The organism is Mastigocoleus testarum BC008 (assembly GCF_001456025.1).
GTDB classification, from domain to species: Bacteria; Cyanobacteriota; Cyanobacteriia; order Cyanobacteriales; family Nostocaceae; genus Mastigocoleus; species Mastigocoleus testarum.
In genome coordinates, this window is record NZ_LMTZ01000162.1 from 1 (window position 1) to 115,343 (window position 115,343).

At 37.4% G+C, this 115,343-nt stretch carries 83 protein-coding genes (1 of these 83 running past the window's edge); 55 read left to right on the plus strand and 28 right to left on the minus strand.

Features of this window, described 5'->3' with window-relative positions:
* Nucleotides 1-554: 554 nt before the first annotated feature.
* The 4 genes from BC008_RS43170 to BC008_RS43185 all read left to right on the plus strand — a co-directional run bounded on the left by BC008_RS43170 (nucleotide 555) and on the right by BC008_RS43185 (nucleotide 4,520).
* Nucleotides 555-932 (plus strand): DUF1830 domain-containing protein, encoded by a 378-nt coding sequence (locus tag BC008_RS43170; RefSeq protein WP_027846977.1) that lies wholly within the window; start codon nucleotides 555-557, stop codon nucleotides 930-932.
* Nucleotides 933-1,094: 162 nt separating this feature from the next.
* On the plus strand, nucleotides 1,095-1,547 hold the full coding sequence (locus tag BC008_RS43175; protein ID WP_072207823.1) for a DUF4079 domain-containing protein: 453 nt from the start codon (nucleotides 1,095-1,097) through the stop codon (nucleotides 1,545-1,547).
* Between the two features lie 657 nt (nucleotides 1,548-2,204).
* Entirely contained in the window at nucleotides 2,205-2,753 is a 549-nt protein-coding gene (locus BC008_RS43180) for a hypothetical protein (protein WP_058184794.1), read from the plus strand.
* A 990-nt stretch (nucleotides 2,754-3,743) separates the two neighbouring features.
* Complete coding sequence (locus BC008_RS43185) at nucleotides 3,744-4,520, plus strand: ABC transporter ATP-binding protein (protein WP_407657108.1); 777 nt, start codon at nucleotides 3,744-3,746, stop codon at nucleotides 4,518-4,520.
* Nucleotides 4,521-4,562: 42 nt separating this feature from the next.
* Here the strand turns inward: BC008_RS43185 and BC008_RS43190 are convergent, their stop codons facing one another.
* The gene (locus BC008_RS43190; protein WP_027846375.1) at nucleotides 4,563-5,342 is read right to left on the minus strand and encodes a response regulator transcription factor; all 780 of its coding nucleotides are present in this window, start codon (nucleotides 5,340-5,342) and stop codon (nucleotides 4,563-4,565) included.
* Between the two features lie 571 nt (nucleotides 5,343-5,913).
* Here BC008_RS43190 and BC008_RS43195 point away from each other — a divergent pair.
* Nucleotides 5,914-6,156 carry a DUF6761 family protein gene (locus tag BC008_RS43195; protein ID WP_027846374.1) on the plus strand — a complete coding sequence of 81 codons (243 nt, stop codon included), beginning with the start codon at nucleotides 5,914-5,916 and terminating at the stop codon, nucleotides 6,154-6,156.
* 257 nt (nucleotides 6,157-6,413) lie between these two features.
* On the opposite strand, the gene grxD is transcribed toward BC008_RS43195, so the two are convergent.
* The 3 genes from grxD to BC008_RS43210 form a co-directional block, all read right to left on the minus strand.
* Nucleotides 6,414-6,737 (minus strand): Grx4 family monothiol glutaredoxin, encoded by a 324-nt coding sequence (gene grxD / locus BC008_RS43200; RefSeq protein ID WP_027846373.1) that lies wholly within the window; start codon nucleotides 6,735-6,737, stop codon nucleotides 6,414-6,416.
* Nucleotides 6,738-6,970: 233 nt separating this feature from the next.
* Entirely contained in the window at nucleotides 6,971-7,204 is a 234-nt protein-coding gene (locus BC008_RS43205) for a BolA family protein (RefSeq protein WP_027846372.1), read from the minus strand.
* A 485-nt stretch (nucleotides 7,205-7,689) separates the two neighbouring features.
* On the minus strand, nucleotides 7,690-8,292 hold the full coding sequence (locus BC008_RS43210) for a hypothetical protein (RefSeq protein ID WP_027841339.1): 603 nt from the start codon (nucleotides 8,290-8,292) through the stop codon (nucleotides 7,690-7,692).
* A gap of 172 nt (nucleotides 8,293-8,464) precedes the next feature.
* Here BC008_RS43210 and BC008_RS43215 point away from each other — a divergent pair, with 172 nt between their 5' ends.
* Nucleotides 8,465-10,567, plus strand: a complete 2,103-nt coding sequence (locus tag BC008_RS43215; protein WP_027841338.1) for a S8 family serine peptidase — start codon at nucleotides 8,465-8,467, stop codon at nucleotides 10,565-10,567.
* A gap of 134 nt (nucleotides 10,568-10,701) precedes the next feature.
* On the opposite strand, the gene BC008_RS43220 is transcribed toward BC008_RS43215, so the two are convergent.
* From BC008_RS43220 to grxC, 3 genes are all read right to left on the minus strand, one after another.
* Nucleotides 10,702-11,460 (minus strand): lysophospholipid acyltransferase family protein, encoded by a 759-nt coding sequence (locus tag BC008_RS43220; protein WP_027841337.1) that lies wholly within the window; start codon nucleotides 11,458-11,460, stop codon nucleotides 10,702-10,704.
* Between the two features lie 110 nt (nucleotides 11,461-11,570).
* Nucleotides 11,571-12,059: a tRNA adenosine(34) deaminase TadA gene (tadA, locus tag BC008_RS43225; RefSeq protein ID WP_072207824.1), complete on the minus strand. Its 489-nt coding sequence runs from the start codon at nucleotides 12,057-12,059 to the stop codon at nucleotides 11,571-11,573.
* A 162-nt stretch (nucleotides 12,060-12,221) separates the two neighbouring features.
* Complete coding sequence (grxC, locus tag BC008_RS43230) at nucleotides 12,222-12,536, minus strand: glutaredoxin 3 (RefSeq protein ID WP_027841335.1); 315 nt, start codon at nucleotides 12,534-12,536, stop codon at nucleotides 12,222-12,224.
* Between the two features lie 374 nt (nucleotides 12,537-12,910).
* Between grxC and glpX the strand changes: the two genes are divergently transcribed.
* Entirely contained in the window at nucleotides 12,911-13,948 is a 1,038-nt protein-coding gene (gene glpX / locus BC008_RS43235) for a class II fructose-bisphosphatase (protein ID WP_027841334.1), read from the plus strand.
* A 137-nt stretch (nucleotides 13,949-14,085) separates the two neighbouring features.
* Complete coding sequence (locus BC008_RS43240) at nucleotides 14,086-15,372, plus strand: glutamyl-tRNA reductase (protein ID WP_027841333.1); 1,287 nt, start codon at nucleotides 14,086-14,088, stop codon at nucleotides 15,370-15,372.
* 285 nt (nucleotides 15,373-15,657) lie between these two features.
* Here the strand turns inward: BC008_RS43240 and BC008_RS43245 are convergent, their stop codons facing one another.
* The 3 genes from BC008_RS43245 to BC008_RS43255 form a co-directional block, all read right to left on the minus strand.
* A complete protein-coding gene (locus BC008_RS43245) occupies nucleotides 15,658-16,329 on the minus strand; it encodes a Fe2+-dependent dioxygenase (protein ID WP_027841332.1) in 672 nt (223 codons plus the stop codon).
* 331 nt (nucleotides 16,330-16,660) lie between these two features.
* Nucleotides 16,661-16,867, minus strand: coding sequence for a hypothetical protein (locus tag BC008_RS43250; RefSeq protein WP_058184766.1), 207 nt, complete (start codon nucleotides 16,865-16,867; stop codon nucleotides 16,661-16,663).
* A gap of 842 nt (nucleotides 16,868-17,709) precedes the next feature.
* On the minus strand, nucleotides 17,710-17,979 hold the full coding sequence (locus BC008_RS43255) for a hypothetical protein (RefSeq protein WP_036264755.1): 270 nt from the start codon (nucleotides 17,977-17,979) through the stop codon (nucleotides 17,710-17,712).
* Between the two features lie 810 nt (nucleotides 17,980-18,789).
* Between BC008_RS43255 and BC008_RS43260 the strand changes: the two genes are divergently transcribed.
* Together BC008_RS43260 and BC008_RS43265 are read left to right on the plus strand one after the other, a co-directional pair.
* Nucleotides 18,790-21,786, plus strand: a complete 2,997-nt coding sequence (locus BC008_RS43260) for a UPF0182 family protein (RefSeq protein ID WP_058184768.1) — start codon at nucleotides 18,790-18,792, stop codon at nucleotides 21,784-21,786.
* Nucleotides 21,787-22,628: 842 nt separating this feature from the next.
* Nucleotides 22,629-23,225, plus strand: a complete 597-nt coding sequence (locus BC008_RS43265; RefSeq protein WP_027841331.1) for a DUF2087 domain-containing protein — start codon at nucleotides 22,629-22,631, stop codon at nucleotides 23,223-23,225.
* 433 nt (nucleotides 23,226-23,658) lie between these two features.
* Here the strand turns inward: BC008_RS43265 and BC008_RS43270 are convergent, their stop codons facing one another.
* Nucleotides 23,659-25,173: an alanine/glycine:cation symporter family protein gene (locus BC008_RS43270; protein WP_027841330.1), complete on the minus strand. Its 1,515-nt coding sequence runs from the start codon at nucleotides 25,171-25,173 to the stop codon at nucleotides 23,659-23,661.
* 453 nt (nucleotides 25,174-25,626) lie between these two features.
* On the opposite strand from BC008_RS43270, the gene BC008_RS43280 reads away from it, so the two are divergent.
* The 4 genes from BC008_RS43280 to BC008_RS43295 all read left to right on the plus strand — a co-directional run bounded on the left by BC008_RS43280 (nucleotide 25,627) and on the right by BC008_RS43295 (nucleotide 28,665).
* Nucleotides 25,627-25,839 carry a hypothetical protein gene (locus tag BC008_RS43280; protein ID WP_027841328.1) on the plus strand — a complete coding sequence of 71 codons (213 nt, stop codon included), beginning with the start codon at nucleotides 25,627-25,629 and terminating at the stop codon, nucleotides 25,837-25,839.
* A 272-nt stretch (nucleotides 25,840-26,111) separates the two neighbouring features.
* Complete coding sequence (locus BC008_RS43285) at nucleotides 26,112-26,363, plus strand: hypothetical protein (protein WP_027841327.1); 252 nt, start codon at nucleotides 26,112-26,114, stop codon at nucleotides 26,361-26,363.
* 104 nt (nucleotides 26,364-26,467) lie between these two features.
* On the plus strand, nucleotides 26,468-28,054 hold the full coding sequence (locus BC008_RS43290; RefSeq protein WP_027841326.1) for a glucose-6-phosphate isomerase: 1,587 nt from the start codon (nucleotides 26,468-26,470) through the stop codon (nucleotides 28,052-28,054).
* A gap of 134 nt (nucleotides 28,055-28,188) precedes the next feature.
* A complete protein-coding gene (locus BC008_RS43295) occupies nucleotides 28,189-28,665 on the plus strand; it encodes a dTDP-4-dehydrorhamnose 3,5-epimerase-like enzyme (protein ID WP_036264754.1) in 477 nt (158 codons plus the stop codon).
* Nucleotides 28,666-29,221: 556 nt separating this feature from the next.
* Here the strand turns inward: BC008_RS43295 and BC008_RS43300 are convergent.
* Entirely contained in the window at nucleotides 29,222-29,536 is a 315-nt protein-coding gene (locus BC008_RS43300; RefSeq protein ID WP_027841324.1) for an RNA recognition motif domain-containing protein, read from the minus strand.
* Nucleotides 29,537-30,638: 1,102 nt separating this feature from the next.
* Here BC008_RS43300 and topA point away from each other — a divergent pair.
* The 8 genes from topA to BC008_RS43340 all read left to right on the plus strand — a co-directional run bounded on the left by topA (nucleotide 30,639) and on the right by BC008_RS43340 (nucleotide 43,756).
* Entirely contained in the window at nucleotides 30,639-33,326 is a 2,688-nt protein-coding gene (gene topA, locus BC008_RS43305; protein ID WP_027841323.1) for a type I DNA topoisomerase, read from the plus strand.
* 469 nt (nucleotides 33,327-33,795) lie between these two features.
* A complete protein-coding gene (locus BC008_RS50990; protein WP_027841322.1) occupies nucleotides 33,796-33,933 on the plus strand; it encodes a hypothetical protein in 138 nt (45 codons plus the stop codon).
* Nucleotides 33,934-33,943: 10 nt separating this feature from the next.
* Nucleotides 33,944-34,420 carry a type II 3-dehydroquinate dehydratase gene (gene aroQ / locus BC008_RS43315; RefSeq protein WP_058184770.1) on the plus strand — a complete coding sequence of 159 codons (477 nt, stop codon included), beginning with the start codon at nucleotides 33,944-33,946 and terminating at the stop codon, nucleotides 34,418-34,420.
* A 107-nt stretch (nucleotides 34,421-34,527) separates the two neighbouring features.
* On the plus strand, nucleotides 34,528-35,421 hold the full coding sequence (locus tag BC008_RS43320) for a hypothetical protein (RefSeq protein WP_027841321.1): 894 nt from the start codon (nucleotides 34,528-34,530) through the stop codon (nucleotides 35,419-35,421).
* A gap of 252 nt (nucleotides 35,422-35,673) precedes the next feature.
* Nucleotides 35,674-38,238, plus strand: coding sequence for an HD family phosphohydrolase (locus tag BC008_RS43325; protein ID WP_027841320.1), 2,565 nt, complete (start codon nucleotides 35,674-35,676; stop codon nucleotides 38,236-38,238).
* Between the two features lie 589 nt (nucleotides 38,239-38,827).
* The gene (locus tag BC008_RS43330; protein ID WP_027841319.1) at nucleotides 38,828-40,387 is read left to right on the plus strand and encodes an NAD(P)H-quinone oxidoreductase subunit N; all 1,560 of its coding nucleotides are present in this window, start codon (nucleotides 38,828-38,830) and stop codon (nucleotides 40,385-40,387) included.
* An 881-nt stretch (nucleotides 40,388-41,268) separates the two neighbouring features.
* Complete coding sequence (locus BC008_RS43335; RefSeq protein ID WP_058184771.1) at nucleotides 41,269-42,030, plus strand: hypothetical protein; 762 nt, start codon at nucleotides 41,269-41,271, stop codon at nucleotides 42,028-42,030.
* Nucleotides 42,031-42,091: 61 nt separating this feature from the next.
* Entirely contained in the window at nucleotides 42,092-43,756 is a 1,665-nt protein-coding gene (locus BC008_RS43340; protein WP_058184774.1) for an NAD(P)-binding domain-containing protein, read from the plus strand.
* Nucleotides 43,757-43,818: 62 nt separating this feature from the next.
* On the opposite strand, the gene BC008_RS43345 is transcribed toward BC008_RS43340, so the two are convergent.
* Entirely contained in the window at nucleotides 43,819-49,473 is a 5,655-nt protein-coding gene (locus tag BC008_RS43345) for an ATP-binding sensor histidine kinase (protein ID WP_036264752.1), read from the minus strand.
* A 241-nt stretch (nucleotides 49,474-49,714) separates the two neighbouring features.
* A complete protein-coding gene (locus tag BC008_RS43350) occupies nucleotides 49,715-50,287 on the minus strand; it encodes a response regulator (protein WP_027841317.1) in 573 nt (190 codons plus the stop codon).
* 379 nt (nucleotides 50,288-50,666) lie between these two features.
* On the opposite strand from BC008_RS43350, the gene lipA reads away from it, so the two are divergent.
* From lipA to larE, 4 genes are all read left to right on the plus strand, one after another.
* Complete coding sequence (gene lipA / locus BC008_RS43355; RefSeq protein WP_027841316.1) at nucleotides 50,667-51,569, plus strand: lipoyl synthase; 903 nt, start codon at nucleotides 50,667-50,669, stop codon at nucleotides 51,567-51,569.
* Between the two features lie 122 nt (nucleotides 51,570-51,691).
* Nucleotides 51,692-51,841, plus strand: a complete 150-nt coding sequence (psaX, locus tag BC008_RS45965) for a photosystem I protein PsaX (protein ID WP_063800870.1) — start codon at nucleotides 51,692-51,694, stop codon at nucleotides 51,839-51,841.
* Between the two features lie 561 nt (nucleotides 51,842-52,402).
* Nucleotides 52,403-54,256: a hybrid histidine kinase/response regulator HrmK gene (hrmK, locus tag BC008_RS43360; protein WP_027841315.1), complete on the plus strand. Its 1,854-nt coding sequence runs from the start codon at nucleotides 52,403-52,405 to the stop codon at nucleotides 54,254-54,256.
* A 135-nt stretch (nucleotides 54,257-54,391) separates the two neighbouring features.
* Complete coding sequence (gene larE / locus BC008_RS43365; protein ID WP_036264751.1) at nucleotides 54,392-55,222, plus strand: ATP-dependent sacrificial sulfur transferase LarE; 831 nt, start codon at nucleotides 54,392-54,394, stop codon at nucleotides 55,220-55,222.
* A gap of 127 nt (nucleotides 55,223-55,349) precedes the next feature.
* Here larE and BC008_RS43370 read toward each other — a convergent pair whose 3' ends face one another.
* On the minus strand, nucleotides 55,350-56,558 hold the full coding sequence (locus tag BC008_RS43370; protein WP_027844843.1) for a CapA family protein: 1,209 nt from the start codon (nucleotides 56,556-56,558) through the stop codon (nucleotides 55,350-55,352).
* 552 nt (nucleotides 56,559-57,110) lie between these two features.
* Here BC008_RS43370 and BC008_RS43375 point away from each other — a divergent pair.
* The gene (locus BC008_RS43375) at nucleotides 57,111-58,388 is read left to right on the plus strand and encodes an ATP synthase subunit B family protein (RefSeq protein ID WP_058184776.1); all 1,278 of its coding nucleotides are present in this window, start codon (nucleotides 57,111-57,113) and stop codon (nucleotides 58,386-58,388) included.
* A 99-nt stretch (nucleotides 58,389-58,487) separates the two neighbouring features.
* Here the strand turns inward: BC008_RS43375 and BC008_RS43380 are convergent, their stop codons facing one another.
* From BC008_RS43380 to BC008_RS43390, 3 genes are all read right to left on the minus strand, one after another.
* Entirely contained in the window at nucleotides 58,488-59,024 is a 537-nt protein-coding gene (locus tag BC008_RS43380) for a hypothetical protein (RefSeq protein WP_027844842.1), read from the minus strand.
* 99 nt (nucleotides 59,025-59,123) lie between these two features.
* Entirely contained in the window at nucleotides 59,124-59,633 is a 510-nt protein-coding gene (locus tag BC008_RS43385) for a MarR family winged helix-turn-helix transcriptional regulator (protein WP_027844841.1), read from the minus strand.
* Nucleotides 59,634-59,918: 285 nt separating this feature from the next.
* A complete protein-coding gene (locus BC008_RS43390; RefSeq protein WP_027844840.1) occupies nucleotides 59,919-61,340 on the minus strand; it encodes an NADP-dependent isocitrate dehydrogenase in 1,422 nt (473 codons plus the stop codon).
* Nucleotides 61,341-62,681: 1,341 nt separating this feature from the next.
* Between BC008_RS43390 and ltrA the strand changes: the two genes are divergently transcribed.
* The 10 genes from ltrA (at nucleotide 62,682) to BC008_RS43440 (ending at nucleotide 74,701) form a co-directional block, all read left to right on the plus strand.
* Complete coding sequence (gene ltrA / locus BC008_RS43395; RefSeq protein ID WP_036266671.1) at nucleotides 62,682-64,418, plus strand: group II intron reverse transcriptase/maturase; 1,737 nt, start codon at nucleotides 62,682-62,684, stop codon at nucleotides 64,416-64,418.
* Nucleotides 64,419-64,740: 322 nt separating this feature from the next.
* Nucleotides 64,741-65,469, plus strand: a complete 729-nt coding sequence (locus tag BC008_RS43400; RefSeq protein ID WP_027844839.1) for a GUN4 domain-containing protein — start codon at nucleotides 64,741-64,743, stop codon at nucleotides 65,467-65,469.
* A 30-nt stretch (nucleotides 65,470-65,499) separates the two neighbouring features.
* Nucleotides 65,500-66,633: an ABC transporter ATP-binding protein gene (locus BC008_RS43405; protein WP_027844838.1), complete on the plus strand. Its 1,134-nt coding sequence runs from the start codon at nucleotides 65,500-65,502 to the stop codon at nucleotides 66,631-66,633.
* A gap of 106 nt (nucleotides 66,634-66,739) precedes the next feature.
* Complete coding sequence (locus BC008_RS43410; protein WP_027844837.1) at nucleotides 66,740-67,069, plus strand: thioredoxin family protein; 330 nt, start codon at nucleotides 66,740-66,742, stop codon at nucleotides 67,067-67,069.
* Between the two features lie 105 nt (nucleotides 67,070-67,174).
* Entirely contained in the window at nucleotides 67,175-68,392 is a 1,218-nt protein-coding gene (locus BC008_RS43415) for an LL-diaminopimelate aminotransferase (RefSeq protein WP_027844836.1), read from the plus strand.
* Nucleotides 68,393-69,008: 616 nt separating this feature from the next.
* Nucleotides 69,009-70,352 (plus strand): adenylosuccinate synthase, encoded by a 1,344-nt coding sequence (locus BC008_RS43420; protein WP_027844658.1) that lies wholly within the window; start codon nucleotides 69,009-69,011, stop codon nucleotides 70,350-70,352.
* A gap of 410 nt (nucleotides 70,353-70,762) precedes the next feature.
* Nucleotides 70,763-71,368 (plus strand): 50S ribosomal protein L25/general stress protein Ctc, encoded by a 606-nt coding sequence (locus BC008_RS43425; RefSeq protein WP_027844657.1) that lies wholly within the window; start codon nucleotides 70,763-70,765, stop codon nucleotides 71,366-71,368.
* Between the two features lie 110 nt (nucleotides 71,369-71,478).
* Nucleotides 71,479-73,023 carry a bifunctional aminoglycoside phosphotransferase/ATP-binding protein gene (locus tag BC008_RS43430; RefSeq protein WP_027844656.1) on the plus strand — a complete coding sequence of 515 codons (1,545 nt, stop codon included), beginning with the start codon at nucleotides 71,479-71,481 and terminating at the stop codon, nucleotides 73,021-73,023.
* Between the two features lie 10 nt (nucleotides 73,024-73,033).
* Entirely contained in the window at nucleotides 73,034-73,534 is a 501-nt protein-coding gene (locus BC008_RS43435; RefSeq protein ID WP_027844655.1) for a hypothetical protein, read from the plus strand.
* Between the two features lie 375 nt (nucleotides 73,535-73,909).
* Entirely contained in the window at nucleotides 73,910-74,701 is a 792-nt protein-coding gene (locus BC008_RS43440) for a YdcF family protein (RefSeq protein WP_027844654.1), read from the plus strand.
* 90 nt (nucleotides 74,702-74,791) lie between these two features.
* Here the strand turns inward: BC008_RS43440 and BC008_RS43445 are convergent, their stop codons facing one another.
* On the minus strand, nucleotides 74,792-75,715 hold the full coding sequence (locus tag BC008_RS43445; RefSeq protein WP_027844653.1) for a metallophosphoesterase: 924 nt from the start codon (nucleotides 75,713-75,715) through the stop codon (nucleotides 74,792-74,794).
* A 631-nt stretch (nucleotides 75,716-76,346) separates the two neighbouring features.
* Here BC008_RS43445 and BC008_RS43450 point away from each other — a divergent pair.
* Entirely contained in the window at nucleotides 76,347-76,568 is a 222-nt protein-coding gene (locus BC008_RS43450) for a hypothetical protein (RefSeq protein ID WP_027844652.1), read from the plus strand.
* 21 nt (nucleotides 76,569-76,589) lie between these two features.
* Here the strand turns inward: BC008_RS43450 and BC008_RS43455 are convergent, their stop codons facing one another.
* Nucleotides 76,590-76,865, minus strand: coding sequence for a ferredoxin-thioredoxin reductase variable chain (locus BC008_RS43455; protein ID WP_027844651.1), 276 nt, complete (start codon nucleotides 76,863-76,865; stop codon nucleotides 76,590-76,592).
* Nucleotides 76,866-77,571: 706 nt separating this feature from the next.
* Between BC008_RS43455 and BC008_RS43460 the strand changes: the two genes are divergently transcribed.
* Nucleotides 77,572-78,141: a GNAT family N-acetyltransferase gene (locus BC008_RS43460; RefSeq protein ID WP_027844650.1), complete on the plus strand. Its 570-nt coding sequence runs from the start codon at nucleotides 77,572-77,574 to the stop codon at nucleotides 78,139-78,141.
* A gap of 131 nt (nucleotides 78,142-78,272) precedes the next feature.
* Complete coding sequence (locus BC008_RS43465) at nucleotides 78,273-79,730, plus strand: protein adenylyltransferase SelO (protein WP_027844649.1); 1,458 nt, start codon at nucleotides 78,273-78,275, stop codon at nucleotides 79,728-79,730.
* A gap of 52 nt (nucleotides 79,731-79,782) precedes the next feature.
* Here the strand turns inward: BC008_RS43465 and BC008_RS43470 are convergent, their stop codons facing one another.
* Nucleotides 79,783-80,844, minus strand: coding sequence for a hypothetical protein (locus BC008_RS43470; protein WP_027844648.1), 1,062 nt, complete (start codon nucleotides 80,842-80,844; stop codon nucleotides 79,783-79,785).
* A gap of 86 nt (nucleotides 80,845-80,930) precedes the next feature.
* A complete protein-coding gene (locus BC008_RS43475) occupies nucleotides 80,931-81,263 on the minus strand; it encodes a DUF565 domain-containing protein (RefSeq protein ID WP_027844647.1) in 333 nt (110 codons plus the stop codon).
* A 1,166-nt stretch (nucleotides 81,264-82,429) separates the two neighbouring features.
* Here BC008_RS43475 and BC008_RS43480 point away from each other — a divergent pair.
* Together BC008_RS43480 and BC008_RS43485 are read left to right on the plus strand one after the other, a co-directional pair.
* Entirely contained in the window at nucleotides 82,430-85,210 is a 2,781-nt protein-coding gene (locus tag BC008_RS43480; RefSeq protein ID WP_058184778.1) for an Ig-like domain-containing protein, read from the plus strand.
* A 214-nt stretch (nucleotides 85,211-85,424) separates the two neighbouring features.
* On the plus strand, nucleotides 85,425-87,323 hold the full coding sequence (locus tag BC008_RS43485) for an ArnT family glycosyltransferase (protein ID WP_027844013.1): 1,899 nt from the start codon (nucleotides 85,425-85,427) through the stop codon (nucleotides 87,321-87,323).
* A gap of 121 nt (nucleotides 87,324-87,444) precedes the next feature.
* On the opposite strand, the gene BC008_RS43490 is transcribed toward BC008_RS43485, so the two are convergent.
* Complete coding sequence (locus BC008_RS43490; RefSeq protein WP_321170112.1) at nucleotides 87,445-90,879, minus strand: ATP-binding protein; 3,435 nt, start codon at nucleotides 90,877-90,879, stop codon at nucleotides 87,445-87,447.
* Nucleotides 90,880-92,360: 1,481 nt separating this feature from the next.
* On the opposite strand from BC008_RS43490, the gene BC008_RS43495 reads away from it, so the two are divergent.
* The 11 genes from BC008_RS43495 to BC008_RS43545 all read left to right on the plus strand — a co-directional run bounded on the left by BC008_RS43495 (nucleotide 92,361) and on the right by BC008_RS43545 (nucleotide 107,515).
* Nucleotides 92,361-92,759 (plus strand): circadian clock protein KaiA, encoded by a 399-nt coding sequence (locus BC008_RS43495; RefSeq protein WP_268768294.1) that lies wholly within the window; start codon nucleotides 92,361-92,363, stop codon nucleotides 92,757-92,759.
* 258 nt (nucleotides 92,760-93,017) lie between these two features.
* Nucleotides 93,018-93,335 (plus strand): circadian clock protein KaiB, encoded by a 318-nt coding sequence (gene kaiB, locus BC008_RS43500; RefSeq protein ID WP_027844016.1) that lies wholly within the window; start codon nucleotides 93,018-93,020, stop codon nucleotides 93,333-93,335.
* Between the two features lie 96 nt (nucleotides 93,336-93,431).
* The gene (gene kaiC, locus BC008_RS43505; RefSeq protein ID WP_027844017.1) at nucleotides 93,432-94,997 is read left to right on the plus strand and encodes a circadian clock protein KaiC; all 1,566 of its coding nucleotides are present in this window, start codon (nucleotides 93,432-93,434) and stop codon (nucleotides 94,995-94,997) included.
* Nucleotides 94,998-95,072: 75 nt separating this feature from the next.
* On the plus strand, nucleotides 95,073-97,451 hold the full coding sequence (locus tag BC008_RS43510) for a TolC family protein (protein ID WP_058184780.1): 2,379 nt from the start codon (nucleotides 95,073-95,075) through the stop codon (nucleotides 97,449-97,451).
* A gap of 511 nt (nucleotides 97,452-97,962) precedes the next feature.
* The gene (locus BC008_RS43515) at nucleotides 97,963-98,310 is read left to right on the plus strand and encodes a hypothetical protein (RefSeq protein WP_027844018.1); all 348 of its coding nucleotides are present in this window, start codon (nucleotides 97,963-97,965) and stop codon (nucleotides 98,308-98,310) included.
* A gap of 94 nt (nucleotides 98,311-98,404) precedes the next feature.
* Nucleotides 98,405-99,916, plus strand: coding sequence for a stress-responsive protein Ycf46 (gene ycf46, locus BC008_RS43520; protein ID WP_027844019.1), 1,512 nt, complete (start codon nucleotides 98,405-98,407; stop codon nucleotides 99,914-99,916).
* Between the two features lie 144 nt (nucleotides 99,917-100,060).
* Nucleotides 100,061-100,411 carry a DUF1257 domain-containing protein gene (locus BC008_RS43525; protein ID WP_027844020.1) on the plus strand — a complete coding sequence of 117 codons (351 nt, stop codon included), beginning with the start codon at nucleotides 100,061-100,063 and terminating at the stop codon, nucleotides 100,409-100,411.
* Nucleotides 100,412-100,873: 462 nt separating this feature from the next.
* Nucleotides 100,874-101,833 carry a homoserine kinase gene (gene thrB, locus BC008_RS43530; protein ID WP_058184782.1) on the plus strand — a complete coding sequence of 320 codons (960 nt, stop codon included), beginning with the start codon at nucleotides 100,874-100,876 and terminating at the stop codon, nucleotides 101,831-101,833.
* Nucleotides 101,834-101,883: 50 nt separating this feature from the next.
* Nucleotides 101,884-102,402, plus strand: coding sequence for a hypothetical protein (locus BC008_RS43535; RefSeq protein ID WP_201026236.1), 519 nt, complete (start codon nucleotides 101,884-101,886; stop codon nucleotides 102,400-102,402).
* A 595-nt stretch (nucleotides 102,403-102,997) separates the two neighbouring features.
* On the plus strand, nucleotides 102,998-104,611 hold the full coding sequence (locus tag BC008_RS43540) for an NAD(P)H-quinone oxidoreductase subunit 4 (protein WP_058184784.1): 1,614 nt from the start codon (nucleotides 102,998-103,000) through the stop codon (nucleotides 104,609-104,611).
* Between the two features lie 666 nt (nucleotides 104,612-105,277).
* A complete protein-coding gene (locus BC008_RS43545) occupies nucleotides 105,278-107,515 on the plus strand; it encodes an FdhF/YdeP family oxidoreductase (RefSeq protein WP_027846884.1) in 2,238 nt (745 codons plus the stop codon).
* A 286-nt stretch (nucleotides 107,516-107,801) separates the two neighbouring features.
* On the opposite strand, the gene BC008_RS43550 is transcribed toward BC008_RS43545, so the two are convergent.
* Nucleotides 107,802-108,092, minus strand: a complete 291-nt coding sequence (locus BC008_RS43550) for a GIY-YIG nuclease family protein (RefSeq protein WP_027846121.1) — start codon at nucleotides 108,090-108,092, stop codon at nucleotides 107,802-107,804.
* A 613-nt stretch (nucleotides 108,093-108,705) separates the two neighbouring features.
* Between BC008_RS43550 and BC008_RS52395 the strand changes: the two genes are divergently transcribed.
* Complete coding sequence (locus tag BC008_RS52395) at nucleotides 108,706-108,831, plus strand: hypothetical protein (RefSeq protein WP_268768295.1); 126 nt, start codon at nucleotides 108,706-108,708, stop codon at nucleotides 108,829-108,831.
* Nucleotides 108,832-108,897: 66 nt separating this feature from the next.
* Here the strand turns inward: BC008_RS52395 and BC008_RS43560 are convergent, their stop codons facing one another.
* From BC008_RS43560 to BC008_RS50135, 3 genes are all read right to left on the minus strand, one after another.
* Nucleotides 108,898-111,801 (minus strand): CHAT domain-containing protein, encoded by a 2,904-nt coding sequence (locus BC008_RS43560; protein ID WP_063800871.1) that lies wholly within the window; start codon nucleotides 111,799-111,801, stop codon nucleotides 108,898-108,900.
* A gap of 85 nt (nucleotides 111,802-111,886) precedes the next feature.
* Complete coding sequence (locus BC008_RS43565; RefSeq protein ID WP_027846122.1) at nucleotides 111,887-112,288, minus strand: hypothetical protein; 402 nt, start codon at nucleotides 112,286-112,288, stop codon at nucleotides 111,887-111,889.
* A 401-nt stretch (nucleotides 112,289-112,689) separates the two neighbouring features.
* Nucleotides 112,690-112,851, minus strand: coding sequence for a hypothetical protein (locus BC008_RS50135; RefSeq protein WP_161938227.1), 162 nt, complete (start codon nucleotides 112,849-112,851; stop codon nucleotides 112,690-112,692).
* 581 nt (nucleotides 112,852-113,432) lie between these two features.
* Here BC008_RS50135 and fdhD point away from each other — a divergent pair.
* Nucleotides 113,433-114,272 (plus strand): formate dehydrogenase accessory sulfurtransferase FdhD, encoded by an 840-nt coding sequence (fdhD, locus tag BC008_RS43570; RefSeq protein WP_027846123.1) that lies wholly within the window; start codon nucleotides 113,433-113,435, stop codon nucleotides 114,270-114,272.
* A gap of 683 nt (nucleotides 114,273-114,955) precedes the next feature.
* On the opposite strand, the gene thrS is transcribed toward fdhD, so the two are convergent.
* Nucleotides 114,956-115,343: the 3' portion of a threonine--tRNA ligase gene (gene thrS, locus BC008_RS43575; protein ID WP_027845348.1), read on the minus strand. 1,469 nt of this gene lie beyond the right edge of the window; only the last 388 of its 1,857 coding nucleotides appear in the window; the start codon falls outside the window, past its right edge; it ends in the stop codon at nucleotides 114,956-114,958.

The following is a 115,343-nucleotide window of genomic DNA, read 5'->3' on the forward strand; positions in this document are numbered from 1 at the left end:
AACAACTCGAGAATTTTGGAACACTGCGAGAAGCCATGGAGCATGTCTTGACTTTAGCGTCCTAGCTAACCTGGCGGTTGCTATATTTTACGGAACAATATAAAAGGACAGGGAAGGAATGCAAGGGAAATACTTTTCTGTTTTTGAGTAGATTTCTAAATCAACTTATAAGTGAGTTCATGAGTAAACTTCTAATTGCGCAACTAGCGCTGATAAATATGAGTGGGGTGAACTTGGATCCCATGTTGTGAGCAACTTTGGGAATACAGTAAATATTTCACAAAGCATGACATCATTTCTAATATTTTTTTCTCCTACTTTGAGAAGCCCTCTTGTTTTACTCAACATTAAAAAGACAAAAATTGTTTGTACATAGTATAGCTTCCTAAAAAAAGCATCTTTTTTCATGAAAATTTAATAAACACAGACCTATCTTAAGACATAAATAAGATACAAAATTTCATACGGTATTAGGAGTTACAGTAACTGGGGATCGGGCAGTGCTAGCTTGACTGGTGTACGTTAAAATTGTGGCGTAAAACTCCTCAGCACTTATGGCTCAAATATTAGATCCCATCCCACCTGAGCAATCAGAGAAAATTCTCTGTTGCTATGTTAATGCTACGAGTAAAATACAAATTGCTCGCATCTCTAACATTGCTAATTGGTATTTTGAAAGGGTTGTTTTTCCCGGACAAAGGCTAGTGTTTGAAGCTCCGTTAGAGGGAAAACTAGAAATTCATACAGGTATGATGGCAAGTGCAATCTTGTCAGATACAATCAACTGCGAACGCTTAGCAATCGGTGAAGAAAATAATGAGTTAAAAACAGACCCTAAAATAAATACAAGTTCTATAAATAAAACAGAAAAATTGCAAACGATTAATACAAAATCCAGAGAATCAAAAAGACCTTTAAATTCCTTGGCTTAGCATCAATTGATTAAGAAAACATTAAATATCTGGGTTGCTAACTTAAGCAACCCCTTTTCATTAGGTAAATTTATGAGAAATATTTGCCTTATGCCAGATAAAAGGTAGTGATTTAGCAGTAAAGTAGACAGTGAAATTTGCCTTTTGTATTGGTTCACTAATTTGGATTTACCATCATTTATTTGGTTATGGAGAATCGCTGCTTGGTCAATGGGTTTGTCCGTATTGGCTTACCTCATTTTAGCTGTAACTGGTTTTTGGATATTTCGTGCTAGAACTTTTCAGCAACAACAACCAATAAATCCATTTCCTCTCTCCTTACCTGCTCTACACTTTATATTTGGGATTTGTATCGTAAGTTTGGTGTTATTATTACTGGCAATTGGAATTGTTGGTACTTACGGTCACTATGGTTCTTTAGGACACTCTCCACACTTAGTTGCAGGATTAATTACAGTCCTTTTGGTTATTTCATCTGCCGTGAGTGCATTGCAAATCAGACCTGAAAAACCCTGGTTTAGACGAGTACACGTCACCATCAATGTGATGTTATTTTTTATGTTGGTTTGGGTCTCACTTACGGGATGGGATGTAGTGCAAAAATATTTACCTTGATTCTCTAGAATTGGTTACTGGCGATTCGAAACTTATCATTGATATTAGTAATTCTCATTCACCTAAATATCAACTTGTCTTTTACTCAGATTTAGTCACATTTCGCCAATTGACGCACGAAATTACATAAAATTTGATTTCTATTGGTTAGTTGATTGAGTTTCTTAAAATCACAGAAATATTACAAGCTTAGGTATGAAACCTAATTATAGAAGATATAAATCTTGGTAATCGAGTATTATCTCAAAATAATAGTTGTGACGAGCATATTTGCTATTTTTTATATGTTTGTCAATAATTACAAATTTTAGAATTACAGATTTTAGAATTACAGATTTTAGAATTACAGATTTTAGAATTACAGATTTTGGAGTTACAAGTTTTAGAACTCATATTTCCTGTGAAGAAATAATCTAATATAGTGGCGCATATTTTTTAACGAGCAATATTTAGCACAAGTATACTTCTTGAAATTTTCATAACCTAAAGGCTCATAGCACAAAGATTAGATTTTGCTCTCAATTATCTGCCGCTAAAAAGCATAAATCCTAACTTTTTTCATGTTAAATTCTGATGACATGAAAATTTATCTGCATGCAGGAGTAACATGTAGTTGAAGCAGGATTTTTGTTTTGTGCTCAAACCCATTTACCCGGTATGGAATCACCCGTTATTTTTCGTCTTTCTCCTTTAATTCGAATCGTACTTTTATCTTTGTATGTAGCCCTAACCTTACCTTTACCTTTTCTTGCTGAGGTTACAAATGCACCAGTATCACCTCTCATACTTTGGTTGGGTATTAGTGTAGGTTTAATGATCCTTTATGCTGTTTTAACCGAGCGTGTAATTTTAGATGCCCAAGGAATTAAAGTAGCTTATGCTGCGTGGGTACCACGTTTGTTACGTAAGGGCTGGTCTTTGCCTTGGTCGCAAATAAAACAATTAAAGCCCCGCACTACAGGTCAGGGAGGACTCGTTTACTACTTCCTTAGTAAGGAAGAAAAAGCTTATTTATTACCAATGCGAGTTGCTGGATTTGCTCGTATGGTCAAACTAGTAGAAGAAAAAACAGGAATTGATACTACAGATGTTTATCCTTTAGCACAGCCTTGGATGTACTTTATTTTGTTAGGCTTTACATTGCTGTTGCTTTTGGTTGATGCTTGGACGATTCTGACAGCAATATCTTTTGGACAATTAGCTTAATTTCTTGATCGCTTCAATTCTCAAACGCTAGATTTAGGGGTGAGGCTAGTTTGTACTAGCTGACTCTCGTGACATACTCCCACACTGAAACAAGTTTATAGTGTGGGCTTCTTGCACGCAGCAAGCTGAACAGCGACTCCCGGTATCCCGTAGACATTAACTGTTAGCGCAGCGTCTCCGCAGGAGAAGCTATATTTAGACTGCACGAGATGCCCCTCCGCACAGCAGAACAATACAAAAAATGCTCTATCCTTTGTACTGTCAGAGTTTTACCTATCCACAGATATACTGAATAGAACCCTCTACTCTGAGTTGTCAAGGTACAACCTGTTGGCCAGCATTTGCGGCTTTGCCAATAAGTACATAATAACTCATCATTCCAATAAGAGATAAATAAAAATGGCGCTATCTTCCATACTGTGTTAACAAACATGTCAACACCCCTATAGAAGATGCACCATTTTTATTCGGCTCCCTCCCCTTGGGGAGGCTAGGAGGGGGTTTATCCCACACTTCCCTTACGGATAAGATGTGGGGCTTACGCCGTTTTAGCTACACTTTCAATACGCTTAAGTATTTGCGAGTATGAAATTAATGTTGGAAATTCTAATGCCGAAAATTCAAAATACCGAACTGCTAAAGTTTCGATTTCCGATCATCTTTGACTTTTGATTCTCGGTTGAGAGCGATACTCTTAGTCTAACCTGTTATTTGAATATCAAGTTATTAATACCCTAATAAATTAGTTAAGCAAAATATCCTCAAAATCTAGCAATGATTGGATAATTTAAGAATGTACGTATGAATTCAGTTATGTTTTACCGAACATTCACAATTTGATTTATCTATTCTTAACGATTACCCATTAATTGTCTTCACAATTATCGTATTAAAAATTATAGACACAAGAAATATTTAACTAATTTCAAATCCTCAAAAATCTAGAGTTGAAAAACTCAGTTGAAAAACTTAAATTAATCAAGGTTAAATTTGCTGAATAATTCTCAAATAATACTCAAACTCGAAAAAGTAAATTTGTATAGCAGTTTACTTGCTAAAGGAAAAAGTAATCAGTTAGGATATCCAATCTTACAGGATATTTCATTCCAAGCAATTTTAGGGGAAAGACTTGCTATTGTGGGATCCACAGGTGCAGGTAAAACTTCTTTATTGCGTTTACTCAATAGACTTGATGAACCAACAAATGGCAAAATTTATTTCGATAATTTAGAGTATCACCAAATACCAATTATCGAGCTTCGCAAATCTGTTACTTTTCTACCCCAAGAAGCAAAATTATTGGGGATGAAAGTTAAACAAACCTTGGCTTATCCCTTAGTATTACGTGGGTTCAACAAACAAAAAATTCGCCCAATTTTGGATGAATGGACAGAGAAACTGCAAATTCCCAACGATTGGTTGGAAAAAACAGAATTACAGTTGTCTGCAGGACAACGACAGATTGTTGCGATCGCACGTGCTTTACTTATCCAACCTAAATTATTACTTTTGGATGAACCAACTTCAGCCTTGGATGCAGGTAATGCCAATAAGCTCATGGAAATCTTAGTGACCATGAGTCAGGACAGCCAGACAACTATTCTGATGGTAAATCATCAACTAACCTTGGCTAAGAAGTTTTGTACTAAACTAATACACCTGCAGCAAGGAAAAATATTCGCCGATTTAGCTGCCTCTGAAGTTAATTGGGAAAACTTGCATGAAAGTTTATTAAAAGCGGCAGAGGAAGATGATTTTGGATTTTAAGTGAGCTAGATTGATTGATTTATCGATCTCAGGATTAATATCTTAACCGTCAACTGTTAGTTGTTTGGCATTTAATGCAGGACGCTGGTTATTAAACTTCTCTTTTGATAATTTTGTTGTATCAGGTGAATTGGAGTTAAGAAGCTCCATATTAAACCTGTATCCCACATTTCTAATTGTTTGAATTAAATTAGGTTGGCGGGGATCTAATTCAACTTTCTTACGCAAAGATAAAACATGAGTATCAATAGTGCGTGGATTATCAATAGCATCAGGCCAAGCCCGACGCAATAACTCCGACCTACTCAAAGGTATTCCCCCTGCTTGCGCAAGAACATAAAGTAAACTAAACTCTTGAGGCGTTAAATCAATAAATTCTCCTTGAAAACGGACGCGACGCTGTACTAGATCGATTTGCAAAGAGCCATAATCTAAATAAGCCGGAGCAGCAGGAGTACGTTTGCGACGAACTAATGCTTCTATCCTTGCTAGAAACTCTTGCATTCCAAATGGTTTAGTTAAATAATCATCTGCCCCAGCTTTCAATCCAGCAACTATATCTGCTTCATGAGAGCGAGCAGATAGCATTAATATTAAAGGTTGTTGCTGGCGATGTAACCAACGGCAAAACTCAACGCCATCCCCATCCGGTAAGTCAGCATCAAGAATAACCAATGTTGGTTGATAGTTCATGAAAACTTCCCTCGCTTGATATATGCTGGCAGCTTGATGAACTCTATATTCTAATTGTTGCAAGTGCCAACCAAGTAACGATCTCAAGTGGGGATTCCCCTCTATGATTTCAATACAAACCGAACCCACGGTGGCAAGACCCCTCATTCGTGTGTGATTTTCAAAGTATCAAAGTCTTTACATTCGGTTTTGTAACCGTTGTTACTCATATTGTGTTCAAATGCGTTTTCAATTCATATATAGCAACGTAATCTGTTTGCTTGATAGTCTATTTGCTCCTTAGTACTTTCCATCCTTAAGTTTTTGTTATAATTATCATATAATGTCTGTTCCCTAATTTTCATTTATCAAAAGAGTTTTATTTCCCTGAACTAATTTTATTTCAACAGATTAAAATGTAATACTGTTTGATAGGGATGTAAAATTTATTTAACTTTTGCGCGGGGACATGTAAAGTATCTGAATTCAGTGCTGCGATGAGTTAATTTTCAGTATGTTAGCAAATGTAAATGTATATATTTGTTAGGAGGTAATTGCATTCTTAGTTTTCTGGAATAATGAGACGTGATTTTGTAGATAATAGTAGCGACACCTAAAGTAAAAAACAATACTTACTATTGGGATTCGTTTCTAGCACCTACTTCACTTTTGAACTGGAATAATTTACAATTTTCATTCCAAAGAGATTTCTATAGCAGTTATGCTCCAAGATGCACAAACCATCCGTTATTACCAAAGATTGACTGACGCCTTCGTCGAACTTTGGAATCGCGGTTATCGTACAGATGATATTCGGATGTATTTGGATGGATATTTAGCCGCACTGCGACACGGGAACACTATTGAACCCTTTTTAATCCACCGTTTAGAAGAAGAAGCCACACGATACCTACACGATGCGTCTAATTTTGCTATGACGCAGCCCCAGCCAGATTACTATTAATCCGATTGCTATTAATATTTTTTCGTCCAAATGTTATCAGTAATCCTCTAGTGACGGGATAGATTATATCACATAATCTCCCTGATTCAAGATGATTCAGTGGTGTGAAATTTTGGGGATACATTAAGCTCATAAATTCCCTCATTTATTTGGTGGTAGCAGATAAATGAGGGAATTTGTGTTAAGTAATTTTTTGTGCCAGGAATTAAGCAATAGTAAATCTAGTGCTTATATAAATTCCTCTCAAAAAACAAGTTTTATGAAGCTAATGCAACTTCTACGACTTCCTGTAACTCGCCTTTTTGGTACAATTCGTACATAATGTCAGCACCACCGATGAATTCGCCATTAATATATGTCTGGGGAATTGTGGGCCAGTTAGAATATTCTTTAATGCCTTGGCGGATATCGTAGTCTTCTAAAACATCAAAAGTTTCAAAGGGAACTCCCAAAGAGTTGAGAATTTGTACGACATTGTTAGAAAAACCGCACATGGGCATTAGTTTAGAACCCTTCATAAAAACCATGATCTTGTTTTGTTTGATCAGGTTCTCAATACGTTCTTTTATCTCTGGCGTCATGGTTATGTCCCTATAATTTCTGAGTTAATGAGCGTTTGTTTGAACTGTTAAGATTACAAGCAACGTAGATGTATTCCAAACCAATCGCCACCGGAAATGTAAGGATAGCAGAATTGGTGAGTATAAACAATTAGTAAGTAACCTTTATAAGGTCTTTGTGTGAGTTATCATCCACTGATACACTCGCTCAATATCTGTAAGTTTAACCTTGGCGAACAGCATATGCTGTCCCTCTATTGGGGGGTTAATGTTTTCAGTGCCAAAGCATGAATAGCTTCACTTGACATTGCTTCATTTAGCGCACCGTAAACCAATTGGTGTTGTTGCACCAGTCTTTTACCTTCAAACTGCGATGATACTACAGTAACTTGGTAATGGTCTCCACCACCAGTTAAGTCTTGTACTTCTACTTGAGCATCAGGAAGCTCCGCCTTAATCATTGCTTCAACTTGCTGCGGACTAATCATCGCCATCTCTAAAAAACTTCTTTTCTATTATGGAACAGATGGAGGATTCGGGAGGTGAGAGTAAGGAGTCAGGAGTCAGGAGTCAGGATTCAGAAGTCAGCAGGAGTAAGGAGTAGGGAGTCAGGAGTCAGGAGTCAGGATTCAGAAGTCAGCAGGAGTAAGGAGTAGGGAGTAAGGAGTCAGGAGTCAGGAGTCAGGATTCAGAAGTCAGCAGGAGTCAGGAGTCAGGAGTAGGGAGTAGGGAGTAAGGAGTCAGGAGTCAGCAGGAGTAATTAATGTAATTTGACCAATTACCAATTACCAATTACCAATTACCAATCACTAATAAGCAGAAACCACCGCCTAAAATTCAAGCAGTGGTTTGGATCGTTGGGATGCAAGGATTTTAACTGAAATCAAAATATCCAAGCCCTATCGGGTTATGAGTATTCTGTGAGACAGCTTTGCCGTCATGCTTTGTATGTCGCGGTTGAAAAAGGTCACTATTATTTTTGAGATGAAGAAGTGTTACTAGCACCACCACCAAAAGGAGAATCAACAAAACCCAATTCTAGTAATTGCTGATAAGCTTTTTTACCTAAATCCCGCGTTGGCATTTGACTTTTAATAATTTGTACCAACAAAGGTACAGCAAGAGATGGTTTGTTTTGTGCCCGATGTACTAAAGCTAGCTGATAAGTTGCCTCATCGCGCATTTGGGCTGTGTCTCGTGCTTTTTTCCTTAAGGTATCAGCAACTCTATTATCTATTCCAGAAAAACTAGAATTCAGTTGTTGGTAGAAATTTGATAATTGATTAAAAACGGATCTAGCATCTTGAAGTTTTTTTGCTGCTTCTGGATAATTTTGGGATGAAACAGCATTACTCGCATCGCTCATTAAACGCTTGCCATTTTCAATACTGAGTAAAGCGCCACTTTGACCTGTTGGACGGAGAGTATTCGGGTCGTTAGGGTCAATAGGCTGTACATTATTGCCCGTATCTGGTAGGTTCTGTACCTGAGCTTGGGCTGGTGATAGCGAGCTTAAAGTGGCTATCATTGCCAATGAAACGAAGCGAATCAAAGAAGCAGTTGCAGCAATTTTCATGTGGTTAATACGCGCGACAACTAAATACAACAGGGGTAGAAACTTGAGGTATCTTAACTCTGTTTTGTTGTTTGACAAAGCAAACCCACATACTAAGTTTCTCAGATTTAGACCGGTATTTACTTGAATTAAGTTCCCAGTCCTTTTCTAGACAACAATTGACACCACTGCTATGAAAAATTCAACTGACCCTTATGCTTTTTCTTCCTCTGGTATTTCACCCAATAATTTAGGAGTTGTTTTACAACGAGGTGGAGAAGAATTAATTTTAGAAAAAGCTTTAGATAGATTTACTATTCGTCCACGAAATAATATCCCATCACAAGAACTTTCTCCAAATTTTTTGGGTACTCGGATTTGCTCCATCCCTAAAATGGATTTGGAATTATTTAGTGTTACACCTACAAGGCTCGAAGCTGCGATGGTGCAAGCACGTTCTAGCCAAAATATTATTTTTGCTTCCCACGTTTATAAGTTGAGGGACAATCCGGGAACTTTTGTTTATCTAAGCGACCAAATTACTATTGAATTTGCTGCGGAGGTAAATAACAAAAAAATTCTTGCGATCGCTGCTGAATTTGGCTTAGTCAAGGAGCGAGCAGTTATTGGTTTAGTAAATACTTGGGTTTTTTTAGTTAGCAAACAAGCTACAGAAAATCCAATTAAAATAGCTAATCGTCTAACAGGATTTCCTGAAGTATTGGCAGCCGAGGCAAATATCATAATTCAAGCTGAGCCCCACTACAAACCACGAGAACCACTTTATCCACAACAATGGTATCTCAATCACAATGGTGGTAATTTGTTAGCTCCTGGGGCTCATATTGACGTAGAAAAAGCTTGGGATGTAACTCGCGGGGTTCGTTCTGTAGTTGTAGCTGTAGTAGATGATTCTTTCGACCTGGATCATCCAGATTTTCAAGGAGTTGGTAAAATTGTCGCTCCTAGAGATTTAAAAGAAAACGACTTTTTGCCTTTACCTAATGAAAAAGAAACAAGTCATGGTACCGCTTGTGCGGGGATAGTTCTAGCGGAAGAAAATAGTATTGGAATTACGGGAGTCGCACCTGGTTGTACGTTAATGCCGATTCGTACCACCGGATACCTTGACGACCGATCCGTCGAAGAAATTTTTGAATGGGCTATTAACAAGGGCGCATCTATCATTTCTTGTAGCTGGGGTGCATCTGCTGTTTATTTTCCCTTGTCCTTACGACAAAGGGCTGTAATTACTCGCGCCGCAACTGAAGGACGTAATGGGAAGGGTTGTGTCATCTTATTTGCTGCCGGTAATGCTAATCGTCCAATTAACGGTACTGTTTACGAGCAAGGATGGATTAAAAATATCTTACGGGGCAATACAAAATGGCTAAATGGTTTTGGAGTGCATCCTGATGTGATTACAGTATCTGCCGCTACAAGCATGAATAAGAAAGCAGCCTATAGTAATTGGGGACGGAATATTTCTGTATGCGCTCCTAGTAATAATGCATTACCGGGAATGTGGTTTCAGGAAACTGGTTTTGTTTATACACAGCCATCAATTAGACAACCAGTTTATGGAAGGGGAATGTTAACTACCGATCAATTGGGTGCTGCTGGTTATGGCAAAGGTAACTTCACCAGCAATTTTGGCGGTACTTCCAGCGCAACTCCAGTTGTAGCCGGCGTTACAGCATTAATTTTGTCGGTAAACCCAAACCTAACTGCAAAACAGGTAAAACAGATTTTGCAAGAAACCACCGACAAAATTGTAGACTCCGAACCTGACCCCCAATTAGGCTTACGTTTGGGAAGTTACGACGAAAATGGACATTCACAATGGTTTGGTTACGGTAAAGTTAATGCAGCAAAAGCAGTACAAGTAGCGCGGGCTTCTGCCATTGCTTCACCTCTTAAAACCAAACAAGTAAGTGGAATCAATCGCATAAATTTAGTTATTCCAGATCATGACAGCCATGGAGTCAAAAGTGGAATTTCAATTGCTGATTCTAGCCCGATCAAAGATATTCAGGTCACCGTAGACCTGAAGCACGAGTTTTTAGGTGATTTGGAAATTTATTTAGTTGCCCCAAACAATCAAAAAGTACTACTGCAAAATCGAACTTTGGGACGTCAAACTTGTTTAAATAAAACTTATACGACGCGATCGCATCCTGTGCTTAAGCAATTTCTATCACTTTCAGCCAAAGGAAATTGGCAAATATTGATCATTGACTTAGCACCTCAGGATATAGGAAGTCTGAATAGTTGGGAATTAGCTCTAGGGATTTAATGAATTAACCGAACATGGCTAAAAGCCACAGTTAAAGTAACAAAATTCAGAATAATATGTCGCCGATCTGTAACAGTCTAACCGATCTGTAACAGTCTATATAAAGCAAGAAATACTTAACAAGTAACAATTACTTAAGAGTTGGGCATTTCTGCAAAAGGTGAAGAATTGATTTCAGATTGGGGTTCATCCAATTGCTGAAGCCTACTTAGTAATTTAGAAGTAAGACGTTTGGCATCTTTCTTGATGCAATCACCAATGAAATCTCTTACTTGTATGGGTTTTCCAATGTTAATACTCGCATCATCACCCCAACTAGGATAAGGTTGGCTATAATTAATCGCAATTGGCACGATCTTGATGCCCAAGCCGGGATTACTTGATTCAGCTGTTAAAGCTAAACGCGAAATACCTGGCTTCAAAGGATGAATTAATCCATCGCGAAATATATCGCCCTCTGGATAAATCACTAGTATTTCCCCCTCTACCAATAGTTCGATGCTATAACGCAGAGAAGCAATAGAAGGACGACGAGTATCTACGGGAAATCCTCCCATTTTGCGTACAAACCAACCTTGCAGTCCTTGACACTCATTCATAGTTACCATAAAACGCAAGTCTCTTCCTGTTACATAGCGACCTGCTGCAAAGGGTAAAAGTAATGAATCCCAACGCGCTCTGTGGGTTGGGGCAAGAATAATGGGGCCTGTGCTAGGTAGATTTTCTTTTCCAGCAATTCGAACCTGCCGAAAAAACAAAGGCAAGAGAAAATTACGCCCTAGGATATAGGCTATGGTGCTCAGCCAAGGAGAAACATCGTAAGTTATTCGGGATAGATTATTCGTTACTGGCTTTTGCTGGGGGACATGGGATAAAGAGTAAAAATCTATCATTTTGGTAGCTGCTGATTGGAAATTCGTATGTGATTAAATCTTTATTAGTAACACCGTAGATTTTCTTTACTCACTTGTGTGATACTAGCGGGACAGTTTTGTCTCTGTCCTTACGGTTTTTTTTTCTTTCTTCGAGCAGCAAACCAAGTTTGTAATTGTTGTCGACAATCAGCCTCTAAAATTCCTCCAATAACCTGCAAATGGTGATTAGAAGCCGCACTATCGGGAATATTCATTGCGGTTCGAATCGCCCCAGTTTTTGGATCGTCGACTCCGTATACCAAGAGTTTTAAACGCGACTGTACTATAGCACCAGCACACATCGGACAAGGTTCCAAGGTCACATAAAGAGTGCAGTCCTGCAAGCGCCAATTTTGCAAACTTTGGGTTGCTGTTTTGATCGCGATAATTTCCGCATGACCCGTAGGGTCTTGGTCTCTTTGTTTTCTATTACCTGCTTCTGCTATTACATTTTCAAATGAATCAATAATCACAGCGCCAATAGGAACTTCACCGCAATTACCTGCAGCCTCAGCTACTTCTAATGCACGGCTCATCCATTTCCGATGTATAAGATATTCTGAATAATCGAATAACATATTTAAAGTAGAAAAACAGTGATTCGAATGTCGAAGTAATGTAGCAAGAAAATTTAAAGTTTATGCTTGGAGATTTACGCTTAAAGAAAAAATATATGGGATGGCCTAGTTTGCCATCCCACAGAAAGAAGATTTTATCTAGAATATATTTTTTAAAGCGATCTACATTGGTGATTTTGCTAAAATTGTATCGAGTTGGCTTTGACTATCCAGCTGATACAGATCGTCGCAACCACCTATATGCTGATTATTAATAAAAATCTGCGGTACTGTGCGACGCCCGTTAGCACGCTCTGACATTTTATTCCTCGCCTCAGTATTACCGTCAATTTTATATTCAGTAAACTTTACGCCTTTCCACCACAACAGCATTTTTGCACGGATGCAGTAAGGACAAGTTTGCCAAGTGTAGATCTCAACATTTGCCTTAATACGTTTGGGATCCCTTCCTAGCAAGGAATTAAGAAATTCGAACATCTTGAAAAAGATAATATTCTATCCATGTTTTCTTTAGCCTAGCAGTAGAAAGCTTGATGTATCTTAAATTTCTGTCATCCCGGAGAAGAGAAACAAATCTGGAGAAAGCATAATTCTTGAAATATGGAGGTTTAGATGTGAGTCTGGTGACTAGAGTTACTAAAATGAATATCTCAATTACTTCTTCCTACATTTCTGCAAAATATACATAGTTACCGCCGAAAAATTTAGCTAATTGCCAGTATTTAGCAGCAAAACTTAACACGACCTGAGTGTTAACTATTTTCCATAGGTATACTTGCTTTGGTAGACTTGAAAACTGAAAAGGTTATTCGCAAACAACGCGAAATCAAGCTATCGAGAGGGCAGACTTCGTGGAAAATACTCTGGGATTAGAGATCATTGAGGTAGTAGAACAAGCAGCGATTGCATCTTCCCGCTGGATGGGTAAAGGTGAAAAAAATACCGCCGATCAAGTTGCTGTAGAAGCAATGCGGGAGCGAATGAATAAAATTCATATGCGCGGACGCATTGTAATTGGTGAAGGAGAACGGGACGATGCACCCATGCTCTATATCGGTGAAGAAGTTGGTATTTGTACCAGCCCTGATGCCAAAGATTTCTGTAACCCAGAAGAATTAGTTGAAATTGATATTGCTGTCGACCCATGTGAAGGTACTAACCTAGTTGCATATGGTCAAAATGGTTCAATGGCAGTTTTGGCAATTTCAGAAAAAGGTGGTTTGTTTGCAGCACCTGATTTTTACATGAAAAAATTGGCTGCCCCAGCACCAGCAAGAAATCATGTAGATATTAATAAGTCTGCCACCGAAAATTTAAAAATTCTTTCCGAGTGCTTAAATCGTTCGGTTGAGGAATTGGTAGTGGTGGTGATGGATCGTCCCCGTCACAAAGAACTGATTAAAGAAATTCGTAGCTGTGGGGCAAGAGTACGCTTGATCAGTGATGGAGACGTTTCCGCTGCAATTTCTTGTGCTTTTGAAGGTACTAATGTTCATGCACTTATGGGAATTGGTGCAGCACCCGAAGGTGTGATTTCCGCTGCTGCAATGCGTTGTTTGGGGGGACATTTCCAAGGACAATTAATATATGATCCTGAGATAGTAAAAACAGGTTTAATTGGGGAAAGTAAAGAAAGTAATCTTGCTCGCCTTAAAGAAATGGGTATCAATGACCCCGATAAGACTTATAATGCCGAAGAACTAGCTTGTGGAGAAACCGTATTGTTTGCAGCTTGCGGTATTACTCCCGGTACCTTAATGGAAGGAGTTCGCTTTTTCCACGGTGGTGCAAGAACTCAAAGCTTAGTAATTTCCAGTCAATCCAAAACCGCTCGTTTTGTTGATACTGTTCATATGTTCGGTGAGCCTCAACGCTTACAACTTAAATAATATTAGGGCATAGGGATGGGGCACAGATCCATAGATCGTGGGGATTGGAAAATTAAGATAAATTAATGCTCTTACTTCCCAATCCCCATCCCCAATCCCAATACCCAATCCCCAATTAGTTATTAAAAATTTAAAAGATGAATATAGTAGTTATTGGGTTGAGTCATAAAACAGCACCTGTGGAAGTTAGGGAAAAATTGAGCATCCCAGAACCACAAATAGAAAGTGCTATTGCAAATTTACTAGGTCATGCGAATGTCGATGAAGTTGCAATTCTTAGTACTTGTAACCGTTTAGAAATTTACCTTGTTTCTTCAGAAGCAGAGCAGGGACTGCGAGAAGTTACTCAGTTTCTTTCCGAACACAGTAAATTACCCATAAGTTCTCTCAGACCCCATTTATTTGTCTTGTTGCATCAAGATGCAGTTATGCATCTAATGCGAGTATCCGCAGGTTTGGATAGCTTGGTACTAGGGGAGGGACAAATCTTAGCCCAAGTGAAGAATACTCACAAACTAGGACAACAGTACCAAGGCATTAAAACTATTTTGAATCGATTGTTCAAACAAGCTATCACTGCTGGTAAGCGGGTACGTACGGAAACCAGTATTGGTACAGGTGCAGTTTCCATTAGTTCTGCTGCGGTGGAATTAGCACAAATGAAGCTGGATAGTTTGAATGGTTGTAGAGTGGCAATTCTTGGTGCTGGCAAAATGTCCAGGCTACTAGTGCAACACTTAGTATCAAAAGGTGCTACAGAAATTTCTATTATAAATCGTTCTTTAGGAAGAGCGGAAAAGCTGGCAAAACAATTTGCTGAATATGAAATAAGAATTCATCTTCTAGCGGATATGATGTCAGTTATTAGTGAAAGTAATTTAGTATTTACAAGTACTTCGGCGACTGAACCAATTCTGGATCGTGTCAAATTAGAACCAGTAATAAAATCTGATAGATCGTTAATGTTGATTGATATTTCCGTACCGCGAAATATTCATGTAAATGTTAATGAAATAGAGAAGGTACAGGCTTTTAACGTTGATGACTTAAAAGCGGTGGTAGCCCAAAATCAAGAAAGTCGTCGCCAAATAGCTCAAGAAGCTGAGGGACTTTTGGAAGATGAATCAATGACCTTTGATATTTGGTTGCGTAGTTTGGAAACTGTTTCTACCATTAGCAGTTTGCGAAATAAAATAGAAACAATCCGCAAACAAGAATTAGAAAAAGCTTTATCAAGGTTGGGTTCAGAGTTTGCTGACAAGCATCAAGAAGTTATAGAAGCTTTAACTCGAGGTATTGTTAATAAAATTTTGCATGACCCAATGGTACAGTTGAGGGCACAGCAAGATGTAGAAGCAAGAGAAAATTGTATGCAGACTCTACAAACGCTCTTTAATCTTGATTCGGAGAAAATATTTAATTAGAAAATATCTTCACTGAAGAAAATAGTTAATAGTTATCATTTGACCCTGTTCTAAAGTGAATATTACAAAATATTTAACTACCATACAGCGATCAATAATGCGGTATTGACAAATACTTGATAGCTGTAGCCCATAAGGGCGTGGCGTTAGTCATAAACTGTTAAATATACTGCTAGTGGAATCACAGGTAGCCCAGGGTATCCATAACGTGCGCGTAGCGTTCGTCTTAGATGCATTTAAAAGCAGGATGTTTAACTGTACATCACATAGCACGTTAACTGACAATTAAACTTCAATCCACTTACGTAGCAAGTTAGCATGAGTTTTGGCTGCAATGTCAAACTCTGCTGTCTTGCCATATTTGTGATACATTGCCTGCTTAAGGGTATCCAAATCGAATAAAATTTCTCTTTCATGAACATCGCGAACGTAGCTTTGCACCCAACTCACTGCAGCTAATCTTTTCCCTTCTGTAACCGTTGCTACTCTATGTAAGGTTGTGGAAGGGTAAACAATCATTGCTCCTGCTTCTAGTTTAAAATTTTGCTCTCCCAAACTAGTATCGATTACTAGTTCTCCACCACAATAATCATTGGGAGAATTCAGAAATAAAGTAAAAGATACATCAGAACGCATGGGATTTTCACCTCCCATTAATGCATTGTCAGTATGAGCACCATAATACATTCCCGTTTCATAGCAACTAATAATCATCGGACGAATAATTTTCGGTCTGACTGCTGCTTGAAATAGTCTATTGTTTTGTAGCGCTTGGGCTATGATACTTCTTACTTCTTTTGTTGTTGTAGCCTTTGATGATAACTGAGTATTATTTTTGACTTTTTTGGCGAACCATCCAGCTGTTATTTTGCCATCTATGAATTCAGCATCTTTAAGATGAGAATTAATAAAATTTAACTCATCAGAACTTAGAATATTGTCAATACAAAGAATCATTAGATTTCAATTAAGCAATTCAAATATTTTATGATTTACATTTCCGTCAAATATTTGCAGCACCATCAAATGTCGAAGAGCGTCCCATGGAGAGTTAATATGCAAAATGAAGATGATTTTGTAATCCTTCCAATGAGATATATTTCTATCAATTAATTTTTTGTAAGTAGGGCAATAATATCAGTTTGGGGAGAAATAGTAATCAAGAAGAGGGTAATAAAAATAAGCTTGCAAAAGCCCTCCAATATTTAGGAGGGTTTAGGAGGAGAGAAAATTTTGAATAGTTTTTGATTATCTCATATAAAAAGAAAAAAGTGTCAGACCGAAAAGATTAACCTTCGCCACCTTCTCCGCCTTCTCCACCTTCTCCGCCTTCGCCACCTTCAGCAGGTGCTGCTGGTTCAGTTTGTTCCGTTGTAGGGGGTTTTTCCCCTTCTTTAGCTCCTTCTTCACCACCACCTTGACTTGCTGGATCGCATGCAGCTACAGATGCAGCTAGACCCATAGCTAAAAATAACGCAATAGTTTTTGAACCCATATTTAATACTCTTCTCTAAATAAACTCACAGTTAATATCAGTTAATAGATTTTGCAATCCAAATGAATACGCGTGACCTATTATCTGTTATTTATTGCAAATGATTCTACATTGCTTCAGAGACTTTTTGCAAGTAAAAGTTATTACTACAACAATGATAATGAAAAATACTTTTATGTTACAACCCTAGAAGTATTACCAACCAAATAAACAAGTATATTTTTTACAAAAAACAACCGGTTTATAGAAACAGCAAAAATACATCTAGCGTAAATTAAATTCAGCCTTGTAATATAAAGGTTCCCAATAACATTTGTAAATAATTTTAGTGTTTTTCTCTACCAAATTAGCTCATGTCAACTTCTAAGTCATACAAGTCATAAAATATAAAAAAATGTAAAAATATTTTTTTTGCTTCATCTACCATCAAAGCAAGAGATACATTTGTAATACATACGCTTTCTAAGACAGTGTCTGCTGTGTATAAAAGTATTCTTTTTATAAGGTACTGAAAATGCTAGAATTGGTAACTGGCCAAATAATCTTGTTCATGTTATGACTTTTCAGATTTATTAGATTGCTTTAGTAAGAATTGTAACGTACCCACACTTTTAGTTGTAGTGTGTTATTTAATACTATGGCTAGCCATGGAGAAAATTTCCTACAAGCTTGGTGAAGTTTATATAGATGGGTTATTAGCAGACATTTATAATATTTTCAAGTACAAGTAAGGAGAAGATAAAAAATCTTTATCTTCTCCACATCATCAATTGAACTTAAGTAAAGGCATCTTTAATTGGGTTTCAAATCTCGCTCGAGATTATAGATAATCTTAGCTACTTTTAGCCTTCACCACCTTCACCACCTTCTCCGCCTTCTTCACCACCTTCAGCTTCAGCAGCTTCTTCACCACCTTCTCCGTCTTCAGCTTCAGCAGCTTCTTCACCACCTTCAGCAGCTTCTTCGCCACCTTCGGATTCTAGTGTTTCTGTTTGCTCAGTTGTTGCTTCGTTGCTTTCGGTTCCCTGTTCTCCTTCCTCGGTGGTACCACAAGCAGCAGCAGTTACGGTTAAACCTAATGCCAAAAATGTAGCAATAATCTTGGAATTCATTGATATACTCCTCACTAAATGTAATTAAAGTTTGTTGCTTATTTTCGCCTAAATTAAAATTTACTCAATCTAAAATTTGCACAAACTCAGTAATTACATCTTCAAATATGGGGTTTAAATAATATAAATATCGACACTTTAATTGCCCGATTCGAAGAAGATAATATTTCCTATAGTTTGTGGTAATTATTTTAGATTTATGCTCAATTTATGAATTGAACTTTAATAGTCAGGCAAAACTAATATACTTTTACCTTTTTAAATTGATTTCTATCAAGAAATACAGGTTACATTTAGGATTTATTAATCGTGAAGTTCACATATACTAAATATTTTAATATATAAGATAATGAAAAATTTTTGTATTAATTAGTATGCCACTAGTAAGCATCATAATTGGGGAATAAACTACTTAACCGTTAAATGATCACCATTCATTGTTAGAAAAATAAAACTTGTATAGATACTTAGGTATTATTCATAAATATATGTAGTTTACTTTTACTTATAGGAAATATTTGCAGATTTCTCAATATGTAGATCCTGTAAATATGCGAAATATCACGTATCAATAATATTGATTTTTACAAATGATTTAAGATGACTCAATATAGTACTAAGTAATAAGGTTAAGACATTGGTAAATAGTGAAAGCAATGTTGTGTAAGTTTTTTACTTTTTATTTTTTCCTTTTACTTGTACCTAGTGTTATATGCTATGCCATCACTGAAATGGGTTTATAATAACTTCAAAGAGAATTAAATAAAAACTAATTCTCGTTAAATATCTAGTTGTCGCTGCAAAATGTCAATGCCTCGTGCGTTAAGTAGAAAACTGTATCGTGTAGTTTTACAGTTATTGGGATTGTGGCTGGCTTTTGATGTAATTTCCCGCCTAGCTGCAGAATTTTTTTGGTTTGGTGAAATAGGATATTTATCAACATGGGGAACGCGCTTAGCAACTCAAATCGGATTATGGATATTTAGCTTTCTTATCACACTAATTTTTCTACTCTTTAACTTGAGAGTAGCTAAAAATGCTAAAAGTTTATCCCGTAATCCTTCTTTTGTCTCTAAACGTTTTCTCCCTCGGCGCTGGAAAAAAGCGAAACCAGAAATTTTCACGACGTCAAAGTATGGCTTTACTTTACGCTTATTGTTACCTGTTGTAATTGTATTAAGTTTATTAGCAGGAATAATAGTAGTTTATTATGGTCAGGAAGCTCTAAGAGTTTGGTATCCTCAAATCCAATTACCTTCCTTCACACTACAATTAACTACAACCTGGAAATTAGTTTTACAGCTATTTGATTTGCAGGATATTTTTGTCCCAATTTTACAACTTATTTTACTTTTGGGACTAACAATTGCAATATTGATTTATCCACACTATTACTTAAAAATTACATCTTTTCTCATCAGTTCATTCATCGGTTTTATAGTCTCAGCAAACTGGAACAAGATTTTAGAGTACTTTAATGCTACTAATTTTGGTCGTACAGATAATTTATTTAGTAGAGATATTAGCTTTTATGTTTTCTCACTACCAATTTGGGAGTTATTAGATTTTTGTTTTATCGGAGCATTAAGTTATAGTCTAGTCGCCGTAACTTTAACATATCTGCGGTCAGCAGATGCCATATCAGAAGGAAGATTTGCAGGCTTTTCCTTATTGCAGCGCCTCCACATTAACGCTTTAGTTAGTCTATTTATGTTAGGAATTGCTCTGCGCTACTGGCTTTTGCGTTATAAGTTACTTTATTCAAACCGTGGAATTAACTATGGTGCTAGCTACACTGATATTACAGTTGAGTTACCTATATACACTGGTTTAAGTATCTTTGCTATAGTCATGTCAATTTATTTGGTATGGCGAATTATCTTATTGTTTCGAGTATCACAAATTAACCCTGAGTCAGTACCCCATGCTCGCCAGTTGGTATACGCAATCGGATTATTTCTCATAGTAGCGACTATCTCAAGCAAAGTATTACCGGCTGTTGTGCAACAGTTTATTGTCAAACCAAATGAATTGGTACGAGAACGTCCTTTTATTAGACGTACTATTGAACTGACCCGTAAAGCATTTAATTTGGATTCCATAGAAGTCAAAACTTTCGATCCTCAAGGAAAGTTGACCTTGAAAGACTTACAAGAGAATGATTTAACGATTAGTAATATTAGATTGTGGGACACCCGTCCACTACTACAAACTAACCGTCAACTACAACAAATACGACCTTACTATAAGTTCCCCGACGCTGATATAGATCGTTATACCTTAACAAAAGAGAAAGGAACAGGTAGCGAGAAACAACAGACTATCATTGCAGCACGGGAAATGGATTATTCTGGAGTTCCACAGCAGGCGAAAACTTGGGTTAACGAACATTTATTTTATACCCATGGTTATGGATTTACCCTTTCCCCTGTAAATGAAGTCATTCCTGGAGGCTTACCAAAATATTACGTTAAAGATATTGGCGTTGAGAATAAGGGTAAGGGTACTCCAAGTTCTTTACAGATTGCCAAGAGAATTCGTGCCAGCATTCCCATCGGTCAACCACGAATTTATTATGGTGAAATTGCTGATACTTATGTGATGACTGGTACAAAGACTCAAGAGTTTGACTACCCGAAAGGAAATGAAAATGCCTATAACGTTTACGATGGGCGCGGTGGAATTCCCATTGGTTCGATGTGGCGGCGTTTGTTATTTGCCCAATATCTCAAAGATTGGCAAATGTTGTTCACACGTAGCTTTAAACCGGAAACAAAACTCTTATTTCGTCGCAATATCAAAGAGCGGGTCAAAGCAATTGCACCTTTTCTACATTATGACAAGAATCCGTACTTAGTTGTTGCTGATGGGAATGCAACTAATAAGAAAGGAGAAGGAACTTATCTCTACTGGGTGCTTGACGCTTATACAGTTAGCGATCGCTACCCCTATTCTGACCCAGGTCAAAATGATTTCAATTACATTCGCAATTCAGTCAAGGTAATTATTGATGCCTATAACGGTACCGTAGATTTCTACATAGCAGACGATACAGATCCAATTATTAATACATTCAAAGCTATTTTCCCCAATCTTTTAAAACCTTTGAGTAGTATGCCTGTTCCTCTGAAAGCTCACCTACGCTATCCAGTAGACTTGTTTTCTATTCAGTCGGAACGCTTGCTTGAATATCATATGACACAGGAGCAAGTTTTTTATAATCGTGAAGACCTGTGGAAAATACCTAAAGAAGTATATGGCACAGAGGCACGTCCAGTAAAACCATATTACCTAATCATGAAATTGCCCACTGCCAAGAATGAAGAATTTATTTTGATGCAACCTTTCACCCCCACCCAACGGGAAAATTTAATTGCTTGGCTAGCAGCCCGTTCTGATGGTCGACAATACGGTAAATTGTTGCTGTACGAGTTTCCCAAACAGAAGCTTGTTTATGGACAAAAGCAAATTGAAGCTTTAATTAATCAAAATCCAGAAATATCCCGACAAATTACTCTTTGGAATCGCGAAGGTTCCCGAGCAATTCAAGGAAATCTACTAGTTATCCCTATTGAGGAGTCATTACTGTACGTTGAACCGCTTTATTTGGAAGCAGAAAAAAATAGTTTGCCAACATTAATACGAGTAATTATTTTTTATCAAAATAAGATTGTCATGGAAGAAAGTTTAGAAAAGGCAATTGAGAAAATCTTTGACCCAGAATCCAATACAACAGATCTAAAAGAAAACATTATTCCTCCGATAAATATTGCAATACCGACAATTGATGGTGCTGGTCCCGAATAGCAAATTCCTAATTAAAAATAAAGAATACAATTATTACTGTTATCTGGATTTAAATTACAATCTTAGGTCCAGACGTAATGTGTTGGCTTAAAATCAGAGTCTTAGGATTTCTAATAATGTGATTAAGTAGAACTTATCAGTTCAAATTAAATTGATTTTTCATCATTTTTGATATTTGATGAATCACTCTATGTTAGTGTGAGATACTATCTATATCTGCCACTCGGGATATTCGTACAGTATAAGTCGTGAAATTTCCACGTACAACGACGGCTACATAATTAATATTTCTATTGCTAATCAATTCATTCACAACAAATCTCCATAGCCGTTAACTATAGTTTTGATTCAATTCTCGATTCATCTTTCAAATAATTAGAGGTTTTCCGTCCCACGAGAGGAGCGAAATATGAAAAATAACTTAAGAAAAAGTAGTTTTGTTAGCTAAACCTTACAAAATTAATATAAATTAATAATTTGTAATTTGTAATAATTTGTAACTTGAACTCCGATTTGATTAGTTCCCGAAAACTAACTGCAAACACAACACACAATGCTATCGCAGAATTATGCCCTAGGTATACTTCATTTACTCTTACACAAATTTACTCCGCTCAAACCACAAGGGAAAAACTCGTAAAAGCTCGTGCGGGAGTAATCTCTTCTGTTTTCCCAAGAGTCAAGAAGGAAGTCCGTGCCTGAGTTATTAGGCCGTTAAACCGTACATTGTTAACTTACATTTGCTGTACCAATTAAGAAGGGTATGCTGCGCCAAAAACGAGCAGCACACCTATTTGATTCAGCTCTAATTAGATTCAAATCTAATCCGATTATAACAAGTTATGACGAAAGAGCAATTTCAAACCTTGTTACGTTTTTTCAAAGTTATGGGGGACGAAAGTCGATTAAAAATTGTGGGGATTTTGGCAAATCAGGAGTGCAGTGTTGAAGAACTTGCAGCATTATTGCAACTCAAAGAGCCAACAGTGTCTCATCACCTATCAAAACTCAAACAACTCAATTTAGTGACTATGCGTCCAGAGGGAAACACTCATTTGTATCAGCTAGATAATCAAGCTTTGTCAACTATCAGTAGAGATGTTTTTGTTCCAGAAAAAATAGCATCTTTAGTAGTGGATATAGATAAAAAAGCTTGGGAAAGTAAAGTACTCAGAACTTATTTAGTGGAAGAAGAAAAAACTGTAACCAATCACAATCATAAACAACACCTAAAAGATATTCCCGCTAGTCGCAAGAAACGTCTAGTGATTCTCAAGTGGCTGGTAAATAAATTTGAAGTAGGTGTCAAATATCCAGAAAGTACAGTTGATGAGATTCTTAAACATTATTATCCTGACAGCACAATTATTAAGGAAGAGTTAATCGCTAACAATCTAATGCAAAGAGAAAGAGAAAGTATGATTTATTGGCGTACTTGATTAATTGGCGAAACTAATAAATTAAATGAATTGCTAAAATAAATTTTAAAATTTATTTATACTGAATTATTAGTGAGTTTCCTATAGTAGCTTTCTCTGTAATTCGAGATTGGATATTACCAATTTTAATTATTCGAAAGATAACACTTCTAGTTTTGCAGTTGCAAACTACACAGCAAAATTTCAAGTTTACATTGCTAGAGTCATATGGTAATGAAATATTCTTATTAATTACGCCTGATCAAACATTACGATCAATTAGTAATAAAACAAACTGAAAATATTTAGGGATTGGTCGGATACTGGTATCTTTTGTAGATGTACCTACCAATCCCCTGTCTTATACCGACTAAGCTGCGCTATAGTTGAGTAATCAAGGTAACGATGTATATTAAAACTCTAAACCCAGGTGTTTTGCACTTTCATAGTGATGTCAAGCCCTAGCTTCATTTAAACGAGTTGTATATATTGCCAGATCTGTTGCCACTTTATTCGACAGGAAATACCCTCCTAATAAATTAGGAAACGCCATAGCTAGAAAAGTAACATCGCTGAAATCAAGGACTGACTGAGGCTTTGTGACTGAGCCAATGAACACAGCGGCTAAAAATAATATTTTATAAACAATCAAACTACGTTCGCCGAACAGATATTCCCAAGCTCTCTCTCCGTAATAACTCCAAGAAATCATTGTTGAAAAAGCGAATAAAAATACTGACAAAGAAAGTATAACTGGGAACCAACTAATTACTGACCCAAAAGCTACAGATGTAAGGGCTGCTCCTTCAGAACCTTTTACAAGTTCTGCATATTGGGGATTATTATAAACACCAGTGATTATAATGACCAAAGCCGTCATATTACATATTACTACTGTATCGATAAATGGTTCTAATAATGCGACCAAACCTTCTTTAATTGGTTTGTCTGTTTTTGCTGCTGAATGAGCGATCGCGGCGGAACCAATTCCTGCTTCGTTAGAAAATGCTGAACGTCTTAAGCCCTGTACAATTACACCAATAATTCCTCCTTCCACTGCAGTTGGAGTAAAAGCTTCTCGAAAAATTGTTCCAACAGCTGTGGGAACTTGAGCAAAGTTAGTTATAAGGATCCACAGAGCAGCAACCACATAAATAATGGACATTACTGGTACTACCGTACCTGCAACCTGACCAATACGACGGATACCGCCGATAATTACTAAAGCAACTAAAAAAGCCAGAACTAAGCCATAAATCCAAGCATAATTGGCAAATAAAGGAAATACTTCTTTGACAGCACCATAGGACTGATTGGCTTGAAACATGTTTGCACCACCGAAGGCACCAAGTATACAAAATACAGCAAAAAAGATTGCTAATACTCTGCCCAGTGGTCTAAACCCTATTTCAGCAAGTCCCTTGGACAGATAGTACATCGGTCCACCAGCAACTCTGCCATCAGGTTTGATAATACGATACTTTTGACCGAGTGTTGCTTCAACAAATTTACTTGTCATTCCCAGTAAACCAGCAATAGTCATCCATAAAGAAGCACCAGGTCCACCCACACTAACAGCAATTGCAACGCCAGCAATATTTCCCAGACCGATGGTTGCACTTAAAGCTGCTGCCAGAGCCTGAAAATGGGAGACTTCTCCTGGAGCATTGGGGTCATCGTATTTTCCTCGAACAATATCAATTGCGTGTCCGAACATGCGAACATTGACAAACCCCATGCGGATAGTAAAAAATATCGCCCCACAAATTAGCCATAAAACAATTAAAGGGAAGCCATAAACACTGAAGAAGAGAAAACCAGCTATTATTTTCGTTATTTGAGTAAAACTATCATCAATACCTTTTAGTAATGGATGACCCACTACCTCATCAGCAGCAAGTACTGCAGTAGGAATAAAGCATAAAAATATACTTAAAAACCAAATACGTTGAATTGCAGATTTTGACATTTATTAAATTTCTCCGAGAATGAAGCAGATAAATGGCATTTCGTTTATGCACACTACCTTAAGGTGTAGGTCATAAACAAGTTCCTTTATACACAAGGTGAATACAAGGACTTACAGTCATGTGATTTTTTCTGTGGAAAAGTTTGCTTTAAAACCTTCTAAGTACTTTGATGTGATAATTACCTATGACATACAAAATTTATGTAATTGTTTAAAAAATTTAAAGGTTGCTCGGGAGTAGAGATTGGGAATAGGGAGGAATCCGTTACTCCTGTCCTAGTAGGAGGTTATCTAATTGAGCGAGAGAAGGAAGTGTGGGAGGTGTGGGAGGTGTGGGAAGAAGAAGAGATATTTTTTACATTTAACTTTACGGCGAGAAGAGAGTAATAGATTTTCCTACCCTTAGTCTTTATTCCCAATCCCTTAAATTTATTTGGGAACACTAGATAGAGAATGGTTCCCATAAGAGGTAGTAAATTGCTACGACAGAAAATCCATAAACTAATCGATAGCTTAAATGAAGAAGAGCTTGAAGAAGTTTGGCATTTTGTCTATGCCTTATATTGTGACCTGTACATGATCGAGGCAATAGAAGAAGTAAAGAATTTACAACAGCCTTGGAATATTTTAAGCCACGAAGAAGCGGTACGAAGGTTATTGTTTTAACAGTTAAATACTATTTGGTACCTTCTCATACCCAGATCGTTTTTCTAAACAGACCTGTCTTTTATGAGTAATTCTTACTGTTAGTGTTAGGATTTTGCTAAAAGCTATCCTAAATCTGTCAAGCTTAGGAATATAAATACTGCCACCGAAAAGTACCTATCTATACTTTGTGTTTATCCCTCAGTTGGCGTATTGATGGAACTCACTCAATTGAGCGTAGAGAAAGATAAATTTGATGAGGCAATACCTAGTTCATATTAAGTATTGTGATTATGGAAATGCGCTATACCCAGTCTTTTTTAAAAGACCTGCGAAAATTACAACCAGATAATTACCAAAAGATATATGATTTTGTATTTGTAGATTTTACTAAACATTTGCCGTTACACTCCTTACCAGAATTTAGACAGCTAGACTCTGAGGGGATTTTTTATCGCTTTACCTTTGAAGGATATTTAATAGGTATTGAAGTGAAAGGTGAAATTATTAAGTTTTTGCGAGCGATTGCGATGCCAGATATTTAAAAAGAGCAACGTAAGCAAGACTTAAAACTGTATAAGATGACAAAGAATTCCTTGGGCCTTACCTTAGACTTGTTTGTGAAAACTGTTTTATTTGAGATTTCCCTATGGATGCTACCGCACTTTGGCAGCGCTACCAGGAATGGTTGTATTTCCACGAAGAATTGGGATTTTATCTAGATGTCAGCCGAATGCGGTTTGATAATGCTTTTGTGGAGGCGCTGCAACCTAAATTTGATAAAGCTTTTAAGGATATGGCGGAACTTGAAAAAGGAGCTATCGCCAATCCAGATGAAAATCGTATGGTTGGTCACTACTGGTTGCGAAATCCAGATCTTGCTCCTTCTCCAGAAGTGACTCAAGAAATTGTTAGTGTTGTTGAACAAATCGAAGTATTTGCGGAGAAAGTTCATACAGGAGGTATTCATCCCCCCAAAGCTCCACGCTTCACTGACGTTATTTCTATTGGTATTGGTGGTTCTGCTCTTGGACCTCAATTTGTCGCCCAAGCTTTAGCTCCAGATTTTCCTCCTTTAGCGATTCACTTTATCGATAATTCCGACCCAGCAGGAATAGATCGTGTTTTAACTCAACTGCGAAATCGCTTATCAAGTACTTTGGTCCTGGTTATATCCAAGTCTGGTGGTACTCCAGAACCACGTAACGGAATGAAGGAAGTTAAAACAGCTTACTCCGGACAAAATTTGGATTTTGCCAAATATGCTGTTGCAATTACTATGCCCGGTAGTAAGTTAGATAAACTTGCTGAGTCAGAAGAGTGGTTGGCACGTTTTTCCATGTATGACTGGGTTGGTGGGCGTACCTCGGAAATGTCTACTGTTGGTTTAGTACCCGCAGCACTCCAAGGGATTGACATTCGCGCAATGTTAGAAGGCGCAAAAATCATGGATGATGCTACCCGTATCCCAAGCATTAAAAGTAACCCAGCTGCACTGTTAGCCCTATCTTGGTACTTTTCTGGGAATGGAAAGGGTGAAAAAGATATGGTTGTTTTACCTTACAAGGACAGCTTGCTTCTTTTCAGCCGTTACTTACAGCAATTGGTAATGGAATCCTTGGGCAAAGAAAAAGATTTGGATGGTAACATTGCCCATCAAGGTATTGCTGTTTACGGAAACAAAGGTTCTACCGACCAACATGCTTACGTCCAACAATTACGGGAAGGCGTACCAAATTTCTTTGCTACATTTATTGAAGTTTTAGAAGACCGCAAAGGAACATCTGTGGAAGTTGAAGCAGGAATAACCTCAGGAGATTACCTGTCTGGCTTCCTTCAAGGTACTCGACAAGCACTTTATGAAAATCAACGCGACTCGATTGTAGTAACTATTCCCCAAGTGAATCCTCTCACTGTAGGGGCATTAATTGCTTTATACGAACGTGCTGTTGGTTTCTATGCCAGCCTGGTTAATATTAATGCCTATCATCAACCAGGAGTAGAAGCAGGGAAAAAAGCTGCTGCTGCTGTTTTAGAATTACAGAAAAAGGTTGTGGAAATATTACAAGCACAATCTAATCCTTTATCTTTAGAAGAATTAGCCCAAAAGGCCAATGAATCAGATAAAGTCGAATCAATATATGCGATATTACGTCACCTTCATGCAAATGGGCGCGGTGTAGTTTTGGAAGGTAATTTTGCCCAGCCCAACAGTTTAAAAGTTTCTTTGAACTGATAGATGGAGTGAATACATACCATTAATTGGTATCTTTTGTTGCAAATGCAACATTTTTTTATTTTTTCGCAGCTTAGATTGGAGTAATACTGCGGTTGTAGTAAAACTCCAATCTTTATTTTTGGGATATTGTGATGAATAAAACCAAAAAAGATAAAGCGAGAACAGTTGAAATCCGTCAATTAGAATCAATTAAAGGGGGAATGGCAGAGTTTTTTACACCCCAAGCCAGTCACGAAACAGTACTGGTGCAAATTCCTCCCCAAACTGTAGACGATTTATTTGTTCATAAAACTCAAACCGATCAGTTACTCGTAGTTAAAGGACGGTTTGTACTCGTAACATTGATTAACAAGCAATATCAATATGTTCCATTAAGTGAAGATAATCCTGCGGTAATTATTATCCCACCGGGAGTTCTTCATGGTGCAATTAACTTAAGTACCGAACCTTGTGTAGTAGTAAATGCGGTTTTGCGTCACAAACCATCCCACAAGATGGATTACATGACCCGTGGGCGACCATTTCCCTACGATCTAACAGCAGCAGAAACAGCACTGAAAAACTTGGATACAACAATGCCGCCAATTAAAGCAATAACTGATTGCTAGCAGAGGGTTTGAAATTGTTCCTGTGTTGTAAATGTGTAGAAACTTCTGTAATTTTGTGGAACTAAAAAGTTGCTTGCATAACCCCTTCCCAGCAGTGGTGAGGGGAATTTACATGAAGTGCTGAAAAACTGGCTTACAATTTTGATGATCTTCTATTTCTAAGTTGAAAGCTTGAGATATAACCCTACGTACAAGTCAAACTTAATTATAAAAATTTGAATTATAAATTTGACTTAAAGTTTTAGCTTAAATACTCTAAAAACAGATAGAGATAATTTTCCAGAAGCTATAAATTATTTTTTTCTGATGTAATTTTCTGATGTCATGTATAATATATGAATAAGATTTAGAGTTTTAAGAAGCATTGCTATAAATTAATTAATTAAATATATGTATAAGTTAAAATAATTTTTTATTTACATATAACAATAATAAAAGCAGATTCAGTAAATTACTAAATCTGCACTGTATATTTATATAGATCTTGGTAAATGCTTTTTCGTTTGTTGTACGTATAATTCTGGAAATGAGTTATTCCCAGAGAGTTCAACATCTATTAGTACTTTGAGTAGCCACCACTACCACCTTTTCCCCAGTTATCACCACCAGAGCGGTAATTAGATTTTTCTTCTCTGGGTCTGGCTTTATTTACCTTCATTTGACGACCCATCCATTCGGCTCCGTCTAAAGCTTCGATGGCAGCACTCTCATCTGTTTCTGATTCCATTTCTACAAAACCAAAACCGCGCGAACGACCAGTTTCCCGATCTAAGGGGATTTGTGCTCGCTTTACAGTGCCGTATTCAGAAAATACTTTGCTTAGGTCTTCTTCTGTAACGCTGTAGGATAGGTTACCTACGTAAATTGACATGAAAATCTCCGGAATCAAACTAACTCGAGATGTTGATTCGGAGAGACGCTTGTAATTTTTAATCAAAACAAGAAAAGTATCACCGAACTAACTTCTCCTGAATTATCCTAGCACAACTTTTTTACAGTCAGACGAGGTGCAACCGACCTCAATTAGTTTAGGAAAATATATTTATTTTAAGTATGTTTACTGATTTGTCCTAAGCATTGAGTTTATTATTCTATTCTAGTGATTTTTATCTTTTGAGTATATAATTTAATCTTTCTAAAACTGATGCTCGTGTTCTTCCTAATGATTGATATAGTGTCTTACTTAGTAAGTAAAACACTATATTTTTTATTAGATAATTATAACTTCCAATAAAAACATTTAGATATAAATAGTTATAATAATGCAAATGATTATAACCTTCCAAACCCTAATTAATTATTGCTTTGGGTTTACGTGTATTGCTTTGGGTTTACGTGATAGTCCTGGAGGCAAAAAATCTTTACACTATAAAATAAATATCCCATCTTTAATCTTCTTTATCTTTTACTTTACTCTGCAAAAATAAAAATAGATATTTTTAGATATAGGTTTTTTGGATATAAGATTTTGGATATATAAATTTTGGAGATAAAATAATGATTCAAGCATGGTTAAAATTACCGATTTTTCCCAAGAATTATTTTGTAGTGAATAAAATGTGATTATCATTAAGTAAACTGCGATTATTTTTAGTCTAGCGGAAATACTTAAACGGTAATCAGAATGGCCAAGGGATATTTAACTTGCGCCAGCAAAATATCATTGATGTATTACAGTATTCTTTTTCGACGACATTTTATAAACTGTAGTCGCCATTTGTGCCTGATATAAGTTAAAGATTGAAATAGCCGGAATTCATATCTCCTGTTTTTTTCAATTTACTCTTTAGGGAAAGCTATTCTAAGCTAATAGGCGTTACCCGACAACTGAAGTTAGGAGTATTTTACTAACAGGATGTTCGCGCTAGGATAGCATCACATCCAAGTTCGACAATAAAAAATCTTTTGAAATCTGGCTGAAATTATCTCAAATTGACTGTTTAGCTTAGCAGCTGTTCTTGCTTGAAATTTCCATGTCAACTCTTGTCATAGTCGAATCTCCGACCAAAGCTCGTACCATTCGCAACTATCTGCCCTCAGAATATCTGGTAGAGGCGTCTATGGGTCACGTGCGCGACCTACCCCAGTCTGCGAAGGAAATTCCTGAGGCTGTGAAAGCAGAAAAATGGGCGCAGCTTGGGGTAAATATACACGCTGATTTTGAACCGTTATACGTCATCCCAAAAGATAAAAAGAAAGTTGTCAGTCAACTGAAAGAAGCGCTTAAAGGAGCTTCAGAATTAATATTGGCAACTGACGAAGATCGCGAAGGTGAAAGTATTAGCTGGCATTTATATCAGTTGCTCAAACCAAAAGTGCCTACAAAAAGGATGGTGTTTCACGAAATAACTCGAGATGCCATCAAAAAAGCTTTGGATAACTGTCGCAACATAGACGAAAAGTTAGTTCGCGCTCAAGAAACCAGGCGTATTTTAGACCGCCTTGTGGGTTATACTTTATCTCCATTGCTTTGGAAAAAAATTGCAAGGGGATTATCTGCCGGGAGGGTTCAGTCTGTTGCAGTTAGGCTTTTGGTTAATAAAGAGCGGGATCGTCGCGCTTTTCACCAAGGTTCTTATTGGGATTTAAAGGCGATTTTGACTCCTGCTCGGGATAAAGGAAAACCAACTTTTACTGCTCAATTGGTAACTTTAGCTGGGACAAAATTGGCAACCGGCAGCGATTTTGATCCTGCGACTGGTCAAATTACTCCAGGCAAAAAATTACTACTGCTCAATGAAGATGGCGCTAGAGAACTAAAAGAACGCTTACGCGATAAGAACTGGTCTGTAAAAAATGTTGAAGAGCGCCCTGTCACTCGCAAACCAGCAGCGCCATTTACAACTTCTACACTGCAACAAGAAGCTAACCGCAAGCTACGTCTTTCGGCACGGGATACAATGCGCACAGCTCAGAACTTGTACGAGCAGGGATATATCACCTACATGCGTACAGATTCCGTGCACTTATCAGAACAGGCAATTGCTGCAGCTCGCGATTGTGTAGAAAAACTTTATGGAAAAGAATACCTAAGCCCTAAGCCGAGAAAATACACTACAAAATCAAAAGGTGCTCAAGAGGCACATGAAGCTATTCGTCCTGCTGGTAGTAGTTTCCGTACTCCCCAAGAAACGGGTTTGAACGGTCGCGAATTACAGTTATACGATCTGATCTGGAAACGTACTGTTGCCTGCCAAATGGCAGATTCCAAGCAGACACAAATTACTATGCAGTTGCAAGTGGAAGATGCCGGTTTTCGCTCTTCTGGCAAACGTATTGATTTTCCTGGGTTTTTGCGTGCCTATGTCGAGGGCTCGGACGATCCAGAAGCAGCTTTGGAAGACAAAGAAGTGATTTTGCCTAACTTGAAAGTAGGGGATAATCCTGGATGTAAAACATTAGATGCGATCGGTCATGAAACTCAACCTCCAGCAAGATATACCGAAGCAACCCTAGTTAAAACTTTAGAAAGTGAGGGTATTGGACGTCCCAGTACTTACGCCAGCATTATTGGCACGATTATTGATAAAGGCTATGCTCAACTAACAAATAATGCCCTAGTCCCATCTTTTACCGCATTTGCAGTCACTAATCTTCTAGAAAAACATTTTCCTGATGTGGTAGATCCCAGCTTCACTTCAAAAATGGAGCAAACTCTCGATGACATTTCTACCGGTGAAGCCGCTTGGTTGCCATACTTACAGGATTTTTATTTGGGAGAAGAAGGTTTAGAAACTCTGGTTAAGGAACAGGAAGACCAAATTGATGCCAATAATGCCAAAACAATTGAACTGGAAAATCTGGAAGCTAAAGTCCGTATTGGTAAATATGGGGCTTATTTGGAAAAAGAAAATGGTGAAGATGTAGTTACTGTCTCAATTCCCCAAGATCTAACCCCAGCGGATTTGGATCCAGAAAAAGTTGAAGTTCTGTTGCGGCAAAAAACTGAAGGACCAGATAAATTAGGAATTCACCCGGAACTTGGGGAAGTAATTTATGCCAAAATCGGTCCCTATGGTCCTTACGTGCAATTGGGCGATAAAACTGATGAAAATCCCAAACCCAAACAAGCATCTTTGCCTAAGGGTGTAAAGCTTGAAGATGCCACTTTGGAAATGGCAGTAGGATTGTTGTCACTACCTCGAACATTGGGGAATCATCCTGAAAGTGGTGCAACCATTCAAGCTAATATTGGTCGCTTTGGCCCTTATGTCGTTCACAATAGCAAAGAGAAGAAAGACTATCGCTCTCTCAAAGCTGGTGATGACGTATTGACAGTTACTCTGGAACGTGCTTTGGAATTGTTAGCGACTCCGAAAAAAGGCAGGGGTAGTAGCAAATCAAAAACAGCTTTGAAGGAATTGGGAAGTCACCCTGATGATGATGAGGCGGTAAATATTTATGATGGACCCTATGGCCCTTACATAAAGCACAATAAAACAAATGTTAGTATCCCTGAAGGCAAATCAGTCGAAGATATTACGTTGGAAATAGCACTGGAATTATTGGCAAGCAAAACGTCAAACAAAAAATCAAAAAGTAAAAGCAGTAAATCTAGTAGTAAATCTAAAAGTTCCAGTTCAAAATCTTCCACCAAATCATCCAAGTCTTCAGAGAGCACGGCAAAGAAAAAAAGTACCAAAAATGCTAGTTTAAATTAGCTGATCTACAGTCAATAGTCCTTGTGGGAACAAAAAATGTGGGCTACAGGCTATTGACTATGACTAGTTATCTACGAATGGTGACACTTTATGGAAGAAGCTGATGCTGACTAACATTTGGGTAGCTCCCTTACCTACAGCAAGTGTGGTTTTTATTGCCTCTTTGGTTTCATATAAAACCATATAATAACCAAATCCTCTAGCTTGATATTTTAAGCTTAATACCTAGTTGGGAAATTCTAAGCAGTACTGTGTGTTTTACTCCGGAAATTACACATCTGTAACTGTATCCAAATATTGCACGCTAACTATTTTTAATCTGTTTGCTTGTAATATGAACCTTCATTCGGTTATGAATGTGATAACCTATGATAAAGGAGTAAAGTAAGCAATCCTTCAATTGATTGTAAAACTTCTTAACATTGAATAATGTTCACATTGAGGTAGTATCTCAGGAGCGGTCAGTTCAATGGACCATATAGAGAAAGTACTGGAAAAGTTAAAAGAGTTGGCACGTAAGCTTATTGAAGCCTTGCTAGGCCCAGAAGCTGAGCCAGAAGCGGAACTGATTCCGATACCTGTAGACGAACGATCTCGACGTCGATAAAAGTATAAATGTGCGGGGCTTGACATTATCTGAACTAAGTACTTTAGTACTACACGGACCTAACCTAAATCTTTTAGGTCTGCGAGAACCTAATATATATGGTTCCCTCACATTAGATTCAATTAACAGCTTATTAGAAGCTGAGGGTGCAAAACTGAATATAAAAGTCTCCTTTATGCAGTCAAATCACGAAGGAGCTTTAGTTGATGCCATACATGAATCTTTAGGGAAACATCAAGGAATATTAATTAATGCTGGAGCTTACACTCATACAAGCTTGGCACTAAGAGATGCAATTTCTGCTGTTAAATTGCCAACAGTTGAAGTTCATCTGAGTAATATTTATTGTCGTGAAAGTTTTCGTCATCACTCCTACATATCTCCAGTTGTTATCGGTCAAATCAGTGGTTTTGGGGCTCACAGTTATTTATTGGGTTTGCAAGCTCTTGCCCATTATTTAAGGAAGGAAAAAAATCAAATTGAGTGAGAATTGATCGATAAAGTCTTATAGCTAGAGATTAATATATCTTGTAATTTGTATTTGCGAGTATAATCTCTGACTAATTAATTTATCTCAAATTAATTTTAAGACTTATGCGTTATCCGTTAGCAAATCGGTTCCGTGCTGCCTTGTTGGGAGCGTTGATAGGAGAAAATTTAGCTGTAAGTGGTGGGAAAAGAGAATTAGCGTACGATATTTGGTGGTACGAAATTATAGTTTCGAGTATCCAAAGCTTACTTGACCTAGGTAAGTTTGATGTAGAACATTGGAGCGATCGAGTAGGAAAAAAATGGTACAGTTGTGAACCAGGTAATAGCATTTTAAACGCTGCAATTATTGCTACGTTACCGGTTACGCTTTTTTTTCACGAGGATAAACTAAAATTACGCGATAACTTACTCAAAGCTCTAAGCATTTGGGATAATTATCCAGGAGTTCGGGATGCTGCACTAGCAGTAAATTATGTAGTTGGTCAATCGTTTAATGAGAATCTCTCTTGGGAGACACTCATTCCTCAAACTGTTGATTTTATCGGTGACACATCGACAAAATTACCACAGAAATTGCTACAGATTGATAATTCTATCGTTGATATAGTTTTATCTGAAAATCTAGAAGCCGAATCAGAGGAAGGATGTAAATCCATTACAGCAGTCCTGTTAGGATTTTACTACTTTATCAGTAGTCCAGAAGACTTTCGTCTCTGCATTTTACGAGCTAGCCGCAATCCTTACTGCGGTGCAGAAATTATTAGTGGCATTTTGTCTGGTACCTATAACGGTACATTAGGAATTCCAGTAAACTGGCAAATAACTCAATCAAATTTAAATATCGCATCATCGCCACTCACTAGCTCTTTCCAAATGCTAGAATTAGCAGATGCACTTATAGCTGTGTGGTCAGGAGTATACGAATTAGGCTTGCACTCTAGTACATTAGAAAAGAAATTAGCAATTGCTGCCCCCAGTGTCATTCAGTGTAATTGATTATTTTTTATTTTCAGGAGTTGATAAGTAAGTGCTTGCAGAATATACTATGTTCTGCAGAAATCGTAAAAATAATGAAAACAATTTTGCACAAAAAAATCACGATACTTATCATTTATTCATAATATTTTATACTGTGACTTGACGATAAAACCGAATTCCATTCTATAGGTAATTATTGTGGTTAATCAGTATCAAATTTGGAAATCATTTTTTCTTATAAAATCAACGACTTAACTGCGGTTATAGGTAATGAAAACGCAGTCATTTCTTCAGTCTTTGACCCAGCAATTGAATTACTGGGAACGACGGTACAAAGTATTACGCCGTCTTTATCTGTCAAAAGTCAATGAAAAAGGAAAATACAAAATAGTTAAGATATCAACAAATAATGCGAAGTCATTGAAGAGTAAAAATGGTGGTTATGCGCTCAGCATGAGTTGCATACCTGAACACTCATCTACTGTTTTTGTCATTGCTGTCGTCCTGCTGACGGGAGTTATGGGACAAAAATTTTATAATCAGCCACAACTAAAAGTGGGAGCAATTGCACCAAAAACAATTTATGCCCCCCGAACGGCTAATATTGAAGATAAAAAAGAAACGAAAATTCTGCGTAAAATTGCGACTCAACATTCTTTACCAGTTTTGATGGTAGATCGGGAGATCGACGACAAAATTAAGCAGAGTCTAAATAAAAATTTAAATCAGTTCAACGAAATTCGTGAAACTCTAGGTTCATTCCCGTTTCTTGACTCATTGTTATTGAAAATACCAACTCAACGCTACTTGCGTTCTGCTCCTGAGCAAGAATGGAAAGCATTACTCATTGCGATTGATGCTCGGGAGTATTATTTAAAAACAATGCTGCCTTCAAGTCAGAACCAGGCTGAGGCAATTAATACACCGAATTTAGAATCGGGAAATAATGCTGTTAATGGAGATAAGAAAAAACCGCAACCAAGCAATTATTCCCAAAAGCCTGACTTTGTTTCTTCTGTTAAAGAGTTAACTAATTATCGCTTAAAAAATTCTCCAAAAAACTTATATCTATTATTAGATAAAATAATCGAAGCACGGAAACAATTTGCGGGTGCCAAACAAAAAGCTCGCGCTCAGAAAATCATTGATAATGAAAATATTTTCTTAGACATTTCTGATAAACAGTGGGAACAAGCCCAGATAGGGATAGATCAAAGTCTTAATCGAATACTTACTCAAGGTATTTCTCCTGGAATTCCACCCCAAATCGTCCGAGATACTGTAAGGACCCAAGTAGAAGGTGTAGTTCCCAAAAATGCTGAAGAACTAGCGAGCAAGCTTTTATTGGAGATACTTAAGCCAAACCTAAAGAAAGATGAGAAACAAACACGGTTAAGAGCTGAGCAAGCAGCAGCTCGGATAGAACCGGTGATACGGATAGTCAAAAAAGGTGAGATCGTCATCCGTAAAGGAAAGGAAATTTCTGAGTGGGACTTTGAGGTGCTGGAGCACTATAAGCTCAATCGTCGAGAAGTTAACTGGCTGGGTCTGGCTGGTGTCGCAACTACAATCACGATAACTGTTGGGATTTTTGCAGTTATAGAAAGGCGTATTAAATACCGGATGCGACAAAGCGATCGCCTTTTAGTTTTGTTGCTTATTTTATCAACCCCAATTTTTATAATTTTGGGTACGCCATATACAACTTGGAGCGGGGTAGGTTTACTTTTAGGTGGTTTCTACGGTCCCGTTTTAGGGGTTACAACTTTGGGGCTGCTGCTATTTCTAATACCTTTAAGTTTAGAAGTAAGTAAAGTTGCATTATTAGCTGGTGCAGCTGGTGGTATTCTTGCCAGTTGTTTTGCCAAACGACTACGTTGTCGGGAAGAGTTAGCATTATTGGGTATTGCTATTGCTTTAACTGAAGGCGGCGTTTTCTTGATTGTTAGATTGCTTGTAAGTGCTGCTTATGGTTCTGCTGGATATTTCGTTTTGCAAGAAGCTGCATTGTTTGCTCTGTCTGGCTTAGCTTGGAGCATTGTGGCATTGGGTTTAAGCCCATATCTGGAAAAAATCTTTGATTTGGTTACTCCTATTCGCCTTGCAGAACTAGCAAATCCTAATCGTCCTTTATTAAAACGTCTGGCTACTGAAGCTCCTGGGACCTTTCAACATACCCTACTTGTTGCGACCCTTGCTGAAGCTGCAGCAAAACAGCTCAAATGCGACGTAGAGTTAGTTAGAGCAGGTACTTTATACCACGATATTGGTAAAATGCACGATCCCCAAGGTTTTATCGAAAATCAAATGGGAGAACCAAACAAGCATGAGACCGAAATCCAAGACCCTTGGAAAAGCGCACAAATTATTAAAAAGCACGTAACTGAAGGCTTAGTTATGGCACGTAAGCACAGTTTACCAAGTGCTATACAATCTTTTATTCCCGAGCATCAGGGAGATATGCTGATCGCTTATTTTCATCATCAAGCTCAACAAATCGCCCAAGAAAATCCCCAAATAGAAGTCAAAGAGTCAGATTTCCGTTACGACGGTCCTATTCCTCAGTCCCGAGAAACGGGAATAGTTATGCTGGCAGATTCTTGTGAAGCAGCGTTGCGTTCCCTCAAAGATGCCACACCAGAACAAGCACTGATTATGGTAAATAATATTCTTCGTGCTCGCTGGAAGGATAATCAATTAGTAGATTCTGGCTTAAGTCGCCAAGATTTATCTAGAATTGCGGAAATTTTTGTAGAAGTTTGGCAACAATTCCATCACAAAAGAATTGCCTATCCGAAATCTAAAATAGCTACGCAAAAAAGTGGTAAGAGTTAGAAGAAATAGCGGTTTTTTCTTACTTTAATACCTCAATAGTAATAAAATAATTGTTCGATAAATTATTCCCTTCAAACTTCTGACAATTGATTTGCAGTATATTTGTTCGTCATAAAGTTAGGAATAATTAATTCGGTAAAAAGATTACAATCGAAAAACTAAAATCTAAGAAAATAAGTGAATTAACCTACTTAATGCGATACTCTTATTTATGTGTCAGTTCCATAGACAATATATATTGAAATATATATTTTGGGAGCTAATACTAAATCTGGGTTGATTACCCCTTTTTAAAATTACAGGAAGAGTGTGGTAATTGTGGCAAGCTTGGGGAAAATTACAATAGAGGGGTTTAATAATCGGATTTGGTATACGGCTAGTACACCTTTTACTCCTAATAAATTAAAGTTTACCTTATACCAAACAAAATAATTTTTCTTATACGGAAAGGTTTGGATAGGTTTAAATAAGTTTGACTTCAAAGCTAAATTTAGCGCAAAACTTATTTATAAGGATGCAACTTTAGCTTCATACAATAGAATTAACAGAGTTGGACATTCAGTTTAAGTAGCCAAAACCTATACAGTTCATGGATTTTGCTAATCTTGCATCCCAGTTAAATGCTGGAACTATTTTGCCAGAAGGAATTGTAATTATTACTCTTTTAGGAGTTTTAATTGTTGATTTGATTGTTGGGCGGGCATCTTCCCGTTGGATTGGGTATCTAGCAATTACCGGATTGCTTGGTTCTGTCGTAGCCCTATATTTTCAATGGGATAGCAGTAATCCCATCTCCTTCATTGGTGCCTTTAATGGTGACGACCTCAGTATCGTCTTCCGTGGTATCGTCGCTTTGTCTGCTGTAGTGACGATTTTAATGTCGATTCGCTATGTAGAACAAACCGGTACGGCATTAGCAGAATTCATCGCAATTTTGCTTTGTGCCACTTTAGGAGGGATGTTTGTCTGTGGGGCTAGTGACCTAGTGATGATTTTCATCTCCCTAGAAACCCTCAGTATCTCTTCCTACCTCCTCACAGGGTATACCAAACGCGACCCTCGTTCTAATGAAGCTGCTCTAAAGTATCTTTTAATTGGTGCTGCTTCTACTGCCGTTTTCTTGTACGGGGCTTCCTTATTGTATGGTTTATCAGGAGGAGAAACCCAACTCCAGGCAATTGCTCATGGTATGTCTGTTGCCAATGTTGGTCAATCTTTAGGTTTGGTTATTGCTCTAGTATTTGCGATCGCGGGTATAGGATTTAAGATTTCTGCTGCACCCTTCCATCAATGGACGCCAGATGTTTACGAAGGTGCACCTACCCCAGTTATTGCATTTTTATCAGTGGGTTCTAAAGCTGCTGGCTTTGGACTTGCTATTCGTTTATTAACAAGCGTTTTTCCACTAGTCGCTGCTGAGTGGAAGTTTGTTTTTACTGCTCTTGCAATTTTAAGCATGGTGCTAGGGAATGTTGTCGCCCTTGCTCAAACCAGTATGAAGCGGATGTTAGCTTACTCATCCATCGCTCAAGCTGGATTTGTCATGATCGGCTTGATTGCTGGTACTGATGCTGGTTATTCCAGCATGATATTTTATTTATTGGTCTATCTTTTCATGAATTTGTGCGGTTTTACCTGCATAATTCTCTTCTCTTTGAGAACAGGAACGGACCAAATAGTAGAGTACTCAGGCTTATATCAAAAAGATCCACTGTTGACTTTAGCCCTGAGCATTTCATTGCTATCCTTAGGTGGAATTCCACCACTCGCTGGATTTTTTGGAAAAATTTACCTATTTTGGGCAGGTTGGCAAGCTGGTCTGTACGGCTTAGTCTTGCTAGGATTAGTGACCAGTGTTGTTTCAATTTACTACTACATCCGTGTAGTCAAGATGATGGTAGTTAAAGAACCCCAGGAAATGTCTGAAGTTGTTAAGAACTATCCAGAAGTGAGTTGGAATTTACCTGGATTAAGACCTCTACAAGTCGGTTTAGTTACAACATTAATTGCTACTTCCATTGCCGGAATCCTGTCTAATCCTTTGTTTACTTTGGCTAATAATTCTGTAACTCATACAGCAATATTGCAGCCACCTTCTGTGGCGCTTCAAAACGCAAATATAAATGCTGAGTTATACGAACAGCAATAGTATTTATCAGAATTCTATTAAGGCTGATAAATAAGTTGTAAATTCCCCCAAAATAATGGGGGAATTTTATTTTGAAAAAATATATAAAAATTTATTTAAGGAGATAGATTTTTAAATGAAGCAAAAAGAAGTAACATGTTCGAAATTATTATTAATTTGAGAAATTATTGTTAACTCGATTAGATTTACAAAGAGAAGATAGCATAAAAATTTAGGTATTATACATCTAATCGAATGCTTTTAATAATATTTTCAGACAGATGTTTTTGTGGTAGCAAAAAACACATGCGGTTTGAAAGTTCCTAATAGCATTGTTTTGACAGGTTCTTTGCTGGCTTAAGGATTTATTAAAGCCTATTGAAATTGAGTAAACAGTAGTATTTAATGCGTCAATCAAATATCATGATTTTTTGACTTACTCAGTTTTTTTACTGATTTTAGCGTTTTATTTATTACTAGTTGCAGTAGGTTTTAATTCAAAATATTGAGCTTATAAGGCAATTATATTTAAGTCATTATATGAGAATAAGTCCTAAAAATAGCCATTTATATTGAAAAATAAGTTTTATAACCAAGAACATATTGAAAGTAGTTAAAATTTGTTTTTTCGAAAAAATAATATATGCAAGTACTGTTATATACAATGTTTGATTTGTATTATTAGCACAGTAAAAAAATAAATAAAATTCCTGATTGATACAATTCAAAAGTATTAAATAATTTAGTGTAATTTAGTTTAAAAAAAGCAGCATATTAAAAAAGAGAACCTAGCGGGAAGATGAATTCTTCAGGATTATTTTTCCCACTTTTATTAGCACGTAATTATTCTGCATTGAGTAATTTAATCATTTGGATGCGATACAAATTTTTGGGTAAAAGTAATGAAAGAAGTACTTGCACTAATTGAAAAAAGAAAACAAGAATTTGCTCAATTGTCTTTCTTTAAATATTTGCAAGATAAAAGTATTGATCCACGACAAAGATTAGCTTGGGTCCCATGTTTGACGCCTTTAGTAATGAGCTTTAGGGATTTGAATAGGTACAATTTCCGAAAAGAACCAACAAAAAATCCAATTCAAACTTTAATCAATATACATACTTATGAGGATGAGCATCATTGGATATGGTTTCTAGAAGATTTAGAAAAACTAGGACTTGATCGATTAATGAAATTTAGTGATTCTATGAAATTCTTCTGGGGTGATGAAACTTCTAAAACGCGTCAGGTTTTTTATACAATTGCCCAATATACTTTCCAAAAAGAACCAATAGTAGCACTGGCAGCTGTTGAATCAATAGAAGCAACAGGTAATGTTGGTTTTCAATTAACTGTACCGATAGTTCAAGAGTTACAAAAAATTACTAAGCACAACTATCGTTATTTTGGTCAATATCATTTACGTGTAGAGACTGGTCATCTCACTGGAAGTAATGACTGTGAAAAATTTATAGAAAACATAGAATTAACAGCAGAACAAAAAATCCAAGCCTTTGAAATAGTTGAAAAAGTCTTTGACCTTTTTAGTGAATCAGTTCAGGAAATGATGGTATTTGCACAAAAATATCCTATTGAAAAACCTTTTATTTTTACTAATTCTTCTGTTAATTCTTCTGAGATATGTACATCCACAACCACAACTTAGACAATTTCATAATTTTCTTCAGAAAAATTTTTTGCCACACCAGTCAAGGACGAATTAAATCATGTTGACTGAATGTATTTATCACAAATACCTAGTTATAGGTGCTGGTCCTGCTGGTTTACAAATGGGTTATTTTTTACAGCAAAACCAGTGCGACTATCTTATTCTTGAAAAATCAGATCTGATTGCTTCGTTTTTTAGGACTTTACCTCGTAGCCGCAAGCTAATTTCCTTTAATCGAGTCCATAGTGTTTTCGAAGATCCAGAAATATTGCTGCGTTGGGATTGGAATTCTCTACTTACCGATGACTACAGCTTCTTGTTTAGAAATTTTAGTCATCGTCTTTACCCTTTTGCAGATGAACTAGTTAGTTATTTACAAGCATTTGCTAAGGAATTTCATCTCAATATTTGCCATAATAATGCGATCGCAAAAATTCACAAAACATCAAAGAGTTTATTCAAGCTGCAAACCACCCAAGGCAAAGCTTATGTTTGTCAAATACTGATTATTGCAACTGGGTTGGGAAAACCCTATATTCCCAATATCCCTGGGATTGAAGCAGTAGAGCATTACGAAACGGTCTCGATGGATTCTGAAACCTATGCGGGGCAGAGAGTTTTGGTTATTGGTAAAGGGAATTCTGCTTTTGAGATCGCAGATGTTGCTTTAGAATCTGCAGCCATTGTTCATGTAGCTAGTCCTAGCTCAATTACCCTGGCTTACAACTCGCGTCATCCTGGACATCTGAGAGCAAATTACTCGAGGTTACTTGATGCCTATCATCTCAAGACCCTCAATGGTATGCTCGATTGCCACATTCATAATATTGAAAGACAAGCTGATTCTACTTTTCTTGTAACAGTTACATATGTTCATGCCGGTGGGGAAGTGGAAGAATTTGTTTATGATCGTGTCATTCGCTGCACAGGATTCCAGTTAGACTTGAGTTTTTATGATACAAACTGCAAACCCGAAACAATTTTGGGAGGGCGACTTCCAGCTATTACTCCATATTGGGAGTCTAATAATGTGTCAAATCTATTTTTTGCAGGTACCTTGATGCAAGGTCGTGACTTTAAGCGTTCATCATCTGCATTCATTGATGGGTTTCGCTACAACATTCGAACCCTCTCTCGCTACCTGCTAAATCGCTACGAGCAACAACCAATACCGGTGCAAACATTGCAGGTAACACCATACGACGTAAGTTGTGCAATCTTAGAGCGGGTCTGTCGAACCTCTGCACTCTGGGCTCAGTTTGGCTATCTTTGTGATGTTTTTGTTATACGTGATGCTGTAATCAACTGGTATGAGGAACTACCTTTAGAAGCCTTGAAAGAGGGAGAGTTTGCAACAGAACTTCATTACTATTCACTTACCTTTGAATGGGGAAAATGGGAGGGTGATGTTATGGCTATTGAACGATATCCACATTTCGATCTGGCTCATAAAAGTGTCTTTTTGCACCCGATTATTCGCAGATATTCTTATGGAGAGCTAGTTTCAGAGCACCATATTTTAGAAGATTTGTTTGGTGTTTATGCTTCACATCGGGAACGGGGAACAGTGCGAACGCGTTCGGGGCGTAAGATAAGGCAGTATCACAAAGAAATGCATGAACAGCCCCTTAGACAATATTTTGAACGGGAGTTCATACGGGAATATTCATGCATAAACCAAGCTTTTGCTAGGAAAACTGGGTTTACAGCCCCGTCCTTGTAGGACAGCAGAGTCTCAACTTATCTTCCTGATTAAGGGTTGACCTATTTCTGTATATATTCAACTTACTTTATAGGTATCTCAATGACAAACTCTGTTCCTTCCCCTGGAGTTGAATTACAAGTTAATTTACCCTTATGTTTATCCACAATAATTTGATAGCTAATTGATAAACCTAAACCTGTACCACTTCCCACTGGCTTAGTTGTAAAAAATGGATCGAATATATGCGGCTTAACCTCCTTACCGATACCAACACCATTATCGGAAATCCGAATTTTTACTCGTTTGGAATCAACTAATTCAGAAGTAATACAAATTTCAGGACAAATAGAAGAATTTTCTTCAAAGTATTTATCATCAAATGCATCAATTGCATTGCTCAAAATATTCATAAATACCTGGTTCAATTGACTAGGATAACAATTAATTTCTGGGAGATAATCATAGTTTTTGATTACTTGAATATTCTTGTCATTTTTCTTAGCTTTTAGTTTGTGTTGTAAAATTATCAAGGTATTATCAATACCTTCATGAATGTTTACACACTTCATGTCTGATTCATCTAAACGGGAAAAATTCCGCAAGCTAAGTACAATATTTCTGATACGGGAACTACCCACTTGCATAGAGTTGAGAATTTTTAGAAGGTCTTCTGTCAAAAAATTGATATCTATTTCTTCTGCTTTTTGTACAACAGCATTAGTTGGTTCGGGATATTCTTGTTGATATACAGTAATCAGATCTAATAAATCTTGGAAATACTCACAGGAATAAGTAATGTTTCCATGAATGAAGTTGATCGGGTTATTAATCTCATGGGCAATCCCTGCCACCATGTGTCCCAAAGAAGACATTTTTTCACTCTGAATTAATTGAACTTGAGTCGTCCGTAGTTCTTTTAGAGTTTTTCGTAAATATTCGTTTTTTTCTATTAATTCTTTGGTTCTATGTTCTACTTTCTCTTCGAGGTTATGACTGTATTCTTCTAAATTTTCCTTAGCTTCTCTCAAACTACTATAAAGTATTGAATTCTCTAGTGATATTGCAGCTTGAGTAGTAATGACTTTCAGTATCTCAATGCGTTCGTGGCTAAAAACATCGGTCATCAAAATATTTTCGAGATACAAAATACCAACCAGTTTACCTTGGTTTAACATCGGTAAGCACAAGATACTTTTAGGTTGCTGCTTAATAATATATTCATCTCTTGCTGTAGATGGCTCAGAATTTACATTATTTATGACTAGTATTTCTTGAGTTCGCTTAATATAGTTAATCAGACTAACAGGAACTTCTGAACTCGATTCTAGGGGAACTGATAGCAATTCAAGAGTATTAGTTGATAATGTAGAGCTAGAACAAACTACTTCCACTTTTAATTCTGTTTCCTCGCTTGTATTCAAAATTAGAACACATTTGGAAGCACCCGCATTTTCCATTACTATTTTGATTAAAGTGGAAAGTAATTGTTTTCGCTCTATTTTTCCAGAAAGTGCTTGTGATGCTTTGATTACAGATACTAAATCTATATAGTCAGAAGTACTAGTTCCACTACCAACAAGAGTTTGATGGGTCTTTTGTTCTGATAGTGGCACAGAAGTATTACTATGAGTACTAGTCATAGAATACTGGCTAAGTTTATCTTGCTGAAAAATAGGAGTAATGAGTTGCGGATAGCGTTCTTGTAAATGTTCAACTTTAGCTTTTGCTCCCCACCGCATATAGGCATAATAAGCATCTGTCAAATATGTGCGAGCAATATTATATTTGTCCCATTCTAAATAAAATTTAGCTGCTAATTCATTTGCTAAAGCTTCTTCATTTATATACTCATTTTCTTTTGCTTTAGAAATAGCGCGATCATAAGCATCCATTGCATCCCAGTAATTACCTAAAATTCTATTACGTTCAGCCTCTACTAAATCGAATTTATGTAGGAAATTCATTGGAGCATGGTGCGCCCATATTTTCATGTTTTCTTGATTATTAGCGACTTTTTCTAAAATATTACTTTGCTCTGAATCACTAACTTCTTGATAAACTGCTAACATTGCTAGAGAATCATAAAAATAAAAGATACTTTTGATAAAATTGCCTGGGATACCATCCAAATAATTTTTTGCTAAAATACTATTTTGGTTAGCTTGAGAAAATTCTTCAAATAAGTAACAACAAACTAGCTTTTTGATATAAAAATAGGAAAGACCTTGTCTATCATTTCCTTTTTCTAGTATATGTAAAATGCTTGTTTCATCACAAACTTCGCCATTCAGATTGTAAGGAATCTCAGTACCTTTAATTAGGTTAATTACCACTTGCCAAGTAACAGAATTTGATGTCAACACTATTTTTTGTTTGAGTTGAGTAATTCGCTGGTGATAATTACTAATTCTTGTTTCTAGTTCTGACAGTTCTTTCCCTAGCCAAAATGAATGATCTAAATAGAAACATAAGGAATAAGCAGCCTGCTCAAAGTCTCCAACTTCTAGACCAATTGAATATACATTCAATAAATAATTTAGGCTTTCATTAAGATGGACTCGCCAATGTTTTGTAAAGCTATTTACTGCAAAAATTACGATACATTGCAATCCTGAAGCATTGAACCGATCTAATAATTTTAATGCTAGCTGTCCAAACTTATAACTAGAATCAACATTTACTTCGAAGGAAACTAGTATTACAGCATAAGTTGCATAAGCTACAGCGGAAGCTCCACAGTTACCATATTTGAAAGATATATTTATCTGTTGCATTGCAACCAAGGTGAATAAGAAGGGGTTGCAAGTGTAGCTAATTGGTAAGAGACCACTAAGAATATTCATGACTGCCAATTTTTCAGGGTCAGTCATTTCGGGTAAATTTGCTAAATCCTCTATCTGCTTTTCTGCTAAAGCTAACTGTGTTTGTTGTAAGGCAGCTTCTACATCGATAGGGCTGGGGTGTTCAGGAAAATCTATCCCAAATAACTTCAGTACTTCTATACCGATTGAAATTGCTTTGTTACCTTGATTGCGTGACTTATAAAGTTCAATTTGAACTTGGTAAATTTTTACTTTATCTAATAATGTTTTGGCATTAAGCAATACTATGCCAGCAAATAATTCTGTCTGTTCAAAATCACCACTGAGATATTTTACTTCCGCTACAGTTTCATATAAACCAAGACTTAAATCATAATCTATTTCCCAGGTATTAATTTCTAATAAATTAATACCTGTAGCTAAGTACTTATCTGCTGTAGTATAAGCTGTTGATGATAATGCTCTACGTCCAGCAATGAGATTCATTTTTGCCAGACTATAGCGTTCTGATGCTCCGTGAATTAATTCTACTGCTTTATTAAATTGATTCACGAGGACAAAAATATTTTCTTCTCGTTCTTCTTGAGGAATATTTTCTAATAATAAATTTCCAAGTTGCAAATGAACTGATTTTTTCTGGTCCTCAGAGATTAAAGAATAGGCTGCTTGTTGTACTCGATCGTGTAAAAATTTATAGGTGGCAAAGCGTCTTTTTTGTTGTTTAAAATTATTAATTTCTTTAGATGAAATTATTTTTTGCTTGATGATGCTATCATCAAAATTCGATAAATATTGACTATCTTGATCTAATTTATAATCTTCATTTTTTGAAAAAACAATTCCTTCTTTCAATGCAGGCCAAAATTCTGATGCTGTATCTATTTCTGATTTTTGATTGATAATAGAAAGTGTTCTGAGATCGAATTCATTTCCAATACAAGCTGCAAGTTTTAAAACGTCTTGAGTATATTTTGGAAGCCTTTTTATTTGCAGTGCTGTAAATTCTACAACATCATCTGTAAGCGCTAATTCCCTAACTTCATTAATATTACATTGCCAATTATATTTTTCGAAATCAAATTTAATAACTTCATCTTTGTATAAATGCTTAAGAAATTGATGGATGAAGAATGCATTACCTTTAGTCTTGCTAAAAACCATTTGTGAAAAAGGTATTGCATCATCTTTTTTACATCTTAGAGTGTCTGAGACTAGACTATTTAAATCTTTCTGATTTAAAGGATTTAATTCAATTGTGTCAATTTTATATTCGAGATTTAATAACTCTTGAATTAGCAAATATAATGGATGTGTAATAGAGACTTCATTATCACGGTAAGCTCCTATAAGTAGTAAACTTTTAATCTTTTCTTTTTGATTATTATTTTGTTCAAAAACATTGGCTAGTGAAATTTTTGGCTTATTTTCATATTCCTTACTTTCCGACATTACAAATTTAATTAATTGCAAGGAAGTTACATCTGCCCATTGTAAGTCATCAAGAAATATGACTAATGGGTGTATATCTCTAGCGAAAACATTTATAAATCTTTGAAACAGTAAATTCAAACGATTTTGAGCTGCAGAACCGGATAATTCTGCTACTGGAGATTGCTTACCAATTATCTGTTCTAATCCAGGAACCAGATCGATAATGACTTGAGCCTGTTCGCCCAATGCTGTCAGAATTTTATCCTTCCATTGTTTAATCTCTTTATCTGTTTCACTTAATATTTGCTCAATTAAATCTTCGAAAGCTTGGATAAAACCAGCAAAAGGAATATCACGTTGTAATTGGTCAAATTTTCCTTTTATAAAGTAACCCCGTTTTTGAACGATGGGTTTATGAACTTCATTAACTACAGCAGTTTTCCCAACACCAGAGAATCCTGCTATGAATGTAATTTCTGTTGTTCCTAGACTTACTCGATCAAAAGTGTTGAGTAATCTTTTAACTTCAGCTTCCCGACCATAAAGCTTTTCTGGGATTATAAAATGTTGAGATATATCCTCAGAACCCAATTGAAAATTATCAATATTCCTGTTTTCTTTCCACAGCTTCAAACATTTTTCGAGATCATGTTTTAATCCCAAAGCACTTTGATAACGCTCTTCAGCATTTTTCGCCATCAGTTTGCTGACTATACCCTGAAGGACAAAGGGAATTTTGGGACTTAAGTTACTTAGTAGAGGTGGTTGTTTGGCTATGTGGGCATAAACTAGCTCTATGGGATCTACTAAGTTGAAAGGTAAACTTCCACTCAAGATTTCAAAAAACGTTACACCGAGGGAATAAAAGTCACTACGATAATCAACCACACGATTCATTCTTCCCGTTTGTTCCGGTGAAATATAGGCTAGGGTTCCTTCTAACTGATTCAGGTTGTTTTGAGTGGGAATTTCCTTCGGTAGCAGGGAAGCAATACTAAAGTCAGTTAGTTTTACTTCTGTAGTTGTCGGATTAATTAAAAGGTTGGCTGGTTTGATATCTTTATGAATAATTTGGTGACGGTGTAGTTGCTCGAGAGTTGTTGCGATTTGAATTGCTATATGAAAAAAAAGATTGAGAAAACCCGGTTTATTTCTGGTATTTGAATTTTCCCACCGATCCATTTCCTCCTGAAGAGAGACACCCCCATAATCTTCCATTACAAGGGCATAAGAATTACAATAATTTTCTAAACTATAGGATTTTATAATGCCAGGAACATTAAGATTTTTTGTAATAGTGTACTGATATCGGAAACGTGATATTTCACTAAAAGTAGGGTACTCATTACGCATCACTTTAATAATTACGGGCGTTTGCTCTTTTGTGCTAACACCTCGAAAAACTAAAGTTTTATTACCCGAATAAACTTTTTCTGTGACTTTGTATCCTGGAATATCTACTAATACATTTGATGTCAACATACTCAGCAAATCTTTAAGGGTCTTCGATATTAATTAATATTCCCTCTATCTGCCCAAATGTATCAATTTTAGAATAAAAAGCTTATTTCTTGAGACTTTTTAAATTACACTAAACTAAAGATAATATATTATATTATCAACAATAAGTTATTTACTATTATCGTGATATTTACTTAATAGGTAACGTATTTTCTACGATCCATTACCTATTATTACTTTCTATGCTTCAAGTTTATAGTAGTTACTTAATTTTCTGCTTGATAAAACTAACAACTTGAGCCAGTTGTTTCTTTAAACTATTGATTTCTATCTGCATATTCGTAATTTTCTCATTGAGTATTTGTATCTCGGTTGATGATGAGCTGCTAGCATTAGCCTGTACCATTCCAGTTCTTGGTATTGCGCTGGTTGTTCCAGAAGGATCTTGGCGAGGTTGTTTTGCCTTAGTCATTGCTGACTTAATCGCGCTAATTAATTGTTTTTGATCGAAAGGCTTACCAAGAAACTCAAAGTGTGAAAAAGGTTCGGAAATTTTTTCTGTTACCTCTTCTTTCCTACCAGACATGACAACTAAAGGAATTTTCTTCAATTCTGGTTTGGCTTGAATTTCCTGAAATACGTCCCACCCACTCATTTTTGGTAGTAGGAAGTCGAGCATTATCAAGCTCAATTTTTCTTCTTGGCGGATTAAATTTAATCCTTCTAAGCCATCTTTTGCTTCCAAAACTTGAAAATTGCCAGGGGGTAACATTTCTCTTACTTTTACCCTGACAACAGTAGTGTCATCGATTACTAGAATTTTGTTACTTGCCACGATTTACTGCTCTAACAGAAACTTTAGATTTAAATTGCTAAGAAGCTGATTAACAATGATAATTCTCTAACTATATCCAAATTTTACACAAACTGGGGGAGAGTAATTTCTGGGATATAAATTTTGTTGTTAGGTTACTTTTATAACTTTTAAACTAATAAACAATTTATTGAATGATGTTATCTGCAGTTTAATAGTGCTGGGCTTGTGTATATTTTGCAGTATTGGAAATTAAAGCCATACCCAGAGCTTCCTATCCAAACTTTAGTATTCAGCTTTTGTTACTTCTTAGCTGGACTTTGGATTCGCAATATATCCTCCCACGTGCTCCAATAATAATTATTCCTTTCATCTAATTTCCCAAGTTTTCTGGACATTTATGGGTTCCTCAAATAAAGCACAATTGCAATCAGAAATTATGGCGATGCCAAAATGGTTGCGTCGCCCGATTGGTAAAGCGAGCGATTTATCCACAGTGCAACGTATTATTAAACAACGGCAAATTCACACTATTTGTGAAGAAGGACGTTGTCCTAACAGAGGAGAGTGCTACGCCCAAAAAACAGCAACTTTTTTATTAATGGGACCAACTTGCACCCGTTCTTGTGCTTTTTGTCAGGTTGATAAGGGTCACGCACCGATACCGCTCGATCCGTCTGAACCTCAAAAAATCGCTGAAGCAGTCAAGCTTTTAGATCTACGTTATGTTGTTTTAACTTCGGTTGCTCGGGATGACTTACCAGACCAGGGAGCAAGTCACTTTGTAAAGACAATGTATGCTATCCGTCAGTTGAACCCCAATACTCAAATTGAGGTTCTCACCGCTGATTTTTGGGGTGGAATTGGTGGGGAAAAAGAACAGTTCCAACGAATTGAAATCGTTACCCAAGCGAAACCGGCTTGCTATAACCATAATCTAGAAACAGTAAGACGTTTGCAGGGACCTGTACGCAGAGGGGCAAAATATGAGCGTTCTCTAAGATTGCTGCAAATAGTCAAAGAAATTGACCCTTCTATTCCCACCAAGTCTGGATTAATGCTAGGAGTTGGTGAAACTACTGAAGAAGTAATCGAAACAATGAAAGATTTACGTACTATTGAATGCGATCGCCTGACTATCGGTCAATACATGCGTCCTTCTTTAGCTCATTTACCAGTTCAGAAATATTGGACACCAGAAGAATTTAAAGAGTTGGGTAAAATTGCTTCGGAAATGGGATTTTCCCATGTTCGTTCTGGACCTTTGGTTCGTAGTTCTTATCACGCAGGAATTGATGATTAGGCTGATAGCAAATGAGTTTAAGAATAAGCAGGTAGCTTAACAAAAATATTTTTAACGAATTTTGCTAAAGATGACATCTCTTTGGTATTTGTTAAGAAGTCCTTAAGTTAGGAGAATCAAATATGACTGCGGATGCACAGAAAAAAGTTGGTGTTGATGTTCCCCAATCAGGGGCTGCTGCTCCTTTTCCCTATCGCACCACAATTTCTCTTGTTTTACTAGCAGTTAACTTCTTAGTCGCTGCAATTTACTTCCACATATTGGATATCTAGTTTTAACCGAGTTCAATAACGAGTTAAGAGATGCAAATTATTGCTTATCCTTCTTAACTGAATAATTTTTCCCGCAAATTAATGAGATTCGAATCGCTCTCTAAAATATTTATTCTCCTCGGACAATAATTTCACTAATTATTGTTCGGTAAATATTATTCGGATACTCTGAATTTGACTAAGGAAAATTACTTAATTTTACAAGCGGTGTTGCTCATCTTGAATCAGGGAATTATCCTTGAGAAAGAATGGGTAACACCTCAATTTTTATTAACTATAAAACTGTTTAATTATGCAATAAAATTCTTTTGTCTCTATTCCTAGTTTGAAATTAATATTTCTAGTTGGGAATCAAAGTTTTTCTATTGTTTACAGTTAATTATTCCCTGGGAATTATTCTCTAAGTTTTATTTACCCACTCAAATTAGGTATTACACTCACACTTTTAAACTAGAAACCTTAGCGTACAAATGAAGAATTATAAAATAGTACGTTAATATACATAGCATCGACCTCATACACTTTTGCGAAGTTGAACTTTTTTTGGCTGTCTAGTTAACCATGCAGCAGTATCCAAGTTTGTCAAAACAAAATTCAGAAGTAGATAAAAATCCAAGTCTAGTCCTAGAAATGGAAAAGCTTCGCGCAGAGTTGTGGTTGGAGCGCAGCCTTAACAAGTTGCAAAATTACCTGAATGATTACTTGCTTTCAGTTTTAGTCACAAAAGAAGAATTATCAGTAATAGAACCTGGTATTTACCGAAGTATTTATCAAACCTTAGTTAACGAACTCAACAACTCACTACCCGGTGTTACAGTTGTAATTGCTTCAGTTCAAGCGAAGACAAAATTTTGTAAAATCAGCTATTTATCTCCTTCCAAACTAATCACTTCTCAAGCTTTAAATTCTCAATCACCGCCATTAGCTATAAATCTTAAAAGTGGTAAACAACTACAAATCAAATCAAATGAAGTTATAGATATTGAAGATTTACAGTATCTTGAGACTCAAGAACCACCAGCAGCTTGGGCGATAGAAGATGACTTTGGTAATGTTTGGGGTTGGTTAATTATTTCTTACACACCGTTGAATTCAGCTACTGATTCTTTAACAAGTGTACAAGTTGAGATACAGTCGCAGTTGATCAAACGTGCGGCGAGGTTATGTGCTGTAGCTTTGATGAAGTTAAAGAATATAGAATCTTTGCAAAAGGTTTCCCGTTCTTTAAGCGAATTCAATCAAGAATTAGAGCGCAATAATCAACTCAAAAATCAATTTTTGGCGAATACATCCCATGAAATTCGCACTCCATTAAGCTCGATTATTGGCTTTACACATTTACTTTTAGCTCAAGGCTATAATCCAAGTTCTGAACGTCATAAAGAGTATTTAAGTATCATTCAGTCAAGTGGTAAGCATCTTTTAGCTTTGATTAACGATATTTTAGACTTATCTAAGATTGAAGCAAATCAACTAGAAATTCAATGGGAAGAAGTTAATGTATCGCTATTATGTCGTAATGTTTTAGCACTGGTAAAAGAAAAAGCTGCTAATAAAGGCTTACAGTTACGTTTGGAGCTAGAACCGGAAGAAATCGTTATCGTAGCCGATCCTTTGCGTCTCAAGCAAATGCTGTTGAATTTAATTTTCAATGCTCTTAAATTTACTACTTCGGGAAGTGTAGGTTTACAAGTAAAAGTTAAAGGTAAATTGGTACACTTTACTGTTTGGGATACTGGTGCGGGTATCCCTGAAGAATATCAAGCAGAATTATTTCAACCTTACTGTCAAATTCCTAACAGCAGAGTCAGTGGTGAAGAAGGTACCGGCTTAGGTTTAGCCCTGACTCGCAAACTTGCAGAAATTCACGGTGGTTCAGTAAAAGTTGTATCTGAAATAGATCGTGGTTCTAGCTTCACTGTGATACTTCCTCGCAGTCAAATGAGCGAGTTTGAAGAAACAGAGGTAGGAACCGACCGAAAAGAAAGTATAAGTGGCGATCGTTCTTATCAGTCCGGACTTCGACTTTCTTACTCTTCAGATATATTATTGGTAGAAGATGATTTGCATAATGCCAAATTGATTGATGCTTATCTTAGTAAACTGGGGTATCAAGTAATTTGTGCTTACAACAGCATGCAGATGTGGGAAGCTCTCAAATGCTCCGAACCTGCTGTTATTTTGATGGATATTTATCTTCCTGATGTTAATGGTCTTGATTTGGTAAGACAACTCAGACAAGATAAAAATTATCGAAACATACCAATTATCGCTGAAACAGCAATGGCGATGAAAGGTGATCGTGAAACTTGTTTGGCTGCTGGAGTTGATGAATATATTTCTAAACCTATCGATTTACCTGTTTTGGGAAATTTAGTTTCAAAATATTGTCAATTATCGAAAAAGCGAATTTAAGGTTCTTAAGTTTTATACAGACTTTTGGAAGTATTTACTATTAAAGTTATAAATTTTAAGTTTATGACTTATTTCTTAACCTGCTTAAAATGGAGAAAGGTAGCGATTCCATTTTAGTTTGAGTGGGAAAGTATTATGGGAAGCGAAAAAATTGAGCAATTAAAAACGATATTTCTACAAATGGAACAAGCTTTAATTGCTTACTCTGGGGGTGTAGATAGTACTTTAGTGGCTAAAATTGCATACGATGTCCTGGGTAAAAAAGCATTAGCTGTCACTGCTGTTTCACCTTCTCTGTTGCCGGAAGAGTTAGAAGATGCCAAAATTCAAGCAGCAACGATTGGAATACCCCATCAGATTGTAGAAACTCAGGAAATGGAAAATCCTAATTACACTTCTAATCCTGTTAATCGTTGCTATTTTTGTAAAAGTGAACTGCACGATACTCTCAAACCTTTGGCAAAAAAATTGGGTTATCCCTATGTCGTCGATGGTGTTAATGCTGACGATTTGAAAGATTATCGTCCAGGAATTCAAGCTGCAAAAGAAAGGGGTGCGCGTTCTCCTTTGGCTGAAGTAGGTGTTAGTAAGCTAGAGGTACGCCAAATTTCTCAATCTCTTGGTTTAGATTGGTGGGATAAACCCGCACAACCTTGTCTGAGTTCTCGCTTCCCCTATGGTGAAGAAATTACCGTAGCTAAGTTACAACGTGTTGGTAGAGCTGAAATTTACTTACGAAAATTGGGATGGGGAAATTTGCGCGTACGTTCCCAAGAAGATACAGCACGCATTGAATTACCACCAGAAAAAATCAAAGATTTTATCCTGAGTATTGATTTGGATTCGGTAGTTTCTACATTTCAAGAGTTGGGATTTATTTATGTCACTTTAGATCTAGAAGGTTATCGTAGTGGAAAGTTAAATCGAGTTTTAAATAAAGAGTCTTTGGTAATGGGTAATGGGTAATTGGTAATGGGTAATGGGTAATTGGTAATGGGTAATTGGTAATGGGTAATTGGTAATTGTTAATAACTTTTCTTTGATTAAAACCCAAGTACTCCTATTGTTTGTTAATTAAAGCTGGATGTAGTTTTTATCTTTCAGCATTTGCAAGTACAATTGCTCCTTTCTTATCTATTTTCACAGGAGTTTGGGGGAAATCTTTATTAATCAAATAACGCAATAGCCCTACTGTACGGAAATTTTGGTCGATGTAAGGAATACCTTGACTGTTAAGATGTACCGGGATAATTTTTGCTCCTAGTAATTTTCCTTCCCGATTGATTTTTGTCTCCAAAATCATTGAATAACCAGTTTGGGCTCTAGTTGATAAAGTTTTATATCCCAAAAAATTACCTAAAGAGTAAGCTATGAGTTTATCCTTATATATTTCCATAGCTCTGGGAACGTGAGGACCATGTCCGAGTACAATATCTGCTCCCACATCAATCATTTGACGAGCAAATTTGATCGAGTTACCGCGATTTTCCCCGTAGAAAAATTCTGTTTGATTTCTAACTCGTAATGCTCCTGTACCCTCTGCTCCTGCATGCATTGAGACTATAACTATATCAGCCTTTTGTTTTGCAGCTTTTACTAATTTTTCTGCAGCTTCTAGGTCGTGAATAGAATTATAAAATTCGTAGGGCGCAAACCCAAGCATCGCAACCTTTAAATTATTAACCTCTACGATAAGAATTTGATTTTTATGACCGACAGTTTCAATTCCCACTGACTTGAGATGATTCACCGTGTCTTTCAAACCTACCATCCCAAAGTCAAGGGCGTGATTATTGGCAATATTGAATACATCGAAGCCCACATCTTTAAATAACTTTGCATAAGCAGGTGGGGAACGAAAAGCGAAAACCTGACCCCTACTTATATCCTTGCTACTGTACCGATGCTTGGTAAGGGTACTTTCAAAATTACCAAATAACAGATCTGCTCTCTGTAAATATCTTCTAACTGACTGGGGAAACAGTTGATTTTTATTTCTAGGTAACCTGTAATTGGGGTAATTAGTTCCTGGAATAATATCTCCAACTGCTTGAATTGTAATGTTTTGAGTATTAATTTGTTGATCGATTATAAGTTGTTTCTGCAAAGATGATGAAACCGGCTCGGTAGATCCTGGAGTATCTGATGAGTTGATTTGATTAAGAACTGGTGATGTTGTTGCAGCTTCTAATGTTTGTATTCGTCCAAAGCGTATGAATATTCCTATACCAATACCTGTACAGAAACAAAAAATAATAAAGCTAAATGACAATATTTTTTTTAAGTGATGATTTGTAGTCATTAAAACCCTCAACTCCCTTCCATACGTATTGGATTTTCAGTTATTGACACAAACAAACAGCCAAAAATCAATAATCCCAATTCATTGAGACTATTGATACACAAGCCTTGAGTAACTTTGTGAATCACCTGTTATTCATCACTCACAGGTTATGTTATGAGGAAACTTTTAGCACCAATAAGATTATTTTAACCCTGAACACCGTTGCTTTCAGTATTCATTGTGGTTTTCTATTCACATAATTTAAGATAAATTTAGCACTCTAAAAATTTAAATGTACGTGTGGTTGAATTAATTGAAATAATTTTATTTAAGAAAATTTGATGCGAGCTATTAAGTAGTGTCACTACAAAATCAAGGTACAAACATGTTTTTATTTATTCCTAGTAGCCACTTAATTTAAAAACGCTTCAAGTTATGAAAATAGATAGTATTTAACTAATGACTAATCTTTTTTTGGCGGTTAGCATAAAGCTATATTCACTGAATCAAAATTTACACACTCATATCCCAGTAAATTTCTTCGAGTAAGTTTGAGCTTTTTTGCAAACCATGTCTCCTCAAAATCATTCTCCTGCTTCTGTACGTTATCTTAAAGCCAGGTTATGGAACTTAGCCCGACCTAGTTTTTGGGGTACGGCAATTTTTTTATCTGTAATCGGTTTACTAATTAGACAATATTGGATAAATCCTAATTTTTTCTCTACTGTTAGAACAGAAAATCCAGAAAGTACCCAACCACTTGAATTCTTTTTATCTGAGGAAGACAAAGCGATCGCCGCTGATATTGATAATTTACCAGTTTTATTTTACGAGTCTAAACAAAAAAATCTTTCCGATAAGGTAATTAAACTTAAGCAACAAATTAAGGCTGTTAAAAAACAAGCAGCATCTGAAAATCAAGCTAGACGGCAGAATAATGCTCGAAATCAAATTAAATTAAATTATGAGGCAATAACCAAACAAAATAGACTAAACTCAAAAGTAAAAAACCCATTTTTACAGCAAGCAAATAAATTGCTGGAATTCAAGGATTCTTTTGATGGCGGGCAGTTTACACAAAATCAATATCCAAATAGCGGTTCTTCTGGAAGATTAAAAACGACGTCATATTCGGGAGCTTTTACCACTACTCCCAATTATTCTCCTCAATATCCTGCTGGGATAAATGCTTTACAGATTGCGATCGAAGAACTTGAGAATAAAAATAAACAACAGCTGCAAATACAATCTGGTTCGCAATTACAAACTAATGTTGCTGTACCAGTTGTTCCTTCATATAATTCCAGTAATTTGAACCGGAATACTAATAATTCCAACTTTTCAGGAAATTTTCCTAATCCAGTTCGTATAAATACCCATTTAAAAAGTCCTTATATTAACTCTGTTCAGTCATCTCCCCAAAGCTTTGTCAATACTTCCGGTCAAGTTAATCCTCAAACTAATATCAGAAGTTTTTCGTCAAATCCTTATGAAAATAATTATTCAAGCCCTTACAAAAATTACGTTAACAACTCACAGCAGACTAATATGAACTCCATAAGGCAGCTAAATAGACCTGTCGTCCCAGAAGTAAATAATGTTACACCTGGAAACTCAGTTAATATTAGACCCAACACCACTAGATTTTATAGTGTGCCAAACCCTAGGCAAAATATTGTCACTCCCAATAATTTAACAACTCCTAATAATTTAAAAAATTCTAATACTTACAATCAAAATTTAAGGTCTTACAATCGACAACCTTCTAATATCACAAACTATAACAATTCAACGTATTCAACATCGCCGCAAGTTCCAAGCCAAACTAATGGCTACTCTTACCCCTAAACTTTTTATATTCAATTGCTTATACCGGCATTTTAAAATATATGCTATCTCCTTCAGATCTAAAGTGTAAAAATTAGGTCTATAGAAGAACATTTGATGTCAGTTAGAAGAAACTGAGTTAGATTGATTTTGGTTTTTAGTATCTCGTTTTCCCCAAGGTTTAAGAAAAGAAATTGCTACGATCGCTAACAGACAAGAAGTCTGAATAATTGCACCTATAATTACACCACTACGGTCAAAAGCGTATAGAGGATTTTGTAGCGCTTGCAATCTTTCATCAGCGGAAATTGCAGTCATCGTATTTGTCCAAGGACCAAGCCAAATTGTACCTGCAACAATTAGAGTTACTGTTGCAAACCACTTAGCAATTACCCAGTAATGCTTGAAAAAACCCCAAATTGTCAGCCAGCAAAGCAAACCACCGGAAAGTAAAGATAAATTTGCTGAAGGAATAATCACAAAATCATCCAACAGTTTCATCACTGAATTAATCGCGTACAGTTCATCACCATTGGTAGTGTTGCGGTTCATCAGGGCAATAACAATCATGCATAAAGCTGTACCAAACCAAATTCCAGCAAATACTACGTGAATGGATATTAACCACTGCTTCTGCTTTACATTTAACTTTTTCATATTTCACTTTCCTTGAAAATTGTTAGGTAACTAATAGTTAGGTGCCTAACTAAATTATAAAGCAATGTTTGTGAAAATATTTATTTGCCATACTACCGATTATGGCTCTCGCATAGCGGAAGTGCCTGTACGAAGTTTACTGAGTAACTTAATAAACTGCTTCTTCTCAGTAGCGTTGAGATTAGCCATCATGGCACTAGTACGGTAAAAATGATCTGGTAGCATTTTAGAAATCAGCTCTCTTCCCTTATCTGCAAGATGAATGCAAAGCCTACGCCTATCACCTGGATGAGGTAGGCGTTTGACTAATTCTTCTCTTTCAAGTCCATCTAAAAGTCCAGTAATCGTAGCACGAGTTACATTAGCACGTTCGGCAAACTCTGAAGGTGTTAATCTTCCTTCAGGAGCAATAAACAACTGCATTAATAAACTAAATTTACCCATCGATAAACCATAGCGAGCAAAATGAGCATCTAATGCTTGGTGAACATCAGTAGTCGTATCCAAAAAGCTAAGACAAGTTTCAACTGAGGAAAGATCTAATTCCGGGTAGCGTTTAGCAAGTTGTTCTAATGCTTGAGGAGAAGAAAAGCTACCAGAATTTACCATGGATTTTTTAGAAGTTAATTTAATGAGCGCTTTACAAATTATTTTAATTAGAACCGCACAAATAAATCTAACTCGTTTGGATCATAATTTGTCTACTGAAAAGAATTTTGAGTTTTTTTATTGATATTGGTTGATAGTGATGCTCAAATTCTCCATACTTTAAAAGTCTTCCAGTTGATTGGAATAAAAAATAAATTCACACATAACTTGATCGCAAATAAAAGCCCGCACAAGCGGACTTTACAAATTTAGTGCCAGTTATTTGTCTTTGTGAGAGTATGATATCTAACTAAAACGCTTAATAATTGCTTCGGCAAACTCGGAACATTTCAAAGGTTCAACTTTGGGTTCCATCAATCGTGCTAAATCATATGTAACTTCCTGATTTGCGATCGCTTCCCCAATTCCTTTTTTAATTAGATCTGCAGCTTCTTGCCAACCTAAATATTCCAACATCATGACGCCGGATAAAATGACTGAACCGGGGTTAATTCGATCCAGACCAGCATGTTTTGGTGCGGTACCATGGGTTGCTTCAAAAATCGCTGCAGAGTCACCAATGTTCGCACCCGGTCCCATTCCCAATCCACCAACAATTGCAGCAGCAGCATCTGAAAGATAGTCGCCGTTGAGGTTCATGGTAGCCAAAATTGAGTACTCATCTGGGCGAGTCTGAATTTGTTGGAAAATACTATCGGCGATCCGATCATTCACCATGATTTTATCTTTCCATTTGCTGTTCCCGTGGCTGTCCCAAATGGAGTTGAGAACTGCTTCGACTTCCTTGACAATTTGCTGTTGTTTTTCTGGAGTTAGAGCATCATAACCGGGATCTATCAATCGCGCGTTTTCTTCCAGGGAGATATCAGGTTTATTTTCTTTGTTACTTAAAATCCAAGATTCCCTTTCGGTGACGCATTCTTGACGAAATTCACTGGTTGCAAGTTCGTAACCCCAGTCCCGGAAAGCACCTTCAGTGTATTTCATAATGTTACCCTTATGCACCAAAGTCACTTGCTGCTTATTTTTGGGTAATTGTAAGGCGTGTTTAATGGCGCGACGAACTAAGCGCTGAGAACCTGTTTTACTAATGGGTTTAATACCAATCCCAGAGTCAAGGGGGATTTGTTTTTTACCGTGTTCTGGGGTCGCAGGAATTAAATCTTGATTGAGAATGGAAATTAATTTTTTTGCAATTTCATCGTCCCGTTTCCATTCAATTCCCAAATATATATCTTCCGTATTTTCTCTGTAGACGATTACATCCAGTTTTTCAGGATTTTTGTGAGGCGAAGGAGTACCTGGATAGTAACGACAAGGACGGACACAAGCGTAAAGTTGAAAAATTTGTCGCAAAGCTACATTTAAGGAACGAATTCCCCCACCAACGGGAGTTGTTAATGGACCTTTAATTGCAACACCATATTCCTTAATTGCAGCTAAAGTATCTTCCGGTAAATACTGATATGTCCCATATACATCGCAAGCTTCATCGCCAGCATAAACTTTGAACCAGCTTATTTTACGCTTCCCTTTGTATGCTTTTTCTACGGCTGCATCCAATACTTTTTGAGTCGCAGGCCAAATATCTATGCCTGTTCCATCTCCTCTAATAAAAGGAATAATTGGATTATCGGGAACAATTGGTTCGCCACCTTTAAAAGTTATTTTCTCTCCAGTTGTAGGGGGAGTAATATGTTTGTACATTGTCCATTCCTGGTGACTAAAGTTAAGAGAAATTGAACCCTCGGGCAGTTACCCTGAAAGCTTTATTTCGTAAGAGAGGTACTAATTGTACTGTTCCTTGTGCGAACAAACTTATTATTGTCCGAACAATATTATAAAACGCAGATTTTCCCAAATATTATTTACTAATTTTCAGTATTAATTTGCCATTAAAAATTGGCATTACTAAATTTATATAAAACTTAGATTTAATGCTTATAAGTTATTAGTTATCAAGAAAAGGAATCATAATTACGCTAACAGTCACAGCAAATTTACCGGAATCGCAATTGATGTGACAGTTTTTTCTATTTTTACTATCTATTTAAGAGCTTCAACTTTAAACTTAAATTCAGGTTTGAAAATAATGTTCTCAACACCAAATATGACAAACCAAAATTACAGATAGATGCTTCACTAGTTTGCTATTTCAAATATATAGCAAAATACAAAAAATAAAGCATAAAAAGTGCAATAAAGTTAATTTATACATCTCAGACATCAAGTAAGAATCTAAAAACCATGTAGCATTAGAGTCTAAATTGAAATAATATTTATATCGGCAATTGAGTAAAAATTTAGTCTTTACCTTGTGCTAATCTTCTAAAAATTACGATCGCAAATATGAGAAAATGTCAATTGCTCCAATATAATGTTCGGAGTAAAAGGTTAAGCTTTGGCTTGTAATTGAAGCTCTACGACCTAAGATAGGTTAAGGTCGCAGATTCTAAGAGATAAGTGCGATTCGTTGCTTAGAAATAAGTACATAGTATTTAAGGATTAAGCGCAAAAGTTGTTAAACAACAACATTTGATAACTGAATATCCATGTAGGTGAAACCCCTGCCCCGTAGGTATGACGGAGACAGCAATTCCCTTAAGGTAGCGACTAGCCATCAATCCTTAAAGCAGGGAGTAAAGGTGCTCAGTACTAACAGCCCAAGTAGGTACACATCGAGCAGGTGTCTATGAGTAACGAAAGTGAAGATGCGGTTGAGCCATCGTTATAGAAAACCAGTGAAATAAGGCTGACACACTGGAGCCAAAAGGCAAAGGATACAAGGGATTGGCAATCTTCTCTTTGACCAATAAATACCCCCAATAAACCCGGTGGAGAGCATCACTCTAAGGACACGACAAATGGATACTCGGAACGAATTAACCCTTCTATAGCCCTTGAAAAGGTCGAATATTTCAAGTAGGTGCTAACCGGATGCTATTTAAGGGAGAGATTGAGTAAGAAGCTAATGTCTGAATGTAATGTACAGAATACGCCCACGTACTCACTGAGCTTAGGAAGATAAAGGAGATAGTAGCAGTACATATGGTTTATACGAGTATAAAGACTACGGAAACATGGGCATCTATCAACTGGCGAAAGCTGGAAAGACAGGTGTATAAGCTGCAAAAGCGCATTTATCGAGCCGCTCAACGAGGCGAAGCGAAGACAGTACGCCGACTACAACGATTATTGTTAAGTTCCAAAGCAGCAAAGCGTCTCGCGGTGCGCAGGATATCACAAGATAACCAAGGGAAGAAAACAGCTGGAGTAGATGGTGTGAAAAACCTCAATCCTTCTGCCAGATTACAAATGGCAAACAACCTGAAGCTAACTTCAAAAGCACAACCCACCAGAAGAGTTTGGATACACAAACCAGGGAAAAGCGAGAAGAGACCCTTGGGGATTCCCACAATCCACGAGAGAGCAAAGCAAGCCCTAGCAAAGTTAGCTCTAGAACCTGAATGGGAAGCCAAATTTGAGCAAAACTCATATGGGTTCCGCCCTGGAAGATCATGTCATGACGCCATCGAAGCAATATTTATAGCTATAAACCATAAGTCGAAATATGTGCTGGATGCGGACATTGCAAAATGTTTTGATAAGATCAAGCATGAAAAACTACTCAACAAGTTAAATACTTCATCACAAATACGTGGTCAAATAAAAGCTTGGTTAAAGTCAGGAGTCATGAACGGGGGTCGATTATTCCCTACAGATGAAGGAACTCCACAAGGAGGATGTATTAGCCCACTGCTGGCTAACATAGCCTTACACGGTCTAGAATCGGTCATCAAAGCTAAATTTCCTCGAATGTCTCACACAGGGAAAAATACCTGGTTTCACAGAAAGGGAACAGAATTCAAATCACCAGACGTGATTAGATACGCAGATGATTTCGTAATACTACACTCCGACGAAAGGGTGATCCACAAGTGCAGGGAAATAGTTGAAGACTGGCTAAAAGAAATGGGGTTGGAACTTAAACCCAGCAAAACTCGATACAGCCATACATTAAAAGGCATTGGGGAGGAAAAACCAGGGTTTAAATTCCTAGGATTCCAGATAACACAGTACCAAGTAGGCAAGTATCAGTCAAAACAGGAATTTAAAACGATAATCAAGCCAAGCGAAGAAAGTATCAAAAAGCATTATGAGGTTATGTCCAATATAATAGAGACGCACAAATCAGCATCTCAGACAAGCCTTATTGCTCGTCTTAACCCTGTCATAAAGGGATGGACAGCATATTACTCAACCGTAATTAGTGCTGAAATATTTTCAGTTTTAGATAGTTTAATCTATCTAAAACTGAAAGCTTGGGGTCAAAGGAGGCACCACAGCAAATCCCGGACTTGGGTATCTAACAGATACTGGCACAGGCACGGGAACGCAAACTGGGTCTTTTCAACAAATAAAACCGAAGAAGCGATGAAGCTTCTGAAGCACAGTGATACATCAATCATTAGGCACGTTAAAGTGAAGCAAGATAGGTCACCTTTTGATGGCAACCTGGTCTACTGGGCTACCCGAAAAGGAAAGAGCGCATCGCTGCCAACTCGAACTGCCAAATTACTGAAAAGACAAAAAGGAAAATGCGTACATTGTGGACTACTCTTCAGAGAAGATGATGTCATGGAAGTAGACCATGTAACACCCAAATCCAAAGGAGGAAGGGACGAATACAAAAATCTACAACTATTACATCGTCATTGCCACGATGAGAAAACTGCAAAGGATGATTCACATCCAACGCAAAAGGTATGCATAACAAGCACCTAAGCACAGAGGAGCGGTGTGAGGGGAAACTTTCACGCACCGTTCTGAAGACCAACGGGGTTGGTGACAATCTCGTTGAGTTTAATCCTTAGAAAGTGATGCTTCAATAGCTCACTTAGGAGACAGTAGTCGTTATTACTAAGTTCTAAGTCTTCAAGCGTTATACACGTATAAATACTTCACTAGTTTGAATCTCTGGAGTTTCTGGAATCTCAGAAAGCCGGATAATGCCGGGATACGCGCTTGTTGATGAGCTAAGTTACTTAAAATCTTATTCTTAACGGCTAATAACCTTTATTTTTGACTTTATTCCACGATTAATGACATGACAGACCCGATGATTTTATCAGGCTCACTCAATGACATCGAAGCTCTTCGCAGCCAGTTAATCGCTGGGTCTGAAAAAGTCCAACAGCAAACGATCTCAGAATTAGCTGAGTTACAAAGCGCAGGGCTCGATATATTAATGGAATTTTTGCTGCAACGTCGCGAAAATCCAGCAACTTGGATTGATGGCAAAGCCTACACTGCTCTTTATAATTGCAATTTGCCTGCGGTTCAAGAATTTTTGCAAACAAATTTTCCCCAGGGAGTGATTCCCCTGACTTCGGAGCGGGAAATTGATTATGCTCCTTTGCAAAAGTTATTAGCAAGCCAAGATTTTCAAGCGGCTGACCAAATGACTTTACAAAAAATGTGTGAACTAGCCGGGGAAGACGCTATTAAGCGTAAGTGGATATATTTCACAGAGGTTGAAAGTTTTCCGATTGCGGACTTACAAACAATTAATAAGTTGTGGTTAGTCCATTCGGAAGGAAAATTTGGTTTTTCGGTGCAACGGGAACTTTGGCTGCGTTTGGGGAAAAACTGGGAAAGTTTATGGGCGAAGATTGCTTGGAAAAATGGTAATAACTGGACGCGTTACCCTGGGGAATTTATTTGGAGTTTAGATGCTCCTAAGGCTCACTTACCTTTATCTAATCAGTTACGAGGGGTAAGAGTGATTGCTTCATTATTTGCTCATCCTGCTTGGTCGGCAGATTCTAAGAAATAATTCTCTCACTTAAATAAGACTATAATTACCATGGCAAACGTTCGTCTGGAAGCTATCAAGCGCCGATTTAGCAATGTCACTGCTATAGAAGATATTACTTTTGAAGTTCCCGATGGCGAATTTTGGGTTTTGGTTGGTCCATCGGGTTGTGGTAAATCTACGATTCTAAGAACGATCGCTGGCTTGGAAACAGCTAGCTCTGGAGACCTCTACATCGGCGACAAGTTGATGAATCAGGTACCTGCAAGACAAAGGGATGTGGCGATGGTTTTCCAAAATTATGCGCTGTATCCCCATATGACTGTGGCGCAAAATATTGCTTTTGGTTTGCAGATGCGCAAAGTTGACCGGAAAGTAATTCGCGATCGCGTAAATTCAGTTGCAAAATCCCTGGCTTTGGAACATCTTCTGGAACGCAAACCAAAGCAACTTTCCGGGGGACAACAGCAAAGGGTAGCTTTAGGAAGAGCGATCGCCAGACAAGCAAAAGTTTTTTTATTGGATGAACCCCTATCTAACTTAGATGCTCAACTGCGAGATGATACAAGAGCAGAATTAAAACAAATACATCAAAACCTGCAAAATACTACGATCTATGTAACTCACGATCAAGTTGAAGCAATGACCTTAGCCGATAAAATTGTCGTATTAGATCGAGGTCAAATTCAACAAATTGGTACTCCCGAAGTAATTTATAATCAACCTCACAATCGGATGGTCGCTACTTTTATCGGTAGCCCACCAATGAACATCTTACCGGCTAAGTACAAGGGTGAAAGCTTTGAGGTTTGCGGTCAGCTTTTAGGAATAGATTTATCAATCCAAGAAAAACTTCAGTTACTCTCGGACAAAAATTATGACTTGGGAATTCGTCCCGAGTATATCAAAATCAGTTCGGAGAATATCAACCCAGAAATTAGTGCTGAAAATACTGCTAATACTGCAGCACTAAAAGTGAAAGTAAAAGTGGTGGAACCTTTAGGAAGAGAAACTTTAATTCGGGCAAATTTACCCAATGAAAGAGTACCATTAGATTTTCCAGCACCTGCGGCTGTCCGTCCTAATCCCGGCGAGATTTTGACTGTTAAATTGGACTTAAATAATTTATTCGTTTTTGAAGTGGATACAGGCAATAAATTATACCCTTATTTGCTTGAGCGATAGCCTCTGGCTCTTTACTCAAAGAATTTTGAGTGGTTAAGTGTTTCCGGATTGGGATAAATTATTTTTGTGTGCCAAATTGTAAAGTTCTAAGGCTCGGGAGACTGACATGAGTAAGGGTGCGATCGTCATAAATGATTCAGAATTTGAAACTGAGGTTCTTCAAGCTGAAGAGCCAGTATTAGTTTATTTTTGGGCTACATGGTGTGGACCTTGTCAACTTATGTCCGCACTAGTCAACGCCACTGCGAAAGAATATAGTGATCGCCTTAAAGTAGTCAAAATGGAAGTTGATCCCAATCCGGCTACTGTAAAGCAATATAAGGTTGAAGGGGTTCCTGCCTTCAGATTAATTCATAAAGATAAGCTTTTGGGAGCTACTGAAGGTGCTATTGGTAAGGAAAAATTACTCAACTTTATTAATACTAATCTGGAATAAAATTGATTTTTGGTAATAAATAATAGGTAATGGGTAATTGGTAATTGGAAAAATTAAGTTAAGCTAGTTTAGCCTGTGTCTATAGCACATAGGACAAAAAGTAACATGCAATTTGCTACACGTTTAAAACCTTTGGAGTCGAATGTATTTGCTGATATGGATTCAGCGAAAGCGAAGGCTTTGGCGAATGGGAAGCAAGTAATAGATTTATCTTTGGGTTCTTCGGATTTACCTGCTGCACCCCATGTCGTCGATGCGATCGCTCAGTCTTTGAAGGATAGCTCTACCCACGGTTACTTGTTGTTTCACGGTACTGCAGCATTTCGAAGAGCTGCGGCTCAGTGGTACGAGAAAAAATTTGGTATTTTCGTAGATCCAGAAACTGAAGTTTTACCTCTAATTGGTTCTCAGGAAGGTACCGCCCACTTACCTTTAGCAGTACTTAATCCTGGTGATTATGCTTTACTGCAAGATCCAGGTTATCCATCCCATGCAGGGGGAGTTTACCTTGCTGCGGGTCAAATTCATCCAATGCCGTTAAAAGCAGAAATGGATTTTTTACCGGTTTTTGCTGACATTCCATCGTCTGTTTTAGCACAGGCACGGATGATGGTATTAAGTTATCCCCATAATCCGACAACAGGGGTGGCAACACTAGCTTTTTTCCAGGAAGCAGTAAAATTTTGTCAGCACCATGGTATCGTTCTCGTCCATGATTTCCCATATGCAGATTTGGTGTTTGAGGATGATGACAAAGGAAAAATCGTTGGCGAGCCGGGAATAGATATCATTCCTGCTTCATCCTTTGCTCCTTCTATTTTTCAAGCAGATACAGATAAAAGCACTTCCATTGAGTTTTTTACCCTGTCTAAATCCTACAACATGGGTGGATTCCGTATTGGTTATGCGATCGGTAATGCAAAATTGATTAAAGCATTACGTCAGGTCAAAGCTGTGGTGGATTTTAATCAATATCGAGGAATTCTCAATGGCGCAAGTGCAGCACTCACTGGTCCCCAAGATTGTGTAAAAGCTGCTGTTGGGACTTTTTGCGATCGTCGCAATGCTCTTGTCGCTGCTCTGAATGGTATTGGTTGGGATGTTCCTACCCCTAAAGCGACTATGTATGTTTGGGCACAACTACCAGAAGCTTGGAAACAAAATTCGATTGATTTTTGTATTGAATTGGTCGAAAAAACTGGAGTAGCAGTTTCCCCTGGTGCTGGATTTGGAAAGTCTGGAGAAGGCTATGTTCGTTTTGCTTTAGTTCGCGAACCAGCTGTTTTAAGAACTGCAGTTGAAAGAATTGCCAAACTTTTCTAAGTTAACTCTGGATTGGTTACTGGAGAATTTCAAACATTTTATTTCTTGGGATATGTAGAGCTTAGGTATTTAATTATCCAGTAATTTTATGTGTTGAAATTCTATTTTTTTAAAGTTTATGGATGATTTCATGGATCATTACTTCATGAATAACTCTTTCATGTTCTTTTTACTGAATTTAAATTTATTTGGTTCAATCTTCTAGGTAAAAAATTATCCGTAAAACAGTTATTTAATACCTTTGAGGTTAACTACAGTTGATTATTCTGTGGTCAAAGCATACACGATTATCTGCATAGCCTAAATCCTAAATGTGGCTATCTAAATGTGGGCACACAAAATATGGGTGAATAAAAATCTCATTACTTGTTGTATAACTAATTATCAATTATCGATTACCAATTACCCATTACCAATTACCCATTACCAATTACCCATTACTAATTATGGGTAAAGTTAGAAATACCAAAAAACTTCAGTTAAAAGTATTTGTTACAAATTTTATTTGAAATCACACATCTCACATGAAAAAATCTTATTTAAGAAACTTGACAAAATGAAAAATTTTTGATGATAATTTTTGTTTGTGAAAACATTATAAATTTAAGAAAAAAGCTTGGCTAACGTTATTGTCATAGGTGCCCAATGGGGCGATGAAGGTAAAGGAAAAATAACAGACTTACTCGGTCGCTCTGCAGATGTTGTTGTCCGTTATCAGGGTGGTGTTAACGCGGGTCATACGATTGTAGTTAAGGACGAAACCTTTAAACTACATTTAATACCTTCGGGAATTTTATATCCAGAGACTCAATGTATTATTGGTTCTGGAACAGTGATCGATCCGAAGCTGTTGATTGAAGAACTCGACCGACTCGAACAGTTGAATATTTCCACGGACAACCTCTCCATTGCAGAAACTTCTCATGTTACGATGCCTTATCACCGGTTATTGGATAAAGCATCAGAAGAACGTCGGGGTAACTACAAAATTGGTACTACCGGTAGAGGAATTGGTCCGACTTATGCTGATAAATCCGAGCGGACAGGTATCAGAATTTTAGACTTAATGGATCCTGATGGTTTGCAGGAGCAGTTGACGTGGACGATTAACTACAAAAACGTCATCCTGGAAAAGCTTTACGATATTCCACCACTAGATCCCAAAGAAGTTATTGAAGAATACTTAGGTTATGCCGAACGTTTGCGACCTTATGTAGTCGATACTTCTTTGAAAATCTATGAAGCAATTCAAGAGCGGCGGAATATTTTATTTGAAGGAGCGCAGGGTACACTTTTAGACCTAGATCACGGGACATATCCCTTTGTAACCTCCTCCAACCCAGTAGCGGGTGGAGCATGTGTTGGAACAGGTTTGGGACCAACAATGATAGATCGGGTAATTGGCGTTGCAAAAGCTTATACCACCCGTGTAGGTGAAGGTCCATTTCCTACCGAAATCCAAGGAAAAGTAGGTGAATTACTGTGCCACGCAGGAGCTGAATTTGGTACTACCACTGGACGTCAGCGTCGTTGTGGTTGGTTTGATGCGGTGATTGGTCGCTACGCAGTTCGAATAAATGGTTTAGATTGTTTAGCAATCACCAAGCTTGATGTTCTCGACCAATTTGAAGAAATCAAAGTTTGTGTTGCTTACGAAATTGACGGCGAACGTTGTGAGCATTTCCCCAATAATTCGCGCCGGTTTGCTAGTTGTCGTCCCATATATCAAACATTTAAAGGGTGGGAACAATCAACTAGTGATTGTCGTTCTTGGGAAGATTTACCTCAAGAAGCAAAAGATTATCTCAAGTTTCTGGCAGAATTGATGGAAGTTCCGATCGCAATTGTTTCCTTGGGAGCAAATCGCGACCAAACTATTATTTTGGAAGATCCCATTCATGGACCGAAGCGGGCTTTATTACATCCTGATGGTACGCCAGCTTCTTTGCTCAGTGTCTAAATAAGTACCAATCCATTTAAAATTCATACTGTGTCTAAAGTGCACAAAAAGGTAAAGGGATTGAAACTCTTTGCCTTTTATTTTGATATTTCTAATCCTCAACTGACATATAGCACCACGTAATAAAGTTAGGAAATTGGTAAATCCTAAGAGGTATGAGTTGTAAGCTTTTGTCTCCATAGGAGCAATCCATTTTCCTGTGCTTATACCCTACAGCGTTAACGTCCCTAAATACGCTGTCTGTTTTTACGTTATGTCCTACGGACACCTGCGCTAATGACTTGCACGTAACGCTATAATTCACGAGACAAGAAATATTTTAGATGTAAAATATTAGGTTTTGCCTGTCATTTCAAGGGACCCTGTTGCGGTATCCTGTAACAACTGAAGAATAAGAGCGAACATTAGTCATGACACTCACTATTGAATGCAAACAACGTCCAGAAGGTAGTAAAACAAAAGCTTTACGCCGTTCTGGAGAAATTCCAGCGAATTTATACGGTCACAAAGGTACAGAGTCTGTTGCTTTAACAATGGATGCTAAAGCTGTAGAAAACTTGCTCCGCAAAGCTTCCATCAATAATACTTTGATTGATTTGAAAGTTACCGATCTTCCTTGGGAAGGTCAAACTTTATTACGGGAAGTTCAAACTCATCCAGTTAAAGGTACACCTTACCACCTGAGCTTTTTTGCGGTTGCAGGTCACGGTGAAATGACTGTGGAAGTACCACTGCGATTTGTTGGTGATGCCATAGGTGTTAAACAAGAAGGTGGAGTTTTAGACACCGCTTTAACTGAGTTACAAGTAAACTGTCAGCCCGATAATATCCCTCAAGCAATTGAAATCAACATTTCTGATTTGCACGTAGGTCAAAGCTTGCACTTACATGAAGTAGTTTTACCTGAAGGTGTAAAAATTCCTGGAGAAAGAGAACAACTCGTGGTTCAAGTATTGCAAACCCGTGCATCTACTGAAGCCGCGCAATCAAATGCTGGAACTGAAGAAGCTAGCTAGACGATATAAAAATCAAATTGACCAGGGGCTATCTCCTGGTTTTTCATTTTTTTATTTACCCAGTTCGCAGTAATCTAGTAGCAATAAGTATATTTAAATTCCCAAAGAAAATGTCAGAGGCTTCCCTTCCGGCTTTAATTGAGCAAATGTTACAGCCCGGTTTTTATCCTCACCCGGTAAAAGAACCGATTAAATTAATTCAAACTCATATTTCTTACGTGCTACTGACTGGGGACTATGCGTATAAAGTAAAAAAACCAGTAAACTTCGGTTTCCTGGATTTTTCCAGTCTCGAACAACGGCAAAATTTTTGCCAAGAGGAACTACGTTTAAATCAAAGGGGAGCCCCACAATTATATTTAGAAGTTTTACCAATTACTTTGGATGGCGAACAATATCATTTACAGGGTGAAAGTGATGCAGTGGAGTATGTGCTAAAAATGCAACAATTCCCTGATAACGCCTTGTTAAGTCATATGTTCGATCAGGGTGAATTAACTGAAGAGCATATTAAAGCTTTAGGTAAAGTAGTTGCTCAATATCATGCTGTTACCGAGACTAACGATTATATTCTCAGTTTTGGTAAAGTTTCACAGGTTCGTGCTTCCATTGATGAGAATTACGAGCAAACTGAAAAATATATTGGTGGACCTCAAACTCAAGCTCAGTTTGATGAGACCAAATCTTACACAGATAATTTTTTCGCTAAATTTCCAGAATTATTTAATAGCAGGATTAAAAATAAATATATTCGGGAATGTCACGGAGATTTGCACCTGAATAATATCTGTCTGTGGCAAGATCGGATATTACTTTTTGATTGTATTGAGTTTAACGAACCATTTCGCTTCGTTGATGTTATGTACGATATTGCTTTCGCGATTATGGATCTGGAAGCACGAGGTAGGAAGGATTATGCGAATGCATTTTTGAATACCTATATCGAAGAAACCGGCGATTGGGAAGGTTTACAATTATTACCTTTATATTTGAGTCGTCAAGCTTACGTTAGGGCTAAAGTAACTTCATTCCTATTGGACGATCCGGGAATCCCAGGGGATGTGAAAGACAATGCAGCAAAAACAGCTGCTGAATATTACAAGCAAGCGTGGGAATACACCAAACCTCGTCAAGGACAAATATTTATCATGTCCGGTGTATCGGGTTCGGGAAAGAGTACAACAGCACGTCTTCTATCTCGGGAATTAGGCGCAGTTATTATCCGTTCAGATGCAGTAAGGAAACACTTAGCCCAAGTTCCCTTATTAGAGCGGGGTGGAGATGAGTTGTATACTCCACAAATGACCGAAAAAACTTACAATAGACTGTCAGAATTAGGAATATTGCTTGCTAAACAGGGTTTTACAGTCATCTTGGATGCTAAGTATGACCGACAACATTTACGCGGTAATGTAATTTCCCAGGCTGAGGAAAGCAAAATTCCATGCAAGATCCTTCAATGTGTTGCTCCGGAAGAAACATTGCAAGAACGTTTAAATAAGCGTACTGGTGATATTGCCGATGCCACACCTGATTTATTATCATCTCAATTGGATCGAGCAGAAGAATTCACTGTCCAAGAAAAAACTTATTTAACAATTTTGGACACAACTCAACCGCACGCGGCACAATTAGAAAAAGTTATTTCCCAATAGCCTTTAACTCATGGCAGCAGACAAAAATAACTCCGGTAAATTTCCGGCACTTTCCCAAAACTTCATCTCCATACTGATATTTGCATTATTTTTAAGTTTAGTGTTTTATAACGCTTTTCAAAATGTAGGTCTCAGTATATTCTTGGGCGCAATCGGCGGCTTAATATTAGTTTCCATATCAACTTCCAACAAAAATACTACCCGTACTCAGTACGTTGCTTCATCGGACGGTATAGACGCGGGTTTGAAATTCTGGTTATTTTTTATGTTGGGCTTTGTAATTGCTGGTTATGGTACCCCTATAAGTATTTTTCTGGGGGGAATTGCTGGTTTTGGCAGTGGATTGATTTACGCTTGGTGGGGAAGTCGAGAAGATACAAGAAATCAATTACCAGAAGAAGAAGGAGAAAGCAGTGACGATGATATTGTCAGTCATCGGGCAATTAAAAGAAAAAGAAGGACTACTCGCCGCGTACGCCGACGTAAAGGTAGTCAATTCTGGGAAAAATAATATTTCTATAAGCTAGATTAATTATTAAAATTGAGTCGCTCGATAAGTGAAAATTGATTGTTGGTGTGTCCGGAGTACAATCCGTCACACATCACGATCGTGCTTATTATCTACGACGCTAAATTTATGCTCCTAATCCTAAGTTTACTGTTTATAACATCATTAAAGTGCTTTAAAAGATTTTAAATTTAAAGGGAAAAGGGAACAGGAAAATGTCCTAACCAGAAAATGTAATGTTTTAGATAACAGTAAATAGAGAAGGAATTAATAGATTAATTAACAATAGTTAATACTAATATATCTGTGACTGATGATACGAACGCTATAAATGTTTAATATTTGGGTTCATTGTCTGAATAGTCACAAAATACTTTTATGTTTCTATACCTTTCTAAATTACTGCCTTTATTTATTTATCCTTTAGGGCTAACTTCTTTAATTTTAGTGGTAGCGCTCATATTTCTGAAGAAACGACCACTAATCGCCAGAATTTCTATTGTTTTAGCATTACTAATTTTATTAATTAGCAGTAATGGTTGGATTCCATTATATTTAGTGAGAAGTCTTGAATGGCAACATTTACCACCGCGTGAATTACCTACAGCAGAAGCGATTGTGGTTTTAGGTGGTTCTACACGTTCAGCACATCCTCCCCGACCCACAGTAGACTTACTAGAACAGGGCGATCGCGTCATCTATGCTGCTCAGCTCTATCGCCAGAATAAAGCCCCCTTAATTATTCTCAGTGGCGGTAGGATTGATTGGAGAGGTAGCGGTACATCAGAGGCAACAGATATGGCAAATATCTTGACTTCTATTGGTATACCATCAACAGCATTAATTGAGGAACCAGATTCTCTTAATACCTATCAAAATGCCGTCAATGTTAAGAAAATTTTAGTAGAACGAAATATTAAAAAGGTTTTATTAGTTACCTCTGCTATGCATATGCCCCGTTCTCTACTAATCTTTCAGAAGCAGAAAATTGATGCTATTCCCGCACCAACTGATTTTTTGGTCAGTGAGGGCGAATTAGCAGAATTAAGCGCTACCCCCAAAGCTGCAATATTGAGTATTATCCCTGAAAGTAGCAATTTAGATAAACTTACTAGAGTAATTAAAGAATATATTGGATTAGCTGTTTATCGATTGCGGGGTTGGTTGTAGAACAGTTATCAGTTGTCAGTTTATGGCTAACTCTACATCCTTACGGGCTACAGTTACCATTTATCAGTTATTCACATTCAAGTAATTAATTCACTTGGAGCGTAAAGTAAATAAGGTAATTTCTGGCCGACAATTAATTCTTATAGGAATATCACTAAATCCAATACCACGATTAACATAGAGGTTATTACCCTCATTACCATAGTTTTTGATCCAACCGTCGCCATAAATCTCTTCATTTTTAACTAGGGAAATCCAAGACCATTGTGGCGTAAAGGGTATTCTAATCTGACCACCGTGAGTGTGTCCTGCAACAGCTAATGGTGCTGTGTTAGGCGGAAATGCTGCAAAAGATTTTGGATTATGCATCATAACAATTCGAGGAGGAGAATTCGCCGAACGAACGCCCCCAGAGTAATTACTAACCCCCTTCAATGCCTTAGTAACATCATCATTTTTTGCGATATGAGAACCAATACCAACTAAATAAAGTGGTTCATTACCTGATTTTACAGTAGGTGAATTAATCTCGACTGCTTCATTTTGCAAAACGCTTACACCTATTTTTTCTAAAGCCGTTTTAACCTGTTCTCCAAGTTCTTTTTTTGGTGGTTTGTGACTATAGTCATGATTTCCTAGTACTGCATAAGTTGGAATATTTTCCTGAATTAGAGGTTGGATAATTTCTGTAACTTTTCCGATTTCCTCAGATGCATTTGGTAAAGAATGATAAATAAAATCACCGCTAATTAATACTGCTGCGGGTCGCTTTTCAATCAGCGTATCAATGCTTCGACGTATGGTGTTAGTATTATCAAACCACATACCTACCTGAAAATCTGTCAATTGAGCGATACGTTTTCCCTCCCAAGCTGGAGGAAGGTTGGGAATAACTGCTATCTTTTGCTCGACATCAATAAAATACGGTTCAACTAATCCCCAAATTGCGAGAAAGACAATAATTCCAAAAAAACCTAAAATTGAACTTTTTAAAATTTTTGATATTTTCACCATATCTATTTGTAAATTTATTTATTATCGATTTATTGATAATTTTGTTGCAAATTAATTTAATTTTTATCATGAATTTTATATATGGAATTCTTCCATTAGGTTTAATTGAATTAATTCTAGAAGAACCACATAGATACTAAAATTTTTCTTGTTTATGTGGTATTTTCTTGTTTCTCTGTATTAGCGAACTAATAAAGGGAAACTGATTTAAATTCTGAATATAGGATTTTTTGTAGGAAAAGCCGGGTGTATCCTCAAAATTAACTTTTAGGCATTAGCTGATTTTTGGGCATAATATTATTAATGAAAAGTTGTCCGAGTATGCGAAGGTATAAAAAAAAGGACTGCGGACGACATAAATAAAATTATTGATGAGATAAATTTAAGTGTTTATACTTGTATTTGTGTTTTCTTTCTACTTTAACTAGAAGGTTACGTAGCTTACTCACAGATGAGCAGAACTAAGGCTTCTAAAAGTTTTTTCAAACATGAGGAATAATAGCTGCGAAAACAAGATAAATCCAATACCAGCGATGGAGTGAATGATGAAATTATTGGTAGACTCAAATGAGTGCTTAATTCTAACTAACTAACCGGACGCTATATTATTAAAAACAAATTTATGAAAAATATTTCTCAAGAAGTAACCCATATCGTACCGTTGCAACAGCCTGAGGTTGAGGAGAATTTAGCTGCATATCAAGCAACGCGAGAATTTTACACTGAGGTAGAGGATAGATTAGAATTTCAACGCCATTGTGAGTGGTATCAAATCACGGCAGAAAATCATCGTCAAGAATTAGAAAAAATGCGCGGCGAACTGAACATTTTTCAATGGTTTCGCCGCAAATAGAAAATTTCCTTAACTAACTTTTTATTGAATCACTTCCAACTCACTTTCACGCAAGTGAGCTTTAAATTTCTTATTGAATTTAACTAAAATTGGTAGATTTGCACTTACTGGTCTACCTTCCCATTCGGTCACAATTTTCAAAACTTCACCTTCCATACCTTTGATGTCAAAAGCCTCAGAGCGATGTTCCGGATTATGATAAACAATAATGGATTCTTTAACGCGAACGTGATCTCCAACTTTCATGCCAAGCTTTTTATCTAGTTTTTGTTGCTCTACTATTGTCTCCACTCTTATACCTCTTTAGATTAATTTCTTGTCCATCAAAATAAACTTTTGGCAAAATTTGCTTAAGGAATGAGAATTTAATAACCTATAGTTTTGATTAAATTTGGGTATTACACCATCCAAGACTTAAGGTATGCCGTGTATTTTCCGCCAGATGCTAACTAAATTTTATTTTTACGGTGAATCCACATTCCTAAGGTGGATAAGATCTTCAGCTTAACAGGTAATTAACTTTTATTTAACATTTGTATGTAGTGCTAGTCCTACTCTGTAAAGTAAAGATAGATATTTTCGCCAAATTATTGTTTTTTTTCGTTATTGGGCTGTATTGAGAATTTACTATTTAAACAAAGACATCTTATTCGAAGTCTCCAACTTTCACTTTTTATCTTTGTCATCTAACTATTTTTAATAATTTTAAAACAAAATGGGATCGTAGGTAATCTTAATTAAAATAGAACCGTTCTAGCCTAACAAATGAATTTGAAGTTTGGCAGGATCGTATGATTCCTCGTTATTTAAGACAATTGGGGAAAATATAAAAGATTTATAGATATTAGTTCCACTACTATACTCTAATAATAAATAAGATCATTTTAAATCAAATAATTTATATTCATTGATTATGCGTATAAAAGGTAGGTTTTTTACTTTATTGATGTAACGTGCTGGAATAATCAGTCAATTCATATTTATTTTGGCATTTATTAATTTTATGAAAGAATTACCACTGTTAAACACAGAACGTTTATTATTGCGACTCGCAACGCAAGAAGATATAGCTAAAATATTAAATTACTACACAGAAAATCAGATATATCTGACTCCCTTTTATCCGACGTGGGCGGAAGATTTCTTCACTTATGAATTTTGGGAAAAACAAGTTGAGAAAAATATCCATGGTTTTATTAACGATAATTCACTAAGGTTGTTTGCGATCCCCAAGGCTAAACAAAGTAAAATCATTGGCTCAATTAATTTTAGTAATTTTGTGAGAGGTGCCGCACAGTATTGTACCTTAGGATACAGCATCGCAGAAGCAGAACAGGGTAAAGGCTACATGAGAGAGGGACTTGAAGCAGCAATCAAATATATATTTAACGAGTTAAATATGCACCGCGTGATGGCAAATTATATACCTCATAACCAACGCAGTGGGAATTTACTCAAAAAGTTAGGCTTTGTGGTTGAAGGTTATGCAAGGGACTATTTATCAATCAATGGAAATTGGGAAGACCATATTCTCACCAGTTTGATTAATCATAATTATCAATGCAATCCCTAAGAATTGATGATTGCGATCAAAAATAAAACATCGCTGCGCATTGAGGCGATCGCATCTCTGTCTCTATAGTCTTCTTTCCTAGAATAATTAACGGATAATATTTAGGAAGAATAGATAAACTTTTGTTTCTAATGACTCTGGCTGAAACTTCAAACCACAAAATCTTTAGCAACCCCTTTCTCAACCTTGACTATGAACCCGCGTTGGAATCTTTGGGGGATGATTACTACGATGAAGTCGCAGCAGCAGAATTTCCTCAACATATTTTGCGCTGGCGAAATAATAAACTTTTGCCTACCCTGGCTTTAGACCCACAGACCGTTACAGACGAACATTTTACCGTCGCTTTTGGTGAGTTCGAGCAGCGCAAACCCTTATTAGCACTACGTTACCATGGTTATCAATTTGGTGAGTATAACTCGAGATTGGGTGATGGAAGGGGTTTTCTTTACGGACAAATGCGCGGGATTGATGGCGAACTCTACGATTTTGGAACTAAAGGTTCTGGTAAAACTCCTTATTCCCGTGGTGGAGATGGGATGTTAACCCTCAAAGGTGGAGTAAGAGAAGTTTTAGCTGCTGAGATGCTACATCGTATGGGGGTGAAAACTTCCCGTTGTTTGAGTGTAGTTGAAACCGGTTTATCCTTGTGGCGAGGTGATGAACCTTCTCCTACTCGTTCCTCAGTGATGATTAGGATGAGTCGTTCTCACATTCGTTTTGGTACCTTCGAGCGTTTACACTACTTTCAACGCCCAGACTTGACTAAAAAACTTTTAGATCACGTTATTGAATATTATTATCCTCATTTAGTAGGAGAACAAGAAAAATACGCTTTATTTTATGCCGACTTAGTTCAAAGGGTAGCAGAACTAGTTGCTCAATGGATGGCTGCGGGTTTTTGTCACGCAGTTTTGAATACGGATAATATGTCAATAACTGGGGAAAGTTTTGATTATGGTCCCTATGCTTTTATTCCCAATTACGATCCCTATTTTACTGCAGCTTATTTTGACTATTACCGACGCTATTGCTACGGTCATCAACCAAGTATTTGTAAATTAAATTTGGAGATGTTGCAAACTCCTTTGATGGCTGTAATTGATTTAGCAGATATGAGTGCGGGGTTAGCAAAGTTTGATGATTATTATGCGGCTCAATATCGGAGTTTAATGTTGAGAAAACTCGGTTTTGAGTCATTATCCATAGAAGATGGAAACGAACTTTTAAAAAATACCATCGATTTCTTAAAGCATTATCCAATTAGTTATCATGACTTTTTTGCCGATCTAGCTACTGGTTTTTCTAATGAATGGCAAGATAATGCAAGTGCGATTTTCGGTCAGTCAGAAATTGGACAATCTTTAGGTTCATCGGAGTTATTTTTAAATTGGGCTGGTACCTACCATCGGATTTTGACAAATTCTTCTGTTGAAGAAATGGCTAGCATTGCTCAATGTTTGAATCGACATAACCCAAAAACAGTAATATTAAGACCAGTTATTGAGTCAGTTTGGGAACCAATAACTCAAGAAGATAATTGGCAGCCATTTTATGATTTAGTTGAGAAAATTCAGGAGAATGGGTAATTGCACTGCTAGCGCAGTTAATGGTAATTGGTAATTGGTAATTGGTAATTGGTTAAGTTTCAACTGGTTTATAAACTTTACCAAAACTATGGTCGGCTGCAATCTCAATCACTAAATCTACCAATTTAGCTGATTTTACTAGGGGGGTAATAAATAATTCTGGGTGCAAAGAACGCCAAAAATAATTCACAAATTGCTCAATCTCTGAATCGGACATTCCTGATTTTCCACTAGCAATCATTTGTTTTTCTGCTTGCTTGCGCCATTCCATGGATAAGCGATAATCAACTGGATAAAGAACTATCAGACTATCCAATTTTTCCCAGAGTGGTAAGTAATCAAATAATTTGGCGTTTATGTCCCGAGCAAATATTTTATCTTCACCCGTAACAATGGGATGGGGTGGATTGTTAAATAACTCTGGGTTAATTGGTCTGACTCCAACAAACCAACCTTCAAACAAAATAATATCTACATGCTCGACAATTTCTGGAATTGTGCGATCGCCAGCCCCACGATGTAATGATTTATCAAAACGAGGTACTTCATAGGGGCTTTGGTTATGAAGAATTCGCTCGAATAAGTTTAAAGCAATTTCTATATCATGAGTTCCTGGTGGACCACGCCAAATTAGTCGGGCGTCTTGTTGTTGTAGCTCCAGGCGTTTCTCATAGGTTTTGTACAGGTCATCAATGGATAAGCTCAGAGTTCGATAACCTAATTTTGAAAGAATTAAACTAAGGATAGCGCAAGTGGTTGTTTTACCAGTTCCTTGTCCTCCCAAAATTCCTTGAGTAAAAGGGCGTTGTAATTTTTTATGCTTTTCTGTAATTTGTATTGCTACGGGTAACCAATAGTCCCAAAAAACTGGGAGCATTTCTTCTAGTTCTATTTCTAAATTTTTTTGTAACTTAGTTTGACAAAACCGTCTGAAATCAGGACTTGTAGACTTAAATAATTCCCACCGTTTTTGGATGCGATCGCTGACATTGACTGCTGTAATATCAAAGGCTTGTGCTGCTGATTTATCTGCTAATGTTGCTTTTATTGCTTCTTGCAGGCAACTTTTATTTGGTATTTCTGCTGTTAAAATTTCTCTCAGCCAAGAATTCATAGTTTGAATACCTGAAAATTGGCACGCAAAACGATATTTTACTTATAAATCTTTACTTACAAACACTTAGCTGTAGGTGTAAAAAGCTATGAGCCAAGTTTAAAGGCTTCAACACATATACCGTAGGTAAAACCGATTTTCAGAGAGTTTAACAGTTCTATCCATAACGCACGTCTATCCTTCCAAGCGCGGATATAGAATACTCTGCTGGTAACTTCCATCATTAGTACTAAGATACCAGAGATTAAAATATCTGTATCACCTTCTTGACCAGCAACTGTAGTAAGTGCTGTACTCAGAAAAAATCCGAATAGAAAAGTGATAATCAGCAAAGATATTCGTCGCCAAGGATTAAAGAACCATCTTCGTAAACGAACAAGGACAGCATCTACTAAGTTATTAAGACGGGTATTTTGCATCTAGTTAACCTGCGGATATCAAGATTTTGTCGCAACCTTATATTTAGATTGTTTGGGAAAATTAACATTCTGTTGATCGACCCTGTCCAGTCCAATAACAGAAGGTTTTTTGAATCGGATCTACACACTCATCATACGATCTCATCTTACTCTACATATATTAATTAATCTTTGAATCTACTGGGCAGCTCTTCACTTCACAATAATCTCGTATATTTGAAAATATCAATAATTAATATTATTTCACAATATAAACTTACTCAAAAACATTTCTTTATCGAAAGCTTGAAGGATTAAGGATTATAAAAATTAAAACTACTTTGATAACTAATAATCTTCATGATAAGTAAATGATTTTGATATAAAGCCATTCAAGTTTATTTGAACTTTGGATTAAGCTAATATATTGCCGAATAAATTGAGTAAAATTAAATTAAATTTTTAATATCTCTAAATTAAAAACTTGATTGTTTAGAGAATTATTTAGCACTTATAAAGTTGAATTTCATACGTTTAAATATGCAAAACCTTGTTTTTAGTTTACACAAAAAATATGGTTTGTCAGTATATTTTGTGCCAGACTATTAATTAAGCATAGTAGATTAACTTTGAAATAAATACAAAAGCAAGCAAATGTTTAGAGGGATTAAAGTTATTAGCAGATAATTATTTTATTCTCCTAATACAAGGCCGTTAATATAAGGATTTTAGCCTTTTAAATATAGCGTTAACTATGCCACTCCAGTCATTGAGTATCAATGAGATAATTTAGTAATTTTGAACTTATAGCAGAGTCTATGAAAAACACTAATTAAAACTCTGATTATTAAATAGAATTTTGAGTAGTAATCATTTATAAATTTAGGGTGTTTAAAAATGTTTTTAAAATTAGTTTTAGACAAATTAGTGCTTGTTAGTTATTAGCACTTATTAATTTCCATTTGTAAATTAGCATTCAGTAATATAGGTAAATAATTTATAACACTAAAGCTTTACATTACCTATATTTAAAGCAGACGCAGATAGTTTATGTATTCTCAAATATTTGAATTATCTGCTTAATGAATGATTAGATATAATTTTTTGCTACATATCAATCGCAACAAATTTAATAATTTTTTAAGCGCAACACTTTTGAGAAAAAAATAGCGAGCGAGGAATCAATTATGACTGTTAACAGTGATGGTAAATTTTTTGCAGATTTCAATAGTGGTATACCGTCTGAATTTACTGTAGATGCTGCAACTACCAATACAGAATCTGTTCAGAACTTTGATGGGAAAGGTACAAAAAGCAATGTTTTTTCAGGTAACTTTCTCCGGAATGTAACAGATGGACCAGGAAACAAAACTACTCTAACTTTAGAGAATCTTCCTACCCATACCAGTGTTGATTTAAACTTTTTACTCGCAATTATTGATACTTGGGATGGAGATATACCTGGATTTGGTAATGACTTTTTCAATGTAACCATTGATGGGGTCAGCATCTTCAAAGAAACATTGACCAACATTAATTTCAGTTCCCAAAGCTATACTCCAGCAACGGGAGTAAAACTTGGTACTGACAACTTTTTCTCTGATACTAGTGGTTCATACCCTACTTCAAATGATTCTGCTTATGATATGGGCTTGGACCCAATTTTTAATAACATTGTCCATACTGCAGATACATTAACTATTGAATGGTTTAGTGATGGTAGTGGTTGGGAAGGTAATCTTAGTAATAGAAATGAATCTTGGGCGATCGATAACGTCGAAGTTATACTTAATGGACTTGATAAAGATGCACCTGGACTGATTAGTACAACCAAAGCTTTGAGTCCTGCGGATGATTCTACGAATGTTCCTAAGGATGCAAGTCTAGTTATTACATTTGATGAGGATGTTCGCGCTGCGGTAGGCAATATTATTATTAAAAATGCAGATGGTAGTATTTTTGAAAAAATTGATGCCAGCAGCGAACGGGTAACAACTCGTGGTAATACTGTTACAATTGACCCCATCAATGACTTCGTGGCTTCTACAGGTTACTACGTAGAGGTTGAAAGTGGAGCAATTGAAGATTTAGCAGGTAATGATTTTCTTGGTATTAGCGATCCAACAGTTTGGAATTTTATTACTGCTGCTGACCCTGATACTACACCACCCGCAATAGATGGTATTAATGGCTTAAGTCCTGCAGATGATTCTACGGATGTTCCTAAAAACGCAAACCTAACGATCGCCTTTAATGAAAATATTCGAGCAGGAACAGGGAATATCATTATCAAAACTGCAGATGGTGATGTTGTTGAAATAATTGATATCAATAGCGATCGGGTAACAATCGATGATAATACTGTCACCATTGACCCCATAAATGACTTCAATGCTTCTACAAATTACTATGTAGAGGTTGAAAATGAAGCAATTGAAGATTTAGCAGGTAATGATTTTCTTGGTATTAGCGATCCAACAGTTTGGAATTTTATTACTGCTGCGGACCCTGATACTACACCACCCGTAATAGATGGTATTAATGGCTTAAGTCCTGCAGATGATTCTACGGATGTTCCTAAAAACGCAAACCTAACGATCGCTTTTAATGAAAATGTTCGAGCGGGAACAGGGAATATCATTATCAAAACTGCAGATGGTGATGTTGTTGAAATAATTGATATTAATAGCGATCGGGTAATAATCGATGAAAATACTGTCAAAATCGACCCCACAAATGATTTTGCAACCTCTACAAGTTATTACGTAGAAATTGAAAGTGGAGCAATTGAAGATTTAGCAGGTAATGATTTTTCTGGTATTAGTAATTCTCAGACTTGGAATTTCACCACTTCTTTACCTTCCAATGAAGCACTTCCAGAATTAGAAGTAGACGATAATGGTGTATTTCGGGTTGTTGGAGAAACTTCAAAAAGAGCTAATCTGAAAGCTCAATTTATTAGCAGTCATGCTACTTACATCAATGAATTAGGTGTATTTGTAGTTAATGATGAACGGGGTACGATTATTGACCCCAAAACCAAAGCATCTTTAACTCCTGATGCTGGAGATGATTACATTCAAGCAGCTTTAAAACAGTCAAAAGTTTTGTTTTCTGCACTCCCACAAGAAGCTAATGGTTTTGACTCTACAGAGCTTTCTCGTACTATTGAAGGATTTGATGGTAAAGGCTTTAGTAGTGGCGATCGCTTGGTATTTTATTTGGTATCAAACTCTACTACTGATACTGTTCTTGGCGGTAAAAGCTCAACTGAGAAAGTTTTATTAGGTGCTACTTTTGATAGTGATACCTTTCATCCAGTAAAAGTTACTTCAGAAGATGATGGAGGATTTAATCTCTCTTGGGAAGACGAAATTGGTGGTGGTGATGGATCTTTTGAAGATCTAGTTGTAAAACTCCAACTGACTGAAGAGCCAATTGCTAAAGGGACAGAAAGTCAAGGTGACCATCCTGCAGAATTAATCGATCTTAGGGGTGAGTCAGGATTAGTTAATTTCAACTATTCCGTATACAGAGAAGCTGAATACAACAATGAAGTTTACTTGTATCAAATTGATAATCCAGAAGGTTTAATCGGTAGTTTGGATCCCAACAATTCAAGCAAGAGTGATTATCTCCAAGCCGCTCTCGATAACGTTGTGAAGGATCAGGTAACAGGCGAAGTCATTAAATTTACTGCTGAAAATAACAGCACCCATAATGGAAGTGCTAGTGTTGAGGGTGGTGCGCTTTTTGCTCCCATTATTATTATTAACGGAACCCTCGAACAACTTACTGATGGAGATAACAATAACGATCCAGAAGTTTACTTCCCATATATGGGAGCGAACTCGGATGGATTTGACCATGTTAATTTATTAGGCGATAACACCTTTGGCTTTGAGGATACGAATTCCAATAGTGATAAAGATTACAACGACCTGATTGTTGATATTGACTTTGTTTAATATTTGTTCTTGCAACTTTGTTCTAGTAACTGATTCGTAATTTCTACTTATTTTCAATTTTTATTCTTAGAGGCGTAGCAGTGCTGCGTCTCTACGTTTATGCTTTAAAGTACTTTTACTATAGTTGACTTTAAATGTATTCCAAATAAAGGCAACTATTATTAAGTTACCAACGACTATTGACTAGAAACGACCGAGTAATGACTATTAATTAATGACTAGTGCTTTAAACCAGTGGTGTGGAAATATGGCAAAACGTCCAGTCTTAGCTGTGACTCTTTCAGTTTTATGGTTAATTCTAATTGGTGGGATAGCTTACATTTGGCATTTGGGTAGTATTGGCTTAGTTGATGAAACAGAGCCGTTATTTGCTGAAGCTTCCCGTCAAATGTTGGTTACTGGTGATTGGATCACACCATTTTTTAATGGCGAAACTCGTTTTGATAAACCAGCTTTGATTTATTGGTGTCAGGCGATCGCCTATGCAGCGATCGGTGTCAATGAGTGGGCGGTACGCTTACCTTCTGCACTTGCAGCAATTGGATTAATTTCTCTGGCTTTTTACACTTTAGTATGGCAGCAAGCACAAGAAGATCGACTACTCCAACTTCATCATTCCAATCGTCGTTGGTTAGTAGCTGGTCTAGCTACAGCTATGATAGCGTTTAACCCACAAATGATAGTTTGGGGAAGAATAGGTGTTTCCGATATGCTGCTGACTGGATGCATCGCATCTGCTTTACTATGCTTTTTCCTCGGTTACGCTAGCAACGATCCAAAATTTTCTTCCCACAGGAAGTCCACTAGGAATAAATTTTCAATACTTAGTTTTTTCCCTTCTGGTTGGTATTTAGCTTTTTATATTTTAATTGGGGCAGCAATTTTAACCAAAGGTCCTGTAGGAATTGTTTTACCAGGATTAATTGTTTGTCTATTTCTATTTTATTTAGGTAATTTTATTAAAGTTTGGCAGGAAGCAAAACCACTGGGAGGTTTATTAATTGTCGCCGCGATCGCACTTCCTTGGTATATATTAGTTGCCTTACAAAACGGTTCTAACTACATAGATTCATTTTTTGGTTACCACAATGTAGAGCGTTTCACTAGCGTAGTTAATCGTCATTCTGCACCTTGGTATTTTTACTTTGTTGTGGTTTTAGTTGGTTTTGCCCCATATGCAGTGTATTTACCTGCAGCAATGGCAAAACTTAATTTTTGGAATTTGAAGTATTGGCGTTCCCAACCTCGTTCTCAACAATTGGGATTATTTGCTTTGACTTGGTTTTTAGGAGTATTTGGCTTTTTTACAATTGCAGTTACTAAACTACCAAGTTATGTTTTACCTTTAATGCCAGCCGCTGCAATTTTAATTGCCTTATTCTGGGGCGATTGTATGATTTCTTCCGCCAAATCCCAAGCTTCTGAATCTAGGAATTTTAGCTCCCCAACTTCAAACTCTAAAGCTTCAAACTCTAAAACTTCTATTTTTTGGAGTGGTTGGTTTAATGTCGCATTTTCATCTATATTAGCAGTTGTACTTTACTATATTCCCCAAATAATTGGTGAAGACCCAGCAGCTCCAGATTTTCGGGAATTATTGCAACAGTCTGGTTATAACATTATCGGCAGTATAATTTGGCTAATTTGTGCGATCGCATTAGCTGTCTTGCTCATACGTCGTACTTGGCGTCCCCTGATAGCTGTCAATCTTGTTGCATTTGCTGCATTTTTCCTTCTTGTATTGACACCATCTTTATATTTGATGGATAGCCAACGTCAGTTACCATTGCGAGAATTATCTGCTCTTGCAGTGCAAAATCAGCAACCAGGCGAAGAATTAATGATGGTGGGATTTAAAAAACCTACCGTTGTTTTCTACACTCAAAGTCCGGTGAATTACATTAAACAAAATCGAGCTGCGGGGGAATATATCCAGAAACAAAAGCTTCAAAAAGAAGAAAATCAAGCATCACAAACTCAAGAATCAAGTTCAGATTCTATCTTGATTATTACTCAACCAAAGAAACTTCCCAAAATGGGCTTAAAAGCATCCGATTATCAAGATTTAGGTCGCAAAGGCGCATATCAATTAATTCGAGTTCCTTTAACCTGAGTTTGTTGATGAAATTCCCGAAATTCTCAATATTTTTCAGAATTCCTTTAATCAACACAGACTAGATTTTTTTACTCCAAATCGCCAGTCGCCAATTTCCAATCCCCAATCCCCAATCTTCCTAACTCAAAGCTTGATAAATTCGATTTAAAAGCTCTTCCATAGGAATTGAACGTGGCAAAATTTCGCTAATGATTGTCCCCAAAAGTTTCTCTAAAGCTTCAGGATATTCAATTTCTGTGTGATTTTCCTGAGGAGATTTCCGGTTATTTGATTTTGATTTAGCTGAATTTAATCGACGATCTAAAATTATAATTGGTGGTAAATTAAATTCTAATTCTTCTAAGGCTTCTAAGGATAATAATACTTCTTCTTCTTTAGATTTATCACCCACACAAATCAATAATAAATCAACGTTTTGATGGCGAATTTGCTGAACTATTTCTGACCAATCAATACTAATCTCTGCTTTAAAACCAGCTGTTTGAAGATACTGAATCAAAGCTTGAAACCATTCCGAACCGAGAGATGCAGTTTGTGATTTTTGTATTTCTTCAGTTTTTTGTAAATTTTGTTCAGTTATATTTTTATGAGTTATATCTATATCCTTAACAGACTTATGAGTTTCGTCCCTTCTACTTTTTGCAGTGAATAAATAATTTATGATTGCTGCTAATTCAACCACTAAAATACTCGGCGGACAACAAACCCCAGCTGCAATTTGCAGCACTGATAATAAAGCATTTGTTTGATTGCTATTTTGTAGCTGATTGTTTGCTGATAATAAGCAGGGAAACACTGACAGACTAGAAATATTTGAAGCAGCTTGTGTATTAGTAATATTGCAGGTGACAAGTGGTATGCTTGCTAAACGTTTTTTTGTTGCAAGTTTTTGTAAATAACTTTCAGGGTTAGCAACTTCCGTATCCAGCAGTACAACATCAAATTTCCAAACTCGAGCTAATAATTCGGCTTGATCTAAATCATCAACCTCAATAACTCGGTGATCGGATAATGAAGGTCGGGAATTAGTAGATATTATCTCCGAATTTACCAACCGCAAAATTCGTAAAGGAGTATTTGAAGAACTGCTATCGCACAGACCTTTACTGCTGCGGGCTACTTTCTCTGGTGCAATACAAAATTTTTCTAAGAGTGGAGCTAACAGTTGATGTTGCACTGGTAGACTCAAAAAAGCATCAGCTTGTTTTGCGTATGCTTTCTCCTTATCAGCTGCTGTCGCAGTAACAATGACTGGGATATGACGCGTTTCCCCATCTGACTTAATTAAGGTGAGTACATCCCAACCCGATAGTAGAGGTAGAAAAGGATTAAGGAAAATTGCTTTTGGTTGTAAGCGACGTGCTTTTTCCACCGCTTCACATCCAGCTCTGGCGACAATAACACGATAACCCAGACTCCGTAAGTGTTTTGTTAGGTCTTCAATATATCGAGCTATCGGTTCTACTACTAGTATTAGTCTTTGTGAAGATGTTAAATGATGGGAAGATGAAGTGAGGGGGGAATGATGGTTTGATTTTGTCTCCGTGGCGTTCAAGAATCCAGCTTCCGAATCGCTAACATTAGTGTTAGGAGGAGAAGGAGGAAGCAATAGTGTAAAGTTACTACCCTGACCTTCATTACTCAGGAAACTGACATCTCCGCCATGTAATCTTGCTAACGCTCTAGTTAATACTAGTCCTAATCCCGTACCCTCAAATTGTCGAGTCATGGGATTTTCGAGCTGTTGAAATTTTTGAAATATTAGATGTTGTTGATGTTCGGGTATACCAATTCCTGTGTCCCAAACATTAAAAGCGATCCACCCCTCCCAACGACTTACGGACAATCCAATTTCACCACCGGCTTCTGTGAATTTTAAAGCATTGGAAAGTAAGTGTAACAACATTTGTCGCAGGCGCAGTTCATCGGCGACAATCTCATCTAAACCTGCTTCTATGGAAAGGTCTAACTGATGCTCCGAAGCTAATTCTTCTGGTTGTTGATGAGTTGTTTGTTTGCTCCGATCATGGATGATTTTTGCCTCATTAATAGCACGTTCGCAAACTGCACGAATTTTTACGGTAGTTAATGTTAAATCCATCTGACCGGTTTCCATTCGGGTCAAATCTAAAATGTCATTAACTACGCTCATTAAATGTCTACCGCTTTGATGAATTAGTCCAGCATAACGAGCTTGGCGTTCGTTTAATTTTCCTAATTGTTGATCGATTAGCAAACGCGATAGACCTAAAACAGCTGTTAGGGGGGTTTTTAATTCATGACTAATACAAGCTAAAAATTCATCTTTTAAACGATTTAGTTGAATTAGATCGGCATTTTTAGCTGCCAATTCTTGAGATAATTGCTGTTGCTCTGTGATATCAGTAGCCAGCACCAACCATAAATCGGAGTGAATACTTGGGTCTTCAGTTCTATGAGTTTGACTTTCCTGTTGTGATCGATTCACAGAAATTTTCAATTCCTGACTATCCAAGGGTATTTTGGCAAATTGCCATACTCTTTCCCGTTCCCGTTCATCTTGAACCTGCACTATACAAGTACAAGTCCCTGTAGTAGCATCAAAAAAACAGCGATGTCCGGCATAGCTTTCATCGATATCTTCCTGTGTTACGGAACTTGGAGAATAATTGTCAGGTAAATCAAAATCACTTTGTTTTAATTGTGACTCGCGAAATCTAGATGAAGAATTTCCTGAAGAATATACGTCAATATTCGTTAATTTTTCTTTATTAAAATTATATTCTGTTTCTTGTTTATGTATTCTTGACGAAGCAGTACCTGCTGTAAAATATTCAACTTCAATCTTTTTGTTGTTTGGGGAGGATAATATTTCTTCTACTTCTCGCCTTACTCCTTCTGGATTTTTTAATTTACCCAGTTGTTGCCACCAAGCGGGATTTTGAGTTACGACTTCACCGGAACTTGTTTGTAACATTAAAGGCCAAGGCAAGCGCTCCAGTAACTGAACTAAAGATTGGTATTGTTTTGTTTTGTAAACACCAAATAATGATGAATCTTCTGAAATAACTGATTGGTCACTGCAATCGCTATTAATGCTCTGTTGTGAAGGTTCTACATTTAACTTTAATGGCGATTGCTTTTTCTGTTTTTTTCGACGCAGCTTTACTAATCTTTGTAATAATTCCCAGCGATCTAAAACTCCTAGGAACTTTCCATCTTTATCAACAATGGCTAACTCTAGATTAATATTCTTACCTATATATTCTTTTTCTAAAAATAAGCACAAATTTTCCCAGCTTATATCAACTGGTAATATTTTAATTGGGTTAAATATATCCGAATTTAAACTTGATATTGGTTGCTGCGAATCAAACAAATTATTTTCCCCAGACTCGTTGTCAATTTCTGGGTCTTCTTGATAAATATCTGCGAATAAATATGTTACCACATGCCCCCGATCGAGAACCCCTATTGGATGTTGTTGCTCATTCAAGACAATTATGCGATCGCATCGCTCAGATTGCATCTTGAGTATCGTTGCCACTGTATCTGTCTCTGAGCAGCTTGGCACCGTTACAACCAATTCGTAAAGCGAGTACTTTAACATTGACATAAGGGAATGGGATCATTCTTCCAGTCGGTAAGAGTATCTGCAATCGTCAGACGCCACAGCACCGATTTATTATACTTGCATAATTCAATAACTATATTTATTAATACTATTTATTAAGTATTATTGCTTGGTGTCAATTGATTTAAATATATCTCCTGCATTTTATTACTATTGCTCGTTGCAATCGAGATTTGATAATGGCAATTTTTACAGAAAACTATCGATATTTCTTAGTGCAGGTTATCAACAATGAACTTAGAGCCCTCAACTACGTTGCTAAAATTTTCTGGTTTTGGTGTTTATACAAGCTCTTCAATTATTTTTAAGGTAACAGGAAGATAAAAAATCTCGAAATTCATATTATTTGATACTACTTAACAATCAGGTCTTGGAAATTTTGCTTAATGGGATACATGTGAATAAGGCATTAGCCTTAGTTCTTGTACGATCTAGCTATAGCAGATGATTCTGTTGCATGATTGTGTTTTCTAAACCAAATCGAACTTTTTTGCCCTTTTAATTGTAATCAGACAACTAGTACGAATATAGATTGTTCTCACTTCCCGAAGAATCGCTTTTTCTCATCCTAATCAGTAGGTGTAGTTGTGGATTTACCAGGGATATAGTAAGGGCTAGGATTTTGTTTGCATCTAACGATTTCGTTCAAAGTATAATCCCAAGGCTTTCATCTAGAGCACCCTCCAATGACTTTTAGTGTCCTTAGATTTTATTAGTAGCTATAGCTAAAACAATTATGACTCTAAAGATTCGCTTTAGAACCTTTAGGAATTATAATGATTGAGAATGCCACAATCCTTTATTTTAGTTAACGTATCTTATCAAGGAGTAAAATAACAAAACCTTCACCTAGAAATATGTATTAGCGCGTGTTCTGATAGTTTAATAATATACATTACTCGCCCAAATTAGTGCCAATGGTGACCCAAGCTGACGCAACTCATGTTTGACACAATTTACTAGGCGGGAAAATGCAATATATCAAGTAAATATCTGCGACTTGGTTAAGACACAATCATTGAAGAGCTTATTGACCGAATTGTGTCACATATCATCAAATCTAATTTAGCTACTTGCAGAGCAAAATAGTTACTAAACGCTTCGATCTTAATAGCGATAAGTTCACTAATATGTAAACTGAAAATTTTAAATTTATGAATCAAACTAGACGGAGTGACAGATAATTGAGTCAGAAGCTGTATGCCTAGCACACATTAACAATATACGTTATTGCCGATAAAGTTCCACACCTATGAAGTTAAAGAAAACATTAAGTTATTATCAGCCCAAAGTTATTGCCTAGTGTTATGCATAAGAGTAATATGTGATGCCATTCAAATGAATTCTCTGCTCTGATATTGCTCTGGCTAGGAATTACAGTTATCTCTCCGAATTTACAAAGTCTCATAGCGACTATATAGTTGCTCATAAAACTTCAGCGAAGAATTCAAAATATCGGAGATATTACTATTTTTTTTGATGAGATAAGTAAGAAATCTGGCAGCTTGAGGGAGATGACAAAAGCCGAGCAAATAACATTTTTACAAGAACTAAAATTAGAGTACCGTCAGATACTTCTAGAGTATTTTACCGCAGAAAAATACTTAAAAGGAAAAATTGATAAATTTATCAACTCTGTATTTTATGCTAATATTCCTGTGCCCCAAATCATAGAAATGCACATGGAACTGATTGATGAATTTTCTCAACAACTAAGACTAGAAGGTAGAAGTGAGGAGATGTTATTAGATTACCGTTTAGTATTAATTGATATTTTAGCTCATTTGTGCGAACTCTATCGACGTGAAATTCGTAGATAATTTAAAGCAAAAATTTAAGATGAGAAAATACCAATAAATATTCAAACAAAATACTAATAATTTAGATATTTGAAAAATTTTAATTTTTGTTATTGAATACTTTCTAGGGATACAAATATATATTTTTATTTAACATTTATATGTACCCTGTAAATCTATAGGAATCTTATCTGATTTGCGGAAAAATTTTAGATTAAAGCCCAAATAAACGGGATTTTCAGTTTTAGCATCTTTTCAAGAATCAAATGGGAGTCCTATATGACTGAAGTAAAGAAAACCTACGTTTTGAAACTATACGTTGCGGGAAATACGCCCAACTCTGTACGGGCTTTGAAAACCCTAAAAAACATTTTAGAACAGGAATTCAATGGTGTTTATGCACTTAAAGTTATTGATGTTCTAAAAAATCCACAGTTAGCAGAAGAGGATAAAATTTTAGCCACACCTACATTATCAAAAATTTTACCACCCCCTGTACGAAAAATTATTGGCGACCTTTCAGATAGAGAAAGAGTTTTAATTGGTTTAGATTTACTATACGAAGAACTAATAGAAGACGATTTACTCAATGGTTAAACTTATTTGTGAAAAAATCAAAAATATTAAATTTTTCATAAGATTAATTAAAAATATATGCTTGAACATACATTATTTTGAGTACCAATAATTGAAATGAGTGACAATCGGGATTTAGTTAAAAAAAATACACCTTCCTATGGAGGAGTAGAAAAAATTCGAACAATGATAGAGGGGTTTGATGATGTCAGTCATGGAGGATTACCTAAAGGAAGAACGACCTTAGTCAGTGGGACATCAGGAACTGGTAAAACCTTATTTTCACTTCAATTTATTTATAACGGTATTGTTTATTTTGATGAGCCGGGAGTATTTGTAACATTTGAAGAATCTCCCAGCGATATTATTAAAAATGCTCATATCTTTGGCTGGGATTTACAAGGTTTAATAAATGAAGGGAAGTTATTTATTCTTGATGCTTCTCCCGACCCTGAAGGACAAGATATTGTCGGAAATTTTGACCTATCTGCTTTAATAGAACGCTTACAGTACGCAATTAAAAAGTATAAAGCTAAAAGAGTCAGCATTGATTCTGTAACAGCTGTATTTCAGCAATATGAAGCAGTGGGTGTTGTGCGACGGGAAATATTTCGTTTAGTAGCTCGCCTCAAGTTACTTAAGGTAACAACTATTATTACTACAGAACGTCGTGAAGAATACGGTCCTGTAGCTTCTTTTGGGATAGAAGAATTTGTATCAGATAATGTGGTAATTGTCCGCAACGTTTTGGAAGGAGAACGTCGCCGTCGCACTTTGGAAATATTAAAATTACGGGGTACAACCCATATGAAAGGTGAATATCCCTTCACAATTACAAATGATGGGGTTAACATTTTTCCTTTGGGAGCCATGCGTTTAACTCAGAGGTCATCAAATGTTCGCGTCTCTTCCGGGGTTAAGACTCTGGATCGGATGTGTGGTGGTGGTTTTTTCAAAGACTCGATAATATTAGCAACAGGAGCTACAGGTACCGGTAAAACTTTATTGGTGAGCAAGTTCTTGCAAAATGGTTGTGTCAATAACGAACGCACTATTTTGTTTGCATATGAAGAATCACGAGCCCAGTTATCTCGTAATGCTTATTCGTGGGGAATCAATTTTGAAGACTTAGAACGCCAAGGTTTACTCAAAATTATTTGTACTTATCCCGAGTCAACTGGTTTGGAAGACCATTTGCAAATCATCAAATCAGAAATTACAGAATATAAGCCTTCTCGGATCGCCATTGATTCGCTATCTGCTTTGGCTAGAGGAGTAAGTAACAATGCTTTTCGTCAATTTGTGATTGGTGTTACGGGTTATGCGAAGCAAGAAGAAATTACCGGTTTTTTTACCAATACTACAGATCAATTTATGGGATCTCATTCCATCACTGATTCCCATATTTCTACGATTACAGACACTATTTTGATGTTGCAGTATGTTGAGATTCGTGGTGAAATGGCACGTGCAATTAATGTTTTTAAGATGCGTGGCTCTTGGCACGATAAAAGTATTAGGGAGTACAATATCACCGCTGAAGGTCCAGAAATTAAAGATTCTTTCCGCAATTACGAAAGAATTGTCAGCGGTGCTCCCACCCGAGTTAATATCGATGAAAAGGCGGAGCTTTCTCGTATTGTTCAGAGCTTTCAAAATCCTGAAGCTTCAGATTTTGAATAGTTTTAGTAGATGCTGCGATTCAGCAGTAGTGAGAAAATTGGTTTCTGTTCTGTAACTTTTGTGTGAGGAGATACGGTGAAACGACAACAATTCTTCTATAGTTTTTTGCCGGGTGTAACAGCAGCGGTATTGACAGCTCACCCAGCTTTAGCGCGGAGTGCAACAGTGGATAGTAGCAAGCTAGATTCATCCTTGGACATTACCGATCTGAGGCATGACCACGATAGTAGCACCCGCGATCAGAATCAAATTTTTCCTCAAGAACCGGATTCACAAAAGCATTTTTCCACAAAATTTGCTTACATCAACTGGAGTACTGTCAAAAATAGATCGACCAAAACTAAAACAATTCTCCCCAGAATACCCCGCATTGTCCAGTCAGAAGAAATAAGCTCCGGGTTACGTGCAGTTCCGGATTTAGGTTCTACTAAGTATTCACTTACCGATAGGAATTTGGATAGGAATACTTCTTACAAGGGGAGTAAAAACATTAGCCGCAAAGAAATTCCCAAGAGAAAAACATTATTTCAAAGTACTGGTAAATCCGATCCGTTTTCTAGGAAATTATCAAAATCACAATCTCTAAGTTCTGTTACTAGAAAAGGCGAAACAACAGAAACAAAACATGTTAGTAACGAACAGACAAACAGTAGAGTTAATTCACTGCCTCCTTCTAATGTATCACAAGGAACACCCTTATTGACAAGTGCTCTGCAAACAAATGGTTGTGGAGCTTATGCTTTGTTGAGTCGGTCCGGACAGTGCAATCCTCATGGTAGTCCTGTACGCCAAAAAGTTATTGCTTCTAATGGATTTAGCAAACAAAACTTGGCAAAAATTCGTAAGCCGAGCTTGGTTAATAAATTACAACTGATGAAGCGTGTTGGCGATCGGGAATCTCATCTTGAATCTTCTCATCTCGGATCTAATCCTACAATTCAATTGGCCCAAGCGAAACCTGAAGAAACAACACCATCAACTACTCCCCAAATTCCCCAACAAACTATACCGCCAACAACTCAACCAAATTCTCAAGAAGGCGTACCACCAAGTACTAAAACACCAAGCTCAGTTCCCCCATCACAAAAACCTTTGGAGAATCCTAATCTCGACCTGAATCCAAATCCAAATCCTTTGGTATTTCCAACCAAAGCAGAAGAGGTAAGGGTAAAAGGAATTCAGCCAATTACTTTGGAACGGGCGTTAGAATTAGCGCAGCGAAACAACCGGGATCTACAAGAATCTTTATTGACATTAAAGCGCTCTCGGTCTGAACTGCGTGAAGCACAAGCTGCTTTATTACCTCAATTGGATTTGAGGACTAATTTAACTCGCTCTCAATCATCCGAAGGTCAGCGTAGTGTTGAGTTACAAGGATTTGGGACTGATGAACCTACGACCAGATTTGATAGCGATATCCAACTTAGCTACAATTTATACACATCCGGAAGCAGAAGGGCTGCGATCAAACGAGCTGAAGAGAGTTTAAAAAATAGTGAATTAGAAGTAGAGCGTATCTCCGAATTAATCAAGCTTAACGTTAATACGGATTACTATAACTTACAAGAAGCAGATGAACAGGTACGCATTCAACGCTCCGCTGTGGAAAACTCTCGTGCTAGTTTGCGGGATGCTGAAGCACAGGAAAGAGCAGGGATTGGTACGAGATTTGCTGTACTCCAAGCTCGATCAGTCTTAGCTAATGATATCCAAGCCCTGAACAATGCTCTTGCTAATCAGACAAGCCGTCGCAGCCAGTTAGCTCAGCGCTTGAGCTTACCACAGTCTGTGACCTTAGCTGCTGCAGATCCAGTAAGGTTAGCGGGTTTGTGGAACAGATCTTTAGAAGAAAGTATGATTTTGGCTTTTCAAAATCGTCCAGAATTGCAACAGCAACTGGCACAACGGAATATTAGCGAACAAGCCCGACGTCAAGCTCTTGCGCAACTGGGACCCCAAATTAGTGTGGTTGGAACCTACGATCTGTTAGATCAGTTTGATGATAATGTTGGTGTGACAGACGGCTATAGCTTAGGATTGCGTGCAACTTTAAGGCTGTTTGACGGTGGAGCAGCCAGAGCGGAAGCCAATCAACAAAAAGCTAATATTGCGATCGCTGAAAATAATTTTGCTGAACAACGGGAACAAATTCGTTCTGAAGTAGAGCAGGCTTATGCTGAACTAGAGTCTAACTTAAGAAATATTGAAACATCTAATTTAGGTTTAGAAGTAGCAAGGGAGTCCCTACGATTAGCACGATTGCGCTTCCAAGCAGGAGTTGGAACTCAAACTGATGTTATCCGAGAGCAAACTGCTCTAACCCAAGCTGAAGGGAACCGGGTGACCGCAATTTTAGGTTACAACCGTGCTTTAGCAACTTTACAACGGTCTATTACTTCTAGAGGTTTGAGTGCAAGCGATAACCCTAACGGGAATGCTGGAAGCGCACCCTAAACTTCTAGGAGAAGTCAGGAGCGAAAATTTGACTGTAAATCTATCTCTAACCCCAAGTCTTTGACGTACTCATACTGCTGGGAAATAAGGCCTGGGGGTTTTTCCTATTTAATCTTAAGCACCTATGCAAAAATATTTGTATATTTCAAAAATAATTAAAATAACCCTCAATCCTTTGCATTCGCGTCATTCCGCTGTGCTTCATATCCGCTTTGCCCACGCTGCACTAACCCAATGACAAATGTACATTTAATTGTGCACAAGTACTTATTTTATCCATGGGATGTTCTGTGGATAATGTACCATACAGTTTCTGTTAATTAACCCTCATAGATCTATATGGCTTGAGTCTTTCCTTCAAAGCACTACTTAACATGTTCTACATGCTTAGTTTTGCAGTATTGTAAACATATGTAAACAAATTGCCGTCAAAACGCTATGACGTCTTGACAAGGTAGTTTAGAGTAGATATCGTAAGATACATACCCGGGTAAGACCGTTAAAGAGTTATATGCAAGCTAAACAGAAGGTTACATTGTATTTATCGCCAGAACTGCACAGGAAGCTGAAGATTCGTTCAGCGATAGATGCTGAACCGATGTCAGAACTAGCAGAGCGTGCTTTAAACTTCTACCTGGCGAATTCAGAATTAGTTGATGAGGTTCAAGCCTCTTACGGAAAGACTCACAGAGTATATTCTTGTCCTAACTGCGAGAGTTCGCTACTAATGCGCGATCGAGAGCTAGTTGCCTTAGGTAACCAGTCTGGGGTAATCGGTCAGGAAGATATTTCAGTGGAGCAGAAACTGGAGGCGGATGAAACCCATCCTGAAAGTGAGGAAGAATTAGTTCCTTGTTAAATAATGGGGATTATGAGTGAAAATTCATAGTTCATTTATCTTGGCAAAAAGTCATGTTTTTACCATCTCTGTAGGGTCTCAAGAAGGTTGATGTATGAAAGAAGAGCTCAGCATCCTTATTCAAGCTCAATACCCACTCATCTATCTTGTGACCTCTGAGGAGGAGAGGGCTGAGCAAGCAATCTTTAATATTAGTCAATCATTTAAACCTCAAAGAAAAGTATATGTTTGGACTGTTACCCATGGGATTGTTGAATACGGGCAACCCAGAAGCGTGACCCAGCATAACACTGTTTCTCCGGAAGCAGCGATTGAGTGGATAATTAGACATAAAGAACCTAGTATATTTATTCTTAAAGATTTACATCCTTTTATAGATGCGCCAGCAACAACAAGGTCATTGCGGGATGCGATCGCTAGTTTTAAGGGAGCGCAGAAGAACATCATTTTGATGTCGCCAATGCACCAAATTCCGATCGAATTAGAGAAGGAAGTTGTTGTCTTAGATTTTCCATTACCTAATATGTCCGATCTGAATAAGGTTTTAAATAACCATACAGATCGTGGTAGAGGTCGCAAACTTTCTACAGAAGGACGGGAGAAGTTACTTAGAGCTGCTTTGGGTCTAACTAGAGACGAGGCAGAAAAAGTATATCGAAAGGCGCAGGTCACTAAAGGTCGTCTGACAGAAGACGAAGTTGAAATTGTTTTATCGGAAAAGAAACAATTAATCAGACGAAATGGTATACTAGAATACATAGAGGAGAATGAAACCATCGATGTTGTGGGTGGTCTAGAAGAATTGAAGAAATGGTTGAAGCAACGCTCTAATGCTTTTACAGAAAGAGCAAGGGAGTATGGATTACCTCAACCCAAAGGAATGTTGATTTTGGGAGTTCCTGGTTGTGGAAAATCTTTGATTGCTAAGACTACTTCTCGACTGTGGGGTTTGCCGATACTACGATTGGATATGGGTCGGGTTTACGACGGTTCGATGGTAGGACGTTCGGAAGCAAATCTGCGTAATGCACTCAAGACTGCCGAATCAATTTCACCAGCAATTTTGTTTATTGATGAATTAGATAAATCATTTGCCGGTGGCACTGGCTCTAGTGATTCCGACGGTGGTACCTCTAGTAGGATTTTTGGATCTTTTCTGACCTGGATGCAAGAAAAGAAATCTCCGGTTTTCGTAATGGCAACTGCAAATAGAGTTGAAAGATTACCTGGGGAATTCCTTCGTAAAGGTCGTTTCGATGAAATCTTCTTTGTGGACTTACCAACACCACAAGAGCGTAAAGATATTTTCAACATTCATCTAACCAAGCGCCGCGACGATACATCAAGATTTGATCTAGATCAGCTGTCGAAGATGTCAGACGGATTTTCCGGCGCAGAAATAGAACAAGCGATTGTGGCTGCAATGTATGAAGCTTTTGCCCAAGATCGTGAGTTCACCCAATTAGATATTATTGCTGCAATCAAGGCGACTTTACCGCTGTCAAGAACGATGCAAGAACAGGTAACGGCTCTGAGAGATTGGGCCAGACAGCGAGCGCGTCCAGCAGCATCTTCCGTGGCTGAGTATCAGCGCATGGAATTCTAAAGGCTTTCTCCTGCTCAAGCAGGCTGAAGGGCTAGCACAATCAACAATGATTGCTAGCAGTTTAAAAAAAAGCCGCGCCAATATTACGCGGCTAGTTCGAAAACCGTTGTCCTTTTCTCAATCTTCTCTTTGGAGGAAACCCAAATGTCTCATTTTAGCACACTACGTACCAAGATCACTGATGCTGAAATCCTCAAGTCTTCTTTGTCTGACTTAGGTATCACTGTTAAGAGCGAAGCTGACGTTCGCGGCTACAATGGTCAACGCGTTCGTGCTGACATCGTGGCTGTTCTCGAAGGTGAATATGATTTAGGCTGGTCTCGCAACAGTGATGGTTCATTTGACCTAATCGCAGACCTATGGGGCGTTGCTAAGAAGCATAATCAAACCGAACTTATCAACTCCATTAACCAAAAGTATGCTGTTAACAAAACATTAAACGAAGTGAAACAGCGCGGTTTGCAAAATGCCAACGTTAAGTTGGTATTGCAATAGTAATTTCTCTGCGCGTTCCCAAAGCTGCTCGGGTTAACCACTTCATAAGCGGTTAGCCCGCTTTTCTATTGGCTGTATTTCTAACCTGTAATTTTACAGTTTAGATTTTCAGATCGCAGAAATGAAAACTAGAGTCTAAAATATCAGAACTATATTAGAGTTTAAGACATTCGATCTCTGTTGGATATGACAGCCAAAAACAATAATAAATTATCATCTTCTCACTAAATTTAAAGTTATTTAGATTTCAATTCGATCTAAATAAAATTCTTTTAAAGATTTTTCTGGAACTTGGTTTGTTAGTAACGAGCTTTCAAGGATAGATATTGGGTTTGTGAAATAACTCTTTCACTGAGAGCGAACGCCTTAAAAGTTATAAAATCTGAGAAGTTATAAAAAAACTATATATTAAATAAGTAAATCTAATACCTGTTAGAACTAATAGTCAAATCAAGCATTTACATGAGATGCTGGTTGATTATTCGGTTTCTCAAAGGCAAAACTGTTGTGTCTGTTTTTTCTATCATTGTTCCTGCTACCAGTGCTAATGTAGGACCTGGTTTTGATTGTCTCGGTACTGCTTTAACTTTGTACAACGAGTTCAAGTTTATTCCCTTGGAAGAAAGTAGGGTTTTTATCAATGTTACTGGTCCTGAAGCTGAAAAAGTTAGTACGGATGAGAATAACTTACTTTATCAGGCATTTATGGAGTTTTACCGGTATTTAAAGCAGAAACCACCATCAGTCAAAATTGAAATTAAATTAGGCATACCTCTCGCTAGAGGTTTAGGTAGTTCTGCAACAGCAATTCTTGGTGGATTGCTAGGTGCAAATATACTTGCAGGAAAACCTTTAAGTCGAAAGCAATTAATGGAATTAGCCATTGCAATCGAAGGACATCCAGATAATGTGGTACCAGCACTTTTGGGAGGATGTCAACTAACAGCAACAAATGATATGAGAAAAGAAGTTTGTGATATTCCCTGGCATCAAGAAGTTATTCCAGTAATTGCAATTCCAGACTTTGAGCTATCGACCAGCGAAGCCCGCAAAGTGTTACCAACACAAGTGGGACATCAAGATGCAATTTTTAATACCGCCCATCTAGGCTTATTATTACGAGGTTTAGAAACTGGTAATCATGATTGGTTGGAAGCAGCTTTACAAGATAAATTGCATCAACCTTTTCGTAAATCCTTAATTAAAGGATATGACAATGTGTATTCTGCGGCTGTTTCTGCTGGTGCTTATGGAATGGTAATCAGTGGTGCAGGACCAACTTTATTAGCATTAACAGATACATTACACTCAGAAGGAGTGGAAATTGCCATGGCTAAAGCTTGGCAACAACAAGGAATTAAAGCCGTGACTCACTCACTTCAAGTAGATACCCAAGGAGCAAGGAACATTGTTCAGGTATAGATGAGATGCTGAAAATTGATTGTTAGCAAAATTTAGTAAATTTTGAACGGATGATAGAGCAAATTCAGACCGAAATAAATGCTATTCGCACTCAAATTGATGTTCTGGATAAAGAAAGATCGAATTTGAGTGTGGAATTAGATATTATTGATGCTTCCCCCGAAGGGATTGTCAATGCTTATCGCCGTCGTGCAAGTGAGAATATTGAAAATGCTGCCCAAATAAAGGGTATTGATGATGCGCTCGCTGCTCTAAAAGTCATACTGGAAGAGAAACAATCACAGCTGAAACATCTAATATCTTTGGAACCACAAACCTCTAGTATCGAACAAATAGAAGACCAAATAGAAATAACTAAAAAACAAGCAAAAGTACATGCGGAGCGCGTCAACTCCCTTGCAGAAGAACTTAAACAAGAGGTTCGACTTTTGAAAAGTTGTGCTGACAAAATCAGTCCTCTTTACTGGCGCATATACTATAAACCTTTTATTACAGGTTTTAAGAGCATTTCTGTACCCCATGTTCGTTCGGACAGAGAAGTTTGGAAGATTTTCAATCATACAGTTTGAGGTCAGGAGTCAGAAGTCAGAAGTCAGAAGTCAGAGTTCTGAACACATACTTTGATTTTTTGTTGAGACGTAGCATTGCTACGTCTTTACTAGTTTTTGGTTAACTACTACGGTTGGGTTACTATTAAGCATTTTCGTAGGTTGGGTTAAGCGACAGCGCAACCCAAAAAAACCTAATTATTGTTGGGTTATGTCCTACCGACACGCTTTGCTAACCTGCGTCAACCCAATCTACTTCAATCTTGAGATTTAGCCTTAACTGAACTGTATTGAGGTCTAAGCTGTTTATTTGCCCCTACACAAGGAAAACTAGGGGCTTGCATCCCAAGATGTTTGGTCAAGAATATTGTTAACAATCTGCAATATTCTGTTACTGTATGTGGTGCTTTTATTCGCAATTGACTTTGCAAAAGTTTACTTATAGAATTAATTTTTGGACAAAATTAAACGAAAATGCTTAAATATCGAAGAATAATAAGTATTTATCACTAATATTTATAAAAAAAATAGTCAGAATGAGAAAAAATGCTGTTACAAAACTATAAACAAGTTAATATAATGAAATAAAAGATTGATTTGATGATTCTCAGTGATGATGGAAACTATTAATTTCCCATGGCTAAGCGCCATAATTTTCTTGCCCTTAGTGGCATCCCTAGCAATTCCTCTACTTCCAGATAAAGAAGGAAAAACAGTTCGTTGGTATGGTTTGGGCGTAGCGATCGCTGACCTTGCTTTAATGACCTACACTTTTTGGCAAAGTTACGACCTGCAAAGAACCGGTTATCAGTTAGCAGAAAGTTATTCTTGGATTCCCCAATTGGGTATGAACTGGTCAGTAGCAGTAGATGGCTTATCAATGCCATTAATACTACTAACTGGTTTAATCAATACTCTGGCAATATTTGCGGCTTGGAATGTAAAAAACAAGCCGCGTTTGTTTTATGCCTTGATGTTGGTAATGTATAGTGCCCAGATTGGTGTTTTCGTTGCTCAAGACTTGTTAATGTTCTTCTTGATGTGGGAAATCGAGTTGGTTCCTGTATACCTACTCATCTCAATTTGGGGAGGACCAAAACGTCGTTATGCTGCAACTAAGTTCATCCTCTATACAGCTGCTGCATCCATCTTCATTTTGGTTTCGGGATTTGCAATGGCTTTCTATGGAGATACATTGACATTTGATATGGCATCTCTGGGAATGAAAGAATATCCCAAAGCCCTTGAGTTGTTAGCTTATGCAGGATTCTTTGTTGCATTCGGCGTCAAATTACCTGTATTTCCACTTCACACTTGGTTACCAGATGCTCACGGTGAAGCTTCCGCTCCAGGTTCGATGATTTTGGCGGGTGTGTTGTTGAAGATGGGTGGTTATGCACTGATTCGCTTCAACATGGAAATGTTACCTAATGCTCATGTTTACTTTGCACCTGTTTTAGCAATCTTGGGTGTAGTAAATATAATTTACGGTGCTTGTTGCGCTTTCGCTCAAACAAACCTCAAGCGTCGTTTAGCATACTCATCTATCGCTCACATGGGATTTGTGTTGGTTGGAATTGCTTCCTACACAGAAATCGGTATGAGCGGTGTCTTGTTACAGATGGTTTCCCACGGTTTGATTGCTGCAGCTTTGTTCTTCTTGTCTGGTGTTACCTACGAACGCACCCATACTTTGATGATGGACAAAATGGGTGGAGTTGCAAAAGTAATGCCTAAAACCTTCGGTTTATTCACTGCTGGTGCAATGGCTTCATTAGCTTTACCAGGTATGAGTGGCTTTGTGGGTGAGCTAATGGTATTCCTAGGAATTAGTACCAGCGATGTTTACAGTTCTAGCTTCAAGATTGTAATTGTAATGCTATCGGCTGTAGGAGTAATTTTAACTCCAATTTACTTGCTCTCCATGTTGCGCGAGATTTTCTACGGTAAGCAAAGTGAGGAATTAAAGTTAGATAATTTTGTTCCTGATGTTAAACCTCGTGAATTGTTCATCACCGGTTGTTTGTTAGTTCCAATTATCGGAATTGGTTTGTATCCCAAACTAATTACCCAAATGTATGATGCAAAGACTGTAGAAGTTGCAACCTATGCGCGTCAGTTCTTACCAGTGGTTGCAGAACAACAGCCTTCTAGCATATATGCTCAGGTTTTTAGCGCACCAACTTTAGCTGATTATGAAGTTCCAAATCTAATGGAAGTTACGGATTAGTTGATGTCGCTTCAGTATTGGTGTCGTGAAAACAGAATAAGAATTTGATTAAGGGATGATTTAGCAGGCAATCATCCCTATAATTTTTTTATAGAGGGAACGGGGCTAAAGTAAACAGGGGGCGAGATGTAAAGTTTGTCTAACCTGATAACTTGCAACAACCTCATTTAGACCAAAATCCCACCTTGAAATAAATGATGTTGTTGGTTAACTTGCGTAGGGTTTAACCCCTCACCCTAAAAGTTTTAATTTTGCGTCGTTTATATTCCATACAATAAATATGGGCTAAAGTTTATGAATCTATTTCAAAGCACTTAAATCGGGGAAATTAATATGATTTGGGACTGATGGGTTAAACCCCCTTTCTATTCGCCAACAGCATCATAAATTTCAACACGCTTTGTGTCGCCGCTCTAGCAAACAAGGCTCATAAACTAAGTACGTTAAAACGCACTACAAGCCTTACACAGTCTGATTTGTCAGACTTTTTCTATTAGCCTGGGATTTTAATCCAAGGCAGTTATTGAGAATGGTGTAAGTTATCAGTCCAACTGAATTTTATTCGTTACAAAATTCTGCAATCTTGTGCTTGGTATTTCTCAGAAGAGTTAGGATTATTAGGTCTTGGCAATCAAAACTTTCTAGCAATCCGAAGAGAAAAAAACCATGTTGCGCAAACCAAGAAAAATTTGGGATCCTTCGATTTGGGCTAGCTGGAAGCCTTTTGGTCTGGGAGAACAGTATCCTAATAATTATTGGGAAGGTGTTAGGGCTGTTTGGGTAAATCGCGACAAGTTACCTTATGCTTGGAACATTCTCAATCGGGGTGTTTGTGATGGTTGTTCCTTGGGAACGACGGGAATGAAGGATTGGACTTTGGATGGTTTGCACCTTTGTAATGTGCGCATGCGGCTACTACGTCTCAATACTATGCCAGCTTTTGACCCCAAAATCCTTGCTGATGTGGCGAAATTATCTGCTCAAAGTAGTACCCAATTACGAAACATGGGTAGATTACCTTACCCCATGCGTCGCGATCGCGGCGATAAAGGTTTTCGACATATTAGTTGGGATGAAGCTTTAGATTGTATTGCTAGTCGGATTCGCCAGACGACACCCGATCGCACTTATTACTATCTCACAAGTCGAGGTACGGTTAACGAAACTTACTATGCAGCCCAGAAAGCAGCGCGAGCGATGGGGACAAATAATGTTGATAATGCTGCTCGGATCTGTCATTCTCCTAGTACTAGTGCTTTAAAAACTACCCTTGGTGTCGCCGCAACTACTTGTTCTTATAAGGATTGGATTGGGACAGATTTACTTGTTTTCATTGGTTCTAATGTTGCTAATAATCAACCCGTCACAGTTAAATATCTCCATTGGGCAAAGAAAGCTGGTACTAAGATAGTTGTAATTAATACTTACCGCGAACCGGGAATGGAGCGTTACTGGGTTCCTTCAATTCCGGAAAGCGCGGTGTTTGGAACGAAGTTTGCTGAAGATTTTTTCCTGGTTAATATCGGGGGTGACATGGCTTTTTTACATGGTACCCTCAAGCACATAATTGCTAATGGTTGGAACGATAAATATTTTACTGACAACTATACTAATGGTTTTGACGATTTCAAAGCATTTCTGGAAACTCAATCTTGGGAAGAATTAGAGCGACTTTCCGGAGCAACGCGGGAGCAAATGTATGCTTTCGCCAAAATGGTGGGAGAAGCAGATAAAGCCGTTTTTGTTTGGAGTATGGGAATTACCCAACATTCCAACGGTGAAGATAATGTGCGAGCAATTATCAATTTAGCTCTAACTAAAGGGTTTGTTGGTCGGGAAGGATGCGGTTTAATGCCGATTCGCGGTCATTCTGGCGTTCAGGGTGGCGCGGAAATGGGTTGCTATGCAACTGTTTTCCCTGGTGGGAAACCGGTCAATTCCGAAAATGCTGCACTCATGAGCGAACTTTGGGGTTTTGAAGTGACCGATACTAAAGGGTTAATAACTTCAGAAGCGATCGAAGCTGCAGCACAGGGTAATTTAGATGTTTTATTTAGTGTGGGGGGAAATTTCACTGAGGTTTTACCGGATCCGGGTTTTGTGAAAAATGCTTTGAAAAAAGTACCCCTCAGAGTCCACATGGATATTGTTTGTTCGTCACAGATGCTGTTGGAACCGGGGGAAACTGTAATTTTATTACCAGCAACTACCCGTTATGAGGTTCCTGGAGGTGTGACAGAAACCAATACCGAACGTCGAGTAATTTTCAGTCCAGAAATTCCCGGTCCGAGGATTGGTGAAGCTCGTCCGGAATGGGAAGTTTTTCTGGAATTAGCTGCAAGAGTCCGTCCTGAAATTGCAGATAAATTACGTTACGAAAATCTGTCTGCTCTGCGTCAAGAAATTGCAAAGGTAATTCCACTATATGCGGGAATTCAACATTTAAAGCAGCAGGGAGACCAATTTCAATATGGTGGTAAACATTTGTGTTTTGGTTGGAATTTCCCCACAGCAGATGGTAAAGCACAGTTTAGCGTCTTGTCTCCTCCCACAAACGATTTACCTGAAGGTTATTTCCGAGTTGCGACTCGACGGGGTAAACAGTTTAATAGCATGGTGCAAGAACGCAAAGATGCAATTACCGGAGCAAAACGGGAAGCAATCCTGATGAACTCATTTGATATCGAACAATTCGGGTTAAAAGATGGCGATCGCGTAATCTTGAAAAATGATTCTGGTGAATATCAAGGAAAAGTTTACAGCGCTCCCATTCAACCCGGTAATTTACAGGTTCATTGGCCTGAAGGTAATGTGTTATTAGATAAAAATGAGCGATCGCCAATTGCTGGGATACCTGACTATAATGCTTTGGTGCGTTTGGAAAAAGCTGTTGGGATTGCTTAGATGCGCTTAACATTCTGTCATTGCGACGAGGAACGAGGAAGCAATCTCACCGACTTGTTTTGATTAGAGATTTTGGGGATTGCTTCCTTACGTCGCAATGACAGTTTAAGTTTTTTGTTGTGGGTAGTTAGAGATGTTGGGATTGCAACATAACGTCGCTTAGACGCGCTTAACAGCGAACAGACAGGTTTCGAGTTTTGTCATTGCGACGAGCAACGAGGAAGCAATCGCGTTGACTCATTTGTATTAGAGATATTGGGATTGCAACATAACGTCGCAATGACAGTTATAATAAACCGTCGTACAAATCACGCCATTCTGGATTCATACTATTAACTAAATCAATTTTCTTCTGTCTAGAACCAGCTTTGATTTGTTTTTCTCGTGCGATCGCGCTATTAATATCGGTAAAAATTTCGTAATAAACCAATTTGTTGACGTTGTACTTTTGTGTAAAACCTGCAATTAATTTTTCTTTGTGTTCGTAAATTCTTTTAATTAAGTCGTTTGTAACACCTGTATAAAGCACGGTATTATACTTATTTGTCATTAAATAGATATAGTATTGCTCGCTCATTCGCTGTTTAGCTGTATCACATTACTACTGATTTTGATATCAAGATAGTGAAGTAATTACACGGCTTTGCAAGTTATTTAAAACACTGCTTTTACTGTTTATGTACGGAAATACTGCGCTAACCCTACGGTCGCTTAGACGCGCTTAACAGCGAACGGACAGGTTAGAGTTTTGTCATTGCGACTGGAACACAGTGGAAGGTTAGCGCAGCGTGTCAGACAGGACATAGCAATCTCACGGACTTGTTTGTATTAGAGATACTGGGATTGCTTCCTTACGTCGCAATGACAGTTTAAGTTTTTTGTGGATATTTAAAGATATTGGGATTGCTTCCTTGCGTCGCAATGACAGTTTAAGTTTTTTTGTGGGTATTTAAAGATGTTGAGATTGCTTCCTTACGTCGCAATGACGGTTAACTAGTGATGGTATCACCCAATGGCATCCGGCGTTTCTACAATTAGGCAAAACTTTAGAAGAGTGCGCAGCGAAGTATCGTAGATTTTGTCAGAGATATCGACCACAGGCAAAACCAGAAAAGCGAAATCGCTGGGGGAGTCGCTTTTTGCCATCAGTGACGAAGGGCGGGAAGTCAAAAAAGTCTTCACCTGGGCAGATGAGTCTACCTTGGGATAAGCAGAAAGTAACTGAAAGTACGGAAGTACATGAAGTGGCTGAAAGATTTATTCAGGCTAACTGCTATAAACCCACGGTGCCAGGTATCGGATTCGGGAAACGCTGATGACTTCGTGGGAAGGAGTGTAGTAATAAATATTTACAAACTTCTGAAACCCTTAAATGTTAGACTTTACAAGTCTTCTCGCGAGAGAAGATACCCACCACCCTTCCTCCACGTAACCCCACCCCACCCCCAACCACCCCCCAGAATCACCCAAACAGCACCACAACGACGGGTATAAATTTGTGCAGGTAGCAATCCGAGTCCTACTTCAATTTGTGGTGGCTGAGCTTCACCATGAGTCATATCGGTTTGGGTTCTAATTTTGTTTGTTATTTTATCAACGACTTTATTATACGACAACCAATCTTCTTTTTCACGCCAACCTACGCGATCGCCAAACTTTTCCCAATCCTTTCCACTTTCGTGGAAAATTTCCCTCTGAATACTTATGCCAAATTTATTGTTACTATTTTGCACCCAGAGCCGATCAATTTCCCTGAGAGTTTCACAGGGGAAATTCTTGAAAAGCTCTTCCCAATCTTTATAGTTTTCTTGAACCATGACCTGGAAAAAAATCCAAGCAGTTTCCTCATCTGCATTTTTCCATTGTTTCTGCTGCAGATAGTTTTCTAGTGCTTCACATAGTCCATCTTTTGCCAAGTCATCTCTACATTTTCTCAATTCGGATTCAAAAGCTCGATCGGCTTGTTTATTATATTGAACTTCCAACATCTCAGAGAAGCCTTGTCTGAATCGTTCAGGATTTTCCTTGTTGGCGAATTTCAAGCTAAAAATTTCTTGCCATTTTTCTTCATTTTGATTCTCGTTATTACCCCACAATTCATGTAATGTTTCATGGGCTTTATGGTACAGGTTGTAGATGACTTTTGGTTCTTCAGGTAGTTTGATGCTGGGTATGATGTGGGGTAAGATGCGTGAAACTCGATAAACCCGTTTGGATTCGTCTGCTTCGGGACTAACTTCTATCAATCCTAATTCAATTCCTCGTTCTAATTGTTCTTTGTAGCCAGAAATAGAATCGCAAACTGCTTCTAATGCTTGCATGGGGACAGGAATTTCAAATACCAAACATTGACTAAGTATTCTCTTAATAGGTGGATCTAGTTGCTTGTATAACTCTTCCCAAATTATTTTCCCCTTCCACTCACCGGGATTTGCTTCAAGTTGAGTGAGCTTTGTTTCTGCGTCTTCTCCTAACAACACCTCATCATTTAACCATTCCAACAAACGAGGATTTCCATCAGCCAATGTTTTAGCTCTATCAATTAAACTTAGAGCAGTTTCCTCAGAGTCAAAAGCTGTTAAGCGGCTGAGTTTTTTCTCTAAATCCGATTTGCGGAAGGATTCTAAAGGCTGCTTATAGAAAAATTGTAACAGGTCTGATTCAAAATCATAACGACAGGTAATAATTATACGGTGATAGGCATTATTCTCTTTAATAGCCCATACTAATGCCTTCAATATTTCGGCGACTTGAGTCTTGAGAATATACCTTCCTTGACGATGTTCTAAATTCCACTCAAAGTCATCAAATACCAGCAAAAAGGGTTTCTCCCCAGATTGGTTCAACTCACCCAACACATCACGCAACAGATATTTGAGTTCTTCTTTGCTTTCTTTGAGTTTTGTCCGTAGTTCTGCATTCTTCAGCTTATCTGCTAGCTTATTCACCAAACCAGATTTATCAAATTGTCGCCACCAAATGATTGGTTCATATTCAGATAAGCGATCGCACAATCTCGCAGCAATGGTACTTTTTCCTAGTCCTCCCATCCCATGAATTAAAACCCCAATCTCTTCTGAAGAGGTCTTGAGTGTCCGTAGACAGTTTTGTAACTGACGACGACGACCAACAAAAGTCTCACGGGTCGCAACTCTAAGTTTCTTCTCTGGGTCTAAAAACTCTGGAGCAACAGAAATACGAGGTACGGGTTTACGTCCGCACTTGACTAACGCACCCGGTAGAGTTTCAGCCACATACAAGCGTAACAAATGCCAATCTTGTGATGCTTTTTTTAGCGGTTCTTGATTTTTTAGCAGTTCTTGATAGGTGATTGTAAGTGCTTGTGCAACAGTCTTTCCGGTTGATAATTCCTGGTACAACTTAGCAGCATCTGCAGTTGCATGAGTATCCAAAACTTCCTGACCCCAGCCGAGAACAGCAGTTGCACCTTCCTTTAGTAATACTTCTGCCATTGATGGTGTACTGTTCCTTGAGTATCCACTATTACAAGCGGAAAGGAAAATTAGCTTGGGCTGTTGGAATTGTAGTTCTGTAGCGATGTCTTCAGCACTGCTATATTCCGCTTCTCCAAATTCCGTCTCAGTGATAAAACGTGGTTTTTCATCCCAAAATGTGCCATGACCAGTCAGGTGGATAACATCAAAGTGACCTTTTTCGTAATCTTCCACCAAATGACCCAACTCTGTTAAGCAACCACTTTCTTCCACTATCAAGGATAAGGGTTTATGCTTCGTTGCTTTTAAAACATTGGCTTCTTCGGCTTCAAAATCAAGTTCTGGTTCAATGTCTCGTGGGGAAGTAGCCATAAACAGAACATTCAATGCTCGGTTTGCGGGGTTATCTTCCACTTCCAGAGTCAGTTGTGTAGAATTCTCATCCTTCACCCAGCGAATAGGAATAATGGGATTACGTCGCCGTTCTACCAAAAAACTTTTGCCATCGTGGAGTACTTCCCAAGGTAAATGAGCTAATCTTTCCGTTGCAGCAATAGCAAGAACAATACAATCACCCCGACCTTTATGTTGGTTGATAGCTCGTTGAAGATTGCGATCGCTACCGTCTAACCAGTTATAAAGTGCTTGACCAGTTTTATCATAGTCCTCTGGTCTTATAGTGTAGTAGTCCCTTTCTGCATTTTTAATCAATTCAGCGATTTTTGCTAAGGGAAGCTGACGGGGCTCATATTCATTAGGATTTTCCCAAAAATACCGGAATTCGGCGTAATTATCCCCAATGGGTTTAAGGTCAAGGTGAAGGATACTCATTGCTGACTGTTTCAGTCTTCTTAAATCTTCTTAATTTCTTCTACTTAATTTGTTCGATATATTTCGCAAAAAAAATCTGCACCTATTAAAAATCCTCATCTTCTAAAAATTTGGGGATTTCTTCTAATATTTCTGATATATCTTGTTTGTTATCTGATGATAAATTTTTTCGTTTCCGACTGCCATCAGGAGCAATAAATAAGACGGTTTTCTCAGATTCTTGTTTATTGACGCGCTCAATTTGGTTTTCATGCTGACTGAGCTTGTGCTGACGAATCTTCTCTTCTATCTGAGACGATGTTAAATTTGCAGCAGCAGTCACAATAAAAGTTAGAATAGCTCCCTCAATAGTACCTAAGTCTCTACGCTTTTCTTGTTCTGGAATTTCTAAAGTCCCAGATATACCTATTTCTGCTAATAACTCCTTTAACTCTGTTGCAGTCGCAACAGCACCTTCTCCTTCAATCACTACTTGAAAGTTAGTCATATGTTTATGTTTGAAGTTTATTTTGAACCGAATTTGCCCGATCTAAACCGTATCGTGGTCAATCCGACCCAAAGGCGAATGCAGATTAGGTAATGGTATATTTCAGCATTCCTTCCCATCCCATAGTCATGCAGTTATAGAGATCATAGTATCAGATTAACAGTTACGATAACTTGTTTGTGTTAGAGATATTGGGATTAGTTTAATGCGATTAGCGAAGCGATATGCTTTTGGCGTCTAGCTTAGGAGAAAACTTAAACCGTCATTGCGACGAGGAACGAGGAAGCAATCCCATTCACTTGTGGGTAGTTAAAGATATTGAGATTGCAACATGACGTCGCTTAGACGCGCTTAACAGCGAACGGACAGGTTTGGGTTGTTTGTTGTGCGTTGTAGAAAAATTAGCAACGGATAGGGATGAGAACGGATGAGATTGCGATCGCAGCAATGATGGTAAAAATCAATAGATATCCGTGTTTCTTCTTACATCCGTTGCTAATTCCATCCATGTTTCTTCTTCCACCCGTTGCTAAACCTTCCATTACTACCATTGCTGTCGGCATTCAATACTTACGGCATTTTTATTAATTAATAATTGTGCTAAATTAGAGTTACGCGCTAAATTAAGATAAACGTGGTACGTGAAATTTATAACCTAAAAGTTTAAATTAAGCGTATCGTAGGTGATTTGGCAGGAAAAGCATATATAGGTGGAACTACACCTGATGCCGTTCTTGTAGGGTCACAAAAAAAAGCCCCGTTAAAGCATTAACAACGAGGCTGTATTACTATGAACAATATTAGTGTATCATGTTAAAGCGATTTTGTGATACATATTTTTTGCATTGCAGTTAAAAATAATTTAACCTTTGCGTAGTGCGTAAATTACTAAAAACCATCTAGTTTTCATTAACTGATAGTGAATAAACTGGGTGGTTTTTAATATTTACAAATTGTAGAGACGACCCGGTGGGGCGTCTCCTAAGATATGTAGGGTGGGCAAATTATTCTGCATTCGATTGTTTTGGTTATGAATCATATATATTTGCCCACCCTACTACTAGTTAAAGCTAAGAATTGGTCAAACAGTATTTTGCAATTATTATATTTATTCTTTTGTTAATATCGCTTTCAAAATCTCCCCATGACCACTAATAAAATCGGTCAAACAAAATCCCACGTTTGGGTAGTCGAAAATGGTGAACCGCGATCGCGATCAGATCGACTTACCACAGAGGAACCTTTAGAAATTCGCTTAACTTCTCCACAGCAAACTGTAGCTGTCACTATGCGCACTCCAGGAGCGGATTTTGAATTAGCTGCAGGATTTCTTTATAGTGAAGGAGTTGTTAGCAGTCGAGAAGATATTCAACGCATCAGTTACTGTGTGGATTCTCAAGTAGATGGTTCCCAACGCTACAACATTGTTAATGTCACCCTGAAGGAAGGATTAATCCCGGATTTAAAACCTTTAGAACGTCACTTTTTTACTACTAGTGCTTGTGGAGTTTGCGGTAAAGCTAGTATCGAAGCATTGAAAATTATGGAATTACCATCTGTTAATACAGACATAAAAGTTACACCTGAGGTAATTTACAGCTTACCCGAGCAACTACGTTCTGCCCAAGGAATTTTCCAGTCTACGGGTGGACTACATGCAGCAGCATTATTTGACAGCAAAGGTACATTATTAAAATTACGGGAAGATGTGGGACGTCACAACGCTGTAGATAAATTGGTTGGTTCAGCTTTTATGAGTGGGGAATTACCTTTGAGCGATCGCATTGTAATGGTGAGTGGACGTTCTAGTTTTGAAATTCTCCAAAAGTGTATTGCTGCTGCTGTACCTATTATCTGTGCGGTGTCTGCACCTAGCAGTCTTGCTGTTTCTACCGCAAAAGAATTCGGAGTCACTTTAATAGGTTTTTTACGCGGACAACGATTTAATGTTTACTCTGGTTGGGAACGTTTGCTGATACAGTAATTTCCTGCATTTTATAGTAGGAGTCAGAAGTCAGGAATCAGGAGTCAGAAGTCAGGAGTCAGGAATCAGAAGTCAGAAGTCAGAAGTCAGGAGTCAGAAGTCAGGAGTCAGGAATCAGAAGTCAGGAGTCAGAAGTCAGGAGTCAGGAATCAGAAGTCAGAAGTCAGAAGTCAGGAGTCAGAAGTCAGGAGTCAGGAGTCAGAAGTCAGGAGTCAGAAGTCAGGATTCAGAAGTCAGAAGTCAGGAGTCAGGAGTCAGAAGTCAGGAGTCAGAAGTCAGGATTCAGAAGTCAGAAGTCAGGAGTCAGAATAGTGCGCAATAGCGCACCGCTTTGCTAACAGAAGTCAGAAGTCAGGAATAGAATACTCTTTGCACCTGGTTTGTAGCGTTTGAGGTGACCTCACTTACTTGCAATCAGCTATAAATTTCTATACTTTAAACGATTGCATTTTATATTTGTAAGTTACTTAAATCCCTTAATAAACAATATCGCTTAGAAGGATATAAAATCTCAAAAGCTGTATCTTAATGACTAATATTCATTAATTTCAATGGAAATATTAATCATAAATAATTTATACAATTATTTCCAAGTAGTAGGGGCGCACCGAAGTACGCCCTAATAACCATTTACTTACAAATAATGTATGTATAAAAGTCACTTAAGCTACACCAAAAGCAACTTAAAAATCAGTGTAGTTATCAATGGCATTTTTCATCTTATCCAAAACTTCTGTAACGGGTATACTTCCCAATTCACCAGAAGCACGGGTACGGATACTCAAAGAATTTGACTCTACTTCTTTAGCTCCCACTACCGCCATGACAGGAATTTTTTCCTTCTCGGCATTACGAATAATCTTACCGAGTCTGTCACCACTTTTATCGACTTCAGCCCGAATTCCCAAAGCTTGCATTTTTGCTACTACCTCATTCGCAAAATCTACCTGGGTTTCTGTAACTGGTAATAATCTGGCTTGAACTGGCGCTAACCATAAAGGAAAATCTCCCGCATATTCCTCAATCAAAATCCCGATCAGACGCTCCAAGGAACCAAAAGGTGCGCGGTGA

What these genes read in the sequence shown, in the direction of transcription:
- BC008_RS43170 (WP_027846977.1), top strand. Translation starts at nt 555, where the DNA reads ATGGCTCAAATATTAGATCCCATCCCACCTGAGCAATCAGAGAAAATT.
- BC008_RS43180 (WP_058184794.1), top strand. Translation starts at nt 2,205, where the DNA reads ATGGAATCACCCGTTATTTTTCGTCTTTCTCCTTTAATTCGAATCGTA.
- BC008_RS43195 (WP_027846374.1), top strand. Translation starts at nt 5,914, where the DNA reads ATGCTCCAAGATGCACAAACCATCCGTTATTACCAAAGATTGACTGAC.
- grxD (WP_027846373.1), bottom strand. Translation starts at nt 6,737, where the DNA reads ATGACGCCAGAGATAAAAGAACGTATTGAGAACCTGATCAAACAAAAC.
- BC008_RS43205 (WP_027846372.1), bottom strand. Translation starts at nt 7,204, where the DNA reads ATGATTAGTCCGCAGCAAGTTGAAGCAATGATTAAGGCGGAGCTTCCT.
- BC008_RS43210 (WP_027841339.1), bottom strand. Translation starts at nt 8,292, where the DNA reads ATGAAAATTGCTGCAACTGCTTCTTTGATTCGCTTCGTTTCATTGGCA.
- BC008_RS43215 (WP_027841338.1), top strand. Translation starts at nt 8,465, where the DNA reads ATGAAAAATTCAACTGACCCTTATGCTTTTTCTTCCTCTGGTATTTCA.
- BC008_RS43220 (WP_027841337.1), bottom strand. Translation starts at nt 11,460, where the DNA reads ATGATAGATTTTTACTCTTTATCCCATGTCCCCCAGCAAAAGCCAGTA.
- tadA (WP_072207824.1), bottom strand. Translation starts at nt 12,059, where the DNA reads ATGTTATTCGATTATTCAGAATATCTTATACATCGGAAATGGATGAGC.
- grxC (WP_027841335.1), bottom strand. Translation starts at nt 12,536, where the DNA reads ATGTTCGAATTTCTTAATTCCTTGCTAGGAAGGGATCCCAAACGTATT.
- BC008_RS43240 (WP_027841333.1), top strand. Translation starts at nt 14,086, where the DNA reads ATGAATATAGTAGTTATTGGGTTGAGTCATAAAACAGCACCTGTGGAA.
- BC008_RS43245 (WP_027841332.1), bottom strand. Translation starts at nt 16,329, where the DNA reads ATGATTCTTTGTATTGACAATATTCTAAGTTCTGATGAGTTAAATTTT.
- BC008_RS43250 (WP_058184766.1), bottom strand. Translation starts at nt 16,867, where the DNA reads ATGGGTTCAAAAACTATTGCGTTATTTTTAGCTATGGGTCTAGCTGCA.
- BC008_RS43255 (WP_036264755.1), bottom strand. Translation starts at nt 17,979, where the DNA reads ATGAATTCCAAGATTATTGCTACATTTTTGGCATTAGGTTTAACCGTA.
- BC008_RS43260 (WP_058184768.1), top strand. Translation starts at nt 18,790, where the DNA reads ATGCCTCGTGCGTTAAGTAGAAAACTGTATCGTGTAGTTTTACAGTTA.
- BC008_RS43265 (WP_027841331.1), top strand. Translation starts at nt 22,629, where the DNA reads ATGACGAAAGAGCAATTTCAAACCTTGTTACGTTTTTTCAAAGTTATG.
- BC008_RS43270 (WP_027841330.1), bottom strand. Translation starts at nt 25,173, where the DNA reads ATGTCAAAATCTGCAATTCAACGTATTTGGTTTTTAAGTATATTTTTA.
- BC008_RS43280 (WP_027841328.1), top strand. Translation starts at nt 25,627, where the DNA reads ATGGTTCCCATAAGAGGTAGTAAATTGCTACGACAGAAAATCCATAAA.
- BC008_RS43285 (WP_027841327.1), top strand. Translation starts at nt 26,112, where the DNA reads ATGGAAATGCGCTATACCCAGTCTTTTTTAAAAGACCTGCGAAAATTA.
- BC008_RS43290 (WP_027841326.1), top strand. Translation starts at nt 26,468, where the DNA reads ATGGATGCTACCGCACTTTGGCAGCGCTACCAGGAATGGTTGTATTTC.
- BC008_RS43295 (WP_036264754.1), top strand. Translation starts at nt 28,189, where the DNA reads ATGAATAAAACCAAAAAAGATAAAGCGAGAACAGTTGAAATCCGTCAA.
- BC008_RS43300 (WP_027841324.1), bottom strand. Translation starts at nt 29,536, where the DNA reads ATGTCAATTTACGTAGGTAACCTATCCTACAGCGTTACAGAAGAAGAC.
- topA (WP_027841323.1), top strand. Translation starts at nt 30,639, where the DNA reads ATGTCAACTCTTGTCATAGTCGAATCTCCGACCAAAGCTCGTACCATT.
- BC008_RS50990 (WP_027841322.1), top strand. Translation starts at nt 33,796, where the DNA reads ATGGACCATATAGAGAAAGTACTGGAAAAGTTAAAAGAGTTGGCACGT.
- BC008_RS43320 (WP_027841321.1), top strand. Translation starts at nt 34,528, where the DNA reads ATGCGTTATCCGTTAGCAAATCGGTTCCGTGCTGCCTTGTTGGGAGCG.
- BC008_RS43325 (WP_027841320.1), top strand. Translation starts at nt 35,674, where the DNA reads ATGAAAACGCAGTCATTTCTTCAGTCTTTGACCCAGCAATTGAATTAC.
- BC008_RS43330 (WP_027841319.1), top strand. Translation starts at nt 38,828, where the DNA reads ATGGATTTTGCTAATCTTGCATCCCAGTTAAATGCTGGAACTATTTTG.
- BC008_RS43335 (WP_058184771.1), top strand. Translation starts at nt 41,269, where the DNA reads ATGAAAGAAGTACTTGCACTAATTGAAAAAAGAAAACAAGAATTTGCT.
- BC008_RS43340 (WP_058184774.1), top strand. Translation starts at nt 42,092, where the DNA reads ATGTTGACTGAATGTATTTATCACAAATACCTAGTTATAGGTGCTGGT.
- BC008_RS43345 (WP_036264752.1), bottom strand. Translation starts at nt 49,473, where the DNA reads ATGTTGACATCAAATGTATTAGTAGATATTCCAGGATACAAAGTCACA.
- lipA (WP_027841316.1), top strand. Translation starts at nt 50,667, where the DNA reads ATGGGTTCCTCAAATAAAGCACAATTGCAATCAGAAATTATGGCGATG.
- psaX (WP_063800870.1), top strand. Translation starts at nt 51,692, where the DNA reads ATGACTGCGGATGCACAGAAAAAAGTTGGTGTTGATGTTCCCCAATCA.
- hrmK (WP_027841315.1), top strand. Translation starts at nt 52,403, where the DNA reads ATGCAGCAGTATCCAAGTTTGTCAAAACAAAATTCAGAAGTAGATAAA.
- larE (WP_036264751.1), top strand. Translation starts at nt 54,392, where the DNA reads ATGGGAAGCGAAAAAATTGAGCAATTAAAAACGATATTTCTACAAATG.
- BC008_RS43370 (WP_027844843.1), bottom strand. Translation starts at nt 56,558, where the DNA reads ATGACTACAAATCATCACTTAAAAAAAATATTGTCATTTAGCTTTATT.
- BC008_RS43375 (WP_058184776.1), top strand. Translation starts at nt 57,111, where the DNA reads ATGTCTCCTCAAAATCATTCTCCTGCTTCTGTACGTTATCTTAAAGCC.
- BC008_RS43380 (WP_027844842.1), bottom strand. Translation starts at nt 59,024, where the DNA reads ATGAAAAAGTTAAATGTAAAGCAGAAGCAGTGGTTAATATCCATTCAC.
- BC008_RS43385 (WP_027844841.1), bottom strand. Translation starts at nt 59,633, where the DNA reads ATGGTAAATTCTGGTAGCTTTTCTTCTCCTCAAGCATTAGAACAACTT.
- BC008_RS43390 (WP_027844840.1), bottom strand. Translation starts at nt 61,340, where the DNA reads ATGTACAAACATATTACTCCCCCTACAACTGGAGAGAAAATAACTTTT.
- ltrA (WP_036266671.1), top strand. Translation starts at nt 62,682, where the DNA reads ATGGTTTATACGAGTATAAAGACTACGGAAACATGGGCATCTATCAAC.
- BC008_RS43400 (WP_027844839.1), top strand. Translation starts at nt 64,741, where the DNA reads ATGACAGACCCGATGATTTTATCAGGCTCACTCAATGACATCGAAGCT.
- BC008_RS43405 (WP_027844838.1), top strand. Translation starts at nt 65,500, where the DNA reads ATGGCAAACGTTCGTCTGGAAGCTATCAAGCGCCGATTTAGCAATGTC.
- BC008_RS43410 (WP_027844837.1), top strand. Translation starts at nt 66,740, where the DNA reads ATGAGTAAGGGTGCGATCGTCATAAATGATTCAGAATTTGAAACTGAG.
- BC008_RS43415 (WP_027844836.1), top strand. Translation starts at nt 67,175, where the DNA reads ATGCAATTTGCTACACGTTTAAAACCTTTGGAGTCGAATGTATTTGCT.
- BC008_RS43425 (WP_027844657.1), top strand. Translation starts at nt 70,763, where the DNA reads ATGACACTCACTATTGAATGCAAACAACGTCCAGAAGGTAGTAAAACA.
- BC008_RS43430 (WP_027844656.1), top strand. Translation starts at nt 71,479, where the DNA reads ATGTCAGAGGCTTCCCTTCCGGCTTTAATTGAGCAAATGTTACAGCCC.
- BC008_RS43435 (WP_027844655.1), top strand. Translation starts at nt 73,034, where the DNA reads ATGGCAGCAGACAAAAATAACTCCGGTAAATTTCCGGCACTTTCCCAA.
- BC008_RS43440 (WP_027844654.1), top strand. Translation starts at nt 73,910, where the DNA reads ATGTTTCTATACCTTTCTAAATTACTGCCTTTATTTATTTATCCTTTA.
- BC008_RS43445 (WP_027844653.1), bottom strand. Translation starts at nt 75,715, where the DNA reads ATGGTGAAAATATCAAAAATTTTAAAAAGTTCAATTTTAGGTTTTTTT.
- BC008_RS43460 (WP_027844650.1), top strand. Translation starts at nt 77,572, where the DNA reads ATGAAAGAATTACCACTGTTAAACACAGAACGTTTATTATTGCGACTC.
- BC008_RS43465 (WP_027844649.1), top strand. Translation starts at nt 78,273, where the DNA reads ATGACTCTGGCTGAAACTTCAAACCACAAAATCTTTAGCAACCCCTTT.
- BC008_RS43470 (WP_027844648.1), bottom strand. Translation starts at nt 80,844, where the DNA reads ATGAATTCTTGGCTGAGAGAAATTTTAACAGCAGAAATACCAAATAAA.
- BC008_RS43475 (WP_027844647.1), bottom strand. Translation starts at nt 81,263, where the DNA reads ATGCAAAATACCCGTCTTAATAACTTAGTAGATGCTGTCCTTGTTCGT.
- BC008_RS43480 (WP_058184778.1), top strand. Translation starts at nt 82,430, where the DNA reads ATGACTGTTAACAGTGATGGTAAATTTTTTGCAGATTTCAATAGTGGT.
- BC008_RS43485 (WP_027844013.1), top strand. Translation starts at nt 85,425, where the DNA reads ATGACTAGTGCTTTAAACCAGTGGTGTGGAAATATGGCAAAACGTCCA.
- kaiB (WP_027844016.1), top strand. Translation starts at nt 93,018, where the DNA reads ATGACTGAAGTAAAGAAAACCTACGTTTTGAAACTATACGTTGCGGGA.
- kaiC (WP_027844017.1), top strand. Translation starts at nt 93,432, where the DNA reads ATGAGTGACAATCGGGATTTAGTTAAAAAAAATACACCTTCCTATGGA.
- BC008_RS43515 (WP_027844018.1), top strand. Translation starts at nt 97,963, where the DNA reads ATGCAAGCTAAACAGAAGGTTACATTGTATTTATCGCCAGAACTGCAC.
- ycf46 (WP_027844019.1), top strand. Translation starts at nt 98,405, where the DNA reads ATGAAAGAAGAGCTCAGCATCCTTATTCAAGCTCAATACCCACTCATC.
- BC008_RS43525 (WP_027844020.1), top strand. Translation starts at nt 100,061, where the DNA reads ATGTCTCATTTTAGCACACTACGTACCAAGATCACTGATGCTGAAATC.
- thrB (WP_058184782.1), top strand. Translation starts at nt 100,874, where the DNA reads ATGAGATGCTGGTTGATTATTCGGTTTCTCAAAGGCAAAACTGTTGTG.
- BC008_RS43535 (WP_201026236.1), top strand. Translation starts at nt 101,884, where the DNA reads ATGATAGAGCAAATTCAGACCGAAATAAATGCTATTCGCACTCAAATT.
- BC008_RS43540 (WP_058184784.1), top strand. Translation starts at nt 102,998, where the DNA reads ATGGAAACTATTAATTTCCCATGGCTAAGCGCCATAATTTTCTTGCCC.
- BC008_RS43545 (WP_027846884.1), top strand. Translation starts at nt 105,278, where the DNA reads ATGTTGCGCAAACCAAGAAAAATTTGGGATCCTTCGATTTGGGCTAGC.
- BC008_RS43550 (WP_027846121.1), bottom strand. Translation starts at nt 108,092, where the DNA reads ATGAGCGAGCAATACTATATCTATTTAATGACAAATAAGTATAATACC.
- BC008_RS52395 (WP_268768295.1), top strand. Translation starts at nt 108,706, where the DNA reads ATGAGTCTACCTTGGGATAAGCAGAAAGTAACTGAAAGTACGGAAGTA.
- BC008_RS43560 (WP_063800871.1), bottom strand. Translation starts at nt 111,801, where the DNA reads ATGAGTATCCTTCACCTTGACCTTAAACCCATTGGGGATAATTACGCC.
- BC008_RS43565 (WP_027846122.1), bottom strand. Translation starts at nt 112,288, where the DNA reads ATGACTAACTTTCAAGTAGTGATTGAAGGAGAAGGTGCTGTTGCGACT.
- BC008_RS50135 (WP_161938227.1), bottom strand. Translation starts at nt 112,851, where the DNA reads ATGCCGACAGCAATGGTAGTAATGGAAGGTTTAGCAACGGGTGGAAGA.
- fdhD (WP_027846123.1), top strand. Translation starts at nt 113,433, where the DNA reads ATGACCACTAATAAAATCGGTCAAACAAAATCCCACGTTTGGGTAGTC.